The organism is Vibrio sp. 10N.261.55.A7 (assembly GCF_002877365.1).
GTDB lineage: Bacteria > Pseudomonadota > Gammaproteobacteria > Enterobacterales > Vibrionaceae > Vibrio.
Genome location: NZ_MCWZ01000014.1, coordinates 1 through 84,126, shown reverse-complemented (window position 1 = coordinate 84,126; position 84,126 = coordinate 1). Strand labels below are relative to the sequence as shown.

The 84,126-nt window shown below is 44.5% G+C and carries 58 protein-coding genes, 2 tRNA genes and 1 pseudogene; 27 read left to right on the top strand and 34 right to left on the bottom strand.

The genetic code is table 11. From position 1 onward, the window contains the following. The first annotated feature begins 518 nt into the window (after positions 1-518). The gene (gene arcA, locus BCU12_RS01620) at positions 519-1,235 is read left to right on the top strand and encodes a two-component system response regulator ArcA (protein ID WP_102402655.1); all 717 of its coding nucleotides are present in this window, start codon (positions 519-521) and stop codon (positions 1,233-1,235) included. 119 nt (positions 1,236-1,354) lie between these two features. Here the strand turns inward: arcA and BCU12_RS01615 are convergent, their stop codons facing one another. The 3 genes from BCU12_RS01615 to BCU12_RS01605 form a co-directional block, all read right to left on the bottom strand. After that, positions 1,355-1,810 (bottom strand): hypothetical protein, encoded by a 456-nt coding sequence (locus tag BCU12_RS01615; RefSeq protein ID WP_102402654.1) that lies wholly within the window; start codon positions 1,808-1,810, stop codon positions 1,355-1,357. 4 nt (positions 1,811-1,814) lie between these two features. Beyond that, on the bottom strand, positions 1,815-4,154 hold the full coding sequence (arcB, locus tag BCU12_RS01610) for an aerobic respiration two-component sensor histidine kinase ArcB (RefSeq protein ID WP_102402653.1): 2,340 nt from the start codon (positions 4,152-4,154) through the stop codon (positions 1,815-1,817). Between the two features lie 268 nt (positions 4,155-4,422). Then, positions 4,423-5,361, bottom strand: a complete 939-nt coding sequence (locus tag BCU12_RS01605; RefSeq protein WP_102402652.1) for a TIGR01212 family radical SAM protein — start codon at positions 5,359-5,361, stop codon at positions 4,423-4,425. 551 nt (positions 5,362-5,912) lie between these two features. Between BCU12_RS01605 and gltB (BCU12_RS01600) the strand changes: the two genes are divergently transcribed. The 5 genes from gltB (BCU12_RS01600) to BCU12_RS01580 all read left to right on the top strand — a co-directional run bounded on the left by gltB (BCU12_RS01600) (position 5,913) and on the right by BCU12_RS01580 (position 18,687). Next, complete coding sequence (gltB, locus tag BCU12_RS01600) at positions 5,913-10,460, top strand: glutamate synthase large subunit (protein WP_102402651.1); 4,548 nt, start codon at positions 5,913-5,915, stop codon at positions 10,458-10,460. Next, positions 10,460-11,929, top strand: a complete 1,470-nt coding sequence (locus BCU12_RS01595; RefSeq protein ID WP_102402650.1) for a glutamate synthase subunit beta — start codon at positions 10,460-10,462, stop codon at positions 11,927-11,929. Before gltB (BCU12_RS01600) ends, BCU12_RS01595 begins: the two co-directional genes overlap by 1 nt. Positions 11,930-12,277: 348 nt before the next feature. Further along, entirely contained in the window at positions 12,278-16,741 is a 4,464-nt protein-coding gene (gltB, locus tag BCU12_RS01590) for a glutamate synthase large subunit (protein ID WP_102402649.1), read from the top strand. A 21-nt stretch (positions 16,742-16,762) separates the two neighbouring features. Continuing rightward, positions 16,763-18,175, top strand: a complete 1,413-nt coding sequence (locus BCU12_RS01585) for an FAD-dependent oxidoreductase (RefSeq protein ID WP_102402648.1) — start codon at positions 16,763-16,765, stop codon at positions 18,173-18,175. Positions 18,176-18,258: 83 nt separating this feature from the next. Then, entirely contained in the window at positions 18,259-18,687 is a 429-nt protein-coding gene (locus BCU12_RS01580; RefSeq protein WP_102402647.1) for a DUF1499 domain-containing protein, read from the top strand. Between the two features lie 125 nt (positions 18,688-18,812). On the opposite strand, the gene truB is transcribed toward BCU12_RS01580, so the two are convergent. From truB to rlmE, 12 genes are all read right to left on the bottom strand, one after another. After that, positions 18,813-19,763, bottom strand: a complete 951-nt coding sequence (gene truB, locus BCU12_RS01575) for a tRNA pseudouridine(55) synthase TruB (RefSeq protein ID WP_102402646.1) — start codon at positions 19,761-19,763, stop codon at positions 18,813-18,815. Beyond that, on the bottom strand, positions 19,763-20,182 hold the full coding sequence (gene rbfA, locus BCU12_RS01570; protein ID WP_102402645.1) for a 30S ribosome-binding factor RbfA: 420 nt from the start codon (positions 20,180-20,182) through the stop codon (positions 19,763-19,765). Before rbfA ends, truB begins: the two co-directional genes overlap by 1 nt. A 108-nt stretch (positions 20,183-20,290) precedes the next feature. Then, entirely contained in the window at positions 20,291-22,984 is a 2,694-nt protein-coding gene (gene infB, locus BCU12_RS01565; protein WP_102402644.1) for a translation initiation factor IF-2, read from the bottom strand. 21 nt (positions 22,985-23,005) lie between these two features. After that, entirely contained in the window at positions 23,006-24,493 is a 1,488-nt protein-coding gene (nusA, locus tag BCU12_RS01560) for a transcription termination factor NusA (protein ID WP_102402643.1), read from the bottom strand. Positions 24,494-24,531: 38 nt separating this feature from the next. Further along, entirely contained in the window at positions 24,532-24,987 is a 456-nt protein-coding gene (gene rimP, locus BCU12_RS01555; protein ID WP_102402642.1) for a ribosome maturation factor RimP, read from the bottom strand. Between the two features lie 208 nt (positions 24,988-25,195). Beyond that, positions 25,196-25,272, bottom strand: a tRNA-Met gene (locus BCU12_RS01550). 54 nt (positions 25,273-25,326) lie between these two features. Then, positions 25,327-25,411 (bottom strand) — tRNA-Leu (locus BCU12_RS01545). 20 nt (positions 25,412-25,431) lie between these two features. Then, positions 25,432-25,767: a preprotein translocase subunit SecG gene (gene secG, locus BCU12_RS01540; RefSeq protein ID WP_102402641.1), complete on the bottom strand. Its 336-nt coding sequence runs from the start codon at positions 25,765-25,767 to the stop codon at positions 25,432-25,434. Between the two features lie 253 nt (positions 25,768-26,020). Then, the gene (glmM, locus tag BCU12_RS01535; RefSeq protein ID WP_102402640.1) at positions 26,021-27,361 is read right to left on the bottom strand and encodes a phosphoglucosamine mutase; all 1,341 of its coding nucleotides are present in this window, start codon (positions 27,359-27,361) and stop codon (positions 26,021-26,023) included. A gap of 28 nt (positions 27,362-27,389) precedes the next feature. Then, on the bottom strand, positions 27,390-28,220 hold the full coding sequence (gene folP / locus BCU12_RS01530; protein ID WP_102402639.1) for a dihydropteroate synthase: 831 nt from the start codon (positions 28,218-28,220) through the stop codon (positions 27,390-27,392). A 55-nt stretch (positions 28,221-28,275) separates the two neighbouring features. Continuing rightward, a complete protein-coding gene (gene ftsH / locus BCU12_RS01525) occupies positions 28,276-30,234 on the bottom strand; it encodes an ATP-dependent zinc metalloprotease FtsH (protein ID WP_102402638.1) in 1,959 nt (652 codons plus the stop codon). A gap of 108 nt (positions 30,235-30,342) precedes the next feature. Continuing rightward, complete coding sequence (gene rlmE / locus BCU12_RS01520; protein ID WP_102402637.1) at positions 30,343-30,972, bottom strand: 23S rRNA (uridine(2552)-2'-O)-methyltransferase RlmE; 630 nt, start codon at positions 30,970-30,972, stop codon at positions 30,343-30,345. Between the two features lie 128 nt (positions 30,973-31,100). Between rlmE and yhbY the strand changes: the two genes are divergently transcribed. Continuing rightward, the gene (gene yhbY / locus BCU12_RS01515) at positions 31,101-31,397 is read left to right on the top strand and encodes a ribosome assembly RNA-binding protein YhbY (RefSeq protein WP_102402636.1); all 297 of its coding nucleotides are present in this window, start codon (positions 31,101-31,103) and stop codon (positions 31,395-31,397) included. Between the two features lie 83 nt (positions 31,398-31,480). Here the strand turns inward: yhbY and greA are convergent, their stop codons facing one another. Beyond that, positions 31,481-31,954, bottom strand: a complete 474-nt coding sequence (gene greA, locus BCU12_RS01510; RefSeq protein WP_102402635.1) for a transcription elongation factor GreA — start codon at positions 31,952-31,954, stop codon at positions 31,481-31,483. A gap of 510 nt (positions 31,955-32,464) precedes the next feature. On the opposite strand from greA, the gene BCU12_RS01505 reads away from it, so the two are divergent. Continuing rightward, complete coding sequence (locus BCU12_RS01505; protein ID WP_102402634.1) at positions 32,465-33,466, top strand: porin; 1,002 nt, start codon at positions 32,465-32,467, stop codon at positions 33,464-33,466. 180 nt (positions 33,467-33,646) lie between these two features. Next, a complete protein-coding gene (dacB, locus tag BCU12_RS01500) occupies positions 33,647-35,053 on the top strand; it encodes a serine-type D-Ala-D-Ala carboxypeptidase (RefSeq protein ID WP_241909717.1) in 1,407 nt (468 codons plus the stop codon). A gap of 33 nt (positions 35,054-35,086) precedes the next feature. Here dacB and BCU12_RS01495 read toward each other — a convergent pair whose 3' ends face one another. Next, the gene (locus BCU12_RS01495) at positions 35,087-35,932 is read right to left on the bottom strand and encodes a magnesium transporter (RefSeq protein ID WP_102402633.1); all 846 of its coding nucleotides are present in this window, start codon (positions 35,930-35,932) and stop codon (positions 35,087-35,089) included. 438 nt (positions 35,933-36,370) lie between these two features. Here BCU12_RS01495 and BCU12_RS01490 point away from each other — a divergent pair, with 438 nt between their 5' ends. Next, positions 36,371-36,787 (top strand): YbaN family protein, encoded by a 417-nt coding sequence (locus BCU12_RS01490; RefSeq protein WP_102402632.1) that lies wholly within the window; start codon positions 36,371-36,373, stop codon positions 36,785-36,787. A gap of 42 nt (positions 36,788-36,829) precedes the next feature. On the opposite strand, the gene tyrS is transcribed toward BCU12_RS01490, so the two are convergent. Further along, positions 36,830-38,017: a tyrosine--tRNA ligase gene (gene tyrS / locus BCU12_RS01485; RefSeq protein WP_102402631.1), complete on the bottom strand. Its 1,188-nt coding sequence runs from the start codon at positions 38,015-38,017 to the stop codon at positions 36,830-36,832. A gap of 129 nt (positions 38,018-38,146) precedes the next feature. On the opposite strand from tyrS, the gene BCU12_RS01480 reads away from it, so the two are divergent. Next, positions 38,147-39,439: a peptidoglycan DD-metalloendopeptidase family protein gene (locus tag BCU12_RS01480; protein ID WP_102402630.1), complete on the top strand. Its 1,293-nt coding sequence runs from the start codon at positions 38,147-38,149 to the stop codon at positions 39,437-39,439. A 189-nt stretch (positions 39,440-39,628) separates the two neighbouring features. Here BCU12_RS01480 and BCU12_RS01475 read toward each other — a convergent pair whose 3' ends face one another. From BCU12_RS01475 to erpA, 3 genes are all read right to left on the bottom strand, one after another. Continuing rightward, the gene (locus BCU12_RS01475; RefSeq protein ID WP_102402629.1) at positions 39,629-42,763 is read right to left on the bottom strand and encodes an efflux RND transporter permease subunit; all 3,135 of its coding nucleotides are present in this window, start codon (positions 42,761-42,763) and stop codon (positions 39,629-39,631) included. A gap of 9 nt (positions 42,764-42,772) precedes the next feature. Further along, on the bottom strand, positions 42,773-43,876 hold the full coding sequence (locus tag BCU12_RS01470) for an efflux RND transporter periplasmic adaptor subunit (protein ID WP_102402628.1): 1,104 nt from the start codon (positions 43,874-43,876) through the stop codon (positions 42,773-42,775). Positions 43,877-43,977: 101 nt separating this feature from the next. After that, entirely contained in the window at positions 43,978-44,319 is a 342-nt protein-coding gene (gene erpA, locus BCU12_RS01465; protein ID WP_102402627.1) for an iron-sulfur cluster insertion protein ErpA, read from the bottom strand. 279 nt (positions 44,320-44,598) lie between these two features. Between erpA and hemL the strand changes: the two genes are divergently transcribed. Continuing rightward, on the top strand, positions 44,599-45,891 hold the full coding sequence (hemL, locus tag BCU12_RS01460; protein ID WP_102402626.1) for a glutamate-1-semialdehyde 2,1-aminomutase: 1,293 nt from the start codon (positions 44,599-44,601) through the stop codon (positions 45,889-45,891). Positions 45,892-45,952: 61 nt separating this feature from the next. Here hemL and BCU12_RS23650 read toward each other — a convergent pair whose 3' ends face one another. Beyond that, on the bottom strand, positions 45,953-46,075 hold the full coding sequence (locus BCU12_RS23650) for a hypothetical protein (RefSeq protein WP_277871244.1): 123 nt from the start codon (positions 46,073-46,075) through the stop codon (positions 45,953-45,955). A gap of 95 nt (positions 46,076-46,170) precedes the next feature. On the opposite strand from BCU12_RS23650, the gene BCU12_RS01455 reads away from it, so the two are divergent. The 15 genes from BCU12_RS01455 to BCU12_RS01385 all read left to right on the top strand — a co-directional run bounded on the left by BCU12_RS01455 (position 46,171) and on the right by BCU12_RS01385 (position 68,449). Next, a complete protein-coding gene (locus BCU12_RS01455; protein ID WP_102402625.1) occupies positions 46,171-47,256 on the top strand; it encodes an AI-2E family transporter in 1,086 nt (361 codons plus the stop codon). 77 nt (positions 47,257-47,333) lie between these two features. Next, complete coding sequence (gene rsmC, locus BCU12_RS01450; RefSeq protein WP_102402624.1) at positions 47,334-48,359, top strand: 16S rRNA (guanine(1207)-N(2))-methyltransferase RsmC; 1,026 nt, start codon at positions 47,334-47,336, stop codon at positions 48,357-48,359. A 213-nt stretch (positions 48,360-48,572) separates the two neighbouring features. Continuing rightward, positions 48,573-51,962 (top strand): response regulator, encoded by a 3,390-nt coding sequence (locus tag BCU12_RS01445; protein WP_102402623.1) that lies wholly within the window; start codon positions 48,573-48,575, stop codon positions 51,960-51,962. Between the two features lie 828 nt (positions 51,963-52,790). Continuing rightward, positions 52,791-54,470, top strand: a complete 1,680-nt coding sequence (locus tag BCU12_RS01440) for an ABC transporter substrate-binding protein (protein ID WP_102402661.1) — start codon at positions 52,791-52,793, stop codon at positions 54,468-54,470. Between the two features lie 135 nt (positions 54,471-54,605). Further along, entirely contained in the window at positions 54,606-55,592 is a 987-nt protein-coding gene (locus BCU12_RS01435) for an ABC transporter permease (protein WP_102402622.1), read from the top strand. A 2-nt stretch (positions 55,593-55,594) separates the two neighbouring features. After that, complete coding sequence (locus BCU12_RS01430; RefSeq protein ID WP_102402621.1) at positions 55,595-56,620, top strand: ABC transporter permease; 1,026 nt, start codon at positions 55,595-55,597, stop codon at positions 56,618-56,620. 2 nt (positions 56,621-56,622) lie between these two features. Beyond that, on the top strand, positions 56,623-57,606 hold the full coding sequence (locus tag BCU12_RS01425; RefSeq protein WP_102402620.1) for an ABC transporter ATP-binding protein: 984 nt from the start codon (positions 56,623-56,625) through the stop codon (positions 57,604-57,606). Between the two features lie 56 nt (positions 57,607-57,662). Beyond that, positions 57,663-58,655 carry an ABC transporter ATP-binding protein gene (locus tag BCU12_RS01420; RefSeq protein ID WP_102402619.1) on the top strand — a complete coding sequence of 331 codons (993 nt, stop codon included), beginning with the start codon at positions 57,663-57,665 and terminating at the stop codon, positions 58,653-58,655. Between the two features lie 88 nt (positions 58,656-58,743). Beyond that, on the top strand, positions 58,744-60,468 hold the full coding sequence (locus BCU12_RS01415) for a glycoside hydrolase family 9 protein (protein WP_102402618.1): 1,725 nt from the start codon (positions 58,744-58,746) through the stop codon (positions 60,466-60,468). A 2-nt stretch (positions 60,469-60,470) separates the two neighbouring features. Continuing rightward, positions 60,471-61,346, top strand: a complete 876-nt coding sequence (locus tag BCU12_RS01410; RefSeq protein WP_102402617.1) for an N-acetylglucosamine kinase — start codon at positions 60,471-60,473, stop codon at positions 61,344-61,346. 9 nt (positions 61,347-61,355) lie between these two features. Then, on the top strand, positions 61,356-63,269 hold the full coding sequence (locus BCU12_RS01405; RefSeq protein WP_102402616.1) for a family 20 glycosylhydrolase: 1,914 nt from the start codon (positions 61,356-61,358) through the stop codon (positions 63,267-63,269). 91 nt (positions 63,270-63,360) lie between these two features. Then, a complete protein-coding gene (locus tag BCU12_RS01400; protein WP_102402615.1) occupies positions 63,361-65,766 on the top strand; it encodes a N,N'-diacetylchitobiose phosphorylase in 2,406 nt (801 codons plus the stop codon). Positions 65,767-65,888: 122 nt separating this feature from the next. Further along, on the top strand, positions 65,889-67,301 hold the full coding sequence (locus BCU12_RS01395) for a phosphoglucomutase/phosphomannomutase family protein (RefSeq protein WP_102402614.1): 1,413 nt from the start codon (positions 65,889-65,891) through the stop codon (positions 67,299-67,301). A gap of 220 nt (positions 67,302-67,521) precedes the next feature. Continuing rightward, positions 67,522-68,082, top strand: coding sequence for a DJ-1/PfpI family protein (locus tag BCU12_RS01390; RefSeq protein ID WP_102402613.1), 561 nt, complete (start codon positions 67,522-67,524; stop codon positions 68,080-68,082). Between the two features lie 91 nt (positions 68,083-68,173). Continuing rightward, positions 68,174-68,449, top strand: a complete 276-nt coding sequence (locus BCU12_RS01385; protein ID WP_102402612.1) for a ribbon-helix-helix domain-containing protein — start codon at positions 68,174-68,176, stop codon at positions 68,447-68,449. Here BCU12_RS01385 and BCU12_RS01380 read toward each other — a convergent pair. The 12 genes and pseudogenes from BCU12_RS01380 to BCU12_RS01325 form a co-directional block, all read right to left on the bottom strand. After that, positions 68,446-69,474, bottom strand: a complete 1,029-nt coding sequence (locus tag BCU12_RS01380; RefSeq protein ID WP_102402611.1) for an ABC transporter ATP-binding protein — start codon at positions 69,472-69,474, stop codon at positions 68,446-68,448. The genes BCU12_RS01385 and BCU12_RS01380 overlap by 4 nt on opposite strands. After that, a complete protein-coding gene (locus BCU12_RS01375; protein ID WP_102402610.1) occupies positions 69,474-71,099 on the bottom strand; it encodes an iron ABC transporter permease in 1,626 nt (541 codons plus the stop codon). The genes BCU12_RS01380 and BCU12_RS01375 overlap by 1 nt, the downstream gene beginning before the upstream one ends. Positions 71,100-71,197: 98 nt before the next feature. Next, complete coding sequence (locus tag BCU12_RS01370; protein ID WP_102402609.1) at positions 71,198-72,214, bottom strand: Fe(3+) ABC transporter substrate-binding protein; 1,017 nt, start codon at positions 72,212-72,214, stop codon at positions 71,198-71,200. Positions 72,215-72,385: 171 nt separating this feature from the next. After that, positions 72,386-73,189 (bottom strand): DsbC family protein, encoded by an 804-nt coding sequence (locus tag BCU12_RS01365; RefSeq protein WP_102402608.1) that lies wholly within the window; start codon positions 73,187-73,189, stop codon positions 72,386-72,388. A 126-nt stretch (positions 73,190-73,315) separates the two neighbouring features. Further along, the gene (locus BCU12_RS01360; protein ID WP_102402607.1) at positions 73,316-74,545 is read right to left on the bottom strand and encodes an ammonium transporter; all 1,230 of its coding nucleotides are present in this window, start codon (positions 74,543-74,545) and stop codon (positions 73,316-73,318) included. A 27-nt stretch (positions 74,546-74,572) separates the two neighbouring features. Further along, entirely contained in the window at positions 74,573-74,911 is a 339-nt protein-coding gene (locus BCU12_RS01355) for a P-II family nitrogen regulator (protein ID WP_102402606.1), read from the bottom strand. Positions 74,912-75,551: 640 nt separating this feature from the next. Beyond that, positions 75,552-75,686, bottom strand: a pseudogene (locus BCU12_RS01350) (IS630 family transposase); the annotation flags it as partial. A gap of 134 nt (positions 75,687-75,820) precedes the next feature. Further along, positions 75,821-76,189, bottom strand: a complete 369-nt coding sequence (locus BCU12_RS01345) for a YacL family protein (RefSeq protein WP_102402605.1) — start codon at positions 76,187-76,189, stop codon at positions 75,821-75,823. Between the two features lie 180 nt (positions 76,190-76,369). Continuing rightward, complete coding sequence (acnB, locus tag BCU12_RS01340) at positions 76,370-78,958, bottom strand: bifunctional aconitate hydratase 2/2-methylisocitrate dehydratase (protein ID WP_102402604.1); 2,589 nt, start codon at positions 78,956-78,958, stop codon at positions 76,370-76,372. Between the two features lie 241 nt (positions 78,959-79,199). Next, positions 79,200-81,506 carry a patatin-like phospholipase family protein gene (locus tag BCU12_RS01335; RefSeq protein ID WP_198599223.1) on the bottom strand — a complete coding sequence of 769 codons (2,307 nt, stop codon included), beginning with the start codon at positions 81,504-81,506 and terminating at the stop codon, positions 79,200-79,202. Positions 81,507-81,599: 93 nt separating this feature from the next. Continuing rightward, positions 81,600-83,966, bottom strand: coding sequence for a penicillin-binding protein 1B (gene mrcB, locus BCU12_RS01330; protein WP_102402602.1), 2,367 nt, complete (start codon positions 83,964-83,966; stop codon positions 81,600-81,602). Then, positions 83,963-84,126: ATP-dependent helicase C-terminal domain-containing protein (locus BCU12_RS01325; RefSeq protein ID WP_277871245.1), on the bottom strand; the 164-nt coding region annotated here is incomplete at its 5' end. The genes BCU12_RS01325 and mrcB, both read right to left, overlap by 4 nt.

The window sequence follows — 84,126 nt, the reverse complement described above, 5'->3', positions numbered from 1 at the left end:
AGTTTCAGATTCCTACATTCGAGTTTCAGATTCCTACATTCGAGTTGCGATTACAAATCTCTAGTAAAGCAATAAGCTGCTGTCTAATCGATGAGAGCACTGTGTGTGTACTCTATTTGACGATAGCAAGTAATACAAAACGATCGATGATTAAACCGTATGGATAGAACTACTCGGCATATGCACGTTTACACACAAACAACCCAATAACATTGCCACTATACTATTAATATTTGTTACAGTTGAACTATTGATGTAAATCAACAAAGTGAAAGGAATTAACATTCTGGCATTGTTAGCAGGCTGTTAAGATTATAAAATCCACGTCATAGACTAGTAGAAAAACGAACAAGGATAGGGAAGCTACCACAACAAATTGTGGCACTAAGGATAGTAGGCAACTGTAGTGTTATTTCTAACAACTTTGGTTTATTATTAAAAAATAATTAACTATATGTTATTTTCTGCCTAGTATTTAATCTATTAGCACAATTTTATCACAAGTTTAGGTACCGCCAATGCAAACCCCGCAGATCCTTATCGTTGAAGATGAGCAAGTAACTCGTAACACTCTAAAAAGTATTTTTGAAGCAGAGGGATACGCTGTTTTTGAAGCAAGTGACGGTGAAGAGATGCACCAAGTCTTGACTGATAACCAAGTAAATCTGGTTATTATGGATATCAACCTTCCAGGTAAAAATGGCCTTCTACTAGCAAGAGAATTACGCGAGCAAGCAAATGTTGCGCTAATGTTCTTAACAGGTCGTGACAACGAAGTTGATAAGATATTGGGTTTAGAAATTGGTGCTGATGATTACATTACCAAACCATTTAACCCAAGAGAGCTGACTATTCGTGCTCGTAATCTTCTGAGCCGCTCAATGAATGCAAGCGCTGCATTAGAAGAGAAGCGCAGTGTTGAAAAGTATGAGTTCAATGGTTGGATTCTAGACATCAACAGTCGTTCTTTAGTTAGCCCTGCAGGCGAAGGCTACAAGCTTCCGCGCTCAGAGTTCCGTGCATTGCTTCATTTCTGTGAAAATCCAGGCAAGATTCAAACTCGTGCTGATCTACTGAAGAAAATGACTGGACGAGAATTAAAGCCTCACGATCGTACTGTTGATGTGACTATCCGTCGTATTCGTAAGCATTTTGAGTCTGTTTCAGGGACACCTGAAATCATTGCGACAATCCACGGCGAAGGTTACCGTTTCTGTGGTGATTTAGAAGAGTAATCGCTTCTAAATAATGTTTCTACATAGTGGTTTCTAAGTGAAATCAAGATGATATTGAAAAAGGCTTGCTATCACCAGCAAGCCTTTTTGTTTTTCGTCACTCTACTCGAACTGAGTTATTAGTAAACGGTATCAATAGTCACATTGCGTTCAACAATCCAAGTTTCATGTCCTTGGTTAGTCATTAAAATAGCGATATCAACCGGTAAATCCGTAGCAACTGGGACTTGCCACTCGAATGCTATCTCCCATTGATTTTCACTATGTGTGCGAATATCGACGTCTTCACTGTTAACCACCCAAGTGTCACTGCCCTGCTTAATCGCGACACTAACAACTTCCAGTTGAGCCGGTAACACATCTTCAGACTCTAGCGACAAAGCAGCATGTATGCTTTCTTCCTGAGTAGAAGGCTCACCTATCTTAGGCATTTTATCTACCCAGAGAGAGCTTTTTAACTCAATCGTTGTTTGTTCAATGACCACCGCATTCTTTTGCTGCCAATCCACATTGGTACTTTGACACCCGCCGAGAAGTGCCAATGATAATGAAGCTAATGCAATATTTTTAATCATAGTGTTACCTCTTAGCTAGCCACTCTTTTAGTATTTGAATATCGTGCTGGTACTCGTTGTTAATTTCTTCAACCCAGTCCGAGATGTTTTCCCACCAGGTTACCCTTTCAGGTGATTGTGCTTTTTGTGCTATTTTTTGAATACGCTTCAATCCTATCGATCCAGCAGCCCCTTTAATTTTATGCGCTTCAGAGACTATTCGGTCTTGATCTTTAGCGATCATGTTTGAGTCTAATATCTCAAGGTAATCCGGCATCATACTTTCAAACATCTCAATACTATCAAGAACAGGCTTCACACCCACAATGCCGACATAAGACTCTAACATAGGTAAATCCAATAACGTCGAATAGGAATCTTCAGACGTATCGACTTGTTCTACCTCAGGGGATTGAACTGATGATACTGTATCCCTTTCACACAAGCGAGCAATGACCTCTTGGATTGCAATCACGGAAAGAGGCTTACTTAATGCCTCGTCCATCCCTTTTTCTATATATTCATTCTTATTTTTCAAAACATTAGCTGTAAGCGCCACCAGAGGCGGTAAATCTGTGTAGGTTTGTTTGAATGATTGGGCGACGTCAAATCCAGTCATATCTGGTAACTGAATATCAAGCAGCACTAAATCAAACTCATCAACCTTAAATTGGTCAATAGCTTCTTGCCCAGTCATTGCAACGGTGACCTGATGCCCTAAGCTTTCAAGCAGTGATTTCGCTACCGTGACGTTAAGCTCGATATCCTCAACCATAAAGATTCTTAAACCAGGCTGTTCAAGCGTCTCTACGTGTTCAACCAAAGAGGTATCTGCCAGAGGAACGGTCAGATTAACGGTGAAGGTCGTACCAAATCCGTCTTCACTTGAGACTGAAATATCACCATTCATCATATTGATAAGTTGCTTTGAAACAGCAAGACCAATGCCTGTACCTACAGCATGGAGATTATCTTTGCCGGATTTCACTTGGTAATACATCGCGAAGATCTTGTCCAATTCGCTCTCGGCAATACCAATTCCAGTATCTTCAATTTCAATGACAATCTCAGCGCTGTCCTCAATGAGGTCGGCACTGACGGTCATTACAACACCACCTTCTTTAGTAAACTTCATGGCATTGCTGATTAAGTTCCACAATACTTGTCGCAAGCGAGTCGCATCTATCTCGATCGCAGTCGGTAAATTGCTCAATCGCTCCAAATCAAATCGCAAGCCTTTTTGCTCTGCCATTAGCGCAGAAATACTTTCAATCTCCGCAATGAATTCTTCAAAATGCAGTGTTGTTGGTAATAGCTCTAACTTCCGGCGATCAAACTTATCCATATCGATAATGTCGCTGAAGATATTCCCAAGTGTAATCGCACTCACATTGATCGTTTGCATGTATTTGCGCTGCTCTTGGTTAAGCTGGCTATCCAACAGCATTCGACTCAAACCAACAATGCCGTTCAGTGGTGTACGCAACTCATGGCTGATTGTTGAAATGAACGTCGTTTTATCCCGGCTCGCTTTTTCCAATGACTCTTCATGCTGCTTACGCTCGGTAATATCACGACCAAAACCAACCAAGCCTAAATGAGCGCCTTCATTGCTGTAAAACGGAACCTTGCGTAATTCAAAGTAGTTTTTTCTGCCATCCGGGTACTCCAACCACTGTTCATACGTGATCGCTTGATTATCTAGAAATACTTTTTGGTCGGTATCAATGATCTGTTCAGCCACTTCTTCGCTGTACACATCTCTAGGGGTTAAACCAACAAGTTCATGCTCTCTTCGACCAGTTAGCTCTTCCATAGCTCGGTTACAACCTGAAAAAATGCCATCTGCATTTCGGTAATAGATAAGATCAGGGGAGGCATCAATAAACGATCGAAGCAAGGCCGTCCGTTCTGCGAGTTCGACTTGCGTACGTTCGCGCTGATAGACTTCATTCTCCAGATCGTTTATTGCTTCTTTTCTCGCCTCTTCTGCTTTTATCCGCTCTTCTATTTGGAGATTGAGTTTAGAAATATTCTGCTGAAGCCGAAGATTAAGCTCTTGATCGCGAGAACGCATGTCTTTCAGTTTAGAAACAAGCTTTGATAAACGTTGTCGTGACTCTTCAAGTTGGTCCACAACAACAGAAAGAAAATATACAGCCCAAGGCGTGATGATTAAACCAAAGAAAACCGAGCGCACAATATCAATATCATCAACATGCCCACTTAATCCAAGCGTGATACCGACTTGAACAACCACGGCTAAGGCAACTAAGGCGAGTGCAAGTAAAATTGAGAAGCGTAGGATGCCAAGTTTAACTAATAGGTCGACATAATACTGGGCAAGATTTTTGATTGGTTTCATTAAAGGCTTCCTGCGTAAGTGAGCCTTTCAGTTTACTCTGTTTGAACAGATTAGGTAAGCTAACTGCATCACAGCAATACCTTTATAGCTAGGTTTAACGGCCACCTATTTATGGTGCTTTATTAAGCGCTCTTACATGTTTCAACACTCTTTGGTATTGCAGAAAAGTAGGTATGTAGAAAAGGGGACAGTCTTAGCAGTGCCATGCAGTCAGTACTCCTATAAAGACGAAGCAAAAGTGGACGGCTCCGCCTTTAGGGTTATGCGCTTAGGTCAATTCAGGTTTTGAGTAAATGAATGGCTGATCTAACAAAGAGCCTTGAGCGCCCTGAACATTGAGCGCACGGCCAATTTCAGTCATCGCTAACCAACGGTTCTCACACCAAAGTGGATCAAGTAAAGTTGGGCGACGCGCCGCCGATGAAACGCGGTGATACACAATATCAGGAGGCGTCATGCGAATCATCTGGCTCGCGATTGAGACATATTCTTCTAATTCAGGCGCTTTCAGTTTTCCCGCCCGCCATGCCTTAGCCATGGTGCTGCCTTCAACAATATGCAAACCATGCAGCTTGATACCATCAGTACCCACTTGCAGTACTTTATCTAACGTTTCAAAGTTGTCTTCTTTTGATTCTTTTGGAAGACCCACAATTAAATGGGTGCACACTTTAATGCCTAAAGATCGGGCTCGTTTGGTTATCTCCGCGTAGCATTCAAAGTCATGACCGCGATTAATGCGTTTTAAGGTTTGATTGTTTGCCGTTTGCAGACCAAGTTCTAGCCAGATTTCATAGCCCTTTTCAACATATTCGGAAAGCAGATCAAGCACTGCATCAGGAACACAATCAGGACGAGTACCAACACACAGCCCAACCATGTCTGCAGCCTTTAAAGCTTCCTCATACATGTTCCTAAGTACCTGAACTTCAGCGTAGGTATTGGTATAAGCCTGAAAGTATGCAAGGTATTTTTTAGCTCGTTTAATTTCACCCGCTCGGTCAGTCAATTGTTCAACGATACTCTGAACCTGCGTTTGTTCATCAGCAAATGACGCAACATTGCAGAATGTGCACCCACCCCGTCCAATCGTCCCATCTCGGTTAGGACAGCTAAATCCACCGTGCAGTGTCAGCTTATGAACCTTTTCACCATAACGACGCTGTAAATCCTGACCAATGGTGTTCACCAACTCATGTAACTGCATATACTGACCATATCTTTGATTGCTAAACTGCTAGTAATCGAAACTATTATCAATTCGATTACTGAAAATTAATTACATCCTTGCAAGAGAAAGTCACGCATAATAATTACCCTTCCATCTCGAATAACTATCAAAAATCAATAAACATGCAGAAATATTGATAAAAACCCCTCCTGTTGCATAAATGTTAACTATAATATGCATTTTTTAACTAAAAAAATGGTCTACAAGAGTGAGTTTTCATTGCAATGAGCATCGACTAAATTGTAGGATACTTACACAATACCGCATGGATTGTGATCTTTATTACAAGATCAGTTGCGGATTAATCGGTGAATCCAACCTCCCACCTATATAAATCACTGGATAGTGATTTTAAACAACTGGATATCACTAAGGATTGTTTTTCTCGCCATATATTTCGACGAGAGACGGAAAGGACTCAGCCAGTCACCACTGATTGGTTCAGATTCATAAAAATAAAGGACCAGACTCAACACTAAGTTGGACTTAGGCATGTTGCGTCTATATTAAACTGGAAGGATGTATCTATGGTAGATAGAGAGCAGAATGCACAGGGCATGTATACTCCTGAATTGGAGCACGATGCGTGTGGTATCGGTTTTGTTGCTCACCTAAAAAACCGTAAATCTCATGATGTAGTCACTCAAGCACTCGATATGCTTGCTCGCATGGAACACCGTGGCGGACAAGGTTGCGATCCTTGTTCAGGTGATGGTGCGGGTATCTTGCTACAAAAACCCCATGAATTTTTACTCGAAGAATCGGTGAAGTTAGGTATTAAACTGCCATCTTTCGAGAAATATGGCGTAGGTGTCGTACTTTTCCCTAAAGACGAACATAAACGAGCGCAATGTCGCGACATTCTTGAACGCAATGCTCAACGTCTAGAACTTGAAGTACTGGGCTATCGCGAGTTACCAACCGATAACTCTATGATCGGTGCTGACCCTCTAAGCACAGAACCTCAATTCGAGCACGTTTTCATCTCTGGTGGCCCAGGTATTACTCCAGAAGAGCTTGAGCGTAAGCTTTACGTACTTCGTAACTATACCGTTCGCGTTTGTCTTGAAAGCGTGTCTAACATTGGTGACGACTTCTATATCAACTCGATGTCTTACAAGACTCTTGTCTATAAAGGTCAATTGACCACTGAGCAAGTGCCTCAATACTTCTTAGACTTACAGAATCCAACGATGGTGACGGCACTCGCGCTTGTTCACTCTCGTTTCTCCACCAATACATTCCCTCGCTGGCGTCTGGCTCAACCATTCCGTTACATCGCTCATAACGGCGAAATTAACACGGTTCGTGGTAACTTGAACTGGATGAAAGCGCGTGAAGCGATCATTGAATCTGATCTCTTCACTCAAGCAGAAATCGACATGCTTCTTCCTATTTGTCAGGAAGGCAGCTCGGATTCATCAAACTTCGATATGGCACTAGAGCTCCTAGTTCTATCTGGTCGCAGCCTGCCACACGCATTAATGATGATGATCCCTGAAGCATGGCAAGAAAACAAAAACATGGATCCAACTCGTCGCGCGTTCTACCAGTATCACGCTAACGTCATGGAACCATGGGATGGCCCAGCTTCTGTCTGTTTCACCGATGGTGTTCAAGTAGGTGCAACGCTTGACCGTAACGGTCTGCGCCCTTCTCGCTACACAGTGACGAAAGATGACTTCCTAGTCATGGCTTCTGAATCTGGTGTTGTTGAAATCGCCCCTGAAAACGTTGAGTTCCGCGGTCGTCTACAGCCAGGTCGTATTTTCGTAGCCGATCTAGAACAAGGTCGCATCATTTCTGATGAAGAAGTGAAAGACGGCATCGCCAACGGTCAACCATACGAGCAGTGGGTTAAAGACAACCTACTAAGCCTAAAAGAGTTGCCTGAAGCAGATAACGCACACAGCCAACCGTCTCCAGAGCGACTAATGCACCACCAGCAAGCATTTGGTGTGAGTTCTGAAGAGGTCAATGAAATCATTGTTCCTCTTGCGAAAACGGGCTACGAGCCTCTTTCTGCAATGGGTGCGGATTGGCCACTAGCGATTTTATCGCATCAGTCACAACATCTATCTAACTACTTCAAACAGTTATTTGCTCAAGTCACTAACCCGCCTATCGACCCGATTCGTGAGCGCATGGTTATGTCTCTGAACACTTACCTAGGTAAAGATCAGAACTTACTTGCTGAAACACCAGAACACTGTCAAAAAGTAGAATTGGAATCACCAGTACTTTCAAACGCTGAACTTGAAAAGCTTCGCGCTATCGATAACGAGCACTTACAAGCTAAGACGCTAGACATCGTATTCCGTGCAAGTGAAGAAGAAGGCAAACTGGAACGAGCACTTAAACGTGTTTGTCAGTACGCAGAAGATGCAGTAATCGATGGTTACTCAATCATTCTTCTCACTGACCGCGCTGTAAACTCTAACCACGCTGCTATTCCAGCAATGTTGGCAGTTGGCGCCGTTCACCACCACCTAATCCGTAAAGGTTTGCGTGCGAAGTGTGACATTGTGGTAGAAACAGGTGACGCACGTGAAACGCATCACTTTGCAACTCTGGTTGGTTACGGTGCAAACGCAGTCAACCCATACCTAGTCACTGAAACAATCATTGACCTTCAGCGCACTAAGAAGCTAGACCCTAGCCTATCGCCAGAAGAACTGTTTGATAACTACCGTAAAGGTGTTAACGGCGGCCTTCTTAAGATTTTCTCTAAGATGGGTATTTCTACGCTTCAGTCTTACCACGGTGCTCAAATTTTCGAAGCACTGGGTATCAGTAAATCTGTAGTTGAAAAATACTTCACGGGTACAGTTTCTCGTATCCAAGGTTTGACGATTGATGACATCGCAAAAGAAGTATTGGTTCGTCACCGTGTTGGTTACCCGACTCGTGAAATCCCTGTACAGGTTCTCGATGTGGGTGGTGTTTACCAGTGGAAACAACGTGGTGAAAAACACCTATTTAACCCAGAAACGATTTCTCTGCTTCAAGAATCAACGCGTAATAAAGATTACGCTCAATTCAAAAAGTATGCGAAAGCGGTTGATGACCAAGGTGACAATGCAGCAACACTGCGTAGCCAACTGGCATTCATCAAGAACCCTGCTGGCTCAATTCCTCTAGAGGAAGTGGAGCCAATTGAAAACATCCTGACTCGTTTTGCAACAGGTGCGATGAGCTTTGGCTCTATTTCACACGAGGCGCACTCAACACTTGCTGTTGCAATGAACCGTATCGGCGCGAAATCTAACTCAGGCGAAGGTGGTGAAGACCCAGTTCGTTTCGAGCGCAAAGAGAATGGCGATTGGGAACGCTCAGCAATCAAACAGGTGGCTTCTGGTCGCTTTGGTGTGACGTCTTACTACCTATCTAATGCTGATGAACTTCAGATCAAGATGGCGCAAGGGGCGAAACCGGGTGAAGGTGGTCAACTACCTGGCGATAAAGTCGATGACTGGATCGGTGCAACTCGTCACTCAACTCCTGGCGTAGGTCTAATTTCACCACCGCCACACCACGATATCTACTCAATCGAAGATTTGGCTCAGCTGATCTACGATTTGAAAAACGCGAACCGTGCTGGCCGTGTAAACGTGAAGCTAGTATCGGAAGCGGGCGTTGGTACGATTGCATCAGGCGTAGCAAAAGCCAAAGCAGACGTCGTTCTTATCGCTGGTTTTGATGGCGGTACAGGCGCATCTCCAATGTCATCTATCCGTCACACGGGTTTACCTTGGGAATTAGGTCTAGCTGAGACTCACCAAACACTGCTGAAAAACGGCCTACGTAACCGTATCGTTGTTCAGTCTGATGGTCAGATGAAAACACCTCGTGACCTTGCCGTTGCAACACTACTAGGTGCTGAAGAATGGGGCGTAGCAACCGCGGCTCTTGTTGTTGAAGGCTGTATCATGATGCGTAAGTGTCATAAAAACACCTGCCCTGTTGGTATCGCAACACAAAACAAAACACTGCGCGAGCGTTTCGACGGCCGCGTAGAAGACGTAGTGACTTTCTTCCAATACATGGCTGAAGGTCTACGTGAAGTGATGGCTGAACTTGGCTATCGCACGATTCAAGAAATGGTTGGTCAATCTCAGAAATTAAAAGTTCGTGAAGACATCGGCCACTGGAAATACAAAAACCTCGATCTAACGCCTGTTCTACACATTGAACCTGCGCGCGAAGAAGATGGCGTGTATAACCAAACACAGCAAAACCACAACCTAGAAGACGTTCTAGACCGCAAGTTGATTCAAGCGGCAATTCCAGCGCTTGAGAAGGGAGAAGCCGTTAACGCTGAATTCCCTATCATCAACACAGATCGCTCTGCCGGTACCATGCTGTCTAACGAGATATCTAAAGTCTACAAAGACAAGGGTCTTCCTAAGCCAATGAACGTTAAGTTCTACGGTAGTGCGGGTCAGTCGTTCGGTGCATTCCTTGCGAAAGGCGTGAAATTCGAAGTGGAAGGTGACGCGAACGATTACTGGGGTAAAGGTTTATCTGGCGGTACTTTGGTGCTTTATCCAGATGCGAAATCTTCTATCGTCGCTGAAGAAAACATCGTTGTTGGTAACGTATGTTTCTACGGTGCAACTTCAGGTGAATCTTACATCCGCGGTATGGCTGGCGAACGTTTCTGTGTTCGTAACTCAGGTGCGAAAGTCGTTGTCGAAGGTGTGGGTGACCACGGTTGTGAATACATGACTGGCGGTGTTGCCGTTATCCTTGGCTCAACAGGTCGCAACTTTGCAGCCGGTATGAGTGGCGGTATGGCCTACGTTTGGGATAAAGCGGGTGATTTCGAAACCAAGCTTAATGCTGAACTGGTAGACCTAGATCCAATCGAAGCAGAAGACAAAGCTCTGCTAAAAGAAATGCTAACTAAGCATGTTGAATTCACAGGAAGTGAAGTTGCGAAGTCTTTCCTAGAAAACTTTGAAGTAAGCATTCAGTCACTAGTGAAAGTTATGCCACGTGATTACAAAGCGGTACTTCAAAAGCGTAAAGCTGAAGCACAACAGGCACAAACGGAAGAAGTGGAGGCAGTATAATGGGTAAGCCTACTGGATTTTTAGAACATGGTCGTGAGCTTCCAAAGAAGCTTGATCCATCTGTTCGTATCGAAGACAACAAAGAGTTCGTACTGAACGAAGAATTTGGTGAAAAGATCGGTACTCAGGCCTCTCGTTGCATGGATTGTGGCGTACCTTTCTGCCACAACGGTTGTCCGATTGGTAACATCATTCCTGAATTTAACGATGCCGTGTACCGTGATAGCTGGGAAGAAGCTTGGAACATTCTAAGCTCAACAAATAACTTCCCAGAGTTTACGGGTCGCGTCTGCCCTGCTCCTTGTGAAAGCGCATGTGTTCTGGGTATCAACCAAGATCCAATCACTATCTGTAACATCGAGAAAACGATTGTAGAAACTGCGTACCGTGAAGGGTACGCAAAACCGAAAACACCACGATCTCGCACAGGTAAAACGATTGCGATAATCGGCTCTGGACCCGCTGGTTTAGCAGCCGCTGAGCAATTGAACAGTGCAGGTCACTCTGTGACTGTCTTTGAGCGTGATGAAAAAGTCGGTGGTCTACTGCGTTTCGGTATTCCAGACTTCAAACTCGGTATGGACGTTATTGATCGTAAGATCAACATGATGGCTGATGCTGGCGTTGAGTTTAAAGTCAATCAGCACATTGGTGTTGATGTGAATGCTCAGCAACTTCGACAAGAATTCGATGTGGTGCTTCTAACGGGTGGCTCTACTGTTCCTCGTGACTTGCCAATCCCTGGTCGCGAGTTCAAAGGCGTTCATTTTGCTATGGAATTCCTGGGTCAAAACAACCGCCGAGCAAACGACTTAGATCTTAAAACAGAAGAGATTCACGCTAAAGATAAGCACGTTGTGGTTATCGGTGGTGGTGATACAGGCTCTGACTGTGTGGGAACGTCAAACCGTCATAAAGCAGCAAGTATTACTCAGGTTGAGATCATGCCGATCCCACCAGAGAAACGCCCTGCCAATATGCCTTGGCCTCAGTTCCCAATGATCATGAAAACGACCACTTCTCATGAAGAAGGCTGTGAACGTCACTGGAACATCCTGACCAAAGAATTTATCGGTAATGATAAAGGCGAAGTAACGGGTCTGCGCATTGCTGATATCGTATGGCAAGACGCGAAACCAGGTGAACGACCTGGCTTTGAAGAAGTCGCAAACACTGAGCGTGTGATTCCATGTGATATGGCGTTCCTTGCAATGGGCTTCTTACACCCAGAGCCAACAGGTGTACTTGCGCAACTTGATATCAAACTTGATGAGCGCGGTAACGTTGCATCTGAAGGTTTCGCTACTAACCAGAAAGGCGTTTTCGCTGCTGGTGATATGCGTACAGGTCAATCTCTGGTTGTTCGTTGTATCAATGAAGGCCGCGAATGTGCGGTTGCAATTGATAAGTACCTAATTGGTAACTCAAACTTAGAGGCAAAAGCCGATTCGTTGATGCTTTCAAACTAATTAGCTATACCCCTTAATACATAAAGCCAGCATTCATTGCTGGCTTTTTTATTCCCTATTATTTGCTATTCAGTTGTTAATACATTGTAAACACCAAATCTTTATCCCTATGATAAATCAGAATAATTACAGAGCTTTACGTGGTAAATCGCAATGCTACCTGATTTATATCCAAGAACTTGACCTTTTTCATAATAACCTATACTTTGTGAACTCATTGATACTGAGATTAATGATAATTGTTAAAAGCAAAAGGTAATAAATCGCATAACTACGCAAATATAATAACAATAAAGAATAGTTAGTCATTTACTGTCTGGATGACAGAGAAGCAAAGGGAGAATTGCAATGGCTTTATATGATCCAAGTCTTGAGAAAGACAACTGTGGGTTTGGCCTGATCGCGCATATGGAAGGCGAACCAAGCCACAAACTTGTCCGTACCGCTATTTCAGCACTGGACCGCATGACACACCGTGGTGGTATCGCCGCCGATGGAAAAACGGGAGATGGTTGCGGATTACTTCTTCAGAAACCTGATAGCTACCTACGCCTAATCGCTGAAGAACTCGGTTTTAACTTGAGTCGTCAATATGCCATCGGCATGATTTTTTTCAGCCAAGATCCAATCAAAGCGCAATCCGCTAAAGACATCATAAACAAAGAGCTTGCTCAAGAGACACTCACGGTTTCCGGCTGGCGTGAAGTGCCAACGAACACCGATGTTTTAGGCCCAATAGCGAAAGATTCCGTTCCAAATATACAACAAGTGTTTATCTCAGCGCCTGCGGGTTGGCGCGAACGCGATATTGAACGACGCTTATACATTGCCCGCCGACGCATTGAAAAACAGATAACTGAAGATAAAGAATTTTATATCTGCAGCCTTTCGACACAAGTGATGGTCTACAAAGGCCTCTGCATGCCAGCAGATCTTCCGAGGTTTTACCTCGATCTTGCAGATTTACGCATGGAATCAGCCATCTGTTTATTCCACCAACGTTTCTCTACAAATACTCAACCACGTTGGCCTCTCGCACAACCCTTCCGCTATTTAGCACATAATGGTGAGATCAATACCATTGAAGGAAACCGGCAGTGGGCGAAAGCGAGAGCTTACAAATTCTCTTCTCCATTGTTGCCTGATCTGCAAACTGCTGCGCCATTTGTCAACGAAGTGGGCTCGGATTCCTCAAGCCTAGATAACATGTTGGATCTTTTCCTCGCTGGGGGAATGGATGTCTTTAGAGCAATGCGAATGCTTGTCCCGCCCGCATGGCAAAATCACCCAGATATGGATCCTGAATTAAGAGCTTTCTACGATTTCAACTCCAAACACATGGAGCCATGGGATGGACCAGCAGGCATCGTATTATCCGATGGCCGTTACGCAGCGTGTAATCTAGACCGTAACGGTTTAAGGCCAGCTCGATACGTCATCACTAAAGATAGGTTAATTACACTCGCCTCAGAAGTCGGGATTTGGGACTATACGCCTGATGAAGTGGCTGAAAAAGGCCGAGTCGGTCCAGGAGAGCTTCTTGTTGTCGACACCAGAAAAGGCAAGCTATGGCAATCAAACGAGATCGACAACGACCTGAAAAGTCGCCACCCTTATAAAAAGTGGATGGAAGAAAATGTTCACCGCTTAACCCCTTTTTCTGAGCTTACAAATGATCAAGTTGGTCAACGTACCTTTGATGAAAACCAACTAAAAACCTACCAGAAACAGTTCGCGATGAGCAACGAAGAAGTGGATCAGGTTCTACGCGTTTTAGGTGATATGGGGCAAGAAGCAACGGGTTCCATGGGAGATGACACACCGATGGCAGTGCTATCGTCAAAATCTCGATTAGTCACGGACTACTTTAGACAAAAGTTTGCTCAAGTGACGAACCCACCGATTGATCCGTTACGCGAAAAACACGTCATGTCTTTAGCCACCAGTATTGGGCAAGAGATGAATGTGTTCTGTGAAACCGATGGCCATGCTCATCGAGTCAGTTTTGGGTCACCGGTTCTGCTTTACTCTGATATGCAGCAACTTCTAAACCTTGATAGCGACTACTACGCTCATCAAGTACTCAATATAAACTACGACCCACAGCAACATGACTTGCAACAAGCCCTTCATGTGTTGTGTGACTCCAGTGTTGAAGCGATAAAGAACGGTAATGTCCTAATTGTCTTGTCAGACAGAGAGTTGACGAAAGGGAGACTTCCCATTCCTGCAGCCATGGCAGTCGGTGCAGTACAGACACGTTTGGCCAATGAGAACCTGCGCTGCGATGCCAACATCATCGTAGAATCAGGCGCAGTTAGAGACCCACATCAATTTGCCGTCTTATTAGGCTTTGGTGCGACGGCTATCTATCCTTATCTCGCTTACGAAACTCTTGGGAAAATCATCGATGACGGCGCGATAGAGAAAAGCTATCGAGACGTAATGCAAAACTACCAGAACGGCATTAATAAAGGCCTTTACAAGATCATGTCGAAGATGGGGATCTCTACCATCGCCTCTTATCGATGTTCACAGTTGTTCGAGGCCGTGGGGTTACACCAGGATATCGTAGAGCTCTGTTTTAAGGGTGTGGCGTCTCGTATTCAAGGTGCAAACTTTGATGACTTCCAACAGGATCTGTTTAATTTATCCCGTAAGGCTTGGGCAAAACGCAAACCCATTGATCATGGTGGATTACTCAAATATGTACACGATGGCGAGTTTCACGCGTACAACCCTGATGTAGTCAGCACTCTGCAGCAGGCGGTTAAAAGCGGTGATGCTAGCGACTACAAGCATTATGCCAGCCAAGTTAACGAACGACCTGCCGCTATGCTTCGCGATTTAATGGCACTCAAACCCTCTGAATCCCCGCTCGCATTAGAACAAGTCGAGCCTTCGAGTGATCTGTTTAAACGCTTTGATTCAGCAGCAATGTCAATCGGCGCACTCAGCCCAGAAGCGCATGAAGCGCTGGCGATGGCAATGAATAAACTAGGTGGTTACTCAAATTCCGGCGAAGGGGGTGAAGATCCGCGCAGGTTTGGCACAGATCGTAACTCTCGCATTAAACAAATTGCTTCAGGTCGATTCGGCGTCACCCCTCACTACCTGACCAACGCAGACGTACTGCAAATAAAGGTCGCACAGGGTGCAAAACCGGGTGAAGGTGGACAACTTCCTGGCCATAAAGTCACTGCAGAGATAGCAAAACTTCGATACTCAGTTCAAGGAGTGACGCTGATCTCTCCTCCTCCGCATCATGACATCTACTCAATTGAGGATTTAGCGCAACTTATATTCGACCTTAAACAAGTTAACCCTAAAGCCTTGGTTTCAGTGAAGTTAGTATCTGAACCGGGTGTAGGCACCATTGCCACAGGTGTAGCGAAAGCCTATGCCGACTTGATTACGATCTCCGGTTACGACGGTGGTACAGCAGCAAGCCCGCTGACTTCGGTTAAATATGCGGGTTCTCCTTGGGAGCTTGGATTAGCAGAAACTCAGCAAGCGTTGGTTGCAAATAATCTGCGTCATAAGATTCGCTTGCAAGTAGATGGTGGTCTTAAAACAGGGTTAGATGTTATTAAAGGCGCTATTTTAGGTGCGGAAAGCTTCGGCTTTGGCACGGCGCCAATGGTTGCGCTGGGTTGTAAGTTCTTACGTATATGCCACCTCAATAACTGTGCAACGGGTGTTGCAACTCAAGATGAAACACTTAGAAATGAATATTTCAAAGGGCTGCCAGACATGGTGGTTAACTACTTCACAGGGCTTGCCGAAGAAGTTCGTGGTCACCTAGCGGAATTAGGTGTTGAGAAACTAACGGATTTGATTGGTCGTACAGATTTACTTGAAGAAGTTTCAGGGCTGACAGCTAAGCAAAACAAACTAGACCTTTCAAACATACTTGAAAAACCAGTATCGCCTTTAGGTAACCCACTGTATTGGACAGAGCCCAATGCACCCTTTGATAAAGCTCAGCTTAATCTAAAAATCGTTGAAGATGCTCAAGTAGCGGTGGACTCAAAACAGTCGATCAATCTTTACTACGATGTCATCAATACCGACCGTTCAATTGGCGCCAGCTTATCCGGCGAAGTGGCGCGAAAGTATGGGAATCAGGGCGTGGCGTCGACACCAATCAAGCTTCACCTTAACGGTACCGCAGGGCAATCATTTGGCGTTTGGAACGCAGGAGGCATCGAGCTTTATCTAACGGGTGATGCCAATGACTATGTTGGTAAGGGAATGGCTGGAGGCAAGATTTCAATTAAGCCTCATACCGGTACAACCTTTGCGTGCAATGAGGCAACGATTATAGGGAACACCTGCTTGTATGGTGCGACAGGTGGAAAACTCTTTGCTGCAGGCACAGCAGGCGAGCGATTCGGAGTAAGAAACTCTGGCACAATTGCAGTCATAGAAGGCGCTGGTGACAACGCTTGCGAATACATGACAGGTGGCATAGTCGCGATTCTAGGCGCAACAGGTGTTAACTTTGGTGCGGGCATGACCGGCGGCTTTGCTTATGTTCTCGATAAAAATGAGGACTTTGAAGGTCGTGTGAATACAGAGTCTGTAGAAGCACTCTCCTTGTCTGATCTATACATCCATCAAGAGCATTTGCGTGGATTGATCGCCGAGCATCTAGAAGAAACAGGGTCGACCCATGCTGAACATATTTTGGCAAATTTCGATGAATGGATTCCTAAGTTCTACCTAGTGAAACCATTAGCCGCAGACCTTAACACTCTGCTTGGTCACCAAAGTCGAAGCGCCGCTGAACTGCGCGTTCAGGCACAATAAGGATAGGAAGGAGCCTAAATTATGAGCCAGAATGTTTATCAATTTATCGATGTAGGTCGTGTCGATCCGGCTAAGAAGCCCACTAAGATCCGTAAAATTGAATTTATCGAGATCTACGAACCCTTTACTAAGCAACAAGCGACGGCACAAGCTGATCGCTGCCTAGATTGCGGTAACCCCTATTGCGAATGGAAGTGCCCTGTCCATAATTACATTCCTCAATGGTTAAAGTTGGCGAATGAAGGGCGAATTATCGAAGCTGCAGAGCTTTCTCACCAGACAAACAGTCTTCCTGAGGTTTGTGGTCGTGTTTGTCCTCAAGATCGCTTATGTGAAGGTTCATGTACGCTAAATGATGAGTTTGGTGCCGTTACCATTGGTAATATCGAGAAATATATAACCGATAAAGCGTTTGAAATGGGCTGGAAGCCTGATATGTCAAACGTTGAATGGACAGACAAGAAAGTCGCGATAATTGGGGCGGGCCCAGCTGGATTGGCCGCTGCCGATATATTAGTTCGTAATGGCGTTAAACCGGTAGTCTATGACCGATACCCTGAAATTGGTGGCCTACTTACCTTCGGAATCCCTTCATTCAAGCTCGAAAAAGGGGTAATGGAAAACCGTCGCCGTATCTTCACCGACATGGGTGTCGAGTTCCAAATGAATGTTGAGGTTGGAAAAGACGTACAACTGCAAGAGCTTGTCGATGAGTTCGATGCCATATTTTTAGGTGTTGGTACCTATAAGAATATGCGTGCGGGGCTTGATAATGAAGACGCAACTGGGGTCTTTGACGCCTTACCATTCTTAATTTCAAACACCTACGACGTTATGAATTACCCAAGTTCTGAACCTTTGATTGATATGTCAGGCAAGAAAGTTGTTGTGCTCGGTGGTGGTGATACCGCAATGGACTGTGTAAGGACTTCTATTCGACAAGGCGCAGGCAACGTCATCTGTGCTTACCGTCGCGATGAAGCCAACATGCCAGGCTCTCGACGCGAAGTAAAAAATGCGAAAGAAGAAGGGGTGAACTTTATGTTCAACCTCCAACCATTAGGTATCGAGATTAATCAACAAGGCGAAGTATCTGGCGTTAAGGTCGTCAAGACAGCACTGGGTGAGCCCGATGATGCGGGTCGTCGTCGTCCAGAGCCTGTTGAGAACAGTGAACATGTGCTCGATGCCGATGCCGTCATTATGGCGTTTGGTTTCCAGCCACATACAATGAAATGGTTAGAACCCTTTAATGTGGATCTTGACCAATGGGGTAGAATTAAGGCTCCGATGGATCAAGAGTTCATGTACCAAACTAGCAATAAGAAGATTTTTGCTGGCGGTGACGCCGTTCGAGGGTCTGATTTAGTCGTCACGGCTATCGATGAAGGGCGTAAAGCGGCTGAAGGTATTTTAGACTACCTTGATTTATAGTTTTTTCAGGCAATACTATAAAGGATCCGTCAATCGGGTCCTTTATTTTTTGTTTGTACCCAATCACTTATTGGATTAACAATATGAAACGAATCGGCATCACGCTTTTATTCAGCTTCTTCATTAGCGCATGTAGCCAAGGTGTTCGAGATATCGCCGATCGCACTAGCCTACCCTGTGAAGAAAGTCCCAACTGCGTCTCGACGGAAGATGAACGTGAACAACATCACCTGATCGCCTTTAATTTAAAAAACAACGCGAACATCGATGAAATAGAACAAGTTGCACTGCAAATGAAAGGCTCTAAGACAGCAACAAAAGAAGAAAACTATATTCGTATTGAATATACATCCAGCTTTCTTCGTTTCGTAGATGATTTAGAACTGAAAGTGAATGGCTCAAGACTCATTGTAAGGTCGGAGTCTCGGCTAGGCTATTCAGATTTTGGTGTCAATCGAGAGCGTGCTGAACAGTTAAGAGATATGCTGCATTCCGCTCAGCTTCTCAAGTAACTCAATACTTATTCGAATTACATCTACCTGACCAAACTTTTTGCCGGGTTGAACATGTTGTTTTCATGGATTTAAAAAGTCGAAGCTAGGCTTCGACTTTTCATTACAGCAAAGAAAGTACTCGATTAAGAGGCCTCTTCATCTTGAAAAACAACAAGACGTTTTGGCGCTACTTTGCCGTCACCATCAATAACCGCGACACCAATGAACAGCTTCTCATCTCCACTGGTCATTCGAACCGTACCTTCAGCGGGTGCGCCAAATACTTGCACTGGCATACCATGCTGAACCAAATCCGTTAGCTCTTCATTCATGTTGACTTCAGGAAGATCTTCAACCGCAGTATCCATTGGCATTAGTAGCGGATCGAGTAGCTCTCTCGGGGCGATTTCATCACGCTCAGCTTGCTCTAGTAGTTCGTTAAGTTGCTCTAGAGTGACCATCTTTTCATATGGGTATTTCGCAACACCTGTACGACGTAGGTACGTTACGTGTGCGCCACAACCTAGCATTTCACCAAGATCATCAGTGATGGTTCGGATGTAAGTCCCTTTTGAACAGTGCACTTCCATCTCAATTTCATCGCCCTCAAAACGAAGTAACTCGATAGAATAAACCGTGATCTTACGTGATTCACGTGGAACTTCGATACCCTCACGCGCATACTCATAAAGCGGGCGACCTTGGTGTTTCAATGCAGAGAACATTGAAGGAACCTGGTCTGTTTCGCCTTTAAAGCTAGCGACACAACGCTCTAGCTGCTCTTGTGTGACGTTGACTTCACGAGTCTCGACTACTTCACCATCTGAGTCAGAGGTGTTAGTACGTTCACCAAGCTTTGCTTTCACGACATAACGCTTATCGGAATCCAATAGGAACTGAGAAAATTTGGTCGCTTCACCCAAACAAATTGGAAGCATTCCTGTCGCTAAAGGATCAAGCGCGCCTGTATGGCCCGCTTTTTGAGCAAAGTAGATTCGTTTTACTTTTTGCAAAGCATCGTTAGAAGAAATACCGGTCGGCTTATCCAATAGGATAACCCCATTGACAGGACGACCCTTACGACGACGAGCCATTACTTCCCTTCCTCTTCAGATCCATCTTGATCTTCTGAGCGGCCCGCTTCATCTTGCTTACGCTTATCTTCATTCAGTACTTCGCTCACAAGGTTAGACATACGCATGCCCTCAACCAAAGTATCATCGTAAGTGAAACGTACTTCAGGAGTTAGGCGGTGACGAATGCGTTTACCAAGCGCCATGCGCACTGGAACTTCGTGCTCTTTTAGAGCCGCTAGACAGCTTTCTGGTGTTTGCTCGCCCACACATAAGAAAGTAACAAATACTTTTGCGTAAGCTAAATCTCTTGATACTTCTACGTCAGAGATGGTCACCATCCCTAAACGTGAATCACGAACTTCGCGCTGCAGGATGATCGCGAGTTCCTTTTGTAATTGCTGTGACACGCGTTGTGTACGGCTAAATTCTTTTGACATAATCATTTCTCACAAATAGAAAGAATGGGGGGATGGCCAAAGCCAGCCCCCCATGGTGCATTCAACAACCGATTACCTTGCCTTTATATAGGCGGGTAACTTTATCAATTAGTCGAGTGTACGTTTAATTTCAACGATTTCGAATACTTCGATTTGGTCACCAGCGCGAACATCATTGTAGTTCTTAACGCCGATACCACATTCGTAGCCATTCTTAACTTCCATAACGTCATCTTTAAAGCGACGAAGTGACTCTAGTTCACCTTCGTAGATAACAACGTTTTCACGTAGAACGCGGATTGGGTTGTTACGCTTAATGATGCCTTCAGTAACCATACAACCAGCGATAGCGCCCAGTTTAGGTGACTTGAACACGTCACGAACTTCAGCAAGACCAATGATCTCTTGCTTGAATTCTGGAGCCAGCATGCCGCCCATTGCTTGTTTAACTTCATCAATCAATTGGTAGATGATTGAGTAGTAACGTAGGTCAAGGTTTTCTGTATCAACGGTACGACGAGCTGTTGCATCAGCACGTACGTTGAAACCAAGGATGATAGCGTTTGAAGCCGCTGCAAGCGTTGCATCAGTTTCAGTAATACCACCCACACCAGAACCAACAATGTTCACTTTAACTTCGTCTGTAGACAGTTTCAGTAGTGAATCAGAGATTGCTTCAACAGAACCTTGAACGTCACCTTTAAGTACAACGTTAAGTTCGGCAACTTCACCTGCTTCCATGTTAGAGAACATGTTCTCTAGCTTAGACTTCTGCTGGCGAGCAAGTTTCACGTCACGGAATTTACCTTGACGGTAGTTCGCAACTTCTCGAGCTTTACGCTCATCACGTACCACTGTAGCTTCGTCACCAGAAGAAGGAACACCAGATAGACCGATGATTTCTACAGGGATAGAAGGACCTGCTTCGAAGATCTCTTTACCATTCTCATCGCGCATTGCACGAACACGGCCGTATTCTTGACCACAAAGAAGGATATCACCTTTGTTAAGCGTACCAGACTGTACAAGTACTGTAGCAACCGGGCCACGACCTTTATCAAGACGAGACTCAACAACCACACCTGACGCCATGCCTTCTTTAACCGCCGTAAGTTCTAGAACTTCAGACTGAAGAAGAATCGTTTCAAGTAGGCCTTCAATGTTCGTACCTTGCTTCGCAGAGATGTGAACGAACATGTTCTCGCCGCCCCACTCTTCAGGGATAACATCGTATTGAGCTAGCTCGTTCTTAACGTTGTCAGGGTTCGCATCTTCTTTATCGATCTTGTTTACCGCGACGATAAGAGGAACACCTGCCGCTTTCGCGTGCTGGATTGCTTCGATTGTTTGTGGCATAACACCATCGTCGGCAGCAACAACAAGAACAACGATATCTGTCGCTTGAGCACCACGTGCACGCATCGCAGTAAATGCCGCGTGTCCTGGAGTATCAAGGAAGGTAATCATACCGTTGTCAGTTTCTACGTGGTATGCACCGATGTGCTGCGTGATACCGCCTGCTTCTGCGTCTGCAACGTGTGCTTTACGGATGTAATCCAGTGTTGATGTTTTACCGTGGTCAACGTGACCCATGATAGTAACAACTGGAGCGCGACCTTCAGCAACGGCATCGTTATCACGATCAGACAGTACCGCTTCTTCAAGTTCATTTTCTTTACGAAGAATAACCTTGTGGCCCATTTCTTCAGCAACCAATGCTGCCGTTTCTTGGTCGATAACTTGGTTGATAGTCGCCATAGCGCCCATCTTCATCATGACTTTGATGACTTCAGTGCCCTTCACTGACATTTTGCTTGCCAGTTCAGATACTACGATAGTCTCGCCGATAGCAACGTCAGATTTAGCGACCGTAGCTGTTTTATCAAAACCGTGTTGCATAGACGTTGGCTTAGCCAGTTTGCCTTTATTACGACCACCACGGCCACCGCGTTGGTTACGACCGCCATTACGGTCTTGAGTCGCGGGAGCTTTTTTCTTCTTCTTACGACGACCGCCGCCTTCTTCTTTACGGTCTGAAGCATCTTCCGCTTCACGAGCATAAGTAGACGTCGTTACATGATAATCAGCAGATTTCTCTTGCTCAGTCTTCTTCTTCTCTTCTTCCGTCCAACGAGCTTCATTTTCTTCAGCTAGCTTACGAGCTTCTTCAACCAGTCTCGCCGCTTCTTGTTCTGCTTTACGTTGAGCTTCAGCTTCTTGACGAAGTTTTAGTTCATCAGCTTCTTTCTTCGCTTGCGAATTAACATCCGCACTTTTTGCATTCATGTCTTTCTTAGCCTTATCAGCTTGTGCACGCTGCGCCTTTTCTTCAGCATTACGTTTTGCATCCGCTTCACGTTTTGCTAGTTCATCGGCTTCGCGTTTTGCTTTGTCTGCAGCATCACGTTTTGCTAGTTCTTCCGCTTCGCGTTTTGCTAGCTCTTCCGCTTCGCGTTTTGCTGCTTCCTCAGCTTCACGTTTCGCTTCGTCATCTACTGTGCTGCGCTTCACATAAGTACGTTTCTTACGTACTTCTACTTGTACATCTTTACTCTTACCACCACTTGCAGAAACACTGAGTGTGCTGCGAGTTTTTCTTTGTAGTGTTAAGCGAGTAGGCTCTGTTTCACCTGATGTATCACCGTGTTCTTTTTTCAGGTGAACAAGAAGCTTTTGCTTCTCATCATCTGATACTTGATCGCCGCTTGCTTTTTTCATGCCTGCGTCAGCAAGTTGTTCAACTAAGCGATCAACTGGCGTACCAATTTCTTCACTTAGAGCTTTTACTGTTAGTTGCGTCATTCCGCTACCTCCTTGCTGAAATTATTCTTCGTCGCCGAACCAACAAATGTTACGTGCTGCCATGATAAGCTCACCAGCGCGTTCTTCTGTTAATCCTTCAATATCTTCTAGCTCATCAACACCTTGATCGGCTAGATCTTCTAGTGTTAAAACACCTTTCGCTGCTAGCTTAAACGCTAACTCACGCTCTAACCCTTCTAGGGCAAGCAAGTCTTCAGCAGGTTCAACACCATCTAATGTTTCTTCTTGCGCAAGAGCAAGTGTCGTCAATGCATCTTTCGCACGACTACGCAGCTCTTCCACTAGCTCTTCATTCAAGCCATCAACTTCAAGCAATTCGTTAACTGGAACATACGCAATTTCTTCAAGAGTAGAGAAGCCTTCTTCCGTTAGCATCTCAGCAAAATCTTGCTCGATATCAAGATGCTTCATGAAGCTCTCTACAGCAGCTTGAGATTCTTCTTGATGTTTCTTCTGTAGGTCTTCAACTGTCATTACGTTTAGTTCCCAACCCGTAAGTTGAGAGGCAAGACGTACGTTTTGACCATTGCGACCAATCGCCTGTGCTAAGTTATCAGGTTCAACCGCAATATCCATTGAGTGTGCATCTTCATCAACAATGATTGATGCTACATCAGCAGGAGCCATTGCATTGATAGCAAACTGAGCCGGGTTATCATCCCAAAGAACGATATCGATACGCTCGCCGCCAAGCTCACCAGATACTGCTTGTACACGTGCGCCACGCATACCTACACATGCACCGACAGGGTCGATACGACGGTCATTTGTTTTGACCGCGATTTTCGCTCGTGAACCAGGATCGCGAGCACCTGCTTTAAGTTCAATCAGCTCTTCGCCAATTTCAGGTACTTCAACGCGGAAAAGCTCAGCCAACATCTCCGGCTTAGAACGAGTAACAAATAGCTGGAAACCTCGTGCATCTGGCTTAACCGCATATAGCAAACCACGAACACGATCGCCTGGACGGAAGTTTTCACGTGGCAATTGATCATCACGTAGAATAACCGCTTCTGCATTGTTACCTAAATCGAGAATAATGGTTTCACGATTTACTTTTTTCACGACGCCTGTAACAAGCTCACCTTCGTTATCGATGAACTGTTCAACAATTTGTGCACGCTCAGCTTCACGTACTTTCTGTACGATAACTTGCTTCGCTGTTTGAGTCGTAATACGGTCAAACGTGACTGATTCAATGTCATCTTCAACAAAGTCGCCAAGACCTAACGTTTCATCTTCGAACTGTGCTGCTTCTATAGAGATCTCGCGTGTTGGGCTTTCTACTTCTTCAACCACTTCCCAGCGACGGAAAGTATCGAACTCACCCGTTCTACGATCAATTTCTACGCGAACTTCAATTTCTAGTGCATGTTTCTTCTTAGTAGACGTAGCAAGCGCGATTTCTAACGCTTCAAAAATACGCTCACGAGGTACGGCTTTTTCGTTAGAAACCGCCTCAACTACCGCTAAAATTTCTTTACTCATTCTATCTAGCCTCTTAAGCTCAAATTTCTCTAGGAGAACTAAAATTTAGGAATTAGGTTAGCTTTAGAGATATTGCTTAATGCAAAATTCTCTTGCTTTCCTTCAACGACGACTGAAATAGTTTCCCCATCGACAGAGTGAATATCACCCTTCCATTTACGACGGTTGGCAACGGCCATTTTCAAGACGATGTTGACCTCGTGACCAATAAACTGTTCATAGTGTGCTGCTGTGAAAAGTGGTCTTTCTAGACCTGGAGAAGACACTTCTAGGTTATAAGCCACTGAAATTGGATCTTCTACATCTAAAACTGCACTAACCTGACGACTTACTTCAGAACAATCGTCAACGTTAATACCATTCTCATGATCGATATAGATACGTAGCGTTGAATGCTCGCCTGCACGAATAAACTCTAATCCAACTAACTCATAGCTTAACGCTGATACTGGGGCATCAAGCATGTCAGTAAGTTGTCTCTCTAAACCAGTCATTTAAACCACTCCAGAAACAAAAAAAGGGCATAGAGCCCAATTTAAATCCCAAGCAACTACCTAGCAAAATACAAAAGCTAGATAACAAAAAACCCCGATAGTGTCGGGGTTTTTTATTGCTGGACCCTTGATTCGTTAAATACTAAATGTATCTAACTCACAGTAACGAATCACTGCGCAAACTTGTCCACGAATCCTTAAAAGGATTTGGTTGCGGGAGCCGGATTTGAACCGACGACCTTCGGGTTATGAGCCCGACGAGCTACCAAACTGCTCCATCCCGCGTCCGACTTGCTGTGCATTATACGCTCAACAAGGTGATTTACAAGTTTGTAAATATGGTGCCGAGAGAGGGACTTGAACCCTCACACCCTAAGGCACTAGCACCTCATGCTAGCGTGTCTACCAATTTCACCATCTCGGCAGCTAAATCATTGAATTAGCTTATTGAGGAATCTCATCGCCAGTTTCGGCAGGGATTTCACTCACTACATCTTCAGCTTGTTGGATTACTTGACCTTGAGTCGGGTCAATCCATTGTGACTCAGTCTTATTTGTAGACATGTTGCCAAGCACTAAGCTAAGGATGAAAAATACTGTTGCAAAAATTGCAGTCATTCGGGTTAGGAAATTTCCTGAGCCACCAGCACCAAACACAGTGTTTGAAGCGCCAGCACCGAATGAGGCTCCCATATCTGCGCCTTTACCTTGCTGAATCAACACAAGGCCAATTACACCGAGCGCTGCCAACAGGTAAGTCACAAGTAGAACTGAAAACATGATGTCCACCTATGTTTCAAATTGTTGAGCCAGCGCCGTTTAAAATCAGTGACTAAACACGAATTTCACAACAAGGCTAGCGACCTCCTAACTGAAGGCCGAGCAATACTAGCGAAAGCCGAGTACGCTGACAAGAAGATTTTTAGAAAAACTTTAGCAATAGGTCTCGAACGGTTAAAAAAAGGGCAAAAGGCTCGCCAACTGGCATTTGGTGCTGAAAAAGGACTCAACTTTATACAGCACCATAGCAATTTTAACAGCTCGCTTTTACTGCGTTTGCAATTTTCAATGCTGAGCTTTGTACGAGATCGGCATCCTCACCTTCCACCATAACTCGCAGTAAAGGCTCCGTTCCTGACTTACGTAATAGCACTCTGCCTTTTTCCCCTAATACTGCTTCCACTTCTTTTACAGAATCTTTCACCGCTTGGGCATCAAGAGGGTTAGAGTCACCACTAAAACGTACATTTTCTAAAACTTGAGGGTACAGAGTCATACCTTGAGACAGTTCATTAAGTGACATGTCACTGTCGACTACAGAAGCTAACACTTGCAGGGCTGCAACGATGGCATCACCGGTCGTCACTTTATCTAGTAAGATCACGTGTCCTGAATTTTCAGCACCAATCTTCCAGCCTTTTACTAGCAGTTGCTCCATAACATAGCGATCGCCAACCGCTGCACGAACGAATGGAATGCCTAATTGCTTGAGGCCGTTTTCCATACCAAGGTTTGTCATTAATGTGCCGACTACACCGCCCTTCAGCTCACCACGTCGCAATGCATCACGCGCAATGATATAAGCTATTTGGTCTCCATCGACTTTATTACCAAGCTCATCAACCATGATAATACGGTCACCGTCGCCATCAAAGCCAAGACCTAGTGCCGCTTTTTCTTCCAGTACTTTAGCTTGAAGGGCTCGTACGTCTGTCGCGCCGACTTCATGGTTAATATTGGTCCCGTTCGGCTCTACACCTATAGAGACAACTTCAGCACCGAGCTCTTTAAATACGGAAGGGGCAATGTGATAAGTGGCACCATGAGCACAATCAATAACGATTTTCATACCCGCTAACGTCATTTGGTGCGGGAATGTACTTTTGCAGAATTCAATGTATCGGCCTGCAGCATCATTAAGACGCACTGCTTTTCCTAAATCTGATGAGTCTACACATTCGATGTCTTTATCCAGTTCTGCTTCAATAGCGAGCTCGATATCATCGGGAAGCTTTGTTCCTTCAGAAGAGAAAAACTTAATACCATTATCATAATATGGGTTGTGCGACGCTGAAATAACAATACCAGCTTCTGCTCGGAATGTTTGGGTTAGGTAAGCCACTGCCGGTGTCGGCATTGGACCTGTGAATGTAGCCTGGAGACCCGCTGCAGCAAGGCCTGCTTCCAATGCCGACTCAAGCATGTAGCCAGAGATACGAGTATCTTTACCAATGATCACTTTCTTCGTTCCCTGCTTAGCCAGAACTCGACCAGCAGCCCAGCCGAGCTTTAATACAAAGTCAGGTGTAATTGGGTATTGTCCTACTTTTCCACGTACACCATCGGTGCCGAAGTAACGTCTTTTATCTGACATTTTTATTCCTTGAGTTATTATTTGGGTGCTAGGCGTTCTGGTTCATTACTTTGATGATTTTCATTGCTTCCAATGTTTCATCAACGTCATGAACACGCAGTATTTGAGCACCTTTTAAGGCAGCAATCGTTGCACAAGTTACACTTGCCATTGTGCAATCAGAAGGCTCTTTATCTAAGAGCCGGAATATCATCGATTTACGAGACATACCTGCAAGTATAGGCATGCCTAATTGATGGAATTTGTCTAAATGAGCAAGCAGATGGTAATTGTGTTCTAAAGTTTTACCAAAACCAAAACCAGGATCTAGAATTAGCTGCGTCTCATCAATCCCCGCCGATTTACATGCATCGACACGCTCGGTAAGAAAAGCACTAATATCGTCGATGATATCTTGATAAGAAGGCGATGCCTGCATAGTACGAGGTTGCCCCTGCATATGCATCAAGCAAATTGGCACTTGAGCCCTAGCAGCAACTTCAAGCGCACCAGGCTCTTGTAACGCACGAACATCATTAATAATGTCAGCACCAGCGGCGATGGCTTTCTCCATCACTTCCGCTTTACTGGTATCAATGGAAATCCAAACGTCATATTTATTGCGGATGGCTTGAATGATAGGGATGACTCGGATCAACTCTTCTTCGAGGGTAACGTCTGGCGCACCGGGTCGCGTTGATTCCCCGCCAATATCGATGATGCTCACACCAGCCGAAATCATTTTTTCTGCTTGGTGCAAGGCCTTTTCTAACGTAGAGAACTGGCCACCATCGGAGAATGAGTCGGGAGTAACATTAAGAATCCCCATAACGTGAGGGGTTGAAAGGTCTAGCTGTTTATTATTTGCAGTGATTTTCATAAGGCTAAAACACAAAAACCCCGAGAGTTCTCGGGGTTTCAATTAATGATTACGATTACTCAGCGTCTTTCTTATCTGCATTGTCAACAGGTGAGTCATCAGTCGTGTTAGCTTCAGGAGATTTAGCTTCTGCTTTATCTTCTTCTTTCTCCACTGACTCATCTTTGCTTTCAGCTTGAGGTGCATCATTGTCACCCCAACCAGCAGGTTCGCGAATATCTTCTTTACGCTCCATTAAGTCGTCAATTTGGCCAGCATCAATAGTTTCGTACTTAACAAGTGCGTCTTTCATTGAATGCATAAGATCCATATTGTCTTCTAGAATCTGCTTCGCTCGAGCGTAGTTACGATCGATAATCAAGCGAACTTCATCATCGATAAGCTTAGCCGTATCATTGGATACATGCTTAGTTTGTGTAACCGAACGACCTAGGAATACTTCACCTTCATCTTCTGCATAAAGAAGAGGACCTAGTTTTTCAGAGAAGCCCCACTGCGTCACCATCTTACGGGCAATATCTGTTGCTCGCTCGATATCGTTTGAAGCACCAGTGGAGACTTTATCTTGACCATAGATCAACTCTTCAGCTAGACGACCACCGTACAAGCTAGAGATCATAGACTCTAAATGCTGACGGTTCATACTTACACGATCTTGCTCTGGTAAGTACATGGTCACACCCAATGCGCGTCCACGAGGAATAATAGAAACCTTATACACTGGATCATGCTCAGGCACTAAGCGGCCAACAATCGCGTGTCCTGCTTCGTGGTATGCCGTTGACTCTTTCGTGTCTTCAGAAAGGACCATAGAACGGCGCTCTGCACCCATCATGATCTTATCTTTAGCCAGTTCAAACTCAACCATTGAGACGTTGCGTTTGTTGCTACGAGCAGCAAATAGGGCCGCTTCGTTCACAAGGTTAGCTAAGTCAGCACCCGAGAAGCCTGGTGTACCACGAGCAATCAGTGATGGTTCAACATCTCCCGCCAATGGAACTTTACGCATGTGAACTTTCAATATTTGTTCACGGCCACGAACGTCTGGAAGACCTACCACAACTTGACGGTCAAAACGACCAGGACGAAGTAGCGCAGGGTCAAGTACGTCAGGACGGTTCGTCGCAGCGATAACGATGATACCTTCGTTACCTTCAAAGCCATCCATTTCAACCAGCATTTGGTTCAGTGTTTGTTCACGCTCATCGTGACCACCACCAACACCAGCGCCACGTTGACGACCTACTGCATCGATTTCATCAATAAAGATGATACAAGGCGCGGCTTTCTTCGCTTGTTCGAACATATCACGAACACGAGATGCACCAACACCCACAAACATTTCTACGAAGTCAGAACCTGAAATAGTAAAGAACGGTACTTTTGCTTCACCAGCAATGGCTTTTGCTAAAAGTGTTTTACCTGTCCCAGGAGGACCAACCAAAAGAACACCCGTTGGAATCTTACCACCCAACTTCTGGAATCGGCTTGGATCACGTAAGTAATCAACCAGCTCTTTCACGTCTTCTTTTGCTTCATCACAACCAGCGACATCGCCAAATGTTGTTTTGATTTGTTCTTCGCTCATCATACGAGCTTTACTCTTACCAAACGACATAGCACCTTTGCCACCGCCGCCTTGCATTTGACGCATGAAGAAAATCCATACACCAATGAGTAAAATCATAGGGAACCAAGAAATAAAGATAGTTCCAAGAAGGCTTTGTTCTTCTGGAGGCGTACCTTGAACTTTCACGTTTTGGTTAATGAGGTCATCAAGAAGCTTTTGATCGTAAACCGGCATGTATGTGACAAAACGAGTGCCACCTCCACGACGTAAAAAGGCAATTTCTTGACCTTTAAATGTTGCTTCCTGTATCTGGCCTTGGCCAACTTCCTGTACAAATGTGGTGTAATCTACTGATCTGCTGTTGTTTTCACCAGGGCCGAAGCTTTGGAAAACGGACATCAATACCACAGCGATAACAAGCCACAGAATTAAATTTTTTGCCATGTCACTCAAGGTGCAAGCCTCTCGATAACTAATTGTAATTAAAGGTAGGGTACTACAGTTTGAAACCTGTAGCTATAGTGTTAACTTTAGCCTTTTATCGCTAAATAGTTAACCTTTGTAACCAGTGGCTACGATAAAGACTTCACGGGAACGAGCCCTTGAAGAATCAGGTTTTCTAACCTTAACGCTTTTAAACATCTCGCGGACATCTTTCACGTATTGATCAAACCCTTCGCCTTGGAAGACTTTAACAACAAAGCTACCATTTGTGGCTAGAACTTGTCGACACATATCCAATGCTAATTCCACTAAATACATAGCTCTAGGCTGATCGACTGAATTATTACCGGCGATATTGGGTGCCATATCTGACATCACAACATCCACCATGTTTGGCTGAATTCGTTCCAACAGCGCCTCAAGAACGGCATCTTCACGAAAGTCACCTTGTAAAAAGCTTACGCCAGCAATTGGATCCATAGGCAGTAGATCACAGGCAATAATTTGTCCGCTATCTCCTACTATCTTAGCAGCGTATTGAGACCACCCACCAGGAGCCGCCCCTAAATCAACGACTGTCATTCCTTGAGAGAACAATCTGTCTTTAGTATGGATTTCTTCCATCTTAAAGTAAGCACGTGAGCGGTAGCCTTTCTTTCTGGCTTCGTTCGCATACTTATCATCGAAATGCTCTTTCAACCAACGACCAGAGCTGGCCGAATGTTTTTGTTTACTCATTAGATACCTAATTTAATGGGCAAAAACCCAATTGCTATATACATAAGACTAATAATTAATAGTCTTCAGCATTAGATGGCGTTAAAATGCTTTTTTTCAACCCTAATAGAAAATAAATTGGCCGCGTAATGAACCTAAGCACCAAACAAAAGCAGCATCTTAAAGGCCTAGCGCACAGTCTAAAACCTGTCGTGCTGATGGGCGCGAATGGACTCACCGAGGCTGTACTGGCAGAGATCGAAATTGCACTGAACCACCACGAGCTTGTGAAAATCAAGATCGCTTCTGAAGATCGTGATACAAAGCAACTTATTATTGATGCAATTATTCGAGAAACGGAAGCAGAAAAAGTACAAACCATTGGTAAAGTACTGGTACTGTTCCGTCAATCAGAGCAGCGTAAAATCGAAATCCCACGTAAGTAAGCTTAGTTTAGATTACTACAGTGAGAAAAAAGGTCGCAAATTGCGACCTTTTTCATATCTCTAACAAGCAGATTAACTACCGCTTAGATGTATTCCACTTTGTCGATTTCAAAATCTTTTTCGCCGCCTGGTGTTGAGATCATCACTTCATCACCTTCCAGCTTGCCAATTAAACCACGAGCAATTGGAGACTTCACAGAAATACGGCCAGACTTGATGTCTGCTTCGTCTTCCGAAACAATCTGGTATTTCACTTCTTCGTCAGTATCAACGTCTATCAAAGTCACTGTCGTACCGAAAATAATCTTTCCCGTATTTTCCATTTGAGTCACATCGATGATTTGAGCAACAGAAAGCTTGTACTCTATATCGCGAATTTGTGCTTCGCAGATCCCCTGCTCTTCACGAGCCGCATGGTACTCAGCATTTTCTTTTAGATCGCCCAACTCACGAGCTTCACCAATCGCAGCTGAAATAATTGGACGCTGCTTGAGTAGTTTATCAAGTTCATCACGTAGCTTTTTTTCGCCACGAACGGTCATTGGAACCTTTTCCATATTTACCTCTATGCCAAAGTCTGCTTTGGACAAAACAAAACCACCCGATCCAAATGATCAGGTGGTTTATTTGTGCATTTATTTCTCTTAGTTTAACAAACTTAGCAGGTAAATCATCAAAATTTACCTGTAATAAATCTCAAATTGGAAATAATTACACGTTATTGACGGTAATAACTGATGTTCATTTGTAATCCATTCTACGTATAAGCGTATCGCCCATAGCATCCAATTTACCGCCTAAACAAAGCAGGTGGATAACCCAAAGAACCTCAGACTTTCCTATTGTCTGGTCAAAAATCCATTGTTGGACTGCGTAGTTCAGAATCAGTACAAAACATCTCACTAAAGACAAAGATCTATAGTTTTGAGTAATCCATTGCAAATATTACATTTATCTTACATATGAAACTTGATTAATCCATATATTAGAATAACGCTAACTAGCGTAAGGGAGTTAATCCTTTCTAAAACAATAACTATTTATGGACAATAAAATAGGACAAGAAAATGAAAAAGACTCTAATTGCTCTAGCGGTGGTAGCTGCAGCAGGATCAACTGGCGCTCACGCGGCGAATGTATACAGTTCAGATGGCACTGAACTTAATGTAGGTGGACGCGCAGAGTTTCGTGGCGACTTCATTGGTAACGGTGGAAAAGAAATTGAAGGCACCATGGCAAACAAAAGTCGATTCCGTCTTAATGTCGGTGGTACGACACAAATATCCGACACCTTGAGCGGTTTCGGGTTCTATGAAGGCGAACAAGGCGTGGGCTCGTCTGCTAACGACCAAGGAAGCACAGACACTACGACGAGCTTCAAACAGCGTTACATGTATGCAGGTCTCCAGGGTGATTTTGGCGCCGTCTCTTTTGGTCGCCAAGATACCGCAGCGGTACAAATCTCTCAAATGTCTGATGTCACCACTTTTACTGGTGCGCAAAAGGAATTCATCAATGCGGGTAATGAGCAGATCAATAACACCATTGCGTACGCAGGAAACTTTGATGCTCTGAGCCTAAAAGCCAGTTACATAGCTGGGGAAGATAAAGACACTGATGGCTATGGTATTTCAGGGATTTATACCCTACCTATGGGTTTAGGGTTTGGTCTGGGACTCTCTGGCGGTGATAACGGCGTTGGTGCGGGTTCAGGTCAAGCCGCTATTGCCGGTATTAACTATGCATTAGACTCCCTGTACGTGGCCGGTACTTATACAAGTGGTGACTTAGATGACAAAGCTAATTCAGAATTTGAAGGTGTCGAATTAGCCGCTGTATACGGGTTCGGTAACGGTTTTGCGTTAAAAGGGGCGTACCAAAAAACGGACAATAAGAATAGTGGCGTGACAACAGAAAAGTCAGACTTCTTTGAATTAACCGGTGATTATGCATTTAATAAAAACATTAATGCGTACTTGGCTTACTTGGTTAACAACCTGAAAGAAAGCTCGGTTGGCGCTAAAGATGCGGAAGACACATTACGCTTCGGCTTGAAATATTCGTTCTAAATTCATTTAGTGGAATCAAAGGTCTGACAAATGTCGGACCTTTTTCATATCAACACGATATACTCTTTGCCATATCTAACTCGCTCTTTATACTCAAACCATGCATTTTATTAGGATTAGGCGTCGATGATGTTCGCTCCAGTATCTCAACACCGTAAGCCCCTTACTCATCTAGTATTTATGTTTGCTCTACTTTCTAGCTCTGCAGTTTACAGTTATGAACAAACTCAATTGCTTCCTGAAGGCAGCAGAAATAGCCTTATACTTGAAAGCCTATCTAGTCCAAGGGCAACATCTTTATCTGAAAATACAGAACAATTTTTTCCACCCGCAAGCACACTAAAACTCATCACTGCACTCGCGGCTAAATTAGAGCTTGGTGACGACTTCCAGTTTCACACCTCACTACTTAAAAACAACGATGATCTGATCATAGAGTTCACTGGTGACCCTACGATTACCACCGAAGATCTGAAAGGACAGCTAAAGAAGGCGAAGCAGCAAGGTTTGAACGTGATCAACGGTGATATTTGGTTAGATGATTCCAGCTTTACAGGCTATGAACGTGCAGTAGGTTGGCCGTGGGATATTTTGGGCGTTTGTTACAGTGCGCCAGCGAGTGCGATTACCCTTGATGAAAACTGTGTTCAAGCCTCGATTTATACCATGGATAGTGGAAATACTAGGGTCTATGTTCCAGAGCAATTTCCTATTCATGTTTCGACAAAAGCACGTACTGTTAGCAAAATAGAACAGGAAGGCAGTCAATGCGATCTCGAGTTGACGACACAAAACAACAATCAATACCAACTCAATGGCTGTTTGGTCGAACGCAGCAAACCATTACCGTTAAAATTTGCAGTACAGAATCCAACGCAATACACCACTCGTATGGTTTACACGATTTTAAACCAACTTAGTATTGAACTAAAAGGCTCAGTAAAGGTTGGACAACCTGAGACCTATGATGGTGCTTCGTCTGTCCTCATCACCAAACACAGCTCAGAAAAGTTGCCGGAACTGCTCGATATCATGCTAAAAAAATCCGACAACCTCATTGCTGATAATTTAACCAAAACCTTAGGTAAGCATTTCTTTCATCAGGCAGGCAGTTTCAAAAATGGCACGCTGGCAATGAAACATATTATTCTAGCCAATACGGGCATTGATTTAGAAAAATCAAAATTAGCCGATGGCTCTGGCCTGTCTCGAAACAATCGTTTAACCAGTCAAGATATGGCAGATGTACTGCGCTATATTTGGCAAAACGATGCGGATTTGAATTTAATTCAGCTCATGCCAACCTCAGGCACGAGCGGCACGCTGCAATATCGAAGTAGTATGCGAAAGCCGCCTATCAAAGACCAAATTATTGCGAAAAGTGGCTCTGTTTACGGAAGCTACAACATGGCCGGATATGGACTCGGTACAGATGGAAAGCCAAGCTCACTATTCGTTCAGTTTATAACGGATTACCACCCCATAAAAAAGAGCAATGACAAACCAGTCATTGCTCCTATCACTCAATTTGAACAAATCTTTTATCAAGATATTGTTTCATTTAGTCAGATGTTATCTAAACATTAGCGCTGTATTCATTACTCCTTAGGTATCGTTTGATTAAGCAATGCCTAAGAAATAGTTAACGACTGTAAAATAGATCCACATACCTGATATATCCACAATCGAAGCTAAAACAGGACTCACCAATACGGCGGGGTCTAGCTTGACTGCTCTTGCAAGGATTGGCAATACGCCACCGAGTGTGGTCGATATTGTTACCTGAATAAACAAGGCAACTGCGATTGCCAACGCTATCAGATTAATATCAAAGCCCCCAGCAGACGATGAATCACTAAAGAGCAATATTCTGCCGATCATCACAAAGGAAATGGCCAGTGCTAGGCATACTGCCACTCGGCTCTCTTTCCACAATACAGCAAGCCATTGCCTCTTCTTTAGCTCTCCAGTCGCTAACGCCCTTATCACGAGAGTCGCCGCTTGTGTTCCAGTATTGCCACCTGCGGCCGCGATTACAGGCATATAAATCGCCAAGAGAACCAACTGACTCAAGGTATCTTCATATTGCGCAATGATTAAGCCTGAGACGATACCAAGTAACGCTAAAGCAATGATCCAGCCAATACGTTGTTTCACGTGATCGATAACACTGGTCGTCAGATACCCATCAGCAGTCTCTACCTCTGAGTGAATGATCCCAAGTTGGTGCGCAAAGTGTCGAGTTCTTTTGTCGTGTCCTTGAGCTTCTAGCAAGCTAATAAGCCGCTGAACATACCCAACAGAGCAGTGATGTAAAATTCCAGCCGCTTCTTCAATTGGCATAACCGTCAAAAGATGCAATTGCTTCTCTTGGTCATACTGTAAAAAAGCGTTGCGCGCGGCACCTATCTCTTCATCTGAAAAGTTAGGTGTGTTTTCAATGTAAGTATTGCTCATTACCGTCATGGCGAATCTCCCGATTGGCAAAGGTAACGACCATCACGCATAAGTGTTTGAAATCATTTTCACCTCTATTGCCAAGCAAAATGCCGATAGCGCTAGAATGAAATTCGTCACAAACCCTACAACACAAATGTGATGTAGCTTATGGTGTCTAGAAAGAAATGGAGAAAAATACAGGGAAAAGGTGGTGCATACCCTACCACTAGGTAGGGGCGAAGATCGACAATACCAGAGCGGTTACTCTTCTCCCTTCATACTAGGAGGATGGTCGGTATTGTTCATAGTTATCTCCGAATGAACTGCTGTAATAGCAGCGCGCGCATACTACCAAATCTAAAAGATCAGATCAGCTAAATTTCGCCTATTTGTGTTAATTACTTGCCCTTCTCAATGGCCTTAACCAATAATCTATAGATAACAATAAAATCAGTTGGTTCATGTATGAATAACAAAGGAAAATGTCGTCCATTTTCAAAACAATACATAAAACGAAAAGGCTATATATGCGTTGGCTGGACCTGTGTCATCTTGGGTATGATTGGAGTGACGGTTCCCCTGCTTCCAACGGTGCCATTTATTTTGTTGGCGTTATATTGCTTTGGTGTCGCCTCTCCGAAATTTCAGCAGTGGCTTCTTAAGCACCCTCGACTAGGCCCTATCGCAAGGCGGTTAAAAGGCAATGAAGGGTTAACACCGAAAGAAAAAGTGCAGTCTCTCTTAATGATATGGCTTTCAATGGGTGGTGTTTTCTATTTCATCGCGTACGGGACACATTGGCAATACGCCATCGCAGCCCTTTTGGTATTTGAGACTTGGTTTATCTTACGCTTTAAAACACACATAAAAAAAGCACCCTAAGGTGCTTTTTGGTGTTTCTATGTTCACTCAATAGTTATGCTATTAAGCAATGGTGATTCGAGCAAATTTACGCTTACCAACTTGGAATACATAGGTTCCTGATTCAGGTGCAAATTTCGCATCAGCTACTTTCTCACCTTCAATCTTAGCCGCGCCTTGCTTCACCATGCGCATCGCTTCCGACGTAGATGCACACAAACCCGCCTCTTTCAGAATGTTGCTAACAGGAAGGCCCGCGTCAAAAGTAAACTCTGGCATATCATCTGGAATTTGATTCTTTGCAAAACGATTAACAAATTCTTGCTCTGCCGCATCAGCATCCGCTTCTGAGTGGAAACGTGCAATGATCTCTTTCGCTAGAAGCACTTTAACATCACGAGGGTTTTTGCCTGCTTCAACATCCGCTTTAAATTGAGCAATCTCTTCAAGTGGACGGAATGACAATAACTCGTAGTAGCTCCACATAAGAACATCTGAGATAGACATGATCTTACCGAACATTTCACTTGGTGCTTCACTCACACCAATGTAATTGTGCGCAGACTTAGACATCTTCTTCTCGCCATCAAGACCAACGAGCAAAGGCATAGTCAATACCACTTGTGGCTTTTGACCATGACCCTTTTGCAATTCACGTCCCATCAAAAGGTTGAATTTTTGGTCTGTTCCGCCTAGCTCAACGTCTGTTTCCATTGCAACAGAATCATAGCCTTGCAATAACGGATACATAAATTCGTGAATGGCAATTGGTTGCCCGCCAGAGTAACGCTTCTTAAAATCATCACGCTCAAGCATACGAGCAACTGTTTGATTAGCGGCAAGGCGAATCATACCTTCTGCACCCAATTCAGATAACCATTCAGAGTTGAATTGAATCTTGGTTTTCGCAGGGTCTAGAATCTTAAATACCTGCTCTTTATACGTCTCAGCGTTGCGGAGTACGTCTTCACGAGTCAGTGGTGGACGCGTGGTATTTTTACCTGTTGGGTCGCCAACCATGCCAGTGAAATCACCAATAAGGAACGTCACATCATGGCCTAGTTCTTGGAAAGCACGAAGCTTATTCAAGATCACTGTATGGCCTAGGTGGATATCAGGCGCTGTTGGATCAGCACCCAGTTTAATTCTTAGAGGTCGGTTCTCTTTTAGCTTCGCAATGAGCTCTTCTTCTGGAATTAATTCGTCAACACCACGTTTAATCTCTGCCAATGCAGCTTCGATACTCGCCATTCTTGTTCACTCCCACAGATTTGGCAAAAATTTTATAGTTTGCCATCTTACTCGAATAGCGATGTTTTTTGAAACCAGTTAGACTAAACGGCTAGCTATTTTATTAACTTTTATAGAACGAACGCTAAAATGCTGTCTATTTTTAATCGTCTACCTTGGGTTCACCGTGCTCTTATTGTCTTTTTTAGTGCAGTAATCACCATTGCACTCTTTTTTCTTCCTGACCCCAAAGAGCTTCGCCAAGAAAAGAGTACTTATGAAATAGGTCGACACTACCCGCTGACCATCAACGCAGAAGCGCTGTCTCCAGGTGTGACAATTTCACCTCTTGCAGGGTTACGTTGGGAGAAACACACCATTGGTTCAGGTGAAAGCGCCGCTATTCTATTTCAACGACTCGGCCTATCGTCTCGCTTGCTCTATCAGTTGACCACCACCAACGACGACATTAAGAACCAGCTTACTCGCATAAAGCCAGGCGATGTTTTCCAGTTCGGATTCGATGAAAATAATGATTTGATTCAACTCAAACGCAAGCTCAGTGCTTACGAAACGTTTATCATCTCGAAAACCAATGACGGGTTCACCTCCACACTGGATAAAAAAGAACTTCAATACCAATACAACTATGCAGAAGCTGAAATTACCTCTAATTTCTGGAATGCAGGCATAAATGCTGGGTTAACAGCAAACCAAATAATGGAACTGGCAGGTATCTTTGGATGGGATATCGATTTCGCGTTGGATATACGAAGTGGTGATCAATTCAAAATGCTCTACCAAGAGCAGGTCGTTGAAGGAGAAGTGATCGGTCGAGGCAAAATTATTGCCGCTATTTTTAGTAACCAAGGCGATACGTTCACTGCCATCTTAGACGATAAAACAGGCAGCTATTTTGACGAAAATGGACGAGCAATGAAAAAAGCCTTTCTACGCTCACCTGTTGACTTTAGACGTGTCACTTCAAACTTTAACCCTACTCGGCGCCACCCAGTAACAGGGAAAGTTAGAGCCCATAGGGGCACTGACTATGCCGCCCCTGTTGGTACTCCTATCTGGGCCGCAGGTGATGGTATCGTGCAGAAATCCAGTTACAACCAATTTAACGGCAACTATGTATTCATCCGCCACAGCAATACCTACATCACCAAGTATCTTCACCTCAGTAAGCGTAAAGTGAAAACCGGCGATCGTGTTAAACAAGGACAAACCATTGGTACGTTAGGGGGCACCGGACGAGTGACAGGCCCTCATCTTCATTACGAATTCCTTGTTAATGGCGTACATAAAAATGCTCGAACCGTTAAATTGCCTCAGTCGAAGTCTCTCACTGGGCAAGACAAAGAAACGTTTATTGCTAACTCTAAAATACGTTTAGACAGACTAGAGCGATACAGTGAACTGCTCTATTCGAAGCCTTAACTTGAGCCATTAATCAAGAAGTGCTCACAAATAAGAGCTTCTTTAGAATGAATTGCGAATTCAATTGACGACTGCGAGTTGAGGCATCAGCTCACCATCGAATAATCCACAATGTTCTAATACAAAAATGCCCATCTGAGATGGGCATTTTTACTATTAAGCAGTCTAACATCGTCTTCTCAAGGGAAGTTAGCTAGGGCTCTTGTTAACTTCATCAAGCTTACCGACAACCTCATTCTCTTCGAGCTTGTGCTTTTTACCTAACATCAATAAGCAGGGCGTAAGAACCAGAGTCAGCACGGTTGCAAACGCCAAACCACCAGCAACGGCTGTAGCTAGCTGAGACCACCATTGAGTGCTAGGTGCACCAAACTCTACTTTTTGGTTGATGAGATCTATGTTCATCTCCAGCACCATCGGTAGTAGGCCCAAGATGGTCGTAACGGTTGTCAGTAAAACAGGACGCAAACGTTGAACGCCCGTTCTTAGAATCGCCTCTTGTCGGCTTAAACCACGCTTAACGAGCTGATTAAAGGTATCAATCAATACGATGTTGTTATTGACAACAATACCAGCAAGCGCAATCACACCAATCCCTGACATAACGATACCAAATGGTTTCTGGAAGATCAGTAGCCCAGCAAACACACCCACCGTCGAAAACAGCACGGCACTGAGAATCAGAAAAGCTTGATAGAAGCTATTAAACTGAGTGACCAGAATCAGCGCCATGACCGCAAGAGCCACCATAAAGGCACTTTGTAGGAAAGCGGATGATTCATCTTGCTCTTCATTTTGACCACGGATTTTAAACTCAACCTCGCTTGGTAGACCAAGCTCGCTAATCGCTTGCTGAATCTTAGGCAGCTCAAGCGCTAGGTTATAGCCTTCACCAATATCTGCCATAATATTGATGACTCGATGCCCATCAATCCGTCGAATAGTATCTTGCTTATGATCAGGGACAATCTGAGCGAAGTTTGTAATTGGCACCAAACCTGCGGCCGTTTTTACCCTGAGCTGATCAAAACGCCCTATATCTCGCTTATCTTCTGGATAGCGAACAAGGATATCCACTTCTTCATTTGCATCATCAGGCAGGTAGTCACCAATCTTCAACCCGTTAGTCACAAATTGAACCGTATTACCCACCAAAGTAGCATCCGCAGCAAAACGAGAGGCATCATCTCGACGGATGTCGATTCGCCAATCAATCCCCTCTTTACTTGAGGTATCACTGATATTCGTAAAGGCAGGGTTATTATCAGCCCAATGGCGAACCATTTTAGCGGCTGCGTCGAGGTTATCGGGTATACGAGCCGACATTTCAATCACGAGGTCGTGCTCAACAGGTGGCCCTGCATCCGGAAACTTGAACTCTATCTCCACACCAGCAAATTTATCTGTCGTTTGCTTCAGCTCCTCAATGATGTCTTTCACACGGCGTCGGTACTGCCAATCGACAGGAGTGATCTGAATCTGACCGATTTCTTCATCACCACCCGTTTTGGTGTACACACTTTCAAATTCATCATGATCGAGCATGACGTTTTCGATCTCTTTCATAATGACGTCTTTTTCATTGATAGAGAGATCACCAAATGAGCGTACTTTTACAGTAAAGAAAGGGGGATCCACTTCAGGGAAAAATTCAGCACCTAAGCCCGCTTTTGCATAGGTAAAGCCAACCCCAATTGAAATCACAATCGCACCCAGTAAAATCTTCAATGGGTGTTTAATCGCCACCGCTAGAGTCTGATAATAAAGCTTGGTCAGCCCTTCCGCTTTCTCAAAGTTACCATCATGTAAGGCAACCATTTTGGCGCGATTAGCACTAGTGACATTTTGCGGCTTACCTATCAACCCACCAAGTACTGGCACAAACAACAATGCCATCACCAATGAAGCCGCCAGTGTGGCAATCAAAGTCAACGGCAAGTACTTCATAAACTCGCCGGTGATGCCGGGCCAGAACAACAGTGGAGCAAACGCTGCTAATGTCGTTGCCGTTGAAGCAATAATGGGCCAGGCCATACGCTTAGCGGCGTCTCGATATGCTTGTCTTCGGGGTGTTCCTTCCTGCATTCTCCTATCGGCAAACTCTGTGACAACAATGGCTCCGTCAACCAACATACCAACGGCCATGATTAACGAGAAAAGAACAACGATGTTGACCGTCAACCCAAATAGCGATAGCACCAACAACCCGGTTAAAAATGATCCTGGTATGGAGATCCCGACGAGCAGTGCTGTACGAACCCCCAGAATCGCAATGATCACAATAACAACCAAAATAATGGCGGACAGAATATTGTTTTGAAGATCATTAAGCATCTGCTTAACGTCTTTTGATTGATCCCACGTGTATTTGACCAAGAGGTTGTTTGGCCACTCAGAACGATTTTGTGCTTCAGCAAGTACTGTTTTCACTAACGCCACGGTATCAATGATGTTCTCACCCGCACGCTTTTTGACGTCGAGAACAACCGCTGATTTACCATCCAGTCGGGCAAAGCTCTCTGGATCTCTAAATGCTCGTCTGACCGTTGCGACATCACCGAAGGTAATGACTTGTTTGCCATCGACCTTAACAGGCAACTCCAAAACATCTTTTAATGAATCAAAGACAGAAGGTACTTTTACCGAGAATCGCCCATAGCCTGTGTCAACAAAGCCCGCAGCAACGACTTTGTTATTAAGTGCAATTAGATTGTAGATATCCGCTTGATCAAGTCCATAGCTTTCCATCAACAGAGGATCAACGATGATTTCAACGATGTCATCGCGATCGCCTGCAATATCGACTTCAAGAACTTGGCGATAGCTTTCTAATTTGTCGCGAATCTGACGGCTTATTTGAACGATCGTCCGCTCTGGAACCGTACCGTAAAGCACAACGGACAAGGCCGGCTCTTCAGACGCCAGTGTCACTTCATTGACCGTAGGCTCATCACTGTCAGCGGGTAACTTCGGTTTAGCGAGATCCACAGCATCGCGAACATCGGCCATTGCCTTACTTAAATCCGCACCCACATTGAATTCAAGCGTGACGGATCCATGCCCTTCAGACGCAACAGAGGTCATCTCTTTCACGCCTTCAATTGCTCTTAGCTCTTGCTCTATCGGCCTAACAAGCAATCGCTCTGCATCGGATGGAGAAATCCCTTGGTGACCGATTGAGACATAAATAATTGGAATCGTAATATCTGGACTCGATTCCTTTGGGATAGTGACGTAAGTACCAGCGCCAGCGATCAATATCAAAATCAGCAGGCTCATCATCGTTCGCGTTCGAGACAACGCAGCATCTATTAGTGCATACATACGTAACTCCTAAAGCTGCTGCGACGATTCTTGAGGATTAAACTCAACCGCCTCGACTGAATCACCATCACGCACAAAACCTTGCCCCACAGTAATGATCTTCACTTCATTCCCTAGACCAGACAGCCAAACACCATCTTGTTCTGCTTTAACCAATTGAATAGGAATGAACTTAACAACGTCGTCAGCAAGAGTTTTCACCCCTAGGTTCCCAACGGCATCAAGTGCCAACATTGCAGGAGTAACCTTAACGGCAAGCTGTTGGTTTAACGTCAACTCGACTTCTGCACTGATACCCGCAGGAATGCGTTGTTTAGGGTTCGGGATCTCAATTTCAATAGGAAAGGTATTTGTCGAAATGGAAGAAACACGGGAAATATATCGCAGTGTCCCTTCGACGATAGAGCCATCAATGAAGCGGATTTGAGCCGTTTGGTTTGCAACTAATTTCTGAATATGTCGCTCACTGATATCCGCTTCAATCACTAACTTGTTGAGATCGATAACCTTAGCAACAGGATCACCGATGCCAACAAAATCACCTTGCTCAATAAACAGGTGATCAACGATACCGGAGAAAGGGGCAGTGACCTGAGTATTTGATAGGGCCACTTTGACATTGCTCACGTTCGCTTTTGCTTCTATGAGAGATGCTTGCGCAGTAGCGTAGGCAACTTCTCCCTGAAGGCCTCTACTTTTCAAAGACTCTGCAGCGTTAAATTCTTTCTCTCGAACTTTCAGCATGGCTTGCGCACGTTGAAGTTGAATATCTAAATCGCCTTTATCAATAGAGGCAATAACTTGACCTTTCTTAACCGAGCCACCTTTACGGACGATTAAACGATCAATTTTTCCCGCAATTTCGGCACCAATTTGCGCTTTTTTATCTGGGGCTGTTCGGCCATAAAGATCAATTTTCTTAGGCGTGTCTTCGGCTTTAAAGGTTTGGTAAACCACTTTAGCTAAAGGAATAACTGGTTTGGATTCGCTCGCTTTCCCCTCTTCTGCTTGAAGAGAGCCTAAACCGAGCCATGATGTTAAGAGAATGATGAGAATGAGAGACACAAGCCAAGGACGCTGAGAAAAAAAGCGCGTGACGGGAAAACTAGCCATATAACTTCCTTTTGGTATTCCCCGCAATACATCCTCATTCGCAGGGCGCAGCTAGGTGTCTAACCTAACTGCATTATAATGTTTTTTATTACGCAAAATGTCTAAACGCTAAATGAAGCCCCGCAGCCACAGGTTGTTGTTGCATTCGGGTTGTCGATAAAGAATCGAGCACCTTCTAAGCCTTCAGTGTAATCAACGACCCCACCAACTAAGTATTGCAGGCTCATTGGGTCAACGACTAACGTGACTCCGCTATTAACGATTGTAGTGTCGCCATCATTAACATTTTCATCAAAGGTAAAGCCGTATTGGAATCCACTACAACCACCGCCTGTAATATAGACACGTAGCTTTAGCTCTGGGTTTTCTTCTTCTGAAATCAACGTTTGCACACGTGTTGCTGCTGCATCAGAAAAAGACAATGGTACATTTACTTCGCTCACGGCGACCTCTCTTACTTCGTGTAAATCCCCATCGGCTCATTATGTCGTAAACGAAATGCAAATGGGTGTATCTTTTTTAATAATGAATCGATTATCTAATACCTGACTTATTCGTTCAAGTATTCCTCGCTTGGAATCGAGTTTTCACTAAATTTGTCCTCAATATACCTGTTTAAGATGTGAAAAGGTGCAGAAAATTCAGCAAAAGATTTCTTGTTCCTACTCGGATCGGTACAATGCGAGACCACTTGGTCCCAATAATCAAACGAGGATGTACCGATGACCAAATCAGCAGAACTTTATCAAAAAGCTCAACAGACTATCCCTGGAGGGGTGAACTCTCCCGTTCGCGCTTTCAACGGTGTTGGCGGTTCTCCAATTTTTGTTGAACGAGCAGATGGTCCTTTGATTTTTGATGCTGACGGCAAAGCGTATATCGACTACGTCGGTTCTTGGGGACCAATGATTCTCGGTCACAACCATGGTGTAATTCGCGATGCGGTTATCGAAGCTGCTCAACGTGGCCTAAGCTTCGGTGCGCCGACTGAAACCGAAATCAACATGGCTGAGCTTGTATCAGAACTGGTTCCATCAATGGAGCAACTGCGCATGGTGAGCTCTGGTACGGAAGCAACGATGAGCGCAATCCGCCTGGCTCGTGGTTACACAGGTCGCGACAAAATCTTGAAGTTTGAAGGCTGTTACCATGGTCACGCTGACAGCTTGTTAGTTAAAGCCGGCTCAGGTGCATTAACACTTGGTCAACCAAGCTCTCCTGGCGTACCTGAAGATTTTGCGAAGCACACTCTTACCGCTGCATTTAACAACCTAGATTCTGTTCGTGAACTCTTCGCAGCGAATAAAGGCGAAATCGCTTGTATTATCGTTGAGCCTGTCGCGGGCAACATGAACTGCATTCCTCCTGTGGAAGGCTTCCATGAAGGGCTACGTGAAATTTGTGATCAAGAAGGTGCGTTACTTATTTTTGATGAAGTCATGACAGGTTTTCGCGTGGCATTAGGCGGCGCTCAAGCGCATTACAACATCAAACCCGATTTAACAACGTTAGGTAAAGTCATTGGCGGTGGCATGCCTGTCGGTGCTTTCGGCGGTTCTAAAGAAGTCATGCAGCACATCGCACCAACGGGTCCTGTATACCAAGCGGGTACATTATCTGGAAATCCGGTAGCAATGGCGGCAGGCTTAGCTTGTCTTAACTTGTTAAAAGAAGAAGGTAACGAAAAGCGTCTCGCGGATAAAACCAAATACATCGCTAACGGTTTTAAATCACTTGCAGATAAACACGGTATTCCATTAGCGGTCAATCAAGTGGGTGGGATGTTCGGCTTCTTCTTTACAGAGCAAGAGAGTATTACGTGCTACGAAGATGTGACTAAATGCGATATTGACCGCTTTAAGCGCTTCTTCCACCTAATGATTAAACACGGTGTTTACCTTGCGCCTTCAGCATTTGAAGCAAGCTTCCTATCGTTAGCTCACGATACAAAAGAACTTGAGGCAACACTAGAGGCCGCGGATCGCTGTTTCGCTATCCTTGCCCAAGAGGCATAATTAGTACCTCAAGCGAACGAGTTAAACTTAAAAAAAACGAGCTAAATTTTAGCTCGTTTTTTTATTGCCAATAGAGAATCACTAAAACAAGTAAAACCAACAGTATTAGCGTCACCCCGTTAATCGGCCACTTCTTACGCTTCTGCTTTTTATGCTCATCACAGCCGCCGTTACAACACCCCATTCAGCTCTCCTTTGGGTTCTCTATTAACGAGTACATTGATAACATTTTGATTTACCGTCATTATGACATAACACACATGAACGTAGGGCATCGAAGTGAAGGACAAAGTTCAAATAAACTCTAGCCATTGGGTATTAATTGCTGCACTCATAGCTTCGGCTTATGCCTGCTATTTACTGGTTGAACCGTACGTCAACTCCATCGTTATGGCGTTTATTATTTCGTTACTCATGTTTCCAATCCATGATTGGTTAGAAAAGAAGCTTCCGAAACACAAGAACACAGTCTCTCTCTTGTCTTGTGTTATTTTGACCTTCATTATTGTTCTTCCTTTGTTGGTTGTTTTTGCTGCTATCGTTCAACAAGGGTCGACTTTTTCGCACAGTACCTACCAGTGGGTGACTCATGGTGGAATCAATACACTGTTAGAGCACCCCTTGGTCGTAAAGGCCCTCGCATTTGCTAACACTTACCTGCCGTTTGATGAGATTAAGCCTCAAGAAATTGCCACAAAGATTGGGCAGTTTGCCACGACATTTGGATCGAGCCTCGTTGCTATAAGCGCAAAGATTTTGGGTAACGCGACCCATTTTCTTATGGATTTCTTCTTAATGCTGTTTGTATTGTTTTTCTTGCTTCGTGATCATGACAAAATCATCAGCGCAATCCGTCACATACTGCCTTTATCTCGTAGCCAAGAAGATCGACTCTTAACAGAAATTGAACAAGTCTCTAAATCCGCAGTCATGGGATCCTTTCTAACGGCAATCGCTCAAGGCTTTGCTGGCGGAATAGGCATGTGGCTAGCTGGCTTTCCGGGGTTGTTCTGGGGAACAATGATGGGCTTTGCGTCCTTTATTCCGGTTGTCGGTACTGCACTTATCTGGATTCCCGCGACTGTTTACCTCTACTTGACCGGCGATACGAATTGGGCAATTTTCTTGGCTATCTGGAGTGTTGCTATTGTCGGTTCTATCGATAATCTACTGCGCCCTTTGCTCATGCAAGGCAGTGCGGGTATGAATACACTGATGATATTTTTCTCACTGCTTGGTGGTATACAACTCTTTGGTTTAATAGGACTTATTTACGGGCCGTTGATTTTTGCCATCACCATCGTGTTGTTTACAATCTATGAAGAGGATTTCAAGGGTTTCCTAACCAAGCAAGATAATAGTTAACCCCAACACGAAAGACTTCTAGCAGAGGGCAGATTGTGAGAAAATCAGCCCTCACTTGATCTACTACAGAATGAACCATGTCTGCATATACTACCCCTAGTCAAATCGCACAACGCCAACTTGCTTATTTCAACGGGAAGCATGTCCTAGTTGCCGGAGAAGCCGAAGATCTGTTTCCTCTAGAGTTAGTTGATCACTGTGAATCGGTATCCATCTACACGACAAACTATGGTTATTACAGACAGGTAAAAACGCACTCCCAGCTTAACTGCTATTTTGGCGCCGAATTAACGGAGTCAACCCAAGCAGATATGATTCTACTCTATTGGCCTAAAGCGAAAGCGGAAGCAGAGTTTTTGCTTACAATGCTACTGAGTAAGCTTGGAAAAGATACCGAAATTGTCGTTGTCGGTGAAAATCGTTCTGGAGTACGAAGCATTGAAAAGATGTTCAAAACTTATGGGCCTATTACTAAGTTTGACTCCGCGAGGCGCTGCTCTTTCTACTGGGGACAATGCTTAGAGCAACCAGCTCGTTTCTCGTTAGAAGATTGGTATAAGAGTTATCAGGTTAATTACAACAACCAAGAATTAACCATTAAAAGCCTGCCGGGCGTCTTTAGCCATGGTGAGTTCGATGTCGGTAGCAAGCTTTTACTCGACACACTACCAACACTTAAAGGCAAAGTACTCGATTTCGGTTGTGGAGCCGGCGTTCTAAGCGCGGTCATGGCGAGCCAAAATCCCGATATAGAGTTAGAAAGCTGTGATATTAGTGCGTTGGCCGTTGCCTCAACAAAGCAAACACTCCTGGCAAATGGTTTAACCGGGAACATATTTGCCAGTGATGTCTATTCAGATTGCAGTAAAGACTACCAATTTATTGTCAGTAATCCGCCATTTCATTCAGGCCTAGATACTAGCTACAGTGCGACGGAAACCTTATTAGCCGAAGCGCCAAGCAAGTTAAAACATATGGGCCAATTGGTGATTGTGGCTAATAGTTTCTTAAAATACATACCGATCATAGAAAATGCATTTGGTCATTGTGAGACGCTAAATAAGACCAATAAATTTGCCATCTACAACGCAAACAAAGGTTAGCCAACTAAACGTACGGATTAAGCGCCTTAAGAAATACGTCTAATCCGTCGCCAAAGCTCTGCGAATTGGTGCTTTTATGCGCCTTTGAACACGAATTGCTACTGACTTACTTGTCAAAGGAAAAAAACTCGTTAATTTTGTCATTCTACGCATTTTTACTTTGCTTGGTGAAACTGGTTTCATCATTTACTGAAAGGAAAGTAACGCCTTATTATGTTCAGGTTTTATCGCAAACAAAAATTCAAACGCCTCCAAAACACCTTGATGTTGGCATTCTTGGTTCTAAGCCTTACGCCTTTGACCGTCGTGGCACTGTTTTTCCTCCATTCACACAGTACCGATCTTCAAGAGCAGAGTACATCGCATGTCACCTCCGTTCGAGACACCAAGCGACAGCAAGTTATCGACTATCTCTATGCTAAAGAGTCTGAGGTTATGGGCTTTGTGCGCTCAGAACTCGCTCACGCAAGTGGTGGCCGCTTCTATGGACTGGTTAACGCCTTTCAGAACTTGGGCCCAGACATAGAACAAGCAAGAAGTCATGCTCAGCAAAGATTTATCGAAGGCTCAGGCGATCAGATTCGTACGTCAATTCTTCCACAATCAACCTCTTATGCAGGAAGTGAACGATACCGACTGCTACACAAGCGCTATCACTGGGCCTATCAAGAGCTACTTAAACGTTCTGATTTTGAGGATATTTTGCTTGTCGATCGAACAGGTAATGTGACTTACTCTATTTATAAATATGACTATTTCGGAACCAACCTTGTTACGGGCAATTACAAGGATGACAACCTCGGTTTAGCGTTCAAAAAGTTACAAACGATCTTAAAAGAAAAACATTCAACCAATCCCGATTTTACGCCAGTCATCATCTCTGATTTTTCTCCCAATAGCGAAGGGAAATCTGTCGCTTGGCTTGGGGCACCGATCATCCAACAGGGCTACCTCCATAGCTATGCGATGTTTAGGCTACCAAACAATGGCATAACGAAACTGATTGCAGACATCAGTAAAACCTCTTCGATGAGAACATTGCTCGTTGGACAAGATGAACAAAGTCGAACCATGGCTTTTCAACAAGACGATATCGCAACCAGTACCGAAGTGATTAAGTTAGCGCTACAAGGTTTGAACTCTGTTGGCACTTATACAAACACCGAAAATGAAAAAACTATCGCGGCTTACAGCCCTATCAGCTTTAGAGACCTAAACTGGGCCATCGTGGTTGAAGTCGCAGAGAAAGAGGCATTTGCTCGCGTCCACCAACTTGAGAAACTGTTTGTCATCGCTATGCTGACCGCTTTAGTACTTGTGGTTATCGCTTCTCACTACCTATCAAACTTCATTACATCGCCACTGCTAAAACTGACCTGGGCTGCGGAAAAGGTTTCAGCGGGTGATCTCGATGAAACGATGATTAACACGGAACGTAAAGATGAGATTGGGCGCTTAGCCGTTAGCTTTGAGCGTATGCAACGTTCAATACGCGAAAAGATGATCCTCATAAAGTCTCAAAATAGTGAGCTAGAAAGTAACCTTCACTTAATCAAGAAACAGAATGAAGAGTTACACCTAGCCAACAAGCTAAAAGATGAATTCTTAGCCACCACCTCTCATGAACTTCGCACCCCTTTACATGGCATGGTCGGCATTGCTGAGTCATTAGTCTCAGGGGCGAACGGCCCAATTACCGCCGATCATAAATACCAACTCAACATCATTATAAGTAGTGGGCAGCGCCTAACGACCTTGGTCGATGATTTGTTGGACTACCATAAAATGCGTTATGGAAATCTTGACATTAATACTTGTGCTGTCGATCTATCCAGCGCGACCCGTTTAGTTCTAGAGCTCTCTCACCACTTACTTGGCAACAAGCCAATCCGTATCATCAACCAAGTACCCGATGAAATGTTATGGGTTTCGGCTGACCCACAACGCTTGGAGCAAGTGCTTTACAACCTTATTGGTAATGCCATTAAATTTACTTCTGAAGGCAAGATTGTAATCTCAGCGAATGTCGTCGACGATAATCTACGAGTACAAGTGGTCGATACTGGCCAAGGGATACCCGCTGAACAGTTGGAACATATCTTTGAACCATTGATTCAAGCTGGCTCAGATTCTAGTCGTTATAGGCAGGGAACAGGCCTGGGGCTATCTATTAGTCGCCAGTTAATCGAATTGATGAATGGCTCACTCTACGTAAGCAGCCAGCCGATGGTGGGAACGACTTTCAGTTTCACTCTTCCACTCGCACTGGACAGTGAGATTGAAGCCGCTGGATTCGGAGAAACCAGCCATTTTAACGCACCAGATCTGAATGAGATTGTACTGCCAGATCAGAACAGCCTTCCGGAGAACCCGCAAGGGCCACTGCTTCTCATTGCTGATGATGAGCCCGTCAACCTTCGCATTCTAGATAGCTTCTTACGTATTGAAGGTTATAGAGTCAGAACCGCAAAAGACGGCAATGAAGCGCTGGAGCAGGTTGAAAAAGAGAAACCGGAGCTATTGCTGCTCGACGTCATGATGCCTGGGCTTTCTGGTTACAGCGTCTGCGAAAAACTACGAGAGCAATATGACCATTCAGAATTACCCGTCATCATGTTGACCGCTCTAAACCAGTCTGACGACCGAGTACGTGGATTCGAAGCTGGCGCCAATGACTACTTGTCTAAACCCTTTAATAAACAAGAGTTAGCCGCTCGAATTACGGCGCACCTCGCGGCTAGCCAAGCCGAAAAACGTCGAATTGAAAACTCTAAACTGCAAATAGAGCTGAAACACAGAGCGATGGTTGAAGCAAGCTTGCTTGAGACACAAGGTCGTTTACTCGAGCAATTAGAATCCGCTCCCGAAGCGATTGTCTGTATTCGAGACGACAACAAGGTCCGTTTTGCCAATGAAGCCGCATCTAAGTTGTTCAAACGCACACCAGAGCAATTAAAGCGCTCCATTGCCGATGAAATGATTGCGCCTAAATACCTTCTGGTTGAACAAGAGCACTATTGCGGCAATATAGATATTTACATTGAGGACATTCGCCAAAACATCTCTACCGATATTCTTAAGCTGCCAGAAGAATCTGGCTTGAAAGCGATGTACATCTTTAACGTTGGCGGAAGTGTCAATGCAGCGAGAATAGGAAACCTAGAAACAGCGATTGAGGCGTTATCTAGCTATGCATTCGAAGGAGACAAGGAAAAACTTCAACAGCTCAAAGAGCTAGGTGGTGAGTTCACTCGAATAGCTGACCGTGCTGGAGGAGAAACTCAATCACGACAAGATGTGATGAGAGAGGTTCTAGTTGAAGCGATGACAAGTGCTATCGATTATTGGGAGAGGGTGACAGGCCAGACTAAATTCGCTTTCGCTGAACAGAGTGGATTGTGGCGTGTGTACCTTGACCGAAGTACTCTGCAAACTCGAACCCTGGATAAGTACCTCCGTAAAGAGACGCTGCCCAACACCCCACGTTGGAGAACAGTGCTCAATTCTATTGATTACATATTGGAACACTGTCAGGAGTCGAGTCCACAACGATCTCACTTAATGGTACTCAGAGATAAACTGCAAAAGTTGTTAACTAGCTAAGTTTCGTAGATATCCCCCTAAGGCCTGTTTATACAGGCCTTTTTTTGTTCTATAGAGAGTCTCTCCTTCTGCTCTCACAGTTACGATTCACTCCCCTATCGTCCTCTCCTGTTGCTAGTCCGTCGAACCGCATTCACCCCCAACTCTACAACTTCTAAAGGCCTCGCACTTAAGGTGGATGGCACTGAGCTATACAGCGACAAAGCCTCATCTAAGGCTCCCTAGGAAAAAACACCAACAGAGTTATAGGGTTATTTTTCCTCGTAAATTTACTGAACTAACAACGCAATATTTGGATGAATTCTTGTGCTAAAAAGCAATTCTCTCGTTGAAAAGTCGTTTACGTTTGAATATTGAGAAGCGAGTCACAACAATACGTCAGATTTAATTTTCACGTATAATTAACGTAAATAATGGCTAGTGACGGAGATCTCAATAATCAAAGTGAGAAATAAAAGCCCTGCAAAATAAGATCAATTGGAATAGTAACCACTTACAAACTGTGGAGTATAACGTCAAAAGTGAGATGTTGAACTGCGTATAATCTAGAACAAAAAATAATCACAAAACGAATTTTTAACGTTAATGACGGAGAGCATGCAGGTTTTAACGTTTTTGACGGGAATGGTGTTTGAAAAAAAGTCCGGCACAGTGTTTTCTTATAGGGCCTAAGGCTTACAGGCCACTTTGTATTGAATTGTTTCTAGCCAATCGCTTAAAGCAACTCGAAGGATAAACAATGGTATGCCTTGGGGAGTGTTAATCAATTGATGACATTCACATCCATTAGTGAAACTAAACAAAAGTAAGGACACAGCTATGACAGCTATGCTTGCCAATTTAAAAAAAACAAAGTTAGCGTTTGCAGTACTTGCAGCAGCGACTACTGTAGTTACAGCACCAATCGCCTCTGCATCAGAACGTAGTGAACTAACTGTAGTTCCAAAGTTTTTCCCAACTTTCGTTCGTAACTTCAACCCTTATCTACAAACTCAGCTAGATACAGTTCAAGATTTCATCTATGAGCCACTAGTTGTTTTTAACGAATTAAAAGGGAATGAGCCTGTATTACGTTTGGCAGAAAGCTACAAAATGTCAGATGACCTAAAGCAAGTTTCTTTTGTCATCCGTGACGGTGTAAAATGGTCTGATGGTGAAGCATTTACAGCAGAAGATGTAGCATTTACATTTAACATGCTTAAAAAGCACCCTGAGCTTGACCGCACAGGTATCAACGCTCGTTTAGACAAAATCACTGCATCAGGCAACACAGTGACTTTCGATCTAACAGAAGCAAACTCAAACCTTCCATACCTAATCAACAAAGTATCTATTGTTGCAGAGCACGTATGGAGCAAGGTTGAAGATCCATCACGCTTCACTAACGAAAACCCAGTGGGTACAGGTCCATTTACTGAGATCGAAACCTTCACTCCTCAACTTTACACTCAGTGTCGTAACCCTAACTACTGGGATGCAGACAACCTAGATGTTGACTGTCTACGTCTACCACAAGTTGCTGGTAACGAGCAGTTCCTAGGTCAAGTTCTAAGCGGTCAGTTTGACTGGTCTTACTCTTTCATTCCTGACGTAGACAGCACTTACGCAGCAGCTAGCCCAGATAACAAATACTGGTACCCTGCTGGCGGTAGCCAAGCATTTGTATTCAACTACAAATCGCCAGAAGCTGGTAACTCAGAAGCTATCAACAACATTGATTTCCGTCGCGCATTCTCTATGGCTATTGACCGTGAAACAATCATCGAAATCGCATTCTACGGCGGCGGTGTAGTGAACGATTACGCTTCAGGTCTTGGCGCTGCATTCGCATCTTGGTCTGATGACGAAGTGTACAACAAGTACAAGCCATTCATGACTTACAACGTTGACAACGCTAAAGCACTTCTAAAAGAAGCTGGTTTCGTTGATACAAATGGCGATGGTTTCGTTGAAACTCCAACAGGTAAGAAACTTGAACTCGCTATCCAATCACCAAACGGTTGGACTGACTTCAACAACACAGTACAACTGAGTGTTGAAATGCTAGAAGAAGTAGGCATCAAAGCGAAAGCAGCGACTCCTGACTTCTCTGTTTACAACCAAGCGATGCTAGACGCAACTTATGATGTTGCTTACACGAACTACTTCCACGGTGCAGATCCATACACTTACTGGGATAGCGCGTACCACTCTCGTTTCCAAGCAAACCAAGGCATGCCTCGTTTTGCACTGCACTACTGGAACGACAAAGAGCTTGATAAAGCACTAGATGGTTTCTACCAAACGGCAGACCGTGATGAGCAAGTTAAGATCGCTCACACAATCCAAGGCATCATCGCAGAGAACCAAGTAACTGTTCCTGTAATGTCTGGCGCGTACACTTCTCAATATAACACTTCTCGTTTCACGGGTTGGTGGAATGAAGAGAATCCACAAGGACGTCCAATGCCAATCACCAACACGCAAGAACGTCTACTGCAAGTACTTGATCTAAAGCCTAAGTCTTAATTAGGTTCTAATTTACGGTGCGCACCTTGCGCACCGTCACTTCCCCCTCCTACTGTTAATTGTGGCGCTTTGCGTCAGGGGGATTTTTGTCTTAAATCTGGTGCACAACAGTGCTGGATGACTAAGGTGTGAGTTATGGGTTTCTTTATTCGTCGGTTATCTTTCTATTTGATAGCACTTTTATTTGCAATAACACTGAATTTTATTTTGCCTAGAGCAATGCCTGGTGACCCAGTTACCATGATGTTTGCTAATGCAAATTCACAGGTTACGCCAGAACGAATCGCAGCAATGAAAGATCTGCTTGGGTTTGTTGATGGACCAATCTACGAACAGTATTTCATCTACCTAAAAGGTATCCTTACTTGGGACCTAGGTATCTCAATTCAAACGTTCCCTCAAACTGTAAACGAAGTTTTAGGTGGCGCTGTTGGTTGGTCTCTTTTCCTAGCGGGTTCTGCAGTAGTACTAGCATTCTGTATTGGCTCAACATTAGGTATTTTCGCAGCGTGGAAACGTGGCAGTAAATATGACGCATTCATTTCACCGGGAATGATGGTGGTTCAAGCCGTTCCCCCTGTTGTAGTCGCAATGCTGGTGCTATACACCTTTGCCTATGGCGCTAAATGGTTCCCATCTACTTATGCCTATACTGCCGGTACGATTCCAGACTGGACAAGTTGGGAATTCTTGAAAGATGTTGCATACCACGCTGTATTGCCACTTTTCTGTGCAACCATCATCCAAATCGGTGGCTTCTTGATCAACATGCGTAACAACATGATCAACCTGCTCAATGAAGATTACATCACAATGGCAAAGGGTAAAGGTCTAAGCGAAAACCGCGTTGTCTTTAACTACGCAGCTCGAAACGCGATGCTTCCAAGTGTTACCGCTCTTTCAATGGCGCTAGGTATGGCCATCGGCGGTCAGCTGATCATCGAGATGATATTCAACTACCCTGGTCTTGGTACGGTACTACTGAATGCTATTCATGCACGTGACTATCAAGTCCTGCAAGGTCAGCTACTCATCATGACTTTATTTATGCTGTTCTTTAACTTCCTAGCCGACATCCTTATCGTGGCACTTGATCCTCGCCTACGCAAAGGGGGTAAATAATTATGAAAAACTTAATAAAATTATTCTCGAATAACCATAAGGCACTGGTTGGCTTTTCAATTATCATGCTTTTCATTTTCGCCGCTATTTTTGCTCCAGTTATTACAAAGTATGAGCCAAATAAGCGTACAGGTAACCCACACGAGTACCCTGCATTTGTCGTGAAGTCAGCGCAGGCGAACCCAGATGGTTGGGTTGCTCAAAACTTAGCAGATAGCCGTCGCACGCTTCTACTATCTAAGAAAGCTGAGCACACATTGGGCACGACTCGCATGGGTCGAGATGTCTGGTCACAAGTTGTTTATGGTGCACGTACCTCACTAGCTGTGGGCTTCGGTGCTGGTTTAATGGTGTGTGTGTTGGCAACCATCATCGGTGTTTCAGCTGGTTACTTTGGTGGACGCGTGGATGATGTGTTATCCGCTGCAATGAACATCATGCTCGTCATCCCTCAATTGCCATTACTGTTTGTCATCGCCGCCTTCATAGGTGCAGCAGGCCCATTAACCATAGCGTTGGTAATCGGTGCCACCTCCTGGGCATGGGGGGCAAGGGTTGTACGTTCACAAACGCTATCTCTACGTGAAAAAGAATTTGTTAAAGCAGCAGAAGTACTGGGTGAATCATCGTTCAGAATCATCTTTGTTGAAATTCTACCGAACCTTATTTCAATCGTTGGTGCAAGCTTCATCGGCTCTGTAATGCTAGCTATTATGACAGAAGCAACATTGTCGTTCTTAGGCCTTGGTAACCCAAGTACTGTTAGCTGGGGCATCATGCTTTACAACGTAAACACATCCTCTTCAATGATTGTTGGCGCTTGGTGGGAGCTTCTAGCACCTTGTTTCGCACTGACTTTCTTAGTGGTTGGTCTTGCATTGCTTAACTTTGCTGTCGATGAAATTGCTAACCCTCAACTACGTTCTCACAAAGGAATGAAGCGCTGGAAAACGCTTGCAGAGCAAGACAAAACTGAGCGCGAACCAACACTACCACCACAAAATTCACTTTGGAGCGGAGATAAATAATCATGACTGAGCCACTAATTTCTATCCGCAATTTATGCGTCGACTACATTACAGACGCGGGCGATATCCGCGCATGTAACAACGTGAGTTTTGATATCGCACCAGGCGAAGTCTTTGGCCTAGCCGGTGAATCCGGTTGTGGTAAATCCACTGTTGCTTTTTCTTTGATGCGTCTACATAAGCCACCTGCATTTATCACGGGCGGTGAGGTCATCTTCAACGGTGAAAACATCCTGCAATACAGCGACGAAAGAATGCAATCTTTCCGTTGGAGTGAGATGTCAATGGTGTTCCAAAGTGCCATGAATGCACTAAACCCAGTACTGACGATGCAAGACCAGTTCTGTGACGTGATTATGCGTCACACGAACATGACTCGTGAACAAGCGATTAAACGTGCAGAAGGGTTATTGGAAATCGTTGATATCCACCCTAGCCGCTTGACCGATTACCCACACCAGTTCTCAGGTGGTATGCGTCAGCGTTTGGTTATTGCGATTGCGTTAGCACTGAATCCAAAAATGATCATCATGGATGAGCCAACAACGGCCCTTGATGTGGTTGTTCAGCGAGAGATTCTACAAAAAATCTACGCACTTAAAGAAGAGTTTGGTTTCTCTATATTGTTCATTACTCATGATTTGTCATTGATGGTCGAGTTCTCTGACCGCATCGGCATCATGTACTCGGGTGAATTGATTGAGGTAGCACCATCTAAAGAGATTCTAGAAAGCCCTTACCACCCTTACACCAAAGGGCTGGGTAGTTCTTTCCCTCCATTGATCGGACCTAAAACTAAGCTACAAGGCATTCCAGGTAATCCACTTAACTTACTTGAAATCCCTCAAGGTTGTCGTTTCCAAGCTCGTTGTGACCGCGTCCACGAAGCATGTACTAAGGTGCCGACACACTTACGTCAGATAGAAGAAAACCGCTTCTCTAACTGCCACTTATATGGCGAACCTATTGCTCAGGCAAAGGCATAACTAGCTCGAATGAGCGTAAGACTCTGACGTAGATATAAGAATTTCTGGAGACAATTATGAGCAATGAATATGGCGAACTACTGGTAGAAGGAAAGAATGTCATAAAAGACTTTCCTATCAGCAGTAATACATTACAACAGCCAATGATGCGTGCAATCAATGACGTATCTTTCAAAATGTACAAAAGCCGTGGCCTTGCGGTTGTAGGTGAATCAGGTTCTGGTAAATCAACGACGGCAAAAATGATCGCAAAAATGTACGCACCGACTGATGGTGTAATTGAGTACAAAGGTCGCGACATTCAAGATATCACAGCGAGAAAAGACCTAATGCATTACCGTGAAGGTGTGCAAATGGTATGGCAAGACCCGTTTGGTTCATTAAACCCAACGCACAATATTTTCCACCATATTGCTCGTCCTTTGATCATTCACAATAAGGTGTCAGCGAGCAATAAAAAGGAATTGGAAGAGCGCGTTTATGACTTACTTGAGCAAGTAGGCCTTATTCCACCAAAAGCAACGGCGGAAAAATTCCCTCACCAGCTATCAGGTGGTCAACGCCAACGTGTCAACCTAGCACGAAACATCGCGGTAGGCGCAGAAGTGGTGTTGGCGGATGAACCTACATCCATGCTCGATGTATCTATCCGTGCTGGTGTACTTAACCTAATGGAAGAGATGAAATTTGAGAAGCAAATGTCTCTTCTATACATTACCCATGATATCGCTACTGCTCGTTACATCGCGGAAGACATCTCAGTGATGTACGTCGGTCACATGGTGGAATGGGGCGATACCGATGAAGTCATAGCAAACCCTCAACACCCTTACACCAAACTGCTTGTATCTGCGGTTCCAGATCCAAGTAAATCCATTCATACCAAGCTTGAAGGTAACAAGGGTGAAATCCCACTATGGACGCCAGCGTCTGCGGGATGCCCATTTGCCGGACGTTGTACTCATGCAATGGATAAATGTAAAGAACACCTTCCTGAAGTCACACAGCTTTCAGATAACCATTTTGTTCGCTGTTACTTATACGATTAATAACACATAACAATCCACCTAGAGCTAAGTTTGATCGCTTGGCTCTAGGCATAAAAAATAATAATCATTATAAATTCGGAGATATTTGATGCAGTTACTCACTAACCATATCGGTTATGAAGTACAGGGTACTAAGCAAGCCATCATCATGACTAAAGAGAAAACCCTCTCTAGTATGAATGCGCAAGTAGTACGTGCTAGTGATCATCAGATTGTTTTATCTCTTCCAGTCAGTGCCGGAAAGAGCTGTGCACAGTGGCATCAAGGTCACTTTTACAGCATCGACTTTTCTCAACTCGTCGCCCCTGGCCATTACTATATTTCATATCAAAATACTCGTTCAGAAAACTTTGAAATTTCTGAGGGTATTTTGATGCAGCAAACATTTTCAGATGTGCTGCACTATTTTAAGTCACAACGATGTGGTGGGATTTTTGATCAACAGGATAAGCAAGTACCGCTGCTAGGCACAAATGTCACTGCCGACGTGCATGGCGGCTGGTACGATGCTTCTGGTGACGTCAGTAAATACCTGAGCCACCTTTCTTATGCCAATTACTTAAACCCTCAGCAAATACCCATGGTGGTATGGAACATGCTGAAAGGGTTAACCCTTTTAGAAAATCACTCAGGTTTTGCTCCTTTTTCTCGCACTCGCCTTACGGAAGAGGCTTTGTTCGGTGCTGACTTCTTAGTTCGGATGCAAAACACTGAGGGATTTTTTTACATGACGGTCTTTGACAAATGGAGCAAAGACATCAATCAACGCGACATTTGTGCTTATGAAACTCAAGACGGCCATAAAAGCGATGATTACCAAGCAGGTTTTCGTCAAGGCGCAGGGGTATCAATCGCAGCCTTAGCCGCCGCCGCCCGCTTATCAGAGCATGGTGAGTACTCTCAAACGGATTACCTTCAAGCCGCAGAGCGAGGATACTGGCACCTTGTTGAATACAATACTCAGTACCTTAATAACGGTGAAGAAAACATCATTGATGAGTATTGTGCGTTGCTTGCTTCCACTGAGCTATATCGCACATCCAATGAAGAAAAATATCTCATTCAAGCAAGGCTTTGGGCGACTCGTTTAATGGATCGTCAACGATCAGATTCAAATGTCGATCATTTTTGGTCTGCAAATTCAGATGGTTCTCGCCCATATTTCCATGCGGCCGAAGCAGGGTTACCTGTTATCGCGTTATGCGAATACCTTTCTATAGAAGTAGACAACAGCGCTGCATCGCGCGCAAAAGAAGTCATTCAATCGGCCTGCCAATTTGAACTCTCTATCACGGCTAACGTCGCTAACCCATTTGGTTACCCTCGTCAGTACGTAAAATCAGTGGATGGAGACAAACGAGACGCGTTTTTCGTCGCACAAAACAACGAGAGCGGTTACTGGTGGCAAGGTGAGAATGCTCGATTAGGGTCGTTGGCCAGCATGGCTTTCTCAGCTCAACCATTCATCGATGATGCGAAGCTAAAACAACAACTGACTGATTACGCTCAAAACTCTCTTAACTGGATAGTAGGGCTTAATCCTTACAACATGTGCATGCTCGATGGGCATGGTCACAATAATCCTGAGTATTTACCTCACTTAGGTTTCTTCAATGCCAAAGGTGGTGTCTGCAATGGCATTACGGCTGGCTTTGAAAATGAACAAGACATCGCCTTCAATCCTGACGGCCAAAAGGACGACATGCTACAAAACTGGCGCTGGGGTGAACAATGGATTCCGCATGGAGCATGGTACATGCTCGCTGTCATCAACCAATATAAGCACTTTGTTTCTAATACGGGAGAGAAATAATTATGACGCTTTTTTACGTTGGTATTGATGGTGGTGGAACATCATGTCGCGCGCGTATTCGCACCCAAGATGGCCAATTTATTGGTGAAGCCAAAAGTGGTAGCGCAAATATCCTTCTTGGGGTTGATGTTGCGATGTCCTCTATTATCAATGCGATTGACGCAGCTGCTCAGCAAGGAGGGTTAACCTCTACTGATTATCCTTCAATGCACGTTGGGCTCGCACTTGCTGGTGCAGAGCATAAATCGGCTTGGACGCAATTCATGGCACTCGACCACCCATTTGCCAGCATAACACTGAACACCGATGCTTATGGTGCCTGTGTCGGTGCTCACAATGGCAGTGATGGTGCAATCATGATTGGTGGTACTGGGTCGTGTGGCATCTTACTTAAAAATGGTCAACAGCATGTCGTTGGGGGACGTGAGTTTCCTATTTCAGACCAAGGTGGTGGCGCAGTGATGGGTTTAAGGCTCATACAGCAGGTGTTACTCACTCAGGATGGCATTCGACCTGACACAGCCCTCTCTAGGCATGTCATGAATCACTTTAACAACGATATTGATCAAATCGTTGAGTGGTCTAAGAGCGCAATTCCGAAAGACTATGGCCAATTCTCTCCAGCTATTTTCCAGTTGGCCAACGAAGGCGACGAGTTGGCGATTGAAATGCTCAAACAAACCGCTTCTGACATTGAAATGTTTTTGGTTGCTCTCAATCGTAAGGGCGCTGACAAAATCTGTCTCATGGGCAGTATTGCTGAACGCATCGTCGCATGGTTGTCTCCGCCCGTTCAGCAGTGGATTGTAAAACCACAATTTGACGCTATTGAAGGTGCACTAATGTTCGCCGGCAAAAAAAAGCACAACTTGTACTGAGGATCTAAGATGAGTTATAGAGTAGATTTAGCAGTACTTTCAGAGCAAAACCCAGCCTGTCGTTTTGCCCTAACGTTACATAATCTGAGTGATCAAGATATTCAAAATTGGTCATTTAACTTTATTATGGATCGATACATCCAACCCCAAAGCGTATCAAATGGTCAGCTGACTCAAGTCGGCAGTTACTGTGTTCTAAAACCAAATACACAAGTATTAAAAGCTAATGACCACTTCTATTGTGAATTCAGTATTCATACGGCACCACTAAGATTTTACACTGATGGCCTTAAAGACGCTGTGCTGGTCAACACTGACACTGATGAGCGCCATGCCGTAACAATGACACCAGTGGTATTGGCATCGCCATATCGCCAACGAGCAGAGATTCCGCATGTAAAGGCGGCGGAAATCTGCGTCATTCCGAAGCCAAGTAAAATAGAAACGTCACCAGGGCATTTTACTTTAAGTGGTAAAAGCCAAATAACCTTGCAAGCAAGCACTGCAGACGGCGCAGCAAACTGGCTTCAACAGGAATTACTCACTCTTTTTAACTTTAAGACTCATTCGATCGGTCGTAGTGATATTCGCTATCGCACCAATCCTATTTGTGACAAGAATGAGTATCAGCTTACGGTGGATCAAAGTGGAGTCACTCTTGAAGCAAATTCATCGGCTGGCTTTGTTCACGCTACCGCTTCTTTTATCCAACTGATCCAAGAAAACAACGAAGAAAATGCACTCCACATTCCTTTCGTTCAGATATCAGATACGCCTCGATACGACTACCGCGGCATGATGCTTGATTGCTCTCGTCACTTTCACCCGATAGAAACCGTTAAGCGCCTGATCAATCAACTGGCTCACTACAAATTTAATACCTTTCACTGGCACTTGACTGATGATGAAGGCTGGCGAATTGAAATAAAAGCCTTTCCAGAGTTGACTAATGTCGGCTCTCATCGCTCAACACAGTCAGAGCTTGAACCTCAATTTAGTCATATTGATCAAGCGTACTCTGGCTTTTACAGCCAAGAACAGATCAAAGAGATCATCGCCTTTGCACAGCAACGTGGAATTACGATCATTCCTGAGATAGATGTGCCAGGCCACAGTCGAGCTGCGATCAAGGCACTGCCTGAATTGCTTGTCGACCCCGATGATCAATCTGAATACCGTAGCATTCAAAACTACAGCGACAACGTACTCTCTCCAGGGTTGCCAGGTACTTACACCTTTTTAGAGAAAGTACTTGAAGAGGTTGCCGCACTATTCCCGTCTCCATGGATTCACATTGGTGCCGATGAAGTGCCCAATGGCGTTTGGGAGAAAAGTGAGAAATGCCAATCCCTAATGGAAGAGCATGGCTATAAGGATCCAAAAGAACTTCAAGGTCACTTGCTTCGCTTTGCCGAAAAGAAACTTCGTTCACTTGGGAAGCGCATGGTCGGTTGGGAAGAAGCTCAACACGGAGACAAAGTCAGTAAAGACACCATCATCTATTCATGGCTTAGCGAAGAAGCGGCCTTAAAGTGTGCGAAACAAGGGTTTGACGTCATTTTGCAACCGGCGCAACACACGTATTTGGATATGGCGCAAGATTACGCACCAGAAGAACCAGGGGTTAACTGGGCGAACGTTTTACCCATTAAGCAAGCTTACCAATATGAGCCGCTAGCTGACATCGATGCTAGCGACCCAATTAAGAAACGCATTCTAGGTGTTCAATGTGCCTTATGGTGTGAAATCGTCACCCATCAAGAGCGCATTGATTACATGATATTCCCACGTTTAACTGCCATGGCTGAAGCCTACTGGACCAGCAATGAACAGCGAGACTGGGATGACTATTTAACGCGACTGAAAGGCCATTTGCCTCTGCTAGACAAGCAGAATGTTCAATACCGTTCACCGTGGAAGTAAGACTCAAGTTAAGAGCGTTTTTCGCTCTTTTAAATTTCACTAGCACTTATTTTGGCTGTTGTATTAGCAGCCTATACAAAAGGATAGAACCATGAAATACGGCTATTTCGATAATGAGAATCGTGAATACGTCATCACTCGCCCTGACGTTCCAGCACCTTGGACTAACTACCTAGGTACTGAAAAGTTTTGTACTGTAATCTCTCACAACGCTGGTGGTTACTCATTCTACAATTCGCCTGAATATAACCGCGTGACTAAGTTCAGACCCAATGCATCGTTTGATCGTCCTGGACACTATGTGTACCTACGTGACGATGAAACCGGTGATTACTGGTCGATTTCATGGCAGCCAGTTGCAAAAAGCTTAGACGAAGCGAGCTACGAAGTTCGTCACGGCCTGTCTTACTCAAAATTCAAATGTGAGTACAGCGGAATCAGCGCTGAAAAAACGCTTTTCGTACCAAAAGGTGAAGATGCAGAAGTTTGGGACGTGGTCATCAAAAACACATCTGACAAGCCGCGTAAAATCAGTGCTTTCTCTTTTGTTGAGTTTTCATTCAGCCATATTCAATCGGATAATCAAAACCACCAGATGTCTCTGTACTCTGCGGGTACAGAATATAAAGATGGTGTTATTGAGTACGATCTTTACTACAACACGAATGACTTTGAAGGTTTCTACTACTTAGCTTCAACATTTGACCCAGATTCCTATGACGGTCAACGCGATAACTTCTTAGGTCTATACCGTGACGAAGCGAATCCAATCGCCGTTGAAAAGGGCCAATGTTCAAACAGTGCTCAAACTTGTTACAACCACTGTGGTTCACTCCATAAGCAATTTACTATTCAGCCAGGTGAAGAAGTACGTTTCGCTTACATCCTTGGAATCGGTAAAGGGAACGGTGATCGCTTACGTACAAAGTACCAAGATCTGGCCAATGTTGATGCCGCTTTTGCTGGTATTAAAGAGCACTGGAATGAGCGTTGCGACAAGTTCCAAGTTAAATCTCCAAATGAAGGCCTAGATACCATGATCAATGCTTGGACTTTGTACCAAGCTGAAACGTGTGTTGTTTGGTCTCGCTTTGCATCTTTCATTGAAGTCGGTGGGCGTACTGGCCTTGGCTACCGTGATACCGCACAAGATGCGATCTCGGTGCCGCACGCTAACCCTGAAATGACTCGTAAGCGTCTCGTCGATCTTCTACGCGGACAAGTCAAAGCAGGTTATGGCCTGCACTTGTTCGATCCTGATTGGTTTGATCCAGATAAAGCCGACGTTGAGCCATCGAAATCTCCAACGGTTGTCCCTACTCCATCTGATGATGACAAGATCCACGGTATCGAAGACACCTGTTCTGATGATCACTTATGGCTAGTACCAACCATCTGTAAATACGTGATGGAAACGGGCGAAGAAAGCTTCTTCGACGAGCAAATCCCATACGCAGATGGCGGCAATGCCAGCGTTTATGACCACATGAAAGCGGCGCTGGACTTCTCAGCAGAGTACGTTGGTCAAACCGGTATTTGTAAGGGTCTTCGTGCGGACTGGAATGACTGTCTAAACCTTGGTGGCGGCGAGTCTTCTATGGTTTCATTCCTACACTACTGGGCACTTGAAGAGTTCCTAGACCTTGCGAAGCACCGTGGAAATGACGAGGATGTTGCTAAGTATACAGAGATGGCAGCAAACGTACGTGAAGCTTGTGAAACACACCTTTGGGACGAAGAAGGCGGTTGGTATATCCGTGGTCTAACAAAAGACGGCGATAAGATTGGTACCGCTCAACAGACAGAAGGTCGAATTCACCTAGAGTCAAATACACTGGCCGTCTTGTCAGGTGCTGTTTCTCAAGAGCGTGGTGAAAAAGCGATGGATGCGGTTGATGAGAACCTTTACTCAGAATACGGTCTGCACCTGAATTCACCTTCTTTTGCAACACCAAACGACGACATTGGCTTTGTTACACGAGTTTACCAAGGCGTTAAAGAGAATGGCGCTATCTTCTCTCACCCGAACCCGTGGGCATGGGTCGCTGAAGCTAAATTGGGCCGTGGTGACCGTGCAATGAAGTTCTACGATGCACTGAACCCATACAACCAAAACGACATGATCGATAAGCGTATTGCTGAACCGTACTCGTATGTTCAATTCATTATGGGACGCGATCACCAAGATCACGGTCGAGCAAACCACCCATGGCTAACGGGCACATCCGGCTGGGCTTACTTTGCTGTGACGAACTTCATTCTAGGTGTTCGAGTCGGTTATGAAGGTCTTACTGTTGACCCATGTATTCCAACAGACTGGCCAGGGTTTGAAGTAACCCGTCAATGGCGCGGCGCTACCTACAACATCAAGGTTGAAAACCCATCATCAGTGAGCAAAGGCGTGAAATCAATGACGCTTAACGGCCAGTCTGTTGAAGGTGCTCTGCCGGTACAGGCCGAAGGAAGTGTCAACGAAGTCGTTGTCATTCTAGGCTAATCTGCATTTTTAGTGAAAAGTGACCTTCGCTTGAAGGTCACTCTAACTCACATTTTTGCTGCTATTCGTTGAGAGTCCTCTCAAATCAGAATTTCAACCGAGGCAGCCAAAAGGATTTTATCATGATCAAATTTGGTACTGGTGGCTGGCGCGCATTCATTGGTGAAGAGTTCACTAAAGACAATGTTCGCCTTGTTGCTCAAGCATTATCAAATATTATTAACAACGAAAACGTTGCCGATAAAGGGTTTATCGTAGGCTATGACCGTCGCTTTCTTTCCGATAAGGCCGGTCGTTGGTTTGCAGAAGTACTAGCTGCAAACAACATTCCTGTCAGCTTCATCGATAAGTTTGTTCCAACCCCGATTGTTATGTTCCAAGCGAAAGAGATGGGATGCGCTTACTCAGCCTGCATCACCGCTTCTCACAACCCTGCAGATTACAACGGCATTAAAATCTTTATTGAAGGTGGACGCGATGCCGATGAGATCATTACGCAGAAAGTAGAAGAGCAGATCAGCCAACTCACATTGAGCGACGTGAAATCCGTTGAATTTGAACAAGCGCTGAATGACAAATCAGTTGTGATTATTAACCCAATGAACGCTTTTGTTGATTCGATCATCAACTTTATCGACATTGAAGCGATCAAGAATGCCAACCTGAAAGTGCTTATTGATCCTATGTTTGGGGTTGCAAAAAACGCATTACAAACCGTTTTGATCAATGGTCGATGTGATGTTGATGTGATTAATGATGGCAAGAACCCTGACTTCGGTGGCCTAATGCCATCTCCAAGCGCAGCAACGCTCTACCGCTTAAAACACTTAGTCGCCGCTGAGGGTTACGACATCGGCATTGGTACCGATGGAGATGCAGATCGGTTAGGGATCATTGATGAAAAAGGTCACTTTATTCATCCAAATGAAGTGCTCATTCTTCTCTACTACTACCTGCTTGAATACAAAGGCTGGAAAGGCTCTGTCGTGCGTAACATCGCGACGACTCATATTCTCGATAAGATTGCAGCCGACCACGGCGAGAAGAGCTTTGAGGTTCCTGTAGGCTTTAAGCACATCAGCTCTCAAATGGAAGCGGATGACTCTCTTATCGGTGGTGAAAGCTCTGGTGGCCTCACTATCCGTGGTCACATATTGGGTAAAGATGGTGTCTTCGCATCAAGCTTGCTTGTTGAGATGATTTCAGTGACAGGTAAAAAGCTCTCTGAGATGCTTGATGAAATCTATGGCAAGTATGGCTACGCTTATACTGCTGAAGGTGACTGCACATTCAAGCCAGCTGAGAAAGAGGCGCTTTACAACAAGGTTTACGTTGAAAAGCAATTGCCTGAGTTTGAGTACGAAATTGAAAAAGTCAGCTACGATGATGGCGCTAAAGTGTACTTTAAGAATGGCGGCTGGGTTATAGCCCGTTTCTCAGGTACTGAGCCTTTGCTGCGAATCTTCGCTGAAATGGAAGATAAAGAAACTGCCGAACGTGTTCTTCAGCAGGTGAAAGACTTCTTATCCCTATAAGTTTACTGATGTTTCTTCAGTAAATTGGATAGGAACCGATTGCCGCACCTTCGCTCATTTGTGAGCACCCTATAGGTGAAGAATACTTGCCCAGCATTTGCTGGGCTTTTTTATTCTTACAGCCCTAACATGCACTTTCCCTTGTAGTAACCAACTACTACCACCACATGTAAACAAATTGTTAACCTTAATTTTCATTCACAAAGATGGAAATTAACACATGGCACGTATACTGATTCTAGCGGGTGATTTTGTAGAAGATTACGAATTAATGGTTCCCTTTCAAGCATTGGGCATGGTTGGACATACTGTCAGTGTTGTGTGCCCGGAGAAACGCAGTGGAGAGACCATCAAGACGGCCATTCATGACTTCGAAGGCGACCAAACCTATACAGAAAAGCCTGGGCACTTGTTTACACTCAATGCCAATTTTGAAGAGGCTACATGCTCACAATTTGATGCTTTGGTCATTCCTGGTGGCCGTGCACCTGAATACCTTCGTCTAAACCTTGATGTCATCAAACTCATCACCTCTTTTGCCATTGAACAAAAGCCTATCGCAGCAATATGCCATGGTGCCCAACTGCTTGCAGCAGCGAACATCATACAAGGTAAGGAAATCTCCGCGTATCCAGCATGCGCTCCGGAAGTAAAATTAGCCGGAGCAAACTACGTGGATCTTGAAATGGATCAAGCGGTGACCGATGGCATCTTCGTTACTGCACCTGCTTGGCCTGCGCACCCAAGCTGGTTAGCTCAGTTAAACCAAATGCTCCTATAAATACTCCCAGCTATAGACTAAAGACTTAGTGAGTTATCCGGATAATTCACTATTCTGGAACTATCTACAGGGTGATAAATAGGGCAACAACATGTGTGAGATATATTCAGGTGCGGAAGATAACTTGTTTGAGCTGAAAACACGTTCAGTACGCATCGAAGGCGTGGTCACTAGCATTCGGCTTGAAGCGGTATTTTGGAAAATTATTGAAGATATTGCTGACGATTCACATATCTCTGTCGCAGAGTTTTTGACTCGAATTTACAATGAAGTGATTCAGCGAAGAGGTGAGCTCGGTAATTTCACCTCTTTGCTGCGAGTCGCCTGCACAACGTATCTTAACGGTGGCAAACGAATCACGGTTTAGAACGCTAAAATGCCTTGCTCATCCACATTAATACTGACTGTCTGACCGATGGTTAATGCCTGTGAAGAACTCGCCGTCAGTTGATTACCATTCACCTTAACGACATACCGACAGTGATCCCCCATAAAGTGCTGCTCTTGAACGCGAATAGAACTTTCTTGTTCCGCTTCAATCAAAATATGTTGCGGTCTCAAAAGCAACTCACAATCTTGGTTTACCTCAATCGCACTCTTGGCAATAGCTTCTACTGTGCCAAGTGCTGTTTTGAATTTATTTTCCGAGATGCGGGTTGCAGGGAGATAGCTACCACCGCCAAGGAAATCCGCAACAAACTTACTTGATGGATGGTAGTAAAGCTCGGTAGCCGTACCATACTGCTCGATAACCCCGTTGTTCATGACGGCCATTTTGTCAGAAAAGGCAAACGCCTCTTCTCTACTGTGAGTCACAAAAATAGCAGTCACGCCCTGAGATTTAAAAATACGTCGGATTTCCGCGATCAATTCATGGCGAACTTGGGTATCAATATTTGAGAACGGTTCATCCAATAGCAGTAAGTCGGGTTTATAGGCAAGAGTTCGCGCTATCGCTACACGTTGTTGCTGGCCACCAGAAAGCTGATGCGGGTATCGGTCACCATAGTCAGAAAGGTGAACGAGATCCAACATCTCTTTTACCTTGTTTTTTTTCTCACTGCTGCTCACATTACGTAAACCAAAAGCGATGTTATCGGCCACGGTTAGGTGAGGAAACAAGGCATAATCTTGAAAGATCATACCAATATTACGTTGTTCTGGCGGTAACCAATTTTCCCCATCATCAATGGTCATACAGTTCAGGCTCATGACACCAGAACTTAACGGAAGCAGGCCTGCGACCGCTTTCAACAATGTTGTTTTTCCGCAACCACTTGCGCCAAGTAGGCACACGATCTCGCCATGATTCACTTCTAGCGATAACTGTTCGAGTACGGTTTGAGATTCATACTTGCACGTTAAGTTTTGTATCGACAGCGCACAACTCATTAGTGGCTTTTCTCCAAAGAACGATTGACAACAACAAGTGGTATCAACCCGACCAATACCAATAATATAGCAGGCATAGCAGCCAGCTCTAAATGCTCATCAGACGCGTAGTTATAAACATACGTCGCTAGGGTTTCAAAATTGAACGGCCTCAACAGTAAAGCAGCATTCAGTTCTTTCATTGATTCAATAAAGACAAGCAAGCCCGCAATCAAGGCGCCGCGGCGAATCAATGGAAAGTGAATGTTCCACAGCATCTTATTAGTATTGCACCCCATTGTGCGAGCTGCCATATCCAATGAAGGTGGAATCTTATTCAAACTGCTTTCAATACTACCGATAGCGACAGCTGAAAAGCGAACAACAAGCGCGACAATCAGCGCAAACATGGAACCAGAAAAGACTAGCCCTGGCCTCTGATAATCGAGTGCTCGTGCCACATCATTAACAAAATGGTCGAGGAACAAAACAGGAACCAACACGCCTATCGCCAATACAGTGCCAGGCACGGCATACCCCATAGAGGATAGACGCATAAAAGCGAGGCTGCTTTTTCCAGGATTAACTCGTTGAGTAAAATTCACCACCAAAGCGACAAACACACCAATAATTGCGGCGATGATCGACACTTGTAGACTGTTTATCGCGTACTCACTGAACCCTGCAGTCCAGCTTTGTTCAAAATACTTATAAGCATAAATGCACAGCTGCGTTAGAGGCAGGATGAAGGCGACAGAAACAATGCCCCAACACCAGGTTAATGCCGCCCATTTTTTCCAGCCGGTTAGCTTGTAACGGAAATCTTCGCGACTACTGAACTGGTTTTGGAACAGTTTCTGTTTGCGTCGGCTATAGCGCTCTGCGCTGAGCAACAGTATGACAATCACTAGCATTAGGGCAGAAATTTTAGCCGCAGCGTTTAGATTAGAGTACCCAAGCCAAGTATCGTACACCGCCGTGGTTAAGGTGCTCACGGCAAAGTAACTGACCGTGCCAAAGTCACCGATGGTTTCCATCGCCACCAATGAAAGGCCAACCGCCATAGAAGGGCGTACAAGAGGCAGAGATATTCGTTTGAAGCTCTCCCAAGGGGAGCACTTTAATAATCGCGCAGATTGAAGCAGAGAAACGTTTTGCTCCATAAATGCCGCGCGGCACAGTAAATACACATAAGGATAAAGGACTAATGCCAAAACAATGGTTGCACCGGCAAGCGTTCGAATATCAGGGAACCAATACTCACCAGGCCCCCAACCAGTTAGATCTCGAAGCAGAATTTGAATCGGACCTGCAAAATCAAACCAGTCGGTAAAAATATAGCCAATAATGTACCCTGGCATGGCAAGAGGAAGAACAAGTGCCCACTGTAAAACACCCTCACTCGGTAAACGACACATCGCCATAAACCAAGCACTAGGAATGCCAAGAACCAAGGAGAGAAGCATCACACCAACAGTAAGCACAACTGTGTTGTACACGTAGGTAGGCATGACCGTAGACATCAGATGCGAAAAGACCTCGTCGGTATCACCCAACGAGGTATAAAAGATCGCTAAGATCGGCAAAACCAGCAGCAAAGCTAAGCTTGCACTACTGGTTTTCCATATATAATTTTTTTCGTTCATAGCCTAACTACAACAAGGCCGTATGAAACATAAACGCAATTGCAAATACATCTCATATCCTTTTGAAAAACAGGGGTACTTTATACCCCTAGTTATAATCAAAGGTCAAATTTCACTTCATCAAGAAGTCGAATTGCAGCTGAGTGGTAAGAAGCAATGTCGTCTAAAGAAACGTCATCCGCTTTGAAGTCACCCCAAGAAGCAACCAGCTCTGAGCGCTCAACGCCTGCTTTTACTGGGTACTCATAGTTTACTTCAGCGTACATACCTTGAGCAGTATCACCACTTAGGAACTCCATTAACTTCTGTGCGTTCTCTTTATTTGGAGAATATTTCGCCATCGCCATACCTGAGATATTTACGTGTGTACCTTCAGTATTTTGATTTGGGAAGTTGATGTAAACAGAGTCTGCCCAAGCTTTCTGCTCTTTGTCGTTAACCATCTTACCTAGATAGTAGCTGTTACCCAGTGCTACGTCACATAGACCTTCTTTAATCGCTTTAACTTGCGCACGGTCATTACCTTGAGGCTTACGTGCAAGGTTTGCTTTTACGCCTTCTAACCATTCTTTTGTTTCTGCTTCACCGTGGTGAGCAATCATAGAAGAAACAAGAGAAACGTTGTAAGGGTGCTTACCACTACGAGTACAGATCTTACCTTTGAACTCAGGCTTAACGAGATCTGCGTAAGTGAAATCATCACCAAGACGACCAACACGGTCACGTGAAGAATAAACTGAACGAGTACGAGTTGTTAGAGCAAACCACTCATTGTCTGTATCTTGGTATTGAGCCGGGATATTTGACTCAAGTACTGGACTTTCTACTGGCTGAACTAACTCTTGCTTTGTTAACTCTGCAAGACGGCTAATATCAACCGTTAGGATAACATCAGCAGGGCTTAAATCGCCTTCACGAGCTAGCGTTTCTGCAAGGCCTTTCTTAGCGAACTTAACGTTTACCTTAATGCCAGTTTCTTTAGTGAACTCATTGAACATTGGTTCTACTAAAAATGGTTGACGGTAAGAGTAGACATTTACTTCTTCAGCAGCCATAGCCATTGTTGGTGCGATAGCGCTGCATGCCAATGCAGAAAGAGTTAGCAATTTTTTCATCAGTTTAATCCTTTACTTCGTAATGATAATGTTTATCAGTTGCATTATTATATGCATGAATAGATTAATTACAATGATACTAGACAAAAAAACCAACCTTTGCAGGTTGGTTTATAGGCATTTGATTTGTAACAATTCTTTTCATCAAATAACTATGGAAGCAAACTAGTACTATTGTAGCCTCTGTTGCATGACATTGGCTGGGACATAACCGCCTAACTGATATCCTGATTCGGCGTAGATCGCTGGCGTGCCAGTAACACCTAGCTCATTCCCAAGGGCATAGTATTTATTGACGATGTCTTCACACTGTTGAAGCTGCTTTGCGGTAATGCTTTCAGGCAATGATGGTGCGCTGTTGTTCGCTTTAGCAAAACTCAACGCTGTTTTTCTGTCCTTAGAGCAATAGGCGTTGACTAACATTTTGAATCCAGGCCCAGCTTTCCCACCCCTTGGATACGGTAGGTATTGAATAGAAATCCCCTTCTTCTGATAATCCGTTAGCTCTGAATGCAACTTTCGACAATAGCCACAAGTCGGGTCAGTAAACACGTATACCTTCGTTGCTGACTCACCGGACGCAGGCATTGCGATCACATCCTTTGGGTCAATACGTTCAAGCATAGGTTTCACATAGCTTGCTTCGTATTCCTGTTTAATGCTGGATTGATCGTCCAAACGAATTAAATTGGCATCCGACATTACTAATATTGATTTCGTATCAGAGAAGTAAGCGAGGGTATGTACTGATCCAGAATCAAACAGTTTAAAAAGATAAGTACTACTCGACCCCAATTGCTTTATATGTCGAACAAGATCACCTGAATCGTTCAGTGCTGGATCATTACCTAACAATTGTACATTTATGATCCGTTCAAGCTCATTCTTTTGCTGTTCACTCACATCGTTTAACTGAGAATCCGCATATGCGTTAAACGTTAGCAAAATGAGAAAGGTCACTAAAATATTTTTCATTTATCACTCCATGATATTGCTTAGCCACGTAATATTGAACAGAGTACGCCACTTTATGGTGAATCACCAAAAAGCAAAAGGCCTACTCATTGCTGAGTAGGCCCTAATATCTAGATGTATTTAGTATTATTTAACTGTCACAAACTCTGGATAAGCACCAACACCACAGTCGTGCATGTCCATACCTTCTTGCTCTTCGTCCTCAGTAACACGGATACCCATCGTTGCTTTTAATATACCCCAAACAACGAGGCTAGCACCGAATACCCAAGCAAAGATTACCGCAGCGCCAAGTAATTGAGCTCCAAACGTTGCATCACCATTGCTTAGCGGAACAACCATTAGGCCAAAGAAACCACACACACCGTGTACTGAGATTGCACCTACTGGATCATCAATCTTCAGTTTATCTAGCGCGATGATGCTAAATACAACCAGCGCGCCAGATACACAACCGATAGCCACAGAATATAGTGGTGATGGAGACAGTGGGTCAGCAGTAATCGCAACTAAGCCAGCTAATGCGCCATTCAGAATCATAGTTAAATCGGCTTTACCCCATGTTGTTTTACATACAAGTAGAGCAGCAATTGCACCTGCAGCCGCAGCAGCATTAGTATTTAGGAAGATTTGACCAACAGCGGTTGCGTTTTCGAAGTCTGACAGCATCAGTTGAGAACCACCGTTAAAGCCGAACCAACCGAACCATAAGATGAACGTACCCAGTGTTGCTAGTGGAAGGTTAGAACCTTGAATTGGGTAGATTTCACCTTTTTTACCGTATTTACCTTTACGTGCTCCCAGTAGCAATACACCCGCTAGTGCAGCAGCAGCACCTGCCATGTGAACGATACCTGAGCCAGCAAAGTCACTAAATCCAGCTTCTGATAGGAAACCACCGCCCCATGTCCAGTAACCTTCCATCGGGTAGATAAACGCAGTGAGAACCACTGAGAAGATTAGGAATGACCAAAGCTTCATACGCTCAGCAACCGCACCAGAGACCACTGACATTGCTGTTGCAACGAATACCACCTGGAAGAAGAAATCAGATTCTAACGAGTGATCGGCACCTTCACCTTGGGTGCCTATCAGTGCACCAAATGATGGTAACCAGCCGCCCTCGCCGTTGTCTACGTACATGATGTTGTAGCCAACAAGCAGGAATGTCGTACACGCAATCGCGTATAAACAAATGTTCTTAGTTAAGATTTCAGTCGTATTTTTTGAACGAACTAGGCCTGCCTCTAACATCGCAAAACCAGCTGCCATCCACATAACCAACGCACCTGAAATGAGGAAGAAAAAAGTATCTAGTGCGTAACGTAGTTCCGTTACAGTTGTTAGTAGTTCCATAATATTGCTCTCCAATCCTTTGAATCTTTAAAGTGCTTCAACGTCCATTTCACCAGTACGGATACGAACCGCTTGGTTTAGGTCGTACACAAAAATCTTACCGTCACCGATTTTGCCTGTTTGAGCCGCTTTCGTAATCGCTTCAACAACACGGTCAACATTTTCAGCTTGCGTTGCGATTTCAAGTTTTACTTTCGGTAGAAAGTCGACTTGGTATTCAGCACCACGGTAGAGCTCTGTGTGGCCTTTTTGACGACCGAAGCCTTTTACTTCAGATACTGTCATCCCTTCAATACCTGCATCGGCTAATGCTTCACGTACATCATCGAGTTTGAATGGTTTGATTATTGCGTTAATTAGTTTCATCGTACCCTCTCTAGGTCTTAGTCCTTTAATCTGTTATCAATACTAATCCAAGGTACGTGCCAACTATTTAAGTTATTGTTTTGATAGCACTTTAATTATTCACACTTCAATAAAGCAAAAACGGCGCACCAATACGGTGCGCCGCTTTCACTATAACAATGCATTAACAAATAATCTCACCACTTCAGTGCAAACTCCCCATGCTGATAAATGGAATAAGCGTATTAAGTGATATGGTCAAGAAGCTATGCCGTATATTAAACGTTGGACTCAGCCATCTCTTGCTCTAAAAACTCTCGTACTTTTAACTGTCGACGGTTTTGCATCCAATAAACGAACAAAGCAAGCAGAAGAGCAGGAATGAGAACCGCACGTTTGATACGAACGGCTTAGTAACACAGCCTTGTGTCGTAATTTCAGTGACACACGATGGATTAAAGCTTGGTTATATTGTTTCCGGTTAGTTGTTTGTAGCGAGGCTTGGTCATTTGGCTAAGTCTTTGAATGAACTTAGCAGATCAGATCGTGAGTTGATGATTGAGTTCCCTGATTTAGGAAACAAAGTCATTTAGAGGTGTTAGCTTTGCCGATAATGTGCAATCAACAAGGTGGCTGTTGTTTAATGGATACGCAGAGCTTATGAAATCATTACGGTACTCCAACCTTCAGATACAACAAGTGCCGCTTTAATGCGGTCACGCACTCGGCCATCATGAGTTTTATCATGTTGGGTTTCGAGTTCTTTCTTCTGACTATCGGTTAGATATATTTTCATGGTTTGTCGAATGATCCGAAATACTCTAAAAACCAAGCACTTGCAATGACTAAGGGTATATAGCTAGGCATTTTCTTGGGCTCCATCCATATAGAATAGAGTGATGGCTAACCTAAGAGGGAAACGAGAGAAGACTAATACCCTAAAAAATCTCGCCATTGCTCAATAAGCATTTCGAAATCATCAATTCCGCAGCTAGCGGTGCTTTCACTATTGTAATATTGAAACTCACTACCTTCTTCTAGCTCATCGCCATGACTGAGTACGTTCTCAGAAATAGTGACTTCATCTTCACTGATCATCAGTGAGATCTCATGACCGAGTAGCGTATGTTCATTAGAAGGCAGCGCCTTTGCCCGATCAATCAGTCGCTCTACTGCTTCTATATTGCCTAAAGGTTTACCAATCTCATCCTGTAACCAGCGCCCGACAATCTCATGCCCCATACTGCACTTGACATAGTACTCGCCCATTAGGGTATTACGGGTGAATTCAAATTCCATGAGAGGTTCCAATCGGTCACAAGAGAAAAGTTGGCGCAGAGTATATAGTGAGAAAGAAAAACTCTCTAGGGGTGTTTCGCACTGAGTTGAAACGTTAAGAACAATTAGTTGGTTTGAGAAACAAAAAAGCACTTACGAACTCGCAAGTGCTTTTGACTAATCTTCAATTAAGGCCGCGTTTTACGCAGGCTCTTGGAAGATAACCGTATCGGCTTTATCCGTGTACTGACCCATTTTATGGAAGTTCAGGTAACGGTAAGTATCAGCCGCAGTTGCATCAATCTTCGCTGAATACTCTAAGTACTCTTCTTTCGTTGGAATGCGACCTAGAATCGCACCAACAGCAGAAAGCTCAGCAGACGCTAGGTAAACGTTCGCACCATTACCTAAGCGGTTCGGGAAGTTACGAGTTGACGTCGACATAACCGTCGAAGCATCAGCCACACGAGCTTGGTTACCCATACATAGTGAACAGCCAGGAGTTTCGATACGTACTCCAGCACGACCGAAGATGCCGTAGTAGCCTTCTTCTGTCAGTTGGTCTTTATCCATCTTCGTTGGCGGAGCTACCCATAGGCGAGTATTTAGCGAGCCGTTAAACTCCTCTAGCATCTTACCTGCAGCACGGAAGTGACCGATGTTCGTCATACAAGAACCGATGAACACTTCTTGAATCTCAGTGCCTTGAACGTCAGAAAGAAGACGAGCATCATCTGGATCGTTTGGTGCACATAGGATTGGCTGATCGATATCAGCAAGGTCGATCTCGATAACGTGAGCATATTCAGCATCTGAATCAGCAGATAGCAACTCAGGGTTCGCTAGCCACTCTTCCATTGCCGTAATACGACGCTCAATCGTACGAACATCACCGTAGCCTTCAGCAATCATCCACTTAAGCATAACGATATTCGAGTTTAGGTACTCATCGATAGACTCTTGAGATAGCTTAACGGTACAACCAGCCGCAGAACGCTCAGCAGATGCATCAGAAAGCTCAAATGCTTGTTCAACAGATAGGTGCTCAACACCTTCAATTTCTAGTACACGACCAGAGAATTCGTTGATCTTACCTGCTTTCTCTACTGTTAGTAGACCCTGTTTAATACCGTAAAGAGGAATCGCATGTACTAGGTCACGTAGCGTGATACCTGGTTTCATTTCCCCTTTAAAGCGAACCAAGATTGATTCAGGCATATCAAGAGGCATAACACCTGTTGCTGCCGCAAATGCGACTAGGCCTGAGCCCGCTGGGAATGAAATACCAAGAGGGAAACGAGTATGCGAGTCACCACCTGTACCAACAGTATCAGGAAGAAGCATACGGTTTAGCCATGAGTGGATAACGCCATCACCCGGACGCAGTGAAACACCCGCACGGTTCATGATGAAATCAGGTAGCGTATGGTGAGTGTTTACATCTACTGGTTTCGGATAAGCCGATGTATGACAGAAAGACTGCATCACAAGGTCAGCTGAGAAACCAAGACACGCAAGGTCTTTAAGCTCATCACGCGTCATAGGTCCGGTAGTATCTTGAGAACCGACTGTCGTCATCTTAGGCTCACAGTATTGACCAGCGCGAACGCCTTCAACACCACATGCTTTACCGACCATCTTCTGAGCTAGCGTGTAGCCTTTATCAGAAGCAGAAGGATCGATTGGTTTGGCAAACAGATCCGTTTCAGCTAGGCCTAGAGCGTCACGAGCACGACCCGTTAGGCCTCGACCGATGATCAGTGGAATACGACCACCAGCACGAACTTCATCAAGTAAAACCTTGCCAAGCTCAAAGCTTGAGATTTCTGCACCATTTTTACGTACCACACCTTCGTAAGGGAAAATGTCGATCACATCACCCATGTTCATGTCTTGTACGTTCAGTTCAATTGGTAGTGCGCCTGAATCTTCCATTGTGTTGTAGAAGATTGGTGCAATTTTACCACCAAGACAAACACCGCCAGTACGCTTGTTTGGTACGAACGGGATATCTTCACCCATGAACCAAAGTACTGAGTTTGTTGCTGATTTACGTGAAGAACCAGTACCGACAACATCACCAACGTAAGCCAGTGGAATGCCATCTTTTTGCATTTCTTCAATTTGAGTAATTGGACCAACACTGCCCTGTGCGTCAGGTGTAATGCCTTCACGTTCCATCTTCAGCATCGCTTTTGCGTGTACTGGGATATCAGGACGAGACCATGCATCAGGTGCTGGAGATAGGTCATCGGTGTTTGTTTCACCAGTGACTTTGAATACTTTAACGGTAATTTTTTCCGCTACTTTCTCTTTAGCTGTAAACCACTCAGCATCAGCCCAAGACTGAAGAACTTGTTGAGCAGAAGCATTGCCTGCTTTTGCTTTCTCTTCTACGTCGTAGAAAGCATCGAACATCAATAAAGTGTGAGAAAGCGCTTTTACTGCGATTGGTGCAAGCTCTGCATCGTCTAATAGAGAGACGAGTGATTCGATGTTGTAGCCACCTTGCATGGTGCCAAGTAGCTCTGCAGCTTTCGCTTTGCTAACCAGTGGAGACTCTACTTCACCTTTCGTGATAGCAGTTAAGAAGCCCGCTTTTACATAAGCAGCTTCATCTACACCTGGTGGAATACGATTTTCTAGTAGGTCAAGAATAAAGGTTTCTTCACCTTGAGGTGGGTTCTTCAAAAGTTCAACTAGACCCGCTACTTGCTCAGCGTCTAATGGTCTAGGAACAACTCCTTCAGCAGCACGCTCTTCGACGTGTTTACGATAGGCTTCAAGCACGACTTTTTCCTCTCATTGCGGTTCAACCATAGCTCATTGACTAGGATTGAACATCCTTGGAAACTTGGCTCTCCATTGCCATAGAAGTCATACAATTGAATTGATGAGCAGCGCCAGAGAGGCCAAACTGTGGGACGCAGGATAGCAAATTTAACCTAAAATTAAAATCTTATCATTTTGACCAACATAGCAAGTTAAGACTAAAGTTGGATGATTTTTCGAAATTAACTTGGTCTATTTACTACTTAAATGTCGTCCCAATTATTAAATATACAGAATTATATTGCTGCTCAGTGAACCCATAGCCGAACATAATAGGTCCTATTGGCGAGTTCACCCCTACAAAGACGGAAGCCGCGTGATATAACGGTGCATCTTGAATATTGACATTAGGGTCTGACCAAACACCGCCATACTCTATCGAACTTCCAAGATAGAAAGGGGAGCTGAATAGACCAAAATCATTATCAAACCAACGGTAACGATACACTAAACTCGTGAAAGCGATATTTTGCCCAATTAAGCTGTCTCGTGGGATACCTGACAGTTTTAGAAATCCACCAATTTCTTTTGGATCAATCGGCATCGACGCATTCTCAGCTTGAGACAAACCGAGATCCATATTTGCCACTAAAGTATGACGGTCATACGTATAGGCACCAATCAATTTGGCGCTGATTTCTGTCACCACGTCATTAGATTGATTGGAACCAGTATCCAAACAGTTGGATTGACCTTCAATATCGTCGTTTGAAACTAAATATTCTAAATCCGCATAGAAGCCCGAACGAGGAAAACTAAAATCGTCAAGGGTATCGTAGCGATAGCCAGCAAAGATCCCTTGACGAACATAATTAAGATCGCCACAGACAGGCAAAGTTGACAGCTCCCCATAACCCTGGATATAACGCAAACCAAGATTAAACTCTCTCCACAACCTCTCTTGATAGCCAAGGGTCAATTCCGCTTTCCATTCACGGAACGTGACAGGAATGTAATTTTCAGTCGCCTTTAGACTTGTATCCTCAAAGCCACTCGTCGGTACATTCCGTTTATCATTGCTGTAACTTGCGCCCAATGTTGTGAAGAGTTTCTGGCTTGATAAAAATGGCGAGTACAGCTCTGCTTCAACCAATTTATCACTGCCCATCTCCAGGTTAAGTAGCAACTCAGCACCGCCAGAATTCAGATCCGTGAAATTACTGGATATTCCGAGTGAGTATTGGCTATCTGTTGTAAAGTCATCCTCGAGGAAAAAACGGAAGTTAACGTAGTTCGGGCCCCAAGACTTTTCATTCACATCGACAACGACGAGATTATTGCCATCCTCATCTTTATCATACTGGTAAGTAATAAGTTCAAAGCGATCCAATGCGTACAGATCCTGAATACTCTGCTCTAGCTCTTCCGTTGTTATCGCTTTGCCTTCTTGTAAACCTAATCGAGTACGCAACAGTTCTTCATTGTAGTGAGTGTTATTGTTGATCACGATGCGATCGACCGTCACTTCATCGCCGTATACCAGCTTTCTACGTAAATTCTGTTTTTTATCGATGTAAGCCTGATACTCACTGGATGATAGAGAAAGTCGAGACAAGCGAAGTGAGTTCGCCATTGCCTCTTCATAGCCTTCCACAAAAGCGCCTGGCATTTTATCAAACTCGGTCGTCCCCATATCCCCAACATTTGGTTGTAGGAAGAAGTCGGCCTCTGTCAGTGTTTCTTGTTGTAGAATAGTGCTGCGTCTTACCAGGTAATTTGATAGCTGATCTGCGACGGTTAAAAAAGAACTAAATTCATCTTCGTCTATGTAGTCACTACTGATGTCGATAGCGATAATAATGTCTGCGCCGAGATCTCTTGCGACATCGACGGGCATGTTATTGGTCACGCCACCATCAACGAGAAGCTTGCCATCAATCTCATAGGGAGGAAGCACACCAGGAACAGACATGCTTGCCATCATTGCATCGACAAGGTAGCCCTTATCAATGACCACTGGCTCTAAATCAATGATATCGGTCGCTACGGAGCGGTAAGGAATCACCAAATTATCAAACGAATCTATCGCGGGTAGATTGCCAGAAGTCTCACGTAATATTCGTAGCATATTCTGCCCTTGAACCACACCTCTTGGGGCTCGAATTTCCCCCCAGCGCAATCCTAGGTCTGTTTTTATTTGATACCTATCTTCGTACTCTTTATTAATTGTACGTCTTTCACTTCGGTTAACACGGTCTCGATAGCCACGATTCCATTCCGTTGAATAAATTAAGCTTTCTATTTCTTCCGCACTCATTCCGGTTGCGTACAAACCACCAACGTAGGCCCCCATACTGGTGCCAGTAATGTAATCGACTGGAATTCTTAGCTCTTCAAGAGCTTTGAGCACACCAATATGTGCTGCGCCCTTTGCACCGCCACCTGCTAGTACAACCGCAATACTGGGTCTTTCAAGTTGTTCATCTGATTCGATACTGGAGGTAGCCAATGAGATTGGGCTGACCAAATAAACCAGAAACACTAAAAAACTGAACATTAACCGCACTGCATTAATCCTTTAATTGCTGTCAAACCGAGCTGTGTCTTGCATAACCTTGATAAATATAGCTTAACATGCCATTTACCGTACGTGACTAGGCTACCACGTGAATATATTTTTAAACCAACCCGTTGGTTTGTTTTCGCAATTTTGTTTGATGACGCCCTTAGGGTCCCACATCGGTACTTTAAACTTACTGCTGCAATTAAGTTCTAACGGGCCTTCGCTGGTCTTATCAAAACCTATCGTGCTGATTTCTCGTGGCCAAGGCAAAATCAAGCGCTCTGGGATTCGATGGGTTAAATATTCTGAATACACACGTAACGCCCCACTTGAGCCCGTCAGTTGGGTTGGCTTGTTATCATCACGTCCGAGCCAAATAGCCGTTACCTCTCGGCCATCAACACCAACAAACCAACTGTCTCTCGTATCATTACTGGTTCCTGTTTTTCCGGCGAGCGCCGCCCAAGAGAACTGGCTGTGTAAGTAACGACCGGTTCCTTCAACCACAGCCACCTTCATGGCATAAGTGGTTAACCAGGCCGCTTGCTGAGGTACTTTTTGTTGCACATGGGGAATGGACTCATAAAGTACATGCCCTTCTTTATCGAGCACCGAGCGTAGTGCGGATAAGCGCGCTTTTTTCCCCGAATTAGTCAGCGTTTGATACATCTGAGCCACCTGAAACGGCGTTAGCGTAAACGAGCCTAAGAACATCGATGGCACTGGCCTAATTTCAGAACGATCAACGCCGAGCTTCTCTAGGGTGTCCATAACATTGGGTATGCCTAACTGCATGCCGAGTTGAACCGTAGGCACATTGAGCGATTTCGACAGCGCCTCATACAATGGTACTTCACCACGGAACTGACGGTCATAGTTTCGCGGCGACCAAACATTTCCTTTGCTTCCTTTCAAGCTGATCGGCTTATCTTGAAGCGTTGACGCGAGGTTATAACGCTCTGGTTGTTCCAAAGCGGTTAGATAAACAGCGGGTTTTGCTAATGAACCTATCTGCCGACTGGCGTTTAAAGCACGATTAAATCCATCGTAGCCGGAGCGCTTGCCACCCACCATCGCTCTAATTTCACCGCTGTGGCGATCAACAGCAACGGCTGCTCCTTCCAGTGATTTACCGGCCCGTTTTGACAATTCAGGCACCTTCTTTGAAATCGCCCTTTCTAACTCTTGCTGAGAGACGGGATCCAAAGAGGTAAACACGCGAAGACCAATTTCTGATTGGAACGCATCCCCAACCTTTTCTCTCAGTTCGATACTGACCTGCTGAAAATAGGCGGGCTGCCTGCTTGCTATTCGAGGGTTGTCTTGAATATCAAGTGGTCGACTTGCGGCTTCGTCGTATTGACTCGCGGTTAATATGTCCTGCTGCATCATCATTCGAAGTACAAGATCACGCCGCGCTTTAGCACGCTCAGGATGACGAATTGGGTTGTAATACGAAGGCCCTTTGACCATTCCCACCAGCAATGCCAATTGATCAATTCTGAGCTCATCGATTGGCTGACCAAAATAAAGCCGAGACGCCAAACCAAACCCATGGATCGCTTCCCCACCGCTCTGACCTAAATACACCTCATTCAGATACGCCTCTAGAATGCGATCTTTGTTGTAGCGATGGTCAACAATGATGGCGATGTACGCTTCACGGATCTTCCGCCATAAGGTGCGATCGCTCGACAAGAACAAGTTCTTCGCAAGTTGTTGAGTTAAGGTGCTGCCACCTTGAACAGTGCGCCCAGCCTTCAGGTTTACCACCATCGCACGTGCGATCGCAAAAGGAGAAACACCATCGTGCTGATAAAAATTACGATCCTCTGTCACCAGTAATGCATCAACCATGATTTCTGGGAATTGATCGCGCCTTAAAAAGAGCCGTTGTTCATTAGTGTTTTTTTCAAGCATCCCTAGCATTTTTGGATCGATGCGCAAATAGCCCAAGTTGCCACTCTGCTCTAGTGATTGAATTCGACTCACACCAGTAGAATCAAAATGGATCATGGCATGGCGTGAAGGCTCCGAACCGTCAGAAAACTCGAACGGTCGGCGAATCACTTCAATCTTATTAGAAGAAGACGAGTATTCTCCAGGATAGCGTGGCTGACGAACTTTACGATAATTCAGTACATCGAGCTCATTGCTTAGTTGCTCCAACGTTGTCGACGAGCCGGGAACCAGATTCAAGATGCGCGCATAAACAACGGTAGGCAGACTGAATAGCTGCCCTTCAAACTTTTGCTTCACGACGCTATCAAGGTAAACGCCAACAAAAACCAATACCGCCAGGCCAGCCAGCGCCAGTTTCCAGGCGATGCCCCATAAAACGCCAACCCAAGTTCTTTGTGCCTTGGTTTTTCGCTTCGGAGCGGCTTTCTTTCTGGCGCTTTTTCTCGGTGTGGCTTTTTTCTTCGTCGTCGCCTTCTTCACAGGCGTTTTCTTCTCAGTCATCGGTTAAATTGCCGTTTTGTTTTACTGGTCGCGACATGCGTGGCCGGATCGTCTGGCCACACGTGTTTGGGGTATCGCCCCTTCATCTCTTTTTGAACGTCTTTATACGATCCTGCCCAAAATGACGCTAAGTCTTGTGTCACTTGAAGCGGTCGCTGTG

Excerpts from the sequence above, each read along its gene's own strand:
- BCU12_RS01615 (WP_102402654.1), bottom strand. The coding sequence starts at position 1,810 with ATGATTAAAAATATTGCATTAGCTTCATTATCATTGGCACTTCTCGGC.
- gltB (WP_102402651.1), top strand. The coding sequence starts at position 5,913 with ATGGTAGATAGAGAGCAGAATGCACAGGGCATGTATACTCCTGAATTG.
- BCU12_RS01475 (WP_102402629.1), bottom strand. The coding sequence starts at position 42,763 with ATGTATGCACTAATAGATGCTGCGTTGTCTCGAACGCGAACGATGATG.
- BCU12_RS01365 (WP_102402608.1), bottom strand. The coding sequence starts at position 73,189 with ATGAAAAATATTTTAGTGACCTTTCTCATTTTGCTAACGTTTAACGCA.
- yhbY (WP_102402636.1), top strand. The coding sequence starts at position 31,101 with ATGAACCTAAGCACCAAACAAAAGCAGCATCTTAAAGGCCTAGCGCAC.
- dacB (WP_241909717.1), top strand. The coding sequence starts at position 33,647 with ATGTTTGCTCTACTTTCTAGCTCTGCAGTTTACAGTTATGAACAAACT.
- rsmC (WP_102402624.1), top strand. The coding sequence starts at position 47,334 with ATGTCTGCATATACTACCCCTAGTCAAATCGCACAACGCCAACTTGCT.
- gltB (WP_102402649.1), top strand. The coding sequence starts at position 12,278 with ATGGCTTTATATGATCCAAGTCTTGAGAAAGACAACTGTGGGTTTGGC.
- nusA (WP_102402643.1), bottom strand. The coding sequence starts at position 24,493 with ATGAGTAAAGAAATTTTAGCGGTAGTTGAGGCGGTTTCTAACGAAAAA.
- BCU12_RS01440 (WP_102402661.1), top strand. The coding sequence starts at position 52,791 with ATGCTTGCCAATTTAAAAAAAACAAAGTTAGCGTTTGCAGTACTTGCA.
- tyrS (WP_102402631.1), bottom strand. The coding sequence starts at position 38,017 with ATGGCGAGTATCGAAGCTGCATTGGCAGAGATTAAACGTGGTGTTGAC.
- BCU12_RS01430 (WP_102402621.1), top strand. The coding sequence starts at position 55,595 with ATGAAAAACTTAATAAAATTATTCTCGAATAACCATAAGGCACTGGTT.
- truB (WP_102402646.1), bottom strand. The coding sequence starts at position 19,763 with ATGGCTCGTCGTCGTAAGGGTCGTCCTGTCAATGGGGTTATCCTATTG.
- BCU12_RS01585 (WP_102402648.1), top strand. The coding sequence starts at position 16,763 with ATGAGCCAGAATGTTTATCAATTTATCGATGTAGGTCGTGTCGATCCG.
- BCU12_RS01355 (WP_102402606.1), bottom strand. The coding sequence starts at position 74,911 with ATGAAACTAATTAACGCAATAATCAAACCATTCAAACTCGATGATGTA.
- secG (WP_102402641.1), bottom strand. The coding sequence starts at position 25,767 with ATGTTTTCAGTTCTACTTGTGACTTACCTGTTGGCAGCGCTCGGTGTA.
- BCU12_RS01370 (WP_102402609.1), bottom strand. The coding sequence starts at position 72,214 with ATGAAAAAATTGCTAACTCTTTCTGCATTGGCATGCAGCGCTATCGCA.
- glmM (WP_102402640.1), bottom strand. The coding sequence starts at position 27,361 with ATGTCAGATAAAAGACGTTACTTCGGCACCGATGGTGTACGTGGAAAA.
- rlmE (WP_102402637.1), bottom strand. The coding sequence starts at position 30,972 with ATGAGTAAACAAAAACATTCGGCCAGCTCTGGTCGTTGGTTGAAAGAG.
- BCU12_RS01605 (WP_102402652.1), bottom strand. The coding sequence starts at position 5,361 with ATGCAGTTACATGAGTTGGTGAACACCATTGGTCAGGATTTACAGCGT.
- BCU12_RS01505 (WP_102402634.1), top strand. The coding sequence starts at position 32,465 with ATGAAAAAGACTCTAATTGCTCTAGCGGTGGTAGCTGCAGCAGGATCA.
- BCU12_RS01595 (WP_102402650.1), top strand. The coding sequence starts at position 10,460 with ATGGGTAAGCCTACTGGATTTTTAGAACATGGTCGTGAGCTTCCAAAG.
- infB (WP_102402644.1), bottom strand. The coding sequence starts at position 22,984 with ATGACGCAACTAACAGTAAAAGCTCTAAGTGAAGAAATTGGTACGCCA.
- BCU12_RS01345 (WP_102402605.1), bottom strand. The coding sequence starts at position 76,189 with ATGGAATTTGAATTCACCCGTAATACCCTAATGGGCGAGTACTATGTC.
- BCU12_RS01470 (WP_102402628.1), bottom strand. The coding sequence starts at position 43,876 with ATGGCTAGTTTTCCCGTCACGCGCTTTTTTTCTCAGCGTCCTTGGCTT.
- BCU12_RS01480 (WP_102402630.1), top strand. The coding sequence starts at position 38,147 with ATGCTGTCTATTTTTAATCGTCTACCTTGGGTTCACCGTGCTCTTATT.
- BCU12_RS01415 (WP_102402618.1), top strand. The coding sequence starts at position 58,744 with ATGCAGTTACTCACTAACCATATCGGTTATGAAGTACAGGGTACTAAG.
- arcA (WP_102402655.1), top strand. The coding sequence starts at position 519 with ATGCAAACCCCGCAGATCCTTATCGTTGAAGATGAGCAAGTAACTCGT.
- BCU12_RS01360 (WP_102402607.1), bottom strand. The coding sequence starts at position 74,545 with ATGGAACTACTAACAACTGTAACGGAACTACGTTACGCACTAGATACT.
- ftsH (WP_102402638.1), bottom strand. The coding sequence starts at position 30,234 with ATGGCAAAAAATTTAATTCTGTGGCTTGTTATCGCTGTGGTATTGATG.
- BCU12_RS01490 (WP_102402632.1), top strand. The coding sequence starts at position 36,371 with ATGAATAACAAAGGAAAATGTCGTCCATTTTCAAAACAATACATAAAA.
- BCU12_RS01580 (WP_102402647.1), top strand. The coding sequence starts at position 18,259 with ATGAAACGAATCGGCATCACGCTTTTATTCAGCTTCTTCATTAGCGCA.
- folP (WP_102402639.1), bottom strand. The coding sequence starts at position 28,220 with ATGAAAATCACTGCAAATAATAAACAGCTAGACCTTTCAACCCCTCAC.
- BCU12_RS01405 (WP_102402616.1), top strand. The coding sequence starts at position 61,356 with ATGAGTTATAGAGTAGATTTAGCAGTACTTTCAGAGCAAAACCCAGCC.
- greA (WP_102402635.1), bottom strand. The coding sequence starts at position 31,954 with ATGGAAAAGGTTCCAATGACCGTTCGTGGCGAAAAAAAGCTACGTGAT.
- BCU12_RS01400 (WP_102402615.1), top strand. The coding sequence starts at position 63,361 with ATGAAATACGGCTATTTCGATAATGAGAATCGTGAATACGTCATCACT.
- BCU12_RS01445 (WP_102402623.1), top strand. The coding sequence starts at position 48,573 with ATGTTCAGGTTTTATCGCAAACAAAAATTCAAACGCCTCCAAAACACC.
- BCU12_RS01425 (WP_102402620.1), top strand. The coding sequence starts at position 56,623 with ATGACTGAGCCACTAATTTCTATCCGCAATTTATGCGTCGACTACATT.
- BCU12_RS01380 (WP_102402611.1), bottom strand. The coding sequence starts at position 69,474 with ATGAGTTGTGCGCTGTCGATACAAAACTTAACGTGCAAGTATGAATCT.
- BCU12_RS01420 (WP_102402619.1), top strand. The coding sequence starts at position 57,663 with ATGAGCAATGAATATGGCGAACTACTGGTAGAAGGAAAGAATGTCATA.
- BCU12_RS01385 (WP_102402612.1), top strand. The coding sequence starts at position 68,174 with ATGTGTGAGATATATTCAGGTGCGGAAGATAACTTGTTTGAGCTGAAA.
- rimP (WP_102402642.1), bottom strand. The coding sequence starts at position 24,987 with ATGACTGGTTTAGAGAGACAACTTACTGACATGCTTGATGCCCCAGTA.
- BCU12_RS01375 (WP_102402610.1), bottom strand. The coding sequence starts at position 71,099 with ATGAACGAAAAAAATTATATATGGAAAACCAGTAGTGCAAGCTTAGCT.
- BCU12_RS23650 (WP_277871244.1), bottom strand. The coding sequence starts at position 46,075 with ATGGGGTGTTGTAACGGCGGCTGTGATGAGCATAAAAAGCAGAAGCGT.
- mrcB (WP_102402602.1), bottom strand. The coding sequence starts at position 83,966 with ATGACTGAGAAGAAAACGCCTGTGAAGAAGGCGACGACGAAGAAAAAA.
- BCU12_RS01390 (WP_102402613.1), top strand. The coding sequence starts at position 67,522 with ATGGCACGTATACTGATTCTAGCGGGTGATTTTGTAGAAGATTACGAA.
- rbfA (WP_102402645.1), bottom strand. The coding sequence starts at position 20,182 with ATGTCAAAAGAATTTAGCCGTACACAACGCGTGTCACAGCAATTACAA.
- BCU12_RS01410 (WP_102402617.1), top strand. The coding sequence starts at position 60,471 with ATGACGCTTTTTTACGTTGGTATTGATGGTGGTGGAACATCATGTCGC.
- BCU12_RS01495 (WP_102402633.1), bottom strand. The coding sequence starts at position 35,932 with ATGACGGTAATGAGCAATACTTACATTGAAAACACACCTAACTTTTCA.
- arcB (WP_102402653.1), bottom strand. The coding sequence starts at position 4,154 with ATGAAACCAATCAAAAATCTTGCCCAGTATTATGTCGACCTATTAGTT.
- BCU12_RS01435 (WP_102402622.1), top strand. The coding sequence starts at position 54,606 with ATGGGTTTCTTTATTCGTCGGTTATCTTTCTATTTGATAGCACTTTTA.
- BCU12_RS01395 (WP_102402614.1), top strand. The coding sequence starts at position 65,889 with ATGATCAAATTTGGTACTGGTGGCTGGCGCGCATTCATTGGTGAAGAG.
- hemL (WP_102402626.1), top strand. The coding sequence starts at position 44,599 with ATGACCAAATCAGCAGAACTTTATCAAAAAGCTCAACAGACTATCCCT.